100 protein-coding genes and 2 pseudogenes (1 of these 102 cut by a window edge) are annotated in these 115,343 nt (G+C 66.1%); 71 read left to right on the top strand and 31 right to left on the bottom strand.

What is annotated here, in order from left to right:
- On the bottom strand, positions 1–429 hold the 5' portion of the coding sequence (locus tag ACZY1I_RS18315; protein ID WP_463755885.1) for a DUF4178 domain-containing protein. Its footprint begins 117 nt before the window's first position; the window shows 429 of its 546 coding nt (coding positions 1–429); the start codon lies at positions 427–429; the stop codon falls past the left edge of the window.
- A 131-nt stretch (positions 430–560) separates the two neighbouring features.
- Between ACZY1I_RS18315 and ruvC the strand changes: the two genes are divergently transcribed.
- The 7 genes from ruvC (at position 561) to ACZY1I_RS18280 (ending at position 6,289) form a co-directional block, all read left to right on the top strand.
- Complete coding sequence (gene ruvC, locus ACZY1I_RS18310; protein ID WP_463755884.1) at positions 561–1,115, top strand: crossover junction endodeoxyribonuclease RuvC; 555 nt, start codon at positions 561–563, stop codon at positions 1,113–1,115.
- A complete protein-coding gene (gene ruvA / locus ACZY1I_RS18305) occupies positions 1,112–1,705 on the top strand; it encodes a Holliday junction branch migration protein RuvA (RefSeq protein ID WP_463755883.1) in 594 nt (197 codons plus the stop codon). Before ruvC ends, ruvA begins: the two co-directional genes overlap by 4 nt.
- The gene (ruvB, locus tag ACZY1I_RS18300) at positions 1,702–2,754 is read left to right on the top strand and encodes a Holliday junction branch migration DNA helicase RuvB (RefSeq protein ID WP_463755882.1); all 1,053 of its coding nucleotides are present in this window, start codon (positions 1,702–1,704) and stop codon (positions 2,752–2,754) included. The genes ruvA and ruvB overlap by 4 nt, the downstream gene beginning before the upstream one ends.
- A gap of 1 nt (position 2,755) precedes the next feature.
- Positions 2,756–3,142 carry a DUF1304 domain-containing protein gene (locus ACZY1I_RS18295; RefSeq protein ID WP_463755881.1) on the top strand — a complete coding sequence of 129 codons (387 nt, stop codon included), beginning with the start codon at positions 2,756–2,758 and terminating at the stop codon, positions 3,140–3,142.
- A gap of 105 nt (positions 3,143–3,247) precedes the next feature.
- The gene (locus ACZY1I_RS18290) at positions 3,248–4,339 is read left to right on the top strand and encodes a ferredoxin reductase (RefSeq protein WP_463755880.1); all 1,092 of its coding nucleotides are present in this window, start codon (positions 3,248–3,250) and stop codon (positions 4,337–4,339) included.
- A gap of 9 nt (positions 4,340–4,348) precedes the next feature.
- Positions 4,349–5,503 carry a fatty acid desaturase family protein gene (locus ACZY1I_RS18285; protein WP_463755879.1) on the top strand — a complete coding sequence of 385 codons (1,155 nt, stop codon included), beginning with the start codon at positions 4,349–4,351 and terminating at the stop codon, positions 5,501–5,503.
- A 66-nt stretch (positions 5,504–5,569) separates the two neighbouring features.
- Complete coding sequence (locus tag ACZY1I_RS18280) at positions 5,570–6,289, top strand: hypothetical protein (RefSeq protein WP_463755878.1); 720 nt, start codon at positions 5,570–5,572, stop codon at positions 6,287–6,289.
- Positions 6,290–6,346: 57 nt separating this feature from the next.
- Here the strand turns inward: ACZY1I_RS18280 and car (ACZY1I_RS18275) are convergent, their stop codons facing one another.
- The 3 genes from car (ACZY1I_RS18275) to ACZY1I_RS18265 form a co-directional block, all read right to left on the bottom strand.
- Positions 6,347–9,865: a carboxylic acid reductase gene (car, locus tag ACZY1I_RS18275; protein WP_463755877.1), complete on the bottom strand. Its 3,519-nt coding sequence runs from the start codon at positions 9,863–9,865 to the stop codon at positions 6,347–6,349.
- A 211-nt stretch (positions 9,866–10,076) separates the two neighbouring features.
- Positions 10,077–13,592 (bottom strand): carboxylic acid reductase, encoded by a 3,516-nt coding sequence (car, locus tag ACZY1I_RS18270; protein WP_463755876.1) that lies wholly within the window; start codon positions 13,590–13,592, stop codon positions 10,077–10,079.
- 134 nt (positions 13,593–13,726) lie between these two features.
- Positions 13,727–14,191, bottom strand: a complete 465-nt coding sequence (locus ACZY1I_RS18265) for a MarR family winged helix-turn-helix transcriptional regulator (RefSeq protein ID WP_463755875.1) — start codon at positions 14,189–14,191, stop codon at positions 13,727–13,729.
- Between the two features lie 69 nt (positions 14,192–14,260).
- Here ACZY1I_RS18265 and ACZY1I_RS18260 point away from each other — a divergent pair, with 69 nt between their 5' ends.
- Positions 14,261–15,085, top strand: coding sequence for an alpha/beta fold hydrolase (locus tag ACZY1I_RS18260; protein WP_463755874.1), 825 nt, complete (start codon positions 14,261–14,263; stop codon positions 15,083–15,085).
- Positions 15,086–15,141: 56 nt separating this feature from the next.
- Here ACZY1I_RS18260 and gabT read toward each other — a convergent pair whose 3' ends face one another.
- Complete coding sequence (gabT, locus tag ACZY1I_RS18255; protein WP_463755873.1) at positions 15,142–16,482, bottom strand: 4-aminobutyrate--2-oxoglutarate transaminase; 1,341 nt, start codon at positions 16,480–16,482, stop codon at positions 15,142–15,144.
- A gap of 249 nt (positions 16,483–16,731) precedes the next feature.
- Here gabT and yajC point away from each other — a divergent pair, with 249 nt between their 5' ends.
- From yajC to ACZY1I_RS18225, 6 genes are all read left to right on the top strand, one after another.
- A complete protein-coding gene (gene yajC / locus ACZY1I_RS18250) occupies positions 16,732–17,100 on the top strand; it encodes a preprotein translocase subunit YajC (protein ID WP_463755872.1) in 369 nt (122 codons plus the stop codon).
- Between the two features lie 119 nt (positions 17,101–17,219).
- Entirely contained in the window at positions 17,220–19,142 is a 1,923-nt protein-coding gene (secD, locus tag ACZY1I_RS18245; RefSeq protein WP_463755871.1) for a protein translocase subunit SecD, read from the top strand.
- A gap of 3 nt (positions 19,143–19,145) precedes the next feature.
- Positions 19,146–20,486, top strand: a complete 1,341-nt coding sequence (secF, locus tag ACZY1I_RS18240) for a protein translocase subunit SecF (protein ID WP_463755870.1) — start codon at positions 19,146–19,148, stop codon at positions 20,484–20,486.
- Positions 20,487–20,490: 4 nt separating this feature from the next.
- Entirely contained in the window at positions 20,491–22,155 is a 1,665-nt protein-coding gene (locus tag ACZY1I_RS18235; RefSeq protein ID WP_463755869.1) for an ABC transporter substrate-binding protein, read from the top strand.
- A 28-nt stretch (positions 22,156–22,183) separates the two neighbouring features.
- A complete protein-coding gene (locus ACZY1I_RS18230; protein ID WP_463756286.1) occupies positions 22,184–22,690 on the top strand; it encodes an adenine phosphoribosyltransferase in 507 nt (168 codons plus the stop codon).
- Between the two features lie 50 nt (positions 22,691–22,740).
- A complete protein-coding gene (locus tag ACZY1I_RS18225) occupies positions 22,741–25,116 on the top strand; it encodes a RelA/SpoT family protein (RefSeq protein ID WP_463755868.1) in 2,376 nt (791 codons plus the stop codon).
- A 215-nt stretch (positions 25,117–25,331) separates the two neighbouring features.
- On the opposite strand, the pseudogene ACZY1I_RS18220 reads toward ACZY1I_RS18225, so the two are convergent.
- Positions 25,332–26,414 (bottom strand): annotated as a pseudogene (locus ACZY1I_RS18220) (serine/threonine-protein kinase); the annotation flags it as partial.
- Positions 26,415–26,472: 58 nt separating this feature from the next.
- Positions 26,473–27,369 carry a peptidylprolyl isomerase gene (locus ACZY1I_RS18215; protein ID WP_463755867.1) on the bottom strand — a complete coding sequence of 299 codons (897 nt, stop codon included), beginning with the start codon at positions 27,367–27,369 and terminating at the stop codon, positions 26,473–26,475.
- Positions 27,370–27,450: 81 nt separating this feature from the next.
- Here ACZY1I_RS18215 and ACZY1I_RS18210 point away from each other — a divergent pair, with 81 nt between their 5' ends.
- Positions 27,451–28,125, top strand: coding sequence for an MBL fold metallo-hydrolase (locus ACZY1I_RS18210; protein ID WP_463755866.1), 675 nt, complete (start codon positions 27,451–27,453; stop codon positions 28,123–28,125).
- On the top strand, positions 28,122–29,378 hold the full coding sequence (hisS, locus tag ACZY1I_RS18205) for a histidine--tRNA ligase (RefSeq protein WP_463755865.1): 1,257 nt from the start codon (positions 28,122–28,124) through the stop codon (positions 29,376–29,378). Before ACZY1I_RS18210 ends, hisS begins: the two co-directional genes overlap by 4 nt.
- A gap of 1 nt (position 29,379) precedes the next feature.
- Here the strand turns inward: hisS and ACZY1I_RS18200 are convergent, their stop codons facing one another.
- Positions 29,380–31,224 (bottom strand): PE family protein, encoded by a 1,845-nt coding sequence (locus tag ACZY1I_RS18200; RefSeq protein ID WP_463755864.1) that lies wholly within the window; start codon positions 31,222–31,224, stop codon positions 29,380–29,382.
- 194 nt (positions 31,225–31,418) lie between these two features.
- Between ACZY1I_RS18200 and ACZY1I_RS18195 the strand changes: the two genes are divergently transcribed.
- Positions 31,419–32,447 carry an Rv2578c family radical SAM protein gene (locus ACZY1I_RS18195; protein ID WP_463755863.1) on the top strand — a complete coding sequence of 343 codons (1,029 nt, stop codon included), beginning with the start codon at positions 31,419–31,421 and terminating at the stop codon, positions 32,445–32,447.
- Here the strand turns inward: ACZY1I_RS18195 and ACZY1I_RS18190 are convergent.
- Entirely contained in the window at positions 32,444–34,033 is a 1,590-nt protein-coding gene (locus tag ACZY1I_RS18190; protein ID WP_463755862.1) for a purple acid phosphatase family protein, read from the bottom strand. The two genes, ACZY1I_RS18195 and ACZY1I_RS18190, sit on opposite strands and share 4 nt — an antisense overlap.
- Positions 34,034–34,109: 76 nt before the next feature.
- Here ACZY1I_RS18190 and ACZY1I_RS18185 point away from each other — a divergent pair, with 76 nt between their 5' ends.
- The gene (locus tag ACZY1I_RS18185) at positions 34,110–34,571 is read left to right on the top strand and encodes a hypothetical protein (protein WP_463755861.1); all 462 of its coding nucleotides are present in this window, start codon (positions 34,110–34,112) and stop codon (positions 34,569–34,571) included.
- Positions 34,572–34,743: 172 nt separating this feature from the next.
- Here the strand turns inward: ACZY1I_RS18185 and ACZY1I_RS18180 are convergent, their stop codons facing one another.
- Positions 34,744–35,268: a helix-turn-helix domain-containing protein gene (locus tag ACZY1I_RS18180; protein WP_463755860.1), complete on the bottom strand. Its 525-nt coding sequence runs from the start codon at positions 35,266–35,268 to the stop codon at positions 34,744–34,746.
- A 94-nt stretch (positions 35,269–35,362) separates the two neighbouring features.
- Between ACZY1I_RS18180 and ACZY1I_RS18175 the strand changes: the two genes are divergently transcribed.
- Together ACZY1I_RS18175 and ACZY1I_RS18170 are read left to right on the top strand one after the other, a co-directional pair.
- Complete coding sequence (locus ACZY1I_RS18175) at positions 35,363–36,148, top strand: aldolase (RefSeq protein ID WP_463755859.1); 786 nt, start codon at positions 35,363–35,365, stop codon at positions 36,146–36,148.
- 30 nt (positions 36,149–36,178) lie between these two features.
- Positions 36,179–37,063: a dihydrodipicolinate synthase family protein gene (locus ACZY1I_RS18170; protein ID WP_463755858.1), complete on the top strand. Its 885-nt coding sequence runs from the start codon at positions 36,179–36,181 to the stop codon at positions 37,061–37,063.
- 105 nt (positions 37,064–37,168) lie between these two features.
- On the opposite strand, the gene ACZY1I_RS18165 is transcribed toward ACZY1I_RS18170, so the two are convergent.
- The 4 genes from ACZY1I_RS18165 to ACZY1I_RS18150 are packed head-to-tail and all read right to left on the bottom strand — an operon-like array spanning position 37,169 to position 40,169.
- Positions 37,169–37,822, bottom strand: coding sequence for a YwqG family protein (locus ACZY1I_RS18165; RefSeq protein WP_463755857.1), 654 nt, complete (start codon positions 37,820–37,822; stop codon positions 37,169–37,171).
- A gap of 5 nt (positions 37,823–37,827) precedes the next feature.
- A complete protein-coding gene (gene ypfJ / locus ACZY1I_RS18160; protein ID WP_463755856.1) occupies positions 37,828–38,712 on the bottom strand; it encodes a KPN_02809 family neutral zinc metallopeptidase in 885 nt (294 codons plus the stop codon).
- Positions 38,713–38,766: 54 nt separating this feature from the next.
- Complete coding sequence (locus tag ACZY1I_RS18155; RefSeq protein ID WP_463756285.1) at positions 38,767–39,270, bottom strand: SRPBCC family protein; 504 nt, start codon at positions 39,268–39,270, stop codon at positions 38,767–38,769.
- 11 nt (positions 39,271–39,281) lie between these two features.
- Entirely contained in the window at positions 39,282–40,169 is an 888-nt protein-coding gene (locus ACZY1I_RS18150; RefSeq protein ID WP_463756284.1) for an oxidoreductase, read from the bottom strand.
- A gap of 78 nt (positions 40,170–40,247) precedes the next feature.
- On the opposite strand from ACZY1I_RS18150, the gene aspS reads away from it, so the two are divergent.
- The 6 genes from aspS to ACZY1I_RS18120 all read left to right on the top strand — a co-directional run bounded on the left by aspS (position 40,248) and on the right by ACZY1I_RS18120 (position 45,419).
- Positions 40,248–42,029 carry an aspartate--tRNA ligase gene (aspS, locus tag ACZY1I_RS18145; RefSeq protein WP_463755855.1) on the top strand — a complete coding sequence of 594 codons (1,782 nt, stop codon included), beginning with the start codon at positions 40,248–40,250 and terminating at the stop codon, positions 42,027–42,029.
- A gap of 177 nt (positions 42,030–42,206) precedes the next feature.
- On the top strand, positions 42,207–42,362 hold the full coding sequence (locus ACZY1I_RS18140; RefSeq protein ID WP_463755854.1) for a hypothetical protein: 156 nt from the start codon (positions 42,207–42,209) through the stop codon (positions 42,360–42,362).
- Positions 42,304–42,465 carry a PE-PGRS family protein gene (locus tag ACZY1I_RS18135; protein WP_463755853.1) on the top strand — a complete coding sequence of 54 codons (162 nt, stop codon included), beginning with the start codon at positions 42,304–42,306 and terminating at the stop codon, positions 42,463–42,465. Before ACZY1I_RS18140 ends, ACZY1I_RS18135 begins: the two co-directional genes overlap by 59 nt.
- A 37-nt stretch (positions 42,466–42,502) precedes the next feature.
- The gene (locus ACZY1I_RS18130) at positions 42,503–42,946 is read left to right on the top strand and encodes a nitroreductase family deazaflavin-dependent oxidoreductase (RefSeq protein WP_463755852.1); all 444 of its coding nucleotides are present in this window, start codon (positions 42,503–42,505) and stop codon (positions 42,944–42,946) included.
- A 112-nt stretch (positions 42,947–43,058) separates the two neighbouring features.
- On the top strand, positions 43,059–44,324 hold the full coding sequence (locus tag ACZY1I_RS18125; protein WP_463755851.1) for a PE family protein: 1,266 nt from the start codon (positions 43,059–43,061) through the stop codon (positions 44,322–44,324).
- A 45-nt stretch (positions 44,325–44,369) separates the two neighbouring features.
- Complete coding sequence (locus ACZY1I_RS18120) at positions 44,370–45,419, top strand: FUSC family protein (RefSeq protein ID WP_463755850.1); 1,050 nt, start codon at positions 44,370–44,372, stop codon at positions 45,417–45,419.
- Between the two features lies 1 nt (position 45,420).
- On the opposite strand, the gene ACZY1I_RS18115 is transcribed toward ACZY1I_RS18120, so the two are convergent.
- A complete protein-coding gene (locus tag ACZY1I_RS18115; protein WP_463755849.1) occupies positions 45,421–45,810 on the bottom strand; it encodes an MmcQ/YjbR family DNA-binding protein in 390 nt (129 codons plus the stop codon).
- A gap of 51 nt (positions 45,811–45,861) precedes the next feature.
- The gene (locus tag ACZY1I_RS18110; protein ID WP_463755848.1) at positions 45,862–47,109 is read right to left on the bottom strand and encodes an esterase/lipase family protein; all 1,248 of its coding nucleotides are present in this window, start codon (positions 47,107–47,109) and stop codon (positions 45,862–45,864) included.
- 184 nt (positions 47,110–47,293) lie between these two features.
- On the opposite strand from ACZY1I_RS18110, the gene ACZY1I_RS18105 reads away from it, so the two are divergent.
- Both ACZY1I_RS18105 and ACZY1I_RS18100 read left to right on the top strand, forming a co-directional pair.
- Complete coding sequence (locus ACZY1I_RS18105; RefSeq protein ID WP_463755847.1) at positions 47,294–48,244, top strand: transglutaminase family protein; 951 nt, start codon at positions 47,294–47,296, stop codon at positions 48,242–48,244.
- Positions 48,237–49,283 (top strand): zinc-binding metallopeptidase family protein, encoded by a 1,047-nt coding sequence (locus ACZY1I_RS18100; RefSeq protein WP_463755846.1) that lies wholly within the window; start codon positions 48,237–48,239, stop codon positions 49,281–49,283. Before ACZY1I_RS18105 ends, ACZY1I_RS18100 begins: the two co-directional genes overlap by 8 nt.
- A gap of 12 nt (positions 49,284–49,295) precedes the next feature.
- On the opposite strand, the gene ACZY1I_RS18095 is transcribed toward ACZY1I_RS18100, so the two are convergent.
- The 3 genes from ACZY1I_RS18095 to ACZY1I_RS18085 all read right to left on the bottom strand — a co-directional run bounded on the left by ACZY1I_RS18095 (position 49,296) and on the right by ACZY1I_RS18085 (position 56,548).
- Positions 49,296–51,950: a circularly permuted type 2 ATP-grasp protein gene (locus ACZY1I_RS18095; RefSeq protein WP_463756283.1), complete on the bottom strand. Its 2,655-nt coding sequence runs from the start codon at positions 51,948–51,950 to the stop codon at positions 49,296–49,298.
- A gap of 49 nt (positions 51,951–51,999) precedes the next feature.
- A complete protein-coding gene (locus ACZY1I_RS18090) occupies positions 52,000–55,338 on the bottom strand; it encodes a transglutaminase family protein (protein WP_463755845.1) in 3,339 nt (1,112 codons plus the stop codon).
- A gap of 130 nt (positions 55,339–55,468) precedes the next feature.
- Positions 55,469–56,548 carry a YciC family protein gene (locus ACZY1I_RS18085; RefSeq protein WP_463755844.1) on the bottom strand — a complete coding sequence of 360 codons (1,080 nt, stop codon included), beginning with the start codon at positions 56,546–56,548 and terminating at the stop codon, positions 55,469–55,471.
- A 146-nt stretch (positions 56,549–56,694) separates the two neighbouring features.
- Between ACZY1I_RS18085 and ACZY1I_RS18080 the strand changes: the two genes are divergently transcribed.
- The gene (locus ACZY1I_RS18080) at positions 56,695–58,071 is read left to right on the top strand and encodes a replication-associated recombination protein A (protein ID WP_463755843.1); all 1,377 of its coding nucleotides are present in this window, start codon (positions 56,695–56,697) and stop codon (positions 58,069–58,071) included.
- Entirely contained in the window at positions 58,068–58,400 is a 333-nt protein-coding gene (locus ACZY1I_RS18075) for a YciI family protein (RefSeq protein ID WP_463755842.1), read from the top strand. Before ACZY1I_RS18080 ends, ACZY1I_RS18075 begins: the two co-directional genes overlap by 4 nt.
- A gap of 1 nt (position 58,401) precedes the next feature.
- On the opposite strand, the gene ACZY1I_RS18070 is transcribed toward ACZY1I_RS18075, so the two are convergent.
- Positions 58,402–59,022, bottom strand: coding sequence for a hypothetical protein (locus tag ACZY1I_RS18070; RefSeq protein ID WP_463755841.1), 621 nt, complete (start codon positions 59,020–59,022; stop codon positions 58,402–58,404).
- A gap of 177 nt (positions 59,023–59,199) precedes the next feature.
- On the opposite strand from ACZY1I_RS18070, the gene ACZY1I_RS18065 reads away from it, so the two are divergent.
- The 10 genes from ACZY1I_RS18065 to aroQ all read left to right on the top strand — a co-directional run bounded on the left by ACZY1I_RS18065 (position 59,200) and on the right by aroQ (position 68,861).
- Positions 59,200–59,589 (top strand): secondary thiamine-phosphate synthase enzyme YjbQ, encoded by a 390-nt coding sequence (locus tag ACZY1I_RS18065; RefSeq protein ID WP_463756282.1) that lies wholly within the window; start codon positions 59,200–59,202, stop codon positions 59,587–59,589.
- A gap of 132 nt (positions 59,590–59,721) precedes the next feature.
- Positions 59,722–62,427 carry an alanine--tRNA ligase gene (gene alaS, locus ACZY1I_RS18060; protein ID WP_463755840.1) on the top strand — a complete coding sequence of 902 codons (2,706 nt, stop codon included), beginning with the start codon at positions 59,722–59,724 and terminating at the stop codon, positions 62,425–62,427.
- Positions 62,428–62,943, top strand: a complete 516-nt coding sequence (ruvX, locus tag ACZY1I_RS18055) for a Holliday junction resolvase RuvX (RefSeq protein WP_463755839.1) — start codon at positions 62,428–62,430, stop codon at positions 62,941–62,943. It begins immediately after the preceding gene.
- Complete coding sequence (gene mltG, locus ACZY1I_RS18050; RefSeq protein WP_463755838.1) at positions 62,936–64,171, top strand: endolytic transglycosylase MltG; 1,236 nt, start codon at positions 62,936–62,938, stop codon at positions 64,169–64,171. The genes ruvX and mltG overlap by 8 nt, the downstream gene beginning before the upstream one ends.
- Positions 64,168–64,977 carry a shikimate dehydrogenase gene (locus ACZY1I_RS18045; protein WP_463755837.1) on the top strand — a complete coding sequence of 270 codons (810 nt, stop codon included), beginning with the start codon at positions 64,168–64,170 and terminating at the stop codon, positions 64,975–64,977. Before mltG ends, ACZY1I_RS18045 begins: the two co-directional genes overlap by 4 nt.
- Before the next feature lie 10 nt (positions 64,978–64,987).
- Positions 64,988–65,419 carry a prepilin peptidase gene (locus ACZY1I_RS18040; protein ID WP_463755836.1) on the top strand — a complete coding sequence of 144 codons (432 nt, stop codon included), beginning with the start codon at positions 64,988–64,990 and terminating at the stop codon, positions 65,417–65,419.
- Between the two features lie 135 nt (positions 65,420–65,554).
- A complete protein-coding gene (aroC, locus tag ACZY1I_RS18035; protein ID WP_463756281.1) occupies positions 65,555–66,763 on the top strand; it encodes a chorismate synthase in 1,209 nt (402 codons plus the stop codon).
- A gap of 7 nt (positions 66,764–66,770) precedes the next feature.
- Positions 66,771–67,322 carry a shikimate kinase gene (locus ACZY1I_RS18030; RefSeq protein ID WP_463755835.1) on the top strand — a complete coding sequence of 184 codons (552 nt, stop codon included), beginning with the start codon at positions 66,771–66,773 and terminating at the stop codon, positions 67,320–67,322.
- A gap of 16 nt (positions 67,323–67,338) precedes the next feature.
- Positions 67,339–68,427, top strand: coding sequence for a 3-dehydroquinate synthase (gene aroB / locus ACZY1I_RS18025; protein WP_463755834.1), 1,089 nt, complete (start codon positions 67,339–67,341; stop codon positions 68,425–68,427).
- A complete protein-coding gene (gene aroQ, locus ACZY1I_RS18020; protein ID WP_463755833.1) occupies positions 68,424–68,861 on the top strand; it encodes a type II 3-dehydroquinate dehydratase in 438 nt (145 codons plus the stop codon). The genes aroB and aroQ overlap by 4 nt, the downstream gene beginning before the upstream one ends.
- Here aroQ and ACZY1I_RS18015 read toward each other — a convergent pair.
- Positions 68,851–69,639, bottom strand: coding sequence for a B-4DMT family transporter (locus tag ACZY1I_RS18015; RefSeq protein ID WP_463755832.1), 789 nt, complete (start codon positions 69,637–69,639; stop codon positions 68,851–68,853). The genes aroQ and ACZY1I_RS18015 overlap by 11 nt on opposite strands.
- Positions 69,640–69,672: 33 nt before the next feature.
- Here ACZY1I_RS18015 and ACZY1I_RS18010 point away from each other — a divergent pair, with 33 nt between their 5' ends.
- Positions 69,673–70,785, top strand: a complete 1,113-nt coding sequence (locus ACZY1I_RS18010) for a M24 family metallopeptidase (protein WP_463755831.1) — start codon at positions 69,673–69,675, stop codon at positions 70,783–70,785.
- A gap of 24 nt (positions 70,786–70,809) precedes the next feature.
- Here the strand turns inward: ACZY1I_RS18010 and ACZY1I_RS18005 are convergent, their stop codons facing one another.
- Positions 70,810–71,457: a hypothetical protein gene (locus ACZY1I_RS18005; protein ID WP_463755830.1), complete on the bottom strand. Its 648-nt coding sequence runs from the start codon at positions 71,455–71,457 to the stop codon at positions 70,810–70,812.
- Entirely contained in the window at positions 71,372–71,959 is a 588-nt protein-coding gene (locus ACZY1I_RS18000) for a PE family protein (protein WP_463755829.1), read from the bottom strand. Before ACZY1I_RS18000 ends, ACZY1I_RS18005 begins: the two co-directional genes overlap by 86 nt.
- 595 nt (positions 71,960–72,554) lie before the next feature.
- Between ACZY1I_RS18000 and efp the strand changes: the two genes are divergently transcribed.
- From efp to ACZY1I_RS17945, 11 genes are all read left to right on the top strand, one after another.
- On the top strand, positions 72,555–73,118 hold the full coding sequence (efp, locus tag ACZY1I_RS17995) for an elongation factor P (RefSeq protein WP_463755828.1): 564 nt from the start codon (positions 72,555–72,557) through the stop codon (positions 73,116–73,118).
- Positions 73,119–73,120: 2 nt separating this feature from the next.
- Positions 73,121–73,621: a transcription antitermination factor NusB gene (gene nusB, locus ACZY1I_RS17990; protein ID WP_463755827.1), complete on the top strand. Its 501-nt coding sequence runs from the start codon at positions 73,121–73,123 to the stop codon at positions 73,619–73,621.
- Positions 73,618–74,025, top strand: coding sequence for an antitermination protein NusB (locus ACZY1I_RS17985; protein ID WP_463755825.1), 408 nt, complete (start codon positions 73,618–73,620; stop codon positions 74,023–74,025). Before nusB ends, ACZY1I_RS17985 begins: the two co-directional genes overlap by 4 nt.
- 107 nt (positions 74,026–74,132) lie before the next feature.
- On the top strand, positions 74,133–74,570 hold the full coding sequence (locus ACZY1I_RS17980; RefSeq protein WP_463755824.1) for a DUF6636 domain-containing protein: 438 nt from the start codon (positions 74,133–74,135) through the stop codon (positions 74,568–74,570).
- A gap of 33 nt (positions 74,571–74,603) precedes the next feature.
- On the top strand, positions 74,604–77,426 hold the full coding sequence (locus tag ACZY1I_RS17975; RefSeq protein WP_463755823.1) for an aminotransferase class I/II-fold pyridoxal phosphate-dependent enzyme: 2,823 nt from the start codon (positions 74,604–74,606) through the stop codon (positions 77,424–77,426).
- 260 nt (positions 77,427–77,686) lie between these two features.
- Positions 77,687–78,439 carry a GntR family transcriptional regulator gene (locus ACZY1I_RS17970; protein ID WP_463755822.1) on the top strand — a complete coding sequence of 251 codons (753 nt, stop codon included), beginning with the start codon at positions 77,687–77,689 and terminating at the stop codon, positions 78,437–78,439.
- Positions 78,436–78,666 carry a 4Fe-4S dicluster domain-containing protein gene (locus ACZY1I_RS17965; RefSeq protein WP_463755821.1) on the top strand — a complete coding sequence of 77 codons (231 nt, stop codon included), beginning with the start codon at positions 78,436–78,438 and terminating at the stop codon, positions 78,664–78,666. Before ACZY1I_RS17970 ends, ACZY1I_RS17965 begins: the two co-directional genes overlap by 4 nt.
- Positions 78,667–78,710: 44 nt before the next feature.
- Positions 78,711–80,099, top strand: a complete 1,389-nt coding sequence (locus ACZY1I_RS17960; RefSeq protein WP_463755820.1) for an ABC transporter substrate-binding protein — start codon at positions 78,711–78,713, stop codon at positions 80,097–80,099.
- Complete coding sequence (locus ACZY1I_RS17955; RefSeq protein WP_463755819.1) at positions 80,096–80,950, top strand: ABC transporter permease; 855 nt, start codon at positions 80,096–80,098, stop codon at positions 80,948–80,950. The genes ACZY1I_RS17960 and ACZY1I_RS17955 overlap by 4 nt, the downstream gene beginning before the upstream one ends.
- Positions 80,947–81,696, top strand: a complete 750-nt coding sequence (locus ACZY1I_RS17950; protein WP_463755818.1) for an ABC transporter ATP-binding protein — start codon at positions 80,947–80,949, stop codon at positions 81,694–81,696. Before ACZY1I_RS17955 ends, ACZY1I_RS17950 begins: the two co-directional genes overlap by 4 nt.
- Positions 81,693–84,428 carry a fumarate reductase/succinate dehydrogenase flavoprotein subunit gene (locus tag ACZY1I_RS17945; protein ID WP_463755817.1) on the top strand — a complete coding sequence of 912 codons (2,736 nt, stop codon included), beginning with the start codon at positions 81,693–81,695 and terminating at the stop codon, positions 84,426–84,428. Before ACZY1I_RS17950 ends, ACZY1I_RS17945 begins: the two co-directional genes overlap by 4 nt.
- Here ACZY1I_RS17945 and ACZY1I_RS17940 read toward each other — a convergent pair.
- From ACZY1I_RS17940 to ACZY1I_RS17930, 3 genes are read right to left on the bottom strand one after another with little or no spacing between them, the layout of a single operon-like run.
- Entirely contained in the window at positions 84,404–85,486 is a 1,083-nt protein-coding gene (locus tag ACZY1I_RS17940) for an FAD-dependent monooxygenase (RefSeq protein ID WP_463755816.1), read from the bottom strand. The genes ACZY1I_RS17945 and ACZY1I_RS17940 overlap by 25 nt on opposite strands.
- 29 nt (positions 85,487–85,515) lie before the next feature.
- Positions 85,516–86,046: a GNAT family N-acetyltransferase gene (locus ACZY1I_RS17935; RefSeq protein WP_463755814.1), complete on the bottom strand. Its 531-nt coding sequence runs from the start codon at positions 86,044–86,046 to the stop codon at positions 85,516–85,518.
- 4 nt (positions 86,047–86,050) lie between these two features.
- Positions 86,051–87,256 (bottom strand): serine hydrolase domain-containing protein, encoded by a 1,206-nt coding sequence (locus ACZY1I_RS17930; protein ID WP_463755813.1) that lies wholly within the window; start codon positions 87,254–87,256, stop codon positions 86,051–86,053.
- A 360-nt stretch (positions 87,257–87,616) separates the two neighbouring features.
- Between ACZY1I_RS17930 and ACZY1I_RS17925 the strand changes: the two genes are divergently transcribed.
- From ACZY1I_RS17925 to ACZY1I_RS17900, 6 genes are all read left to right on the top strand, one after another.
- On the top strand, positions 87,617–88,480 hold the full coding sequence (locus ACZY1I_RS17925) for an LppX_LprAFG lipoprotein (protein ID WP_463755812.1): 864 nt from the start codon (positions 87,617–87,619) through the stop codon (positions 88,478–88,480).
- 297 nt (positions 88,481–88,777) lie between these two features.
- On the top strand, positions 88,778–90,244 hold the full coding sequence (locus ACZY1I_RS17920) for a cytochrome b5 domain-containing protein (protein ID WP_463755811.1): 1,467 nt from the start codon (positions 88,778–88,780) through the stop codon (positions 90,242–90,244).
- Positions 90,241–91,428, top strand: a complete 1,188-nt coding sequence (locus ACZY1I_RS17915; RefSeq protein WP_463755810.1) for a type III polyketide synthase — start codon at positions 90,241–90,243, stop codon at positions 91,426–91,428. The genes ACZY1I_RS17920 and ACZY1I_RS17915 overlap by 4 nt, the downstream gene beginning before the upstream one ends.
- Positions 91,428–92,507, top strand: a complete 1,080-nt coding sequence (locus ACZY1I_RS17910) for a sulfotransferase domain-containing protein (protein WP_463755809.1) — start codon at positions 91,428–91,430, stop codon at positions 92,505–92,507. The genes ACZY1I_RS17915 and ACZY1I_RS17910 overlap by 1 nt, the downstream gene beginning before the upstream one ends.
- Before the next feature lie 117 nt (positions 92,508–92,624).
- Positions 92,625–93,050, top strand: a complete 426-nt coding sequence (locus ACZY1I_RS17905) for a cellulose binding domain-containing protein (protein WP_463755808.1) — start codon at positions 92,625–92,627, stop codon at positions 93,048–93,050.
- Positions 93,051–93,182: 132 nt separating this feature from the next.
- Entirely contained in the window at positions 93,183–95,915 is a 2,733-nt protein-coding gene (locus tag ACZY1I_RS17900; RefSeq protein ID WP_463755807.1) for a PE family protein, read from the top strand.
- 3 nt (positions 95,916–95,918) lie between these two features.
- On the opposite strand, the gene ACZY1I_RS17895 is transcribed toward ACZY1I_RS17900, so the two are convergent.
- The gene (locus tag ACZY1I_RS17895) at positions 95,919–96,542 is read right to left on the bottom strand and encodes a class I SAM-dependent methyltransferase (RefSeq protein ID WP_463756280.1); all 624 of its coding nucleotides are present in this window, start codon (positions 96,540–96,542) and stop codon (positions 95,919–95,921) included.
- A gap of 6 nt (positions 96,543–96,548) precedes the next feature.
- Positions 96,549–97,340 (bottom strand): annotated as a pseudogene (locus ACZY1I_RS17890) (DUF6065 family protein); the annotation flags it as partial.
- A gap of 792 nt (positions 97,341–98,132) precedes the next feature.
- On the opposite strand from ACZY1I_RS17890, the gene ACZY1I_RS17885 reads away from it, so the two are divergent.
- The 13 genes from ACZY1I_RS17885 (at position 98,133) to metK (ending at position 112,912) form a co-directional block, all read left to right on the top strand.
- A complete protein-coding gene (locus ACZY1I_RS17885) occupies positions 98,133–99,701 on the top strand; it encodes an EspA/EspE family type VII secretion system effector (protein WP_463755806.1) in 1,569 nt (522 codons plus the stop codon).
- Between the two features lie 189 nt (positions 99,702–99,890).
- Positions 99,891–100,481 carry a bifunctional pyr operon transcriptional regulator/uracil phosphoribosyltransferase PyrR gene (gene pyrR / locus ACZY1I_RS17880; protein ID WP_463755805.1) on the top strand — a complete coding sequence of 197 codons (591 nt, stop codon included), beginning with the start codon at positions 99,891–99,893 and terminating at the stop codon, positions 100,479–100,481.
- The gene (locus ACZY1I_RS17875) at positions 100,478–101,440 is read left to right on the top strand and encodes an aspartate carbamoyltransferase catalytic subunit (protein WP_463755804.1); all 963 of its coding nucleotides are present in this window, start codon (positions 100,478–100,480) and stop codon (positions 101,438–101,440) included. The genes pyrR and ACZY1I_RS17875 overlap by 4 nt, the downstream gene beginning before the upstream one ends.
- A complete protein-coding gene (locus tag ACZY1I_RS17870; protein WP_463755803.1) occupies positions 101,437–102,726 on the top strand; it encodes a dihydroorotase in 1,290 nt (429 codons plus the stop codon). The genes ACZY1I_RS17875 and ACZY1I_RS17870 overlap by 4 nt, the downstream gene beginning before the upstream one ends.
- Positions 102,723–103,226, top strand: coding sequence for a PH-like domain-containing protein (locus ACZY1I_RS17865; protein WP_463755802.1), 504 nt, complete (start codon positions 102,723–102,725; stop codon positions 103,224–103,226). Before ACZY1I_RS17870 ends, ACZY1I_RS17865 begins: the two co-directional genes overlap by 4 nt.
- Entirely contained in the window at positions 103,223–104,341 is a 1,119-nt protein-coding gene (gene carA / locus ACZY1I_RS17860) for a glutamine-hydrolyzing carbamoyl-phosphate synthase small subunit (RefSeq protein ID WP_463755801.1), read from the top strand. The genes ACZY1I_RS17865 and carA overlap by 4 nt, the downstream gene beginning before the upstream one ends.
- Positions 104,341–107,691, top strand: coding sequence for a carbamoyl-phosphate synthase large subunit (gene carB, locus ACZY1I_RS17855; protein ID WP_463755800.1), 3,351 nt, complete (start codon positions 104,341–104,343; stop codon positions 107,689–107,691). Before carA ends, carB begins: the two co-directional genes overlap by 1 nt.
- On the top strand, positions 107,684–108,520 hold the full coding sequence (pyrF, locus tag ACZY1I_RS17850; protein ID WP_463755799.1) for an orotidine-5'-phosphate decarboxylase: 837 nt from the start codon (positions 107,684–107,686) through the stop codon (positions 108,518–108,520). The genes carB and pyrF overlap by 8 nt, the downstream gene beginning before the upstream one ends.
- 398 nt (positions 108,521–108,918) lie before the next feature.
- Positions 108,919–109,233: an integration host factor, actinobacterial type gene (gene mihF / locus ACZY1I_RS17845; RefSeq protein ID WP_036355303.1), complete on the top strand. Its 315-nt coding sequence runs from the start codon at positions 108,919–108,921 to the stop codon at positions 109,231–109,233.
- Positions 109,234–109,284: 51 nt separating this feature from the next.
- A complete protein-coding gene (gmk, locus tag ACZY1I_RS17840; RefSeq protein WP_463755798.1) occupies positions 109,285–109,890 on the top strand; it encodes a guanylate kinase in 606 nt (201 codons plus the stop codon).
- A 69-nt stretch (positions 109,891–109,959) separates the two neighbouring features.
- On the top strand, positions 109,960–110,292 hold the full coding sequence (gene rpoZ, locus ACZY1I_RS17835; protein WP_463755797.1) for a DNA-directed RNA polymerase subunit omega: 333 nt from the start codon (positions 109,960–109,962) through the stop codon (positions 110,290–110,292).
- Between the two features lie 17 nt (positions 110,293–110,309).
- On the top strand, positions 110,310–111,560 hold the full coding sequence (gene coaBC / locus ACZY1I_RS17830; RefSeq protein WP_463755796.1) for a bifunctional phosphopantothenoylcysteine decarboxylase/phosphopantothenate--cysteine ligase CoaBC: 1,251 nt from the start codon (positions 110,310–110,312) through the stop codon (positions 111,558–111,560).
- Positions 111,561–111,700: 140 nt separating this feature from the next.
- Positions 111,701–112,912: a methionine adenosyltransferase gene (gene metK / locus ACZY1I_RS17825; RefSeq protein ID WP_463755795.1), complete on the top strand. Its 1,212-nt coding sequence runs from the start codon at positions 111,701–111,703 to the stop codon at positions 112,910–112,912.
- Here metK and ACZY1I_RS17820 read toward each other — a convergent pair.
- The 3 genes from ACZY1I_RS17820 to ACZY1I_RS17810 all read right to left on the bottom strand — a co-directional run.
- Positions 112,909–113,475, bottom strand: coding sequence for a pyridoxamine 5'-phosphate oxidase family protein (locus ACZY1I_RS17820; RefSeq protein ID WP_463755794.1), 567 nt, complete (start codon positions 113,473–113,475; stop codon positions 112,909–112,911). The two genes, metK and ACZY1I_RS17820, sit on opposite strands and share 4 nt — an antisense overlap.
- Before the next feature lie 30 nt (positions 113,476–113,505).
- A complete protein-coding gene (locus ACZY1I_RS17815; protein WP_463756279.1) occupies positions 113,506–114,984 on the bottom strand; it encodes a flavin-containing monooxygenase in 1,479 nt (492 codons plus the stop codon).
- A gap of 2 nt (positions 114,985–114,986) precedes the next feature.
- On the bottom strand, positions 114,987–115,343 hold a 357-nt coding region (locus ACZY1I_RS17810), incomplete at its 5' end, for a cytochrome P450 (protein ID WP_463755793.1).

Raw genomic sequence — 115,343 nt, 5'->3', positions numbered from 1 at the left:
TGCATTCGCGTAGTCGATGTAGTCCATGATGCCTTCCGCTGGCAGTCCCGTCGTGCCCCCGGATGTGAACCGGGCTCGACCGCGTTCGATCTGTCGCAACGTCTCCCCATCGACCACGTGCTCGGCGCCAGGTCGCAACGTAAGGTCAGGGCGCTTGACCCACCACGTCAGGTCCAGCCGGCCTTCGACCTCGTCGACGCCGAACCAGATCGGCTCCGGGCCGCCGTCCAAGAGGTGCTCCCACCACGCGTATGGACCTCGCCGGTACGTCACCGACCCGAGGACCTTGTAGTCGATACCGTTGTGCCGGACACGCGCGCCGGGGCGCAGGTGGCGGGGGCCGGATCGCCGCTGCTTCAGCGCGTAGCGCAGTACGAGGAGGCACACGATGGACACCGCCACCACGATCGCGATCAGTTCTGTTCCCACGAGAACCTTTCCGTAGTGCGCCCTAACGTAACGCACCCCCGCCGCGTGTCCTACCTGCTGCTGTCGGAGGCGCGAGCTACGCTATCGAACAGCTGTTCGGTACCTTTGAGACGAAATCGTGGGGAGCTGCGGTGCGGGTAATGGGCGTCGATCCTGGGTTGACGCGGTGCGGGTTGTCGCTGGTGGAGAGTGGACTCGGCCGGGCGATCACCGCGCTCGATGTCGACGTGGTGCGCACGCCTTCCGACCTACCGCTGCACCGGCGGTTGCTGGCCATCAGCGAGGTCGTCGATCACTGGTTGGACACCCACCACCCCGACGTGATGGCTATCGAGCGGGTGTTCTCCCAACTGAATGTCTCGACGGTGATGGGCACGGCGCAGGTCGGCGGTGTCATCGCGCTGGCCGCGGCGAAGCGCGACATCGACGTGCATTTCCATACGCCCACCGAGGTCAAAGCCGCGGTCACTGGCAACGGCCGCGCCGATAAGGCGCAAGTCACCGCGATGGTCACCCGGATCCTTGCTTTGCAAGCCAAACCGAGCCCGGCCGACGCGGCCGATGCGCTGGCGCTGGCGATCTGCCATTGCTGGCGGGCACCGACGCTGGCCCGGATGGCGGCTGCCGAGGCCCAGGCCGCGCTGCAGCGCGATAAGTACCTGGCCAAGCTGAAGGCCGCCCGATGATCGCCTCGGTCCGTGGGGAAGTCGTCGATGTGGCTCTCGACCACGCGGTCATCGAGGCGGCGGGCGTCGGTTACCGGGTGAACGCGACGCCGTCGACGCTGGCGACGCTGCGGCAGGGCACCGAGGCCCGGTTGATCATCGCGATGATCGTCCGCGAAGACTCGATGACGCTGTACGGCTTCTGCGACAGCGAGACGCGGGACCTGTTCCACACGCTGATGTCGGTCTCCGGCGTCGGCCCCCGGTTGGCGATGGCGACCCTGGCTGTTTATGACGCAACGACGCTGCGTAAGGCGCTGGCCGACGGCGACGTCACCGCGCTGATCCGGGTGCCGGGCATTGGCAAGCGCGGCGCCGAGCGGATGATTCTGGAATTGCGCGACAAGATCGGTGTGCTGAGCGGGTCGGGCGCGGTCCCGGCGGTGAACGGCCACGCGGTGCGCGGGCCGGTGATCGAAGCGCTTGTCGGCCTGGGCTTTCCGGTCAAGCAGGCCGAGGAGACCACCGACAAGGTGCTGGCCGCCGATCGGGACGCCAACACGTCGGCCGCGCTGCGGGCCGCCCTGTCGGTGCTGGGTAAGACCAGGTGAACGAGGCGGACGACTTCGAAGACCGCGACGTCTCACCCACGCTCGCGGTCGGCGAGGGCGATATCGACGGCGGCCTGCGGCCCCGGTCACTGCGCGAGTTCATCGGTCAGCACCGGGTTCGTGAACAGCTACAGCTGGTCATCGAGGGAGCGAAGAACCGCGGCGGTACGCCGGATCACATTCTGTTGTCCGGCCCACCGGGGTTGGGCAAGACATCCCTGGCGATGATCATCGCCGGCGAGCTGGGTTCGGCATTGCGGGTGACATCGGGGCCCGCGCTGGAACGCGCGGGCGACCTGGCCGCGATGCTGTCGAATCTGGTCGAGCACGACGTGCTGTTCATCGACGAGATCCACCGCATCGCCCGGCCGGCGGAAGAAATGCTGTATTTGGCGATGGAGGACTTCCGGGTCGACGTGGTCGTCGGAAAGGGACCCGGCGCGACGTCGATTCCACTCGAGGTCGCGCCGTTCACCTTGGTCGGCGCCACCACCCGGTCGGGCGCCCTGACGGGTCCGCTGCGCGACCGGTTCGGGTTCACCGCGCATATGGATTTCTACGAACCGGGCGAGCTGGAGCGGGTGCTGGCGCGCTCCGCCGGCATTTTGGGGATCGAGTTGGGCGTTGAGGCCGGCGCGGAAATCGCGCGCCGGTCGCGCGGAACGCCGCGCATCGCCAACCGGTTGCTGCGCCGGGTCCGCGACTACGCCGAGGTGCGCGCTGACGGCATCATCACCCGCGATGTCGCCAATTCGGCACTGCAGGTCTACGACGTGGACGAGCTGGGGTTGGACAGGTTGGACCGGGCGGTCCTGACGGCGCTGACTCGCAGCTTCGGCGGCGGGCCGGTTGGAGTGTCGACGCTGGCGGTTGCGGTGGGGGAGGAGGCGACCACCGTGGAAGAGGTGTGCGAGCCTTTCCTGGTGCGGGCCGGCATGGTCGCGCGCACGCCGCGAGGCCGGGTGGCGACAGCGCTGGCCTGGACGCACCTGGGAATGACGCCCCCGGTGGGAGCCTCGCAACCCGGATTGTTCGATCAGGAGGTCTGAAATGGTCATCGCCGCTTTGGTGTTCGCCGGTCTGGCTGCGGTTTTGCACGTCTACATCTTCGTGATGGAGTCATTGACCTGGACCTCGCCGCGCACCCGGGCGACGTTCGGCACCACGCCGGAAGAGGCCGAGACCACCAAGCTGCTGGCGTTCAACCAGGGTTTCTACAACCTGTTCTTGGCGATCGTGACCGGGATCGGCATCGCTGGGGTAGCGACGGGGCACTGCGCCGTCGGGTCCGCGCTGATTTTCGCGGGCGTTGGTTCCATGGCCGCGGCCGCGGTGGTTCTGCTCCTTGCGGCGCGGGACAAGGCACGTGCCGCGGTGACCCAGGGGCTGTTTCCGACGATCGCAATCGTGCTGCTCCTGATCGGTCTGCGGTCCTGACGGCCGTTACCGAATTGGACGGTTTAAGTCCGTCTCGGATGGGTACTGTGTGCTGAGTCACGTTGCTTCTCGGCGTGTCGGCTTCTCAGTGAGAGCGAGGGACCAATGCCGGAGCGTGGATCAAAGGTTGCGTTGCCGGGGCTGGCCCGACTTGCGGTAAGAGGCCTCGGATACTTCACTTGGCCGCTGAAAATCGACGACTACCTCGAGTTGATCACCCCGCTATGGTCGGTCGAGGAATTACGCGGCCGCATCGAACGGGTGCACCGAGAAACCGACGATGCGGTCACCGTTTTCATCACCCCGGGGTTCCGCTGGATCGGCCACGAGCCGGGTCAGTACGTGCGGATCGGGTTCGACGTGCAAGGCAAGCGGCATTGGCGGGCCTACTCGTTGAGCAGCGATGCCGCACGTCCGGACGGACAAGTGACGATCACCGTCAAACGCACCGACGACGGCGTGGTGTCCAGGTTCGTCAACAGCACCCACGCCGTCGGTTCGATCGTGACTCTCGGCGATGTCGAGGGCGAGTTCACACTGCCCTCGCCGACTCCGGAGAAGTTGTTGTTCCTCACCGCGGGCAGCGGCGTCACGCCGGTGATGGCGATGTTGCGCTCGTTGAGTCGCCGCGGCGAGGTGCCAGACGTGCTCCACGTCCATTCCGCCCGTACCTCGGACGACGCGATCTTCGCGTCGGATCTTGCCGCGCTGGCTGACAAGCACGACAGTTACCGGATCACGCAGCGCGCGACCAGTGAGAGTGGCCACCTCAAGCCGGAGGATCTTGACGAGGTCTGCCCCGATTGGCGGGAACGGGAAACATTCGCCTGCGGGCCGGGGGCCATGCTCGACGCCCTACGCGAGCACTACGACGGGGCGGGCGTCGCGGAGCGACTGCACATCGAGTCCTTCGAACACATGCTGCTCGCCGGGGAGACCGGCAAGGGCGGCACGATCACCTTCTCCGGAAGCGATCTCACCGCTGAATGTGACGGCACGACAACCATTCTCGATGCCGGTGAGAACGCAGGCGCAACCCTTCCGTATGGCTGCCGGATGGGTATCTGTCACACCTGTACCGGCACGTTGCGCGACGGTTCGGTGCGCGATCTGCGGACCGGAGACGTCACCCAGGCCAGCACCGAGATCCGAACCTGTGTCAACAGCCCCGACGGCGACATCACTATTGAGCTCTAGGAGATCTACATGACCGAATCGATGATCGAGAGCCCGATCGTTCACCTGACCGAGGAGCAGATCGAAGCGATCGGCAAGGAGTTCGACGCGATCCATGACGAGGTGTTCGACAGCCTCGGTGATCGCGATGCGCACTACATCCGCACCATCATCGCGCTGCACCGCCAGCTTGCGCTGTTGTCGCGAGGCATCCTGCTCGGCTCGCGCTATAAGCCCGCGTGGCTGCTCGGCACCGCCGTGCTCGGCATCGCGAAGATCCTGGAGAACATGGAGATCGGGCACAACGTGATGCACGGTCAGTGGGACTGGATGCAGGACCCGCGAATCAACTCAGCGTCCTGGGACTGGGACAGCGCTTCTACGCCCGAGGCTTGGAAGCACTCGCACAACTACGTCCACCACACCTACACGAACATCCGTGGCAAGGATAAGGACCTCGGCTACGAGATCATGCGGATCGATCCACACCAACCGTGGCATTTCGCATACTTGTTCCAGCCGTTTTACAACATCATCCTTGCCTCGTTCTTCGAGTGGGGCGTGGCAGCCCACGATCTGGACGCAAAGGCGATCAGGTCCGGCGCCAAGAGCAAGGAACAGATCCGCCGAGAGCTGCGCGGCATGGGCAAGAAGGCGTGGCGGCAGATCGTGAAGGACTACATCGCGTTTCCGGCGCTATCCGGCCCGCGAGGCTTCAAAGCCACCCTGAAAGCCAACTTCACGGCCAACCTGATCCGCAATGTCTGGTCATACGCGATCATCTTCTGCGGACACTTCCCCGATCAGACCTACACCTTCAGCGAGGAAGAAGTCGGCGAAGACGAAAGCAGGGGGCACTTCTACCTCCGGCAGTTGCTGGGCGCCGCGAACATCGAAGGCTCGCCGGTCTTCCACGTTCTGTCCGGCAATCTCGGTTACCAGGTCGAGCACCACCTGTTCCCGGACATGCCCTCGAGCCGGTATGGACAGATCGCGCCGAAGGTGAAAGACCTCTGCGAGCGGTATGGACTGCCCTACAACACCGGTCGATTTGGTCGCCAGTTCGGCACCGTCCAACGGACGATCCTGCGACTGGCGTTCCCAGGGGGTAAGCCGGCCGCCAAACCCGGTCCCTACCAGCCCGTTGACGACGACGCCATCGTGCGTCCCCTCATCGCCGTCTGACGTGCCAGGCTTCGTTACATCGCGACATCGTCTGGGTACCCATGCGGTACCAAACGAGGAGATGCCATGACACAGATAGATGACCGCCCGGCTCGTGGGCGTATCCCGCGCTCGCGCGGCGCGGTGATCGGATTGCTCCTGGTCCTGCTGGGGGCCTGGGGAGCGCTGATCCCGTTTATCGGCCCGAACTTCGAATTCGCGTACACACCCGGGCAGTCGTGGACCGCGGCTCGCGGCTGGCTCGAGGTGCTGCCAGGCGCGGTCACCGCGTTCGGCGGCGTGCTGCTGATCCTCTCGCGAAGCCGTGGCAGCGGAATGCTGGGCGGGTGGCTCGCGGCGCTCGGTGGCGCCTGGTTCGTGGTGGGCGGTGTGTTCGCGCCGGCGCTGGGCATCGGCTCGGTGGGTGACCCCGTCGCCGCAACCGACCGCAAGCGAGCCGTCCTCGAAATTGCGTACTTCTCGGGCCTCGGTGCACTGATCACGTTCCTCGCTGGTGCCGCCGTCGCGCGTCTGGCCGTTCGACTGGCCCGCGACGTCCAGCGCGACGAGATCTATGAGCCGGCCCCGGTCTCGACACCCGCGGCAATTGACCAACCCGCGGTGCCGGCACAGCCCCCGGTGACGGCGCACCACCCTTACCGGCCGCCGTTCGAGCAGCAACCGGCTGACGTCTCTTCGCAGGCGCTCACCGCGCCGCGTGGCCAGCAAGTCGCGCCCGGTGACGGCGAACCGCAGCGCAGCGGCTTCTTCCGCCGCCATCGCACTCCGGTCGCGCACCCGCAGTAGTCCTGAACACGACAAAGCCGATCGCCGGTGATACCGGTGATCGGCTTTGTCGTGTGCTCAGAGCAGTCCGAGTAACCGCAAATCGCTGACGTACTTGGCGATGATCGGTGCCGAGATGTGCGGGATGTCCTTGTCGGGCCCGACTTTGGCGTCCTGGACCGCCGCGCGGAAGCGGTCGGTGGGCGCCACCGACCCGCACACCGGCTTCTCCGGCTGTTGGTAGTTGTGCAGCAGGGGTAGCAGCGAGCTGTGTCGTTGCCGTTCGGGCAAACCGCGCAGGCTGGTCTCGAACCGCTGCAACCACTCGCCGTAGTCGTCAATGCGCTGGATTCCGCAGCCCTGCTCGATCATCCAGTCGACGAACTCGTCGAACCCGATGCCGTCGTCGTAGGGGTTCATGACGTGGAAGGTCTGGAATCCCTGCTCGCTGCGGACACCCAACGTCGACACCGCCTCGGCGATGAACTCCACCGGCAGGCCGTCGTAGTGGGCGCGCTGACGGTTGCCGTCGGCGTCCAGTTCGTAGAAGGAGCCCGGTGCGATGCCGGTGGCGACCAGGCTGAGCATCATCCTGGTGAACATGTCAGGCAGGTTGAGCTGGCCCGCGTAGGTGGTGTCGGCCAGGATCATGTCGCAGCGGAACACCACCACCGGCAGCCCGCACAGGTCGTGTGCCTCGCGCAGCAGCACCTCGCCGGCCCACTTGCTGTTGGCGTAGCCGTTGGCGTAGCTCTCGTCGATCGTGCGCGTTGCGCTCACGACTCGAACGTCGGCGTCCTCGTTGAAGTCCGCTCGAGTGATCTGGCCGCCCACCGCGATTGTCGAGGTGTAGAGGAATGGCTTCTGGCTCGTGGTGAGCGCCAGACGCAACAGCTCGGCAGTTCCCAACGCGTTGGGACCGAACAACTGGCTGTACGGCAGTACGTGATTGACCAAGGCCGCGGGGTCGACGATCAGGTCGACGGTGTCGGCTAGTCGCTGCCAGGTGACACTGTCCAGGCCGAGGTCGGCCTCGCCTTTGTCGCCGGCCAGCACCTCCAGATGGTCGGTGGCCAACTCCCGGTAGTGCTGCAACAGGTTCGGGTCACCGCTCTCGAAAATCTTGTCCAGGCGGGCCCGGGCCTCGTCGTGCGACTTCGCCCGCACCAGGCAGATCACCTTGCCGTCGACCAGGTGCATCCGCTCCAGCCATTCCAGCGCGAGGTAACGGCCGAGGAAGCCGGTGGCTCCGGTCAGCAGCACGGTCCGCACCTGGGTGTTCGGGCCGGGCAGCGTTGGTGCGGCGGCCAGCGTGGCGGCGTCGATGAACTTATCCAACGTCAGGTCACTGGCGTGCACCTCCGCAGCGTCGCGCCCGTGTACCGAGGCGAAGGTGGGCCGCTTGGCGCCGGCTCCGCGCTCGCTCTCGATGTAGTCCGCGAGGCTCTGCAGGTCACTGGCCGGGCTGACGATGACCCCCACCGGCACGTCGACCTCGAAGATCTCGTGCAGCAGGTTGGCGAACGACAACGCCGAAAGTGAGTCTCCGCCCAGGTCGGTGAAGTGGGCGTCCGGCCGTAGATCGCTGACAGTCGTACCCAGCAGAGCACCGGCAGCGCGAGACAGGGTCAACAACACCGGCTGGTCGGCGCCGCCCTGGCGCAACGCCCGCATCTCTTGGACCTGGCTGTCCGCCAGATCGGTGTAGAGCTGTTCCAGCCGCTGCCCGTAGTGGTTCTTGAGCTGGGGCCGCGCCAGCTTGCGGATACCGGTCAGCAAGCCGTTCTCCAGCGTCCACGGGGTGGTCTCGATGATGAAGTCGCGTGGGATCTCGTAGGACTGCAGACCGGCAGACTTGGCGACCTCCTGCAGCGATTCGGCGATCCTCGGCTTGAGCTCCTCGACACCGAAGCGCGTCAATGCCTCGTCGGTGGGGACGAATACCGCCAGCAGGTAGGCGCGGGCGCTGTTGGCGTAGACGTAGGCCTGCCGGATCAGCGGGCTGTCGTTGAAAAGCGGCTCCAGCTTGGACACCGTCACGAACTCGCCCTGCGACAACTTCAGCACGTTGTTGCGGCGATCGAGGTAGACCAGCTGATCGGGACCGACGAGGGCCATCACGTCGCCGGTTCGGTAGAAGCCGTCCGCGTCGAACACTTCGGCGGTGATTTCCGGGCGCTTGTAGTAGCCGGGGAACATGTGGTCTGTCTTGAGCAACAGCTCGCCCCGGGGATAGGGCTGGTCGGTGAGGAAATAGCCCAGGTCCGGCACGTCGATCAATTTGTAGTCGAGTACCGCGGGACGCTTGAGTCCGTTGTCGATGGTGGCCATGCCGGCCTCGGTGGACCCGTAACCCTCCACCATGTGCATGTCGAGCAACTCATCGACCCACGCCTTCATCTCCGACGAGATCGGCGCGGATCCGGTCAGCGCGTCGACGAACCGTCCACCCAGGACGTCGTGCCGCAGCTCGTCCAGGACCTGCTGCTGCGCGGTGTTGGGGTCGCCTCCGGCAGCCACCCGCCGGTCGACATCACTCTGGAACTTCTCGAACAGCATGTCCCACACGCGGGGAACCACGGTCAACGCGGTGGGCCGCACCAGGGCGAGGTCGTCGAACAGCGTTGAGAGGTCGCTGCGGGCCACGAAGTAGGCGGTGCCGCCGTTGCCGAGGGTGGCGAACAGGACCTGCCTGCCCATCACGTGACTCATCGGCATGAAGTTCAGCGTGATGGACGGGTGCTGCTTGGGCTTGGCCTGGAAGTCCGAGCTGGCCCAGAAGCTGGCCACCCGGCTCTCGGTGTTCATCGCGCCTTTGGGGGCACCCGTGCTGCCCGAGGTATAGATCAGCAGCGCCAATTCGTTGTCGGACGGGTCGCCGGTGGCGGCGGAGGCCGGCTCGGACGGCAGCGCTGCGCCGCGCTCGAGCACGTCAGCGAGTGTCACCACGGCCACGGTGGTGTCAGCCAGCTGCGCGCGGGCCGCCTCGACGGCGTCGCGCTCGTCGTCAACCTCGGGGTGGTAGTCGAAGACGACCAGCTGAGCCGGCGCGTGGCCGCTGATCGCCAACTCGACGGCGTCGCTGAGGTTTCCGACGCTGGCGGCGATGACGGCCGGCTCGGTCTCGGCGACGATCGGCCGCAACCCGGCCAGTGCCGCGCCGGTCTGAAGGGGTACCGCAACAGCGTTCAGCTGCGCCACCGCGACGTCGATCACGGTGTAGTCGACGCTGGTGAATCCCAGGATGCACACCCGGTCGCCGGGCTGGACGGACTGTTCGGCGCGCATCGCGCGGCTGAACGCACCGATCCGGTCGGACAGCTCCCGGTAGGTGATGGTCTCGAAGCGGGGCAACAGCTCTAGCGAGGTGCGGTCGGTGGCGGCGTCGGTGACGAACTCGAAGGCGCGCTGGCCGAGGGCCGGCCGGTCGGCGTAACCGTCCAGCACGGTCTGGACGATCTGGGTCAGTCGCAGCCCGGGCTGGCGGGTTGCCTCCGCAACCGCCGGGTCGGGCACTGCCGCGGCGAACTGCTGATCGGTCGCGCAGAGGTCATCGATGCGGCGGGCCAGCCGCTCCTCGCGGGTTACTACGGACATAACGGGCCTCCGCTCGTTTCGAAATTTGGAAGGGTTCGCGCGACGCTGCGTTCGATAGTTAAAACGTTAGCAAAGGTAATGATATGTACGAGTGTGATTTCGGTCATGCGTCCACCGGTCGGCGAGGGTCACGCCAGTGCAACGCCGAACGCCGAGCGTCACTCTGGCGTGACGCTCGGCGTTGGATGGATCGACTGCTGTTGGGTCTAACTCAGAGCAAACCGAGCAGCTGCAGGTCGGTGATGTACTTGACGATGACCTCCGACGAGACGTGCGGAATGTCCTTGTCGGGGCCGATTTTCGCGTCCTGCACCGCGGCGCGGAACAGGTCGGTCGGCGCCATCGAACCCCGGATCGGCTTCTCCGGCCGCTGGTAGTTGTGCAGCAGCGGCAGCAGCGAATACTGGCGCTGCCGGTCCGGCAACGACCGCAGCGAGGTGTCGAACCGCTGCAACCAATCCTGGTAGTCGCCGACGCGCCCGATCGAGTAGCCGGCTTCATTGAGCCAGTCGACGAACTGGTCGAGGCCGATGCCGTCGTCGTAGGGGTTCATCACGTGGTAGGTCTGGAATCCAGCCCCTGCTTCCAGGTTCTGGGCGCCCAGGGTCGAGATGGCATCCGCAATGAACTCGACCGGCAGGCCGTCGTAGTGCGACCGTTGCCGGTTGCCGTCGGCGTCCAGTTCGTAGAACGATCCGGGCGCAATGCCGGTGGCGACCAGGCTGAGCATCATCCTGGTGAACATGTCGGGCAGGTTGAGCTGGCCCGCGTAGGTGGTGTCGGCCAGGATCATGTCGCAGCGGAACACCGCGACCGGCAGCCCGCACAGGTCGTGCGCCTCGCGCAGCAGCACCTCGCCCGCCCACTTGCTGTTGCCGTAGCCGTTGGCGTAGCCGTCGTGGACCTTGCGGACGGCGCTGATCTCGCGAACATCGGCGTCCTCGACGAACTTGCCGGGCTCGATCTGGTCGCCCACGCCGATCGTCGACACGTAGGTGTACGGCTTCACTTTCGTGGTCAGCGCGATCCGAATCAGCTCGGCGGTGCCCAGCGCATTCGGGCCGAACAGCTCGCTGTACGGCAGCACGTGATTGACCAGCGCCGCAGGGTCCACGATCAGGTCGACGGTGTCGGCCAGCCGCTGCCAGGTTTGCTGATCAAGGCCCAGGTTGGCCTCGCCTTTGTCGCCGGCGATGACCTCGAGGTGGTCGGCGGCCAACTGCTGGTAGTGCGCCAGCAGTTCCGGGTCTCCGCTGTCGAAGGTCTTGTCGAGCCGGGCACGAGCATCCTCGTCACTCTTGGCTCGCACCAGGGCGATCACCTTGCCGTCGACCATGTCCATCCGCTCCAGCCATTCCAGAGCCAGGTAGCGGCCCAGGAAGCCGGTCGCGCCGGTCAGCAGGACCGTGCGAATCTCCGCGCCGGCGGCGGGCAGGTCCGGCGCGGCGGCCAGCGTCTCGGCATCGATGAACTTGTCCAGAGTGAGCTCTGAGGCACGCACCTCGACAGCATCCCGCCCATGCACGGCCGCGAAAGTCGGGCGCTTGGTGCCCTTACGCTCCGCCTCGATGTAGTCCGCGATGGCGGCCAGGTCATTGGCCGGGCTGACGATGACGCCCACCGGCACATCGATGTCGAAGATCTCCGTCAACAGATTGCCGAAGGTCAACGCGGACAACGAGTCTCCGCCCAAGTCGGTGAAGTGGGCATCGGGGGACAGTTCGCTGGCCGACGCGCTCAGCAGGGCAGCCGCGGCCCGGCTGACCGTTTGCAGCACCGGTGCATCGGCTCCGGCGCGGCGCAACTCGCTCAGCTCGTTGGCCTGGCCGGAGGACAGGTCTGCGTAGAGCTGTTCGAGTTGTTCGCCGTAGTGCTGCTTCAACTTTGGCCATGCGAGCTTGCGGATGCCGGTCAGTAAACCGTTCTCCAGCGTGAAAGGCGCTGTCTCGATGATGAAGTCGCGCGGCACCTCGTAGGACTGCAGTCCGACCTCTTTCGCGACGGTCTTCAGCGAATCGGCGATCAGCGGCTTGAGCGCCGCAATGTCGTTGCCGGCCAATGCTTCTTCGGTCGGGACCACCACGGCCAACAGGTACGGGTGGGCGCTGTTGCCATACACGTAGATCTGCTGGACCAGTGGGCTGTTGCCGAACGCCGCTTCCAGCTTGGCGACGGTGACGAACTCACCCTGCGCCAGCTTCAGCACGTTGTTGCGCCGGTCGACGTAGACCAGCTTGTCGGGCCCGACCTCGGCGACGACGTCGCCGGTCCGGTAGTAACCGTCGTCGTCGAACACGCCGGCGGTGACCTCTGGCCGCTTGTAGTAACCGGGGAACAGATTCTCGGTCTTGAGCAGCAACTCGCCGCGGGGGTGCGGCCGGTCGGTGGCGAAGTACCCGAGGTCCGGAACGTCGACCAGCTTGTAGTCGATGACCGGCGGACGCTGGATCTCGCCGTCGAACAGGACCATGCCGGCTTCGGTGGAGCCGTAGCCGTCCAACAGGTGCATCTGCAGCAGGTTTTCCACCCAGGTCTTGAGCTCCGGAGAGGTCGGCGCCGAGCCGGTCATGGCGAAGATGTATCGCCCGCCGAGTTGGTACTGGCGCTGCTCATCCATGACTTCTGCCTCGACGGCGGCGCGGTCGCCGCCCTCGAGTAACCGGCGATCCACCTGGCGCTGGAACTCCCCGTAGAGGGTCTCCCAGATGCGCGGCACAAAGTTCAGTTCGGTGGGCCGCACCAGTTCCAGGTCTTCGAGGAGGGTGGAGAGGTCGCTGCGAGCAGCGAAGTAGGCGGTGCCGCCGTTGCCGAGCGTGCCGTAGAGGATGCCGCGTCCCATGACGTGGCTCATCGGCATGAAGTTGAGCGTGATCGACGCGGCGCTCTCACCGAACCAGTTCCGGCTCGACCGGCACCACATCTTGCCGACGTTGCTTTGTAGGTACATTGCGCCCTTGGGCGCGCCGGTGCTGCCGGAGGTGTAGATCAGCAGCGCCAGCGGTTCCTCGTCGCCGGGTTCGGCGACTGCGGCTTCCGGCAGCGATTTCCCGCGTTCGATCGCGTCGACAAGCGTCTCCACCGCCACGGAGGTGTCCGCCAACCGCGCACGGGCGCTGTCGACGGCCTCGCGCTCGTCATCGACCTCCGGGTGGTAGTCGAAGACCAGCAGTTTGGCCGGCGTGCCGGCGTCGGAGCTCAAGATCAACTCGACGGCGTCAGGCAGCTGGTTGACGCTCGCCGCGACGACACTGGGCTCGGTCTCGGCGACGATCGGCTGCAACTGTGCGACGGCCGCACTGGTCTGTAGCGGAACGCCCACCGCGCCGAGGAACGCAAGCGCGATGTCGATGGTGGTGAAGTCGACGCTGTTGAATCCCAGCACGCTGACTCGATCTCCGACGCGCAACGAGTCGGCGGTGAGTGCCCGGGTCAGCGCGCTGACGCGGTCGCCGAGTTCGCCATAGGAGACGGTCTCGTAGCGGGAGAGCAGTTCGGCAGAGGTGCGTCCGTTCTGATCTTTGACGAACTCCACGGCGCGTTGTCCCAGGGCCGGACGGTCGGCGTAGCCCTCGAGAACGGTCCGGATGATCTGCGGCAGGCGCAGTCCAGGCTGCTCGAGAGCCGCGACCACCGTCGGGCTGGGGGCGGCGGCGGCGAACTGTGGGTCGTTGGCGGCCAGGTCCTTGATGCGGCTTTCGAGCCGCTCGTCAAGAGAGGCATTCGACATAACGATTCCTTTGGGTGATAAATGGGTTTTTGATGGGCGCAACATTGCGCTGATGGCTAAAACGTTAGCGAAACTAAAGGTATTCCTCAATGAAGGGCTGCTGGGAGTTGGGTGTGAGTTCCGCCACCAAGGCGCTACGCGCGCGAGTCATCCGGCGCAAGCGCGTCGAGCAGTCGCTGCATGGTCGCGCACATGTGGGCGAAATCCGCTTCGCCCACCAGCTCCGACCAGCGGGTTTCGATGTCCGCCACCCGATGGCCCGCGTCTGCGAGCAGGGAGCGGCCCCGGCCGGTGAGCTCGATGAGCTTGGCGCGCCCGTCCAGCGGGTCGGGTTGTCGCGTCAGGTAGCCCAGCGTCTGTAGATCGTTGACCAGTTCCGAGGTCGCCGCGAGGCTGAGCTGCGCCCGCGCGGCGAGATCGGTCAGCCGGATGCTGCCGGTGCGGATGTTGCCGAATATCTGCAGGTGCGGGTCGCGGATGTCGCCATAGCCCTGCTCCACGTGTGGCGCCGCCAGGTCTTGGCGAAATTGTCGGGTCAAGCGCACCAACAGCTGTCCGACCGCTTGCCGATTTGTCGGCAGATCGCTTGACGACGCCATGAGACCCGAAGATACTACGGTTACCGAAGTTTCGGCTTCCGAAGTAATTGGAGCAAGGTGATGGGCAGCATGACGGGTGAATTGGTTCCCACCGATCTGGGTCGCTTGCACGTGCTGCGGCGGGGGATCGGACCGGTCACGGTCTTATGGCACAGCTTGTTCATCGACTCCCGGTCCTGGGAGCCGCTGATGGAAGCGCTCGACGAACTGGTGCCGGACCGGACCGTCGTCGCGATCGACGGGCCGTCGCACGGCAGAAGTGAACCGATCAACCGGGCCTTCAGCTACGACCAATGCGCTCGGGCCGCCTCCGACGTACTGGACGGTCTCGGCATCACGGAGCCGGTCGACTGGGTCGGCAACGCGTGGGGCGGACACCTTGGAATCATCCTGGCGGCGACTCAACCGCAGCGAATCCGCACCCTGACCACCATCGGTACCCCGGTGCACGGGCCGGACCTGCGATTTCGGCTGACGACGGGCTGGCCGTTGGTGGCAGTGCATCGGCTGTTCGGTCCGGTGCGGCTCATCTGCGATCCGCTTTCCAAAGCGCTTGTGGGCCCGGACGACCCAGGCGACGTCATGGACGCCTGGCGGCAGGCCGATCGGGGCGGCATGAATAACGCCATGCGCTCGATGATGTTGAACCGGCCGAGTCTGCACGAGCAGCTCAAGCAGATCGTGGCCCCGACCTTGATGCTCGCCGCCCACGACGACGTCGAAGGCTGGCCACCGGCGAAGGCGCAGGCCGCGTGCGCGACCATGCGCAACGCGCGTGCCGAGGTGGTCTCGGGGGGCGGTCGGGTGTCGCCTCTGTTGGTCGACGCGAACGCAGTGGCGCGAACGCTGGTCGACTTTTGGGCCGTCCAGCAGCCGGACCCGCCGCGACACTGAAACGACAGACAAGACTCGCCGGCGCGGGTGTCGGTGAGTTATTTCTCGGCGACGGGTCAGAGCTCGGCCAGTAGCCCGGCCAGCACCTCGACGCCCTCGCTCAGCAGTTCATCGCTGATGGTCAGCGGCGGCAGCAGCCGGATGATGTTGCCGAACATCCCGCACGTCAAGATGATGACGCCGGCGGCGTGCGCCGCGGTGGCCAGTTTCAGCGTCAACTCCGGGTCGGGGTCGGCGGTGCCCGATTTGACCAGCTCGATGGCGATCATGGCGCCGCGGCCACGGACGTCGCCGATCCGGTCGTCGGCGGCTTGCAGTCGCAACAACGGCTCGGTCACCAGTCGTTCGATCTCGCGGGCCCGCTCGACCAGTCCGTCGGACTCGATCGTCGCAATGGTGGCCAACGCGGCGGCGCAGGCCACCGGGTTGCCGCCGAAGGTGCCGCCCAGACCGCCCGTGTGCGGGGCGTCCATCAGTTCTGCGCGGCCGGTGATCGCCGACAACGGCAACCCGTCGGCGATGCCCTTGGCGGTCACGATGATGTCGGGTTCGATGCCTTCGTGCTCGCAGGCGAACATGGCCCCGGTGCGGGCGAAGCCGGTTTGCACCTCGTCGGCGATGAACACCACGTCGTTCTCGTGGCACCAGGTCAGCAGCGTGGGCAGGAAGCCCTCGGCGGGCACGATGAAGCCGCCCTCGCCCTGAATCGGCTCGATGATGAGGGCGGCCAAATTCTGTGCGCCGACCTGCTTCTCCATCAAGCTGATCGTGCGGGCGGCGGCCTTCTCGCCGTCGGTGGCCAGTTCCTTGTCCAGCAGGCCGTCCCGGTAGGGGTATGACAGCGGTGCCCGGTAGATCTCCGGTGCGAACGGACCGAATCCGCTCTTGTAAGGCATGGATTTGGCGGTCAGCGCCATCGTCATGTTGGTGCGGCCGTGATAGGCGTGGTCGAACGCGATGACCGCGGTCTTGTGGGTGTAGTGGCGGGCGACCTTGATCGCGTTCTCCACCGCCTCGGCGCCGGAGTTGAACAGCACGGTTCGCTTCTCGCCGTCGCCCGGGGTGATCCGGTTCAGCTCCTCGGCAACGGCCACGTATCCCTCGTAGGGCGTGACCATGAAGCAGGTGTGGGTGAACTCGGCGACCTGCTCGCGCACCGCGTCGATGACCCGGGGCGACGAGTTGCCGATCGTGGTGACCGCGATGCCCGAACCCAGGTCGATCAGCCGGTTCCCGTCGACGTCCTCGACGATGCCGCCGCCGGCGCGAGCGACGAACACCGGCAGTGTTACGCCCACCGCATGCGACACGGCGGCCGTCCGGCGCTTGTTGAGTTCCAGCGACGCGGGTCCTGGGATTTCAGTGACCAGATGGCGGCTCTGTTCGAGGCTGGCCACGGACTCCTCCTCCCGCGGCGCGCTGATCGCGTCGCGAACAAAAGCCTAGCCAATGGTCCAAAGATCGGCGGCTTGGGCGGGCCACGGCCGACGGCCGCGTGATGCCGGTCAGGTGGCGACCTGCGGGAATGGCAGACTGGACCGTTAACGAGGTGAGCGAGTGCGGACCAGACCGGCTTGCGCGACGGGATAGTCCCCGGATTTCGTGCGGAATTTCGAGCACTACCGATATGAAAGTTAGGCGTGTTGATGGAGAGTTTTGTCCTGTTCCTGCCGTTCCTGCTCATCATGGGCGGGTTCATGTTCTTCGCGTCGCGTAAACAGCGGAAGGCGATGCAATCCACCATCGACCTGCACGAGTCGCTGCGGCCGGGGGACCGGGTGCACACCACGTCGGGGCTGCAAGGGACGGTTGTTTCGTTCAACGACGACAACGTCGATCTCGAGATCGCGCCCGGCGTGATCACCACTTGGATGAAGCTGGCCATTCGCGACCGCATCCTGCCGGACGACGATGACGATGACGACGACAGCGACCTGGACGAGACGCTCGCAGAGGACTCGGCCGACCACGACGACTCCGGGTTGGGCTCGACCCGGCTCACCAAGGAATCCTGAGCGCGGCTGACGGACGTACGGCTGCCGTCGCGCGGCACGTAGTCTTTACAGCGGTTTAAAAGGTCTGATCAAGGCTCCGCCCCAGGGGTAAGTACCGATTTCAAGGAGATACAAGGAACGTGGCATCGTCTTCGGCGCCGGTGCATCCTGCCCGCTACCTGTCGGTGTTCCTGCTCATGCTCGTCGGCGTCTACCTGCTGGTGTTTCTCACCGGCGATAAGAAGGCCAGCCCCAAGCTGGGCATCGACTTGCAGGGCGGCACGCGTGTGACGCTGACGGCACGCACCCCGGACGGCTCGCGGCCGAGCCGGGATGCGTTGGCGCAGGCCCAACAAATCATCAGTTCTCGGGTCAACGGCCTGGGCGTCTCCGGTTCCGAGGTGGTCGTCGATGGCGACAACCTGGTCATCACGGTGCCCGGCAGTGACGGCAACGAGGCCCGCGACCTGGGCCAGACTGCCCGCCTCTACATCCGCCCGGTGATCAACTCGATGCCCACCCAGAAGGCTCCCGAGGAACCCAAGCCTGGTCAGCAGCCTGCGGATGGTGGTCCCGGCGGCCAACCGGCTCCGGGAGCGCCCGGCGGCCAACCCGCTCCCGGCGCTCCGGCACCCGCGCCCGGTGCCCCGGCACCCGCGCCCAACCCCCCGGCCGCGATTCCTGGCGCGCCCGGTGGTCTGCCCGCGCCTGGTCAACCCTCTCCTGCTCCGGCGACACCCCGTGGCCAACCGAGGCCCTACCCGCAGGATCCGGCGCCGACGCCCACGCCTGCGCCTGCGCCCAGCCCGGCACCCGGTTCGCCGGCTCCTGGTTCGCCGGCGCCGAGCCCGGCTCCCGGTTCGCCCGCGCCGACGGGCGAAGCGCCGCCCCCCGGCGAGGAGCCCGCAGCCCCGGACCCACGCAAGGATCTGGCCGAGCGCATCGCGCAAGAGAAGAAGTGGCGGCAGAACACCAGCCAGTACATCCAGATGGTCGCTCTGCAGTTCGAGGCCACCCGCTGCGACAAAGAGGACATCCTGGCGGGCAATGACGACCCGAAGCTGCCCCTGGTGACCTGCTCGAGCGACCACAAGACCGCGTACCTGTTGGCGCCGTCGATTATCAGCGGCGACCAGATCCAGGACGCCACGTCCGGCATGGACCAGCGCAGCCTCGGCTATGTCGTCGATCTGCAGTTCAAGGGCCCGGCGGCCAACGTGTGGGCGGATTACACCGCCGCTCACACCGGCACCCAGACGGCCTTCACCCTGGACTCCCAGGTGGTCAGCGCGCCGTTGATCCGGGAGGCGATCCCAGGCGGGCGCACGCAGATCAGCGGTGGCGACCCGCCGTTCAGTGCGGCCACGGCCAAACAGCTCGCGAACGTCTTGAAATATGGCTCGCTGCCGCTGTCGTTCGAATCGTCTGAAGCCCAAACCGTTTCCGCGACATTGGGTTTGACGTCGTTGCGGGCCGGTCTGATCGCCGGCGGGATCGGTCTGATCCTGGTTCTGCTGTATTCGCTGCTGTACTACCGCGCCTTGGGCGTGCTCACGGCGTTGTCCCTGGTAGCTTCCGGCGCAATGATTTTCGCGATCCTGGTGCTGCTCGGCCGATACATCAACTACACCCTGGACCTGGCGGGCATCGCGGGTCTGATCATCGGTATCGGCACCACCGCCGACTCGTTCGTGGTGTTCTTCGAGCGCATCAAAGACGAGATCCGCGAAGGCCGTTCGTTCCGGTCGGCGGTTCCGCGTGGTTGGGCGCGGGCTCGCAAGACGATCGTGTCCGGCAACGCCGTCACCTTCCTGGCCGCCGCGGTGCTGTACTTCCTGGCCATCGGCCAGGTGAAGGGATTCGCCTTCACCTTGGGCCTCACCACCATCCTCGACCTGGTCGTGGTGTTCCTGGTGACCTGGCCGCTGGTGTACCTGGCCTCGAAGTCTTCAAGGCTGGCCAAGCCGGCTTACAACGGCCTGGGAGCAGTCCAACAGGTCGCGCGCGAACGCCGAGCTTCCTCGGGCGCTCGATCGGGGACCGCCAAGACGGGACGGGGATAAACCATGGCGTCCAAACCCAAGACCAGCAAGAGTGAAGTCACGGAGACGACCGCCGTCGAGGTACTCGATGACGACGTGAAATCCGTTGGGTCGCAGCACAGTTTCCTGTCGCGGCTCTACACCGGTACCGGTGCGTTCGAAGTAGTAGGGCGCCGCAAGTTCTGGTACGGCGTCAGCGGCGCCATCATGGCGATCGCGATCCTGGCGATCTTGATTCGCGGTTTCACCTTTGGCATTGACTTCAAGGGCGGAACCACGGTGTCGATGCCGACGGCGGGTGAGACCGGCACCGCCCAGGTCGCCCAGGTGGAAGAGGTGTTCCACAAGACGATCGGCAAAGAGCCCGAGGCGGTCGTGACCGTCGGCAAGGGGTCGTCGGCCACCGTGCAGATCCGGTCGGAGACCTTGACCAACGAGCAGACCGAAAAGCTGCGCACCGCGTTGTTCGACGCGTTCCACCCCAAAGGCCCCGACGGCAAGGCCAGCAAGAAGGCCATCAGCGACGCGGCAGTATCCGAGACCTGGGGCGATCAGATCACCAAGAAGGCCGTGCTGGCATTGGTGGTGTTCCTGGTGTTGGTCGCCATCTACATCACGGTGCGCTACGAGCGCTACATGACGCTGTCCGCGATCGCCGCGATGATCTTCGACCTGACCGTCACCGCGGGGGTCTATGCGCTGGTGGGCTTCGAAGTCACACCGGCGACGGTGATCGGGTTGCTGACAATTCTGGGGTTCTCGCTCTACGACACCGTCATCGTGTTCGACAAGGTGGAGGAGAACACCCACGGCTTCCAGCACACCACCCGGCGGACGTTCGCCGAGCAGGCCAACTTGGCCGTCAATCAGACCTTCATGCGGTCGATCAACACCAGCCTGATCTCGGTTTTGCCGGTGGTTGCGCTGATGGTGGTGGCGGTATGGCTGCTGGGTGTCGGCACCTTGAAGGACCTGGCGTTGGTGCAACTCATCGGCATCATCATCGGCACCTATTCCTCGATCTTCTTCGCCACCCCGCTGCTGGTGACCCTGCGGGAGCGAACGGAACTGGTGAAGACCCACACCCGCCGGGTGCTCAGGCGGCGCAAAGGCGGCACGTCGGCCGGTGAGAAGGCTTCCAGCGAGAAGGCCACCGCGAAGGCGACCGCCAAAGCGGCGGCCGAGGACGCCGAGGATGCCTTGGATGCCGACGCCACCGAAGAGGCGAGCGCGGAAACCGCTATGGAGACTGCCGCGGCGCCCAGCGCGAAGGTCGTGATGAACAAGCCGGCGCCGGGTGCGCGGCCGGTGCGCCCCACCGGAACGCGGCGTCCGACCGGCAAGCGGAACGCCGGTAAGAAGTAGCCGGATGGCCACCTGGCGTCGCTGGCGGGGATTCTTGACGGTCGCTGGCGCTTCAGCAGTGCTGGCGGCGAGCACCTTGACCGCGTGCTCGAGTAACGCCGCGGGCCAGATCGAGTACGTGGTCGACGGCGCGCTGTCCACCTACAACACCAACACCGTCACCGGTGCTGCCTCGGCCGGAGCGCAGGCGTTCGCTCGCACTCTGACCGGGTTCGGCTATCACGGACCCGACGGACAAGTCGTGGCCGACCACGATTTCGGCACCATCTCCGTGGTGGGCGGTTCACCGTTGGTGCTCGACTACCAAGTTGCCGACAACGCCGTCTATTCCGACGGCAAGCCGATCACCTGCGACGACCTGGTGCTGGCCTGGGCGGCGCAATCCGGTCGTTTCGGCGGCTTCGACGCCGCCACCCAGGCCGGATATGTCGACATTGCCAACATCGAGTGCACGCCCGGCCAGAAGAAGGCCCGGGTGTCCTTCATCCCGGACCGCGGCGTGGTCGACTACACCCAGCTGTTCACCGCGACCACGCTGATGCCGTCGCATGTCATCAGCGACACGCTGGGCTCCGACGTGACCACGGCGCTGCTCAACAACAAGGGTGCGGTGATCGAACAGATCGCCAAACTGTGGAATTCGACCTGGGACCTCAAGCCGGGTCTCAAAGACGATGAGATTCGCAAGCACTTCCCTTCCTCGGGGCCGTACAAGATCGAACGGGTGTTGGACGGCGGCGCGGTGGTGCTCGTCGCCAACGACCGGTGGTGGGGCGCTAAGCCGATCACCAAACGGGTCACGGTCAGGCAGCAGGGCGGCGACATCCAGGATCGGGTGAACAACCGCAGCGTCGATGTGGTCGACGTGGCGGCCGGGTCGTCGGGGGCGCTGGCAACTCCGGACAATTACCAGCGAGCGGACTCGCCGTCAGCCGGTATCGAACAGTTGATCTTTGCCCCGCAGGGGCCACTGGGTGCGGGCTCCGCCCGGCACGCTTTCGCGCTGTGCACGCCGCGGGACGTGATCGCTCGTGATGCCGGCGTTCCGATAGCCAACTCGCGGCTGTCCCCGGCGGCCGACGACGCCCTGTCCGCGGCCGACGGTGCCACCGAGGCCGGCCAGTTCAACAAGGCGGATCCCAACGCTGCCCGCGCCGCGCTGGGCGGCGCCACCTTGAACGTGCGGATCGGTTACCGCGGTCCTAACGCGCGATTGGCGGCCACCGTCGGATCCATCGCCGCCTCGTGCGCACCGGCCGGTATCACCGTCACCAACGTGACGCTGGATACCTCGGGCCCGCAGGCGATTCGGGACGGAAAGATCGATGTGCTGCTGGCCAGCACGGGCGGAGCCAGCGGTAGCGGATCGAGCGGCTCCTCGTCGATGGACGCCTATGCCTTCCACAGTGGCAACGGAAACAACCTCCCTGGCTACGTAAATGCCCAGGTCGACGGGATCATCGGCACCTTGGCCGTGTCGGCCGACCCCGCGGAGCGAGCACGAATGCTCGCCGAGGGCGCGCCGGTGCTGTGGGGCGACATGCCGACCTTGCCGCTGTACCGGCAGCAGCGGACGTTGCTGATGTCGAAGAAGATGTATGCCGTGAGCCGCAACCCCACCCGCTGGGGGGCGGGCTGGAACATGGACCGATGGGCTCTGGTCCAGTGACGTCGGCGGCCCGGTGAGCACCGTCAACATGATCGCGGCGCTGACGCGCAACGTCGCGGACTTCCCCGAACCCGGGGTGCAATTCAAGGACCTCACCCCGGTATTCGCCGACCGCGACGCGATGGCCGCGGTCACCGACGGGCTGGCCGACGCCGCGGCCGGCGCAGACCTGGTGGCCGGTATCGACTCCCGCGGCTTTCTGCTCGCCGCAGCCGTCGCCACCCGGCTGCGCACCGGGGTGCTGGCGATCCGCAAGGGCGGCAAGCTACCACCGCCGGTGCTCAGCGAGGACTACCAGCGTGAGTACGGGCCGGCCACCATCGAGATTCCCGCGGACGGGATCGATCTGACCGGGCTGCGGGTGGTGATCATCGACGACGTGTTGGCCACTGGCGGCAGCATCGGGGCCGCTCAGCGTCTGCTGGTGCGCAGCGGCGCGCAGGTCATCTCCGGGGTGGTGGTGATGGAACTCCCGGAGTTGGGTGGTCGGGAGGCGCTCGCGCCGTTGCGGATCCACAGCTTGATCACTGACTAGCCTCGGCGCAGTCGGCTGACCAGATATCCTCTAGTTCGGAGGTGACCAACGTGGCGGACGACCAGAGCACGCTGCAAGCTGCTGTGCCGCCTGCGGAGACGCCGTCAGTGCTGGCGCCGCCCGCCGAGCCGCAGCCAGAGCAGCCGGTAGAGCCACTCAAGACCACCAGCAGCGCGTCCCGTCGGGTCCGGGCGCGGCTGGCCCGCCGGATGACCGCGCGCAGCGGTGCCATCAATCCCGTGCTCGAGCCGCTGGTCGCGGTACATCGCGAGGTCTATCCGAAGGCGGACCTGACGCTCCTGCAGCGCGCCTACGATGTGGCCGAAAAACGGCACGCCACCCAGCTGCGCCACTCGGGAGACCCTTACATCACCCACCCGTTGGCCGTCGCCAACATCCTGGCCGAGTTGGGCATGGACACCACCACTTTGGTGGCTGCGCTGCTGCACGACACCGTCGAAGACACGGGTTACACGCTCGTGGCGCTGTCCGAGGAATTCGGCGATGAGGTGGGCCATCTCGTCGACGGCGTGACCAAGCTGGATCGCGTGGTGCTGGGCAGCGCCGCCGAAGGCGAGACCATCCGCAAGATGATCACCGCGATGGCGCGCGACCCGCGGGTGCTGGTGATCAAGGTGGCCGACCGACTGCACAACATGCGCACCATGCGGTTCCTGCCGCCGGAGAAGCAGGCGCGCAAGGCTCGCGAGACGCTGGAAGTCATTTCGCCGCTGGCGCACCGGCTCGGTATGGCCAGCGTCAAGTGGGAGCTGGAAGACCTCTCGTTCGCCATTCTCCATCCCAAGAAGTACGAGGAGATTGTCCGGCTGGTCGCCGGCCGCGCGCCGTCCCGGGACACCTACCTGGCCAAGGTCCGTGCGGAGATCACCGCCACGCTCAATGCGTCGAAGATCAAGGCGACGGTCGAGGGTCGCCCCAAGCACTACTGGTCGATCTATCAGAAGATGATCGTCAAGGGCCGCGACTTCGACGACATCCACGACCTGGTCGGCATCCGCATCCTGTGCGACGAGATCCGCGACTGTTATGCCGCAGTGGGCGTTGTGCATTCGCTGTGGCAGCCGATGGCGGGACGGTTCAAGGACTACATCGCCCAGCCCCGATACGGTGTCTACCAGTCGTTGCACACCACCGTCGTCGGACCGGAAGGCAAGCCGCTGGAGGTGCAGATCCGCACCAGCGAAATGCACCGCACCGCCGAATTCGGCATCGCCGCGCACTGGCGTTACAAAGAATCCAAGGGCCGCAACGGAGTTCCGCATCAGAATGCTGCCGCCGAGATCGACGACATGGCCTGGATGCGTCAACTGCTCGACTGGCAGCGGGAGGCCGCCGACCCCGGCGAGTTCCTGGAGTCGTTGCGTTACGACCTTGCGGTGCAAGAACTTTTCGTATTCACCCCGAAGGGTGATGTAATCACCCTGCCTAGTGGGTCGACGCCGGTGGACTTCGCCTACGCGGTGCACACCGAGGTGGGCCACCGCTGCATCGGCGCGCGGGTGAACGGACGACTGGTCGCTCTGGAACGCAAGCTCGAAAACGGCGAAGTCGTCGAGGTTTTCACGTCCAAAGCGGTCAATGCTGGGCCGTCGCGGGACTGGCAGCAGTTCGTCGTGTCGCCGCGGGCCAGAACGAAGATCCGACAGTGGTTCGCCAAGGAACGGCGTGAAGAAGCGCTGGAGACCGGCAAGGACGCTATGGCGCGGGAAGTGCGTCGTGGCGGACTTCCGTTGCAGCGCTTGATGAATGGCGAATCAATGGCCGCGGTCGCCCGTGAGCTGCACTACACCGATGTGTCCGCGATGTACACCGCGATCGGCGAAGGGCACGTTTCGGCGCGCCATGTCGTGCAGCGGTTGCTGGCCGAACTCGGCGGTATCGACCAGGCCGAGGAGGACCTGGCCGAGCGGTCCACGCCGGCGACTATGCCGCGACGGCCGCGCAGCACCGAGGATGTCGGGGTTTCGGTCCCCGGTGCTCCGGGTGTGCTGACTAAGTTGGCCAAGTGCTGCACTCCGGTGCCCGGCGACCAGATCATGGGGTTCGTCACCCGCGGGGGAGGGGTCAGCGTGCACCGCACCGACTGCACCAACGCCGCGTCCCTCCAGGAGCAGGCCGAACGCATCATCGAGGTGCTGTGGGCGCCGTCGGCGTCGTCGGTATTCCTCGTCGCGATCCAGGTAGAGGCGCTGGACCGGCACCGGTTGCTGTCCGACGTGACCCGCGTGCTGGCCGACGAGAAGGTCAACATCTTGTCCGCGTCGGTCACCACCTCGGGGGACCGGGTGGCGATCAGCCGATTCACCTTCGAGATGGGTGACCCCAAGCATCTGGGGCACCTGCTCAACGTGGTCCGCAACGTAGAGGGCGTCTACGACGTGTACCGGGTGACGTCCGCGGCTTAGGGTGATTTCGGGCCTGAGTCCGAACTGGACGATCCGGCCGCCCTTCCCGCCCGGGATGATTGGGCTAGGCGCCGAAGGCAGCTGAGACGGCGCCTGAACCGCCCTTGCCGACGAAACTAGGGCGAACCCGTCGTCTCCGTCGCCGTGTCGGACGACGTGTCGGTTGCGGTTGCTTCACCCGTGCCGGTCTGCTCGCCTTTGTCGCTGGTCTCCGGCGCCGGACTGCGACTGATCGTGCTGGTAGTTCGCGGCGAAGTCGGTGTATTCGACGAGTTGTCGTCGTTGGCGAACAGCGCGACCACCGCCGCAACGAGGATGAGCAGCAATCCAGAACCTGCGACCGTCGCGATCAACGCGGTACGACTGCCCGCCTTGCGCTGGGGCGGGGCCGGGGGCTGATAGGCGGGATAGTCCGGCTGCAGCGGAGGTCGCTGAGTCGGTATCTCGCCAAATTGCGGCTGTGGAGGCGCGGCCGCGGCGATCCCGGCCAACGCCGCGCGGGCAGCGTCGGCGAGTTCGCCCACTGTCTGGTAACGGGTTTCGGGATCTTTGGACATCCCGCGAGCCACCACTGCGTCCATGGCCGGCGGTACGTCGTGCGCGATGGCTGTCGGCCGCGGCGGGGGAGAGTAGAGGTGACCCTTGATCTGTTCTTCGTAACTTTCACCGAGGAAGGGTCTGGCCCCGGTCAGGCACTCGTAGAGCACGCATGCCAGCGAATACACGTCGGCGCGTTGATCGGTTTTGCCTCTGAATCGTTCGGGCGCGAGATATGCCAGGGTGCCCATCGTGTGGCCGGTGTTGGTAAGCGCTGTGTCAGTGGTGGCGCGTGCGATCCCGAAGTCGATGAGATACACAAAGTCTCTGGTGTGGGCGATCAGGATGTTGGACGGTTTGACGTCACGGTGCACCAGCCCCGCGTGATGTGCGGTGTCCAGCGCGGCCGCGACCTGTTCGATGATCTTGACTGTTCTGGAAGGGCTCAGCCTGCCGCCCTTTTCGGCGATGTGTCGTGCCAGGTCGCGGCCCTCGATCAACCGCATGTCGACGTAGAGGCGGCCGTCGATCTCGCCGAAACTGTGGATGGGCACGATGTGCGGATCGTTCAGGCTGGCCGCGGTGCGGGCCTCACGGCGAAATCGGTGCTCGAACTCGCGGTCTTCCGCCAGATGCGACGGGAGCAGCTTGATCGCCACCACCCGGTCAGTCGCGGTGTCGTAGGCGCGGAACACCTGTCCCATGCCGCCGCGGCCGAGCAACCCTTGCAGCTGGTATCGACCAAATGAGGTTTCGGCCACGCCCTCTCCTCCCGGGTCAGCCCTTCACGATTTCCAGCTGATCCCCAAGGCGCTCAGGTTAGTCGAGCAGCAACGACGTGATGGTCACATCGAGCGCAGGAGGTCCGTCTTCACCACCGCCGGCTACCCCGCCCGCGGCGATCTTGTCCAGGGTGGCCAGTCCGTCGGGCTGGATGGTGCCGAACACGGTGTACTCCGGTGGCAGTGCCGAGTCGCGGTAGACCAGGAAGAATTGGCTGCTGTTGGTGTTGGGTCCGGCGTTGGCCATGGCCATGGTGCCGCGCGGATAGATGACCGGTTGCTGCAGCTTGGGGTCGTTGGCCGGGTACTGGTTGGTCGGATACTCGTTGGCGAATTGATAACCCGGGCCGCCGGTGCCGTCACCCTTGGGGTCGCCACACTGCAGCACCGACAGCGACGGTGACGTGGTCAGCCGGTGGCACTTGGTGTCCTTAAAGAAGCCCTGGTTGGTCAGGCTGGCGAAACTGTTCACCGTGCAGGGTGCTTGGTTGTTGGCCAGCATCAGGCCCAGATTGCCCTGGCTGGTCGCCATGCTGGCGCTCACCGTGGCCGGGTCGGTCGGCACCTTGCCGGTGCGCGGCGGCTTGACGGGCTTGACGGCCTTGTCGGGCGCAGCCGGGTACTGACAGTTGGAGCCCAGTCCGGCCGGCGCCTTGAACGGCGGCATCGGCACTGCGTTCGCGAGTTGCACCGGCGGCAGACTCCCCGGGGCGGAGCTGGATGCGGCGCTGCTCGTCGTGGACGACGCCGTCGAACTCGCCTTGTGGTCGTCCTTCGTCACGACGACGACCACAGCGGCGACGACCGCCACCGCGGCGATCACGCCGCCTGCGATGAGCGCCAGGCGGCGTGTCTTGGCTTGCTTGGCGCGGCGCTCCAGCTGACGCTCGAGCTTGCGCTTTGCGGTCTCACGGCGCTGCTTATTGGTCGGCACGGCCGCTATCTTAGGCGCTGAGTTTCGCGGCGGCTCCACCGCATTTGTGTCCCAGACACTCGGGGATGGGAAACTGGGGCGGTGTTCATCACCGGATTTCCCGCCGGGTTGCTGCAGTGCAACTGTTATGTGCTGGCTGAACGGCCAGGCACCGACGCCATCATCGTCGACCCAGGCCAGCGAGCTATGGGTCAGTTGCGCAGCATCCTGGACAAGAACCGACTGACCCCGGCCGCGGTGTTGATAACGCACGGCCACATCGACCACATGTGGTCTGCGCAGAAGGTCTCCGACACCTTCGGCTGCCCTACCTACATTCATCCCGAGGATCGATTCATGCTGAAAGACCCGATCCACGGACTGGGGCCGCGCGTCGCCCAACTGTTTGCCGGCGCGTTCTTCAGCGAGCCCAAGCAGGTCGTCGAACTGGACCGCGACGGCGACAAACTCGATCTCGGCGGCATCTCCGTCAACGTCGATTACACCCCCGGACATACCCGCGGATCGGTGTGCTTCCGGGTCTTGGACGTGACCAAAGACGACCGGGACGCGGTATTCACCGGTGACACCCTGTTCGAGCGCGCGATCGGTCGCACCGACCTCTTCGGCGGCAGCGGCCGGGATCTGCTGCGGTCGATCGTGGATAAATTGTTGGTGCTCGACGACCGGACCGTGGTACTACCCGGACATGGCAACTCCACCACCATCGGCGCCGAGCGTCGGGCCAATCCGTTCCTCGAAGGCCTGAGCCGGTGACGGAATTCTCTGCGCCCAAAGGCGTTCCGGACTACATCCCGCCGGACTCGGCTGCGTTCGTGGCGGTGCGTGACGGGCTGCTGACCGCCGCCCGCCGGGCCGGGTACGGCCATATCGAGCTGCCGATCTTCGAGGACACCGCGCTGTTCGCGCGCGGCGTCGGCGAGTCCACCGACGTGGTGTCCAAGGAGATGTACACCTTCGCCGACCGCGGGGACCGCTCGGTGACGCTGAGGCCCGAGGGCACCGCCGGAGTGGTGCGCGCGGTGATCGAGCACAACCTGGACCGTGGCGCACTGCCGGTGAAGCTTTGCTACGCCGGCCCGTTCTTCCGGTACGAGCGTCCGCAGGCCGGCCGATACCGCCAGTTGCAGCAGGTGGGCGTCGAGGCGATCGGCGTCGACGACCCAGCGTTGGATGCCGAGGTAATCGCGGTCGCGGACGCCGGATTCCGGTCGTTGGGCCTGGACGGGTTCCGGTTGGAAATCACCTCACTAGGTGACGACACCTGCCGGCCGCAGTATCGGGAACTGTTGCAGGAGTTCCTGTTTGGCCTTCCGCTCGATGAGGACACCCAACGGCGAGCGGCCATCAATCCGCTCCGCGTCCTGGACGACAAGCGCCCCGAGGTCAAGGCACTGACAGCTGAGGCGCCGGTGCTGCTCGATCATCTTTCCGATGGCGCCAAGCAGCATTTCGACACCGTGCTGTCGCACCTCGATGCGCTCGGCGTTCCGTATGTCATCAATCCGCGCATGGTGCGCGGGCTGGATTACTACACCAAGACCACCTTTGAGTTCGTGCACGACGGGCTTGGCGCGCAGTCGGGTATCGGGGGCGGCGGCCGTTATGACGGCCTGATGAGCCAACTCGGCGGACAAGACCTGTCCGGCATCGGATTTGGACTCGGAGTGGACCGTACGCTGCTTGCCCTGCGGGCTGAGGGCAAGAGCGTGGGGGAGACGACCCGATGCGACGTGTTCGGGGTGCCGTTGAGCGATGCGGCCAAACTGCAACTGGCGGTGCTCGGTGGTGCGTTGCGGACCAACGGTATTCGCGTCGACCTTGCTTACGGTGACCGTGGACTCAAGGGCGCGATGCGCGCGGCCGACCGTTCCGGTGCCCGGATTGCGTTGGTGGCCGGCGACCGCGATATTGAGGCCGGCACCATCGGGGTGAAAGACCTCGGATCGGGGGAGCAGGTGTCGGTGCTGATCGATTCGGTTGTCGCTGAGGTGCTTTCGCGGCTGTGACCTAGGGCGTGCTGAGCAGCTGCCCGCCCGCGCCGCCGATACCCACGCTCCCGTTGACCCCGTCGCTCCCAATTCCATCGCCGGGAGCCCCGGCCCCGCCCCCACCGCCGACTCCGCCGGCGCCGATCAGCTGGGCGGCGCCGCCCGGGCCACCGTTGCCGCCGTTGCCGCCGCCGTTGCCGGTGAGGCCGGCAGTGCCGCCGGCGCCGCCCGCCCCGCCGGCGCCGCCGTTGCCGTAGAACCCGCCGCCGATACCACCGGAACCGCCGGTTCCGCCGGCGCCGCCTTCGCCGGCTAAGGGCAGGTGATTCCCAGTCCCGCCGGCGCCGCCTTGTCCGCCTCCGCCGCCGCCGCCCAACAGCTGTCCGCCGGCACCCCCGGTTCCGCCCCCGCCACCGCTGCCGGCGGCCACATTCCCGGCGACTCCGCCAACTCCGCCGGCCCCACCGCCCGCACCAACGCCGAACAGACCCGCGGAACCACCGGTCCCGCCAGCGCCACCGCTGCCGCCGTAGTTGCCGAAACTGCTGCCCCCGCTGTAGTCCTTGAACCCGTTGCCGCCGGCCCCACCTTGTCCGCCGACGCCCGCGTTCCCGAACAGCCACCCGCCGCCGCCACCGTTACCACCAGTTCCGCCATCGCCGGCAACTGCGGTGGCGTTGCCGACGTGTCCGGAACTGCCGCCGGCGCCGCCTGTCCCGCCCGCTCCACCAGCGCCGAATATCCCAGCGCCGCCACCCAGGCCGCCCGCACCGCCACCGCCACCGACTCGACCCAGGAGCGTGGCGTTAACTATCCCGTCTCCGCCGGTTCCACCCGCACCGCCGGCCCCGCCGTTGCCCAATAGCCACCCAGCGGTCCCGCCGTTGCCGCCGGTGCCGCCCTCGCCCGACAGGTCGAACCCCCATCCGCCGGCGCCCCCGGTTCCGGCCGCGCCGCCTGCCCCGATCAATCCGGCAGCGCCACCGCTTCCGCCCGCGCCACCGCCGCCGCCCTGGGCCCCGCCGAGTCCGCTTCCGCCGGCGCCGCCTTGTCCGCCGCCCCCCGCGTCGCCAAATAGCAATCCGCCGGCCCCGCCGCCGCCGCCATGACCGCCGCTGCCGGCGGCGCTGCCCGCAGCGGTGCCAGGACCGCCGCCGGTGCCGCCTTGCCCGCCGACCCCGCCGCCGCCCAAGAGCCCCGCCGCACCACCGACTCCGCCTGCGCCGGCGTTGCCCCCGTTAGTGGCTACCGTGCCTGGCGAGCCGGTCCCGCCGACACCGCCGGCGCCGCCGTTGCCGAAGAGCCACCCCCCGTGACCACCGGCACCGCCGGCCGCGCCCAACCCGCCGACGCCGCCCGACCCGCCGGATCCGATCAATCCCGCGGCGCCGCCCGCGCCGCCGGCCACCCCGGCGTTCGTCCCGGGCGCGCCGTTGCCGCCGTCGCCGAACAACAGTCCGCCCGCGCCGCCGGCCTGCCCGGGCGCGATCCCGTTGGCGCCGTTGCCGATCAACGGACGCCCCAACAACAACTCGGTGGGAGCGTTGATTACCGCCAACAGCTCTTGCTCCAGCGGTGCCGCGGTAGCCGCCTCGGCGGATGCATACGCGCTCCCGCCGGCGCTCAACGCTTGCAGGAACTGCTGATGAAAGCCGTCGGCCTGGGCGCTGATCGCCTGGTAGGCCTGCCCGTGCCCGGAGAACATCAACGCGACTGCCGCCGAGATCTCGTCTGCGCCCGCGGCCAGCAAGCCGGTCGTTGGGGCCAGTGCCGCGCCGTTGGCTGCGATCAGCGCCGAGCCGATGCGTTCCAGATCCCCGGCCGCCCAAGCAAACATCTCCGGTACCGCCACCAAGTACGACATAGTCGGCCCCCCGCCCCTTGATCCCGACAAATGCACAGCGTATAGGCATTTCTCATAGTGTGAGAAAGCTCGCCGAACGATTGGCGTCGAGCTTAATTGTCGCCAGCGTCAGCAATGTCCCTAGCGGGCGATCACGGTCCGGGCGAACGGCCGATCACTTGACGCGCACTCGAACTATCGTTCGAATAGAATCCATGCGCTGGGCAGGTCAGGCGGTGGCGGTCAATGGTGCTCCGATCGACGACGGGGCGCTGCCCGGGCTGCAACGCATCGGCCTTGTCCGCAGCGTGCGGGTGCCGCACTTCGAGGGCATGACATTTCACGAGGTGCTGTGCAAGTCGGCGCTGAACAAGGTGCCCAACGCCTCCGCGCTGCCCTTCAAGTACACGGTCAACGGGTACCGCGGCTGCTCGCATGCCTGCCGCTACTGCTTCGCCCGGCCCACCCACGAGTATCTGGACTTCGACTCCGGAGCCGACTTCGACACCCAGGTGGTGGTGAAGACCAACGTTGCCGAGGTGCTGCGCCGCGAACTGCGTCGACCGTCTTGGCGGCGCGAGACCGTCGCACTGGGCACCAACACCGACCCCTACCAGCGCGCCGAAGGGCGCTATGCGCTGATGCCCGGGATCATCGGAGCCCTCGCCGCCTCGGGAACGCCGATGTCGATCCTGACCAAGGGAACCCTGCTGCGCAGGGACCTACCGCTGATCGCCGAAGCGGCGCAACAGGTTCCGCTATCGGTAGCGGTTTCGCTGGCGATCGGCGATCCCGAGTTGCACCGAGACGTCGAACCGGGCACGCCGACGCCGCAGGCACGCCTGGCGCTCATCAGCGCAATCCGCGACGCCAACCTCGGTTGCCACGTGATGGTCGCGCCGGTGCTGCCGTACCTCACCGATTCCGTCGAGCACCTCGACAGCTTGCTCAAACAGATTGCCGCCAGCGACGCGACCAGCGTGACGGTTTTCGGTCTGCATCTACGCGGATCTACGCGCGGGTGGTTCATGTCCTGGTTGGCCCGGGCCCATCCGGAATTGGTCGCCCGGTACCGCGATCTCTACCGTCGCGGCGCCTACCTGCCGCAGAGTTACCGCGACATGCTGAGTGACCGTGCCCGCCCCCTGATTGCGAAGTATCGGCTGGGCGGCGACCAACGCTCCTTTCCGCCGATGGTCCAGGCGGCGCGGCAGCCCGAACCGGCGCAACAAACCCTCTTCTAGAGCGAGTCGCCGCGCGGCTTGGTCAACGTGAAGCCGTCCAATGGGCTTACGGCACCGTACGGCCCGTTCACCACGTAGTACGTCGCCTTGATATGCGTATTGCCTCCCGGCACGCCAGGGTCGACATCGAAAGCCACGAAGCCATAAGGATTGTCGCGGTCGCGATATGCCGACCACTGCGCGTCTTCCATCACATAGATCGGGCGCTTGTATCCGAGCGCGGGATCGAACTCCCCGACACCAGTGATCACACGGCATTGAAGCTCGGGAAAGAACAACCCATTCGTCGGCTTGGACGTGCCGCCTCCGCCGATGACGAGATGCACCGTTCCCCGGGTCACATCGATCACGTCCCGGCGGGTGTCGACGGGAATCGGCGTCCTGGTGTCGGTGCCGAGCGCGCCGCGCAGTGGATGTGAACGCTCGTAATGGTGTTCGTGCCCGCATAACACGAGATCGACTTTGTACTGATCGAAGAGCGGCAGCCATTCCTGGCGGATGCCGAGGTCGGCGCCGTTGGCCTTGGCGGTCGAGATCGCCGTCTGGTGCATGCAGACCACCAGCCAGTCAATGCCCGGATCCTGCCGCGCCGCCACGAGTTCAGCTGTCAGCCAACGCTTTTGCTCACCCCCGGAGTATCCGTGCACATAGGAGTTGCCGGCGTCCTGGTAGGCCACGTCATCATTGTTCAAGCTGATCACCCGCACCGAACCGGCGGTGAACGAATACCACAGCCCCCGCAGATCGGCACTGGCGCCGGAGTCGGGTACCGCGAAGTAAGTCTGGAAGGCGCCGTAACCGATTGGCCCATTGCCCAATTCGTTCTCGTGATTGCCCGCGGCCGGCATCCACGGCCGGTAGCGCGCCGAGCGACTGTTGTTGGCGAACCAGTCCGACCAGGTGCGGATCCGGTCGTCCGCCAGGTTCGCGTAGCAGAGGTCGCCGTTGACCAGGTTGAACAGCGGGGCCTGGCGTTCGATTGCCGCAGTGGTGTCACCCGCCGCGAACGATCCGATGTTGTCGCTGACGTACTTGCCGTCGGTCAGCTTGTTCATTCTCGGCGTGGACTGATCACCAAAACTCGTGAAACGTAACGGCTTTCGCCCCGAAGGTGCGGTTCGGACGGTTCCCAGCTCAGGGTGGGTCCCATCATGCACCGCGGCGTAGACGTAATCGGTGTCCGGGGTCAATCCGGTGAGGCGGGCGTGGTTGACCCGAACCTCGATGTTGGACTTCGCATCCCGGTACGTGCGGGTCTCGGCCGCGACGGTGCTGCCGAAGCCGGACGTGGGTGTGCCCAGCATGACCCGCGGATTGCTGACGGCGTCGGTGGTGTGCCAGGAGACTGTCACTTCCGTACTGGCGTTGCGGCCGAATTGCAGGTGCAGGCCGGCGACCGGCGGCGTACCGCTGCGGTCGGGCTGGGACCAGATGTCCGGACCGCGGGGATGCGACCACAGCAACACGGTCCCGCCGACTCCGAAACCCGCGCCGACAACGCCGGCCAATGTGCTGGCTGTCAGCAGCGTGCGGCGGTTGACCCCCGCCCGCGGCCGATCGCCCGCGGGTTCCGGTTCGTCGCTCATGAGTGCTTCTTACCGGACACGGGTGAACGTGGGCAGAAGAGGTTCCGCGGGTAACGAATCCGGTAGCGTTTCCGATATGACGAACGTGCGAAAACTGGTCAGCGCGGTCTTTTCGGCAGCGACAGTGCCAGCGTCGGTGGTAGCAATTGCAGCTTTCAGCGTGGTCGCCACTCCCGCGATCTCACACGCGGACCCGGCCGGGCATCAGGTGACCTACACGGTCAGCGCCACCGGCAATCTCACCGGCAGCGTTCGGTACATGAACACCGATCCGCCGAGCCAGGCGGCCTACGACAGCAATTCGTCGCAGTTTCTGAGCACGGTCCAGGCGACTATCACCGCCGGTGAACCGCTGGTGTACACCGCGACACTGACCAACCCGAATCAATGGGCTTACGTCAACGCCGTCGGCGCGTGCAAGTGGCCTGACTGCTCTGGGTCGGTGGCCGAACTCCACTGCGAGATCGCCGTGGACGGCCAGGTGGTGGTGACCAACAACGCCACTACCACCGTGACCTGCGCGACGCGGCCCTCGTAGCGGTTTCGGTCAGACCGGTGAGCCTCGAACGCCCGGGTCATGCTGCTGCCGTTGTGCTCGCGCGCAAACTCTCCTCGGACCATGTCGCCGTCGTTGCTCAAGATGGTCATGGTCCGCCTCGTCGCGCCGTCGGAGCGGTGGATCGCGTTGCCGCCCGGCTTGAGGTGATGCGCTAGGGGCCGGCGTTGGTGACGACGACGACCTCGGCCGGATGCGGACTGATCGCCCGCAATTTATGGTCGACGGTGGCGTGGAAGTAGGCACTGTCACCCGCGTCCAGCGTGATGGTCTGATCGCCGTATTCCAGTTCGACCGCGCCCGCGTGCACGAACACGAATTCTTGTCCGGGATGCTCGGGATGCGGGTCGTCGGAAGCGATCTGCATCGGCCGAACGACGAACGGCGACATGGATTTTCCCAGTAACGGGGTGGCTAATGCGTGGTAGCGCCCACCCGCCGGGGCACCGCGGTCCCGGGCGCGGTCGATCGTGATCATCTCCGCAGTCGCGTCGTCGGAGAACAACCGCGCGACATCTACGTCGAGTGCGCGTGCGACCTTGAGGGCCACCGCGATGGACGGCGTGCTCTGGCCGCGTTCGATCTTGGACAGGTAGCTCTTGGTCAGGCCGGTCTGGTCGGCCAGTTGCTCGAGGGTGAGGCCACGTTCCCTACGAACGGCGCGAAGCAGGGCGGTCATCGGCAGGGCCTCCTTCCATGTATGACACAAAGTGTCCTATAGTGCTATCTAGCACGATCTAAGTGTCACACACTTGCGACCAAGGGAGCCGTTGATGGCAACCACTTTTACCGATTCGAAATCCGAACTGATGCGCCGCTCGCAGGAACGGCTCGAGGCGCAAGAGGAGCGCTCGGAGCTGACGGCGCGACAGAAGGTCGCGCTCACCTGCCGCGCCCTGTTCGACGCAGGTCACGATTCCGGGCTGGCCGGGCAGATCACCGCCCGCGCCGAGGCGCCTGGCACCTACTACACCCAGCGACTCGGCCTGGGCTTCGACGAGATCACCGACACGAATCTGCTGGTCGTGGACGAGGATCTCAACGTCCTTGAGGGCTCGGGCATGGCCAACCCAGCCAATCGCTTTCACAGTTGGATCTATCGCGCGCGGCCGGATGTCCAATGCATCGTGCACACCCACCCCTTCCATGTGGCAGCCCTGTCGATGCTGGAGGTCCCGTTGTTGGTGTCCCACATGGACACCACGCCGCTCTACGACGATTGCGCCTTCCTGGCCGACTGGCCGGGCGTGCCGGTCGGCAACGACGAGGGGAAGATCATCACCGCCGCGTTGGGTGACAAGAAGGCCGCCTTGCTGGCGCATCACGGCCAGCTGGTGGCCGGAGCGAGTGTCGAGGAGGCTTGCTCGCTGGCCGTCCTCATCGAACGGGCCGCCAAATTGCAGTTGGCCGCCATGGCGGCAGGCACCATCAAGGAGCTTCCCGCTGAACTGGCGCGGGAGGCGCACGACTGGACGTTGACACCGGCACGCAGCCGGGCGAACTTCGCGTACTACGCGCGCCGTGCGCTGGTGCGCCACCCTGACGCCCTGACTTCCTAATTCGCTGTCCGACAAACGATTAGAGGAACCGTGTCCCGTCCCGAAATTCACGGCATCATCGCCTATCCGATCACGCCGTTCACCGCTGACCTGTCCGGCGTCGACACCCAGCGGTTGACGGGACTCGTCGACCGCCTCGTGTCGTCCGGAGTGCACGCGATCGCCCCGCTCGGCAGTACCGGTGAGCTGGCCTATCTCGATGAGTCGGAATTCGACACCGTGGTCGACGCCACGATTGCCGCCGTCGCCGGCCGAGTCCCGGTCGTCGTGGGCGCATCCGATCTGACCACTGCCAGAACCGTCCGGCGCGCCCAGTATGCGCAGCAGGCCGGTGCCGACGCCGTGATGGTCCTGCCGGTCTCGTATTGGAAGCTCACCGACCGCGAGATCGCGCAGCATTACCGCAGCATCGGGGAGTCCATCGGAATTCCCATCATGGCCTACAACAACCCGGCAACCAGTGGTGTGGACATGAGTCCTGAGTTGCTGATCGCCATGTTCGACAATGTGGAGAACCTCACCATGGTGAAGGAGTCCACCGGCGACCTGTCTCGGATGCAACGCATCGCTTCACTCAGCGACGGCCAGTTGCCGTTCTACAACGGCAGCAACCCACTGGTGCTCGACGCACTCAAAGTAGGTGCATCCGGATGGTGCACCGCTGCAACGAATCTGCGGCCTCAAGCGTGCATTGACCTGTACGACGCGGTACGCGCAGGTGATCTGGAAAAGGCGCAAATTCGCTACGACGATCTCAAGCCGCTGTTGCAATTCATCGTCGCCGGCGGGTTGCCGACGACGGTGAAGGCCGGTTTGGATCTGCTTGGTGTTCCGGTCGGCGATCCGCGGACGCCGCTGCTGCCTCTCGACGAGGCAAGGCGCACCGAGTTGCAAAGCCTGCTCAACGGCGCCTGAGGCGGGGATCACGACAACCTCTTCGAAGCGGTTCAGTGGCGGAATCGGTTGCAGCCGAAGATCTTCGGGTGCGACGGCGACTTTGAGGTCCGGTCAAGCCTGTGCTCAGGCGCAGTCCCAGTCGTATTGGACCGCGGAGAAGTCACGCTGGACCAGATCATCGGTCGAAATGGTGAACCGCCCGGTACCCAGATCGCCCCACATGATTCGCCATTCATCGTCGTGCGCGTCGGAGTCCAGCTGAAAAAGCAGGACATGTCCGTCGGGAATCTCCGGGTCCGCATTTCCGTAGGGGTAGCCGCCGATTCGATGCCCGCCGAGGTCCTCGTCGTCTTCCTCGTAAGCGGGATGTGGTTGGCTCACCAGCTTGCCGACCAGTCCGAATTCCGTATCGGGGTCTTCGAGTGGGGTGAACTCCTGCTGCGGCGCGTGCGAGGTGCTGGGCACCGGCTGCCACGCCGGGAGCTGACCTGGCGGGCGGGCCCAGTCGGTTGCCACCGCGGCGTGGTAGAGCACCACACACTCGAATTCCGCTGTGCTGCTGATGAAGAACTGCAACAACCCGTCCGACGGAAAACCCAACAGGTCGGGCAGTTCGGCGAAATTCAGTTGTGCGATGAATACCAACGGATTGCCGGACTCATCGAGCGGGTGGTCCGCGGCTGAGACCAGGTAGGGGAGTCCGCCCACCTTCGACCCCCAGGGGGACGCAGGCGGACCGTCGATCAATGTCAGTTCGATCGAGGCACGATCAGCCATGGGTGCTACCCGAGATCGTTGGTCTTGAAGGTGTCGCACTTATTGGGATCGCCGCTCTGATATCCCGCCGTGAACCACTTCTGCCGCTGCGCCGACGAGCCGTGCGTCCAGGATTCGGGGTTGGTGCGTCCATTCACCTGTTCCTGGATCCGATCGTCACCCACCGAGGCAGCCGCCGACAGGGCGTCTTGAATGTCTTTGTCGCTCAACGGTTCCAGGAATGGCGCGCCGGTGCTCTCCTGCTTGACGGTCGACGCGTAGTGCGCCCACACCCCGGCGTAGCAGTCGGCCTGCAACTCCGTGCGTACGCCGTTGCCGGTGGCGCCCTGCGCCCCTGACTGGGCCCGGCCCAGCACCCCCAGCAGGTTCTGCACGTGGTGGCCGTATTCATGAGCCACCACATACTCTTCGGCGAAAGGGCCGCCGCTGGAACCGAATCGGGTCACCAGCACCTGGAAGAAATCGGTATCGAAGTACGCCGTCTTGTCCACCGGGCAATAGAAAGGTCCGACGTCACTGCTGGCCGGCCCGCAGCCGGTGCTCACCTGGCCGCTGAAAAGTCGCACCTTCGGGCGGGTGTAGCGGTCGGGCATCAGCTGTTTCCAGACAGCGTCGATGGAGTTGCCGGTGGCGATCACCCGGCACTGCACGTACTTGTTGGCGTCGGCCCCGGTCTTGCACCGACTCAGGTCGAAACCGGGTGCCACGTCCTCGCTCGAGTCGACCGGTTGCTGGCTGAGAATGCCACCGGGATCGACGCCGAGCAGCATGGCCACCACCACGACCAACAGTCCACCGATGCCGCCGCCGATCGCGAGCCGTCCACCACCCCCGCCGCCAGACGACGACGCGGTGCTGGTGTCGATCTGCATACCCTCGTTGAAGGTCATCGCACGCTCCCCAAAATCTCAGATTTTGACCGGGCTGTCTGGCAGAGACTCAGCCTATCGCTGTCGCTGAGTGGCGAACCGGGTGTCGGTGTAAGTACGCAGGTTGCGCAGGAACCGGCGCAACGCAAAGTTCAGCACCGGGCCGAATAACACCATTCCCAACCCGGCGCCGCGGGCCGGCCGCTGCGCCATGGTCCAGGTCAGCCTGCTGCCGCCCGGGATGACCTCAACCCGGTAGTCCTCGGCAAACGCGGCGACCGCTTTCGTGGAGCATTCGTTGAAGCGAAACGCCATGTGGGTGAACGGTTCCCAGGCAATGAACTCTTCGTCACCGACGATGCCACCGAGCATTTCGACGACCCGGGTGGTCCCGATGCCGCGAGGCTCGGGACTGGTCCAGGTCACCTTGGTGATCACCTTGGCCCAGCGCGGCCAGGACTCGGCGTCGGCGAGCACCTCGAACAGTTGTTCCGGCGTGATGGCCAGCTCAACGCTGTTGCGAAAGCGATGCGGAGCGTTCTCGATGAAGTCCAGGTCGACGCGTTCGCACGGGTGCATGCCTTTAGACATTAGCCAGGTCCGTCGCTGGCCGCGGCGAGCAGCGGCACCAGCACGTCGCTGATCGGGGTGGCCAGCCCGTGCGCCCGGGCTTTGCGGATGATCACGCCGTTGCGCAGATCCCATTCCAGGCGTCGGTGGGCTTGCCGGTCGGCCAGGATCGAGGTGCCCATGTCTTCGGGCGCTCGCTGGAAGAGGTTGACCAGGTCTTCGATCACGTCGTCGCCGAGGTGGGCGCCTTCGGCACGCGCCACTGCCAGGCACTCGGCGACGTACCGCCGAGACAGGGTGGCCACATCGTCGCGGCGGAACATCGCCGATCGCCGGCCGGACAGCGCCATGAATCCGGACAGCGCGTTCACCACGAGCTTGCGCCAGGCCATGGTGGTGAAATCGGTGGCGCAGTCCACCCTGGCGCCGGCCTCCCGCAGCATCTCGGCGAATGATTCCGCCGCGTCGGTGGCGGGCAGCACCAGCGCGGCCTCACCGCGCAACCGCACCCATCCCTCCGGCTGAGTCTCGGCCGAGAACCACACGATGCCGGGTATGACGGCCGAATCCGGGCACATCGGCTGCACCTGCTCGACCTGCTCGACGCCGTTCTGCAGGGCGACAACCAGCGTGTGTTCATCGCACAGCCGCGCCAACCAGCCGCTCGCGGCGTTGTTCTGGGTGGCTTTCACCGCCAGCACCAGCACATCCACCGGCCCGGTCACGGCGCCGGCGTCGGTGTGCACCGGACCGGGCACCACGACGGCGTCCCTGCCGTCGGGCCGCAGTTCGAGGCCGTCACGGCGGGTATGGCCGCATATCAGCACCTGGTGTCCGGCCTCGTACAGCAGCGCTGCGACGGTGGTGCCGACGGCACCCGGGCCCACTAGAGCGAGATTGGTTGCGATGCAAACAAACGTACCGGGTGAAATGGCGGGCCCGTCCGGCCATCTAGACTGGGCAGTCGTTCAATTCAGGTGAAGGGGATGTTTGTGCTGCGCAGCCACGCCGCTGGTTCGTTGAGGAATGGCGATGCCGGGCAGCAGGTGACATTGGCCGGCTGGGTGGCCCGCCGTCGTGACCACGGCGGCGTCATCTTCATCGACCTACGCGACGCGTCGGGCGTCACCCAGGTCGTGTTCCGTGAATCCGACGTGCTGGCCCAGGCACACCGGCTGCGCGCCGAGTTCTGCATAGCGGTGTCCGGCGTCATCGAGATCCGTCCCGAAGGTAACGCCAACCCCGACATCGCTACCGGTGACATCGAGGTCAACGCCACCTCGCTGACGGTGCTCGGTGAAAGCGCGCCGTTGCCATTCCAGCTCGATGAGCCGGCCGGTGAGGAGCTGCGGTTGAAGTACCGCTACCTCGACTTGCGCCGCGAGGGCCCCGGCGCGGCGATTCGGTTGCGCTCCAAGGTCAATGCCGCCGCACGTGGCGTGCTGGCGGCTCATGATTTCGTGGAGATCGAGACGCCGACCATCACCCGTTCGACGCCGGAGGGGGCACGCGACTTCCTGGTGCCGGCCCGGCTGCGGCCCGGAACCTTCTACGCGCTGCCGCAAAGCCCCCAGCTGTTCAAACAGCTGCTCATGGTGGCCGGAATGGAGCGCTACTACCAGATCGCCCGCTGTTACCGCGACGAGGATTTCCGCGCCGACCGTCAGCCCGAGTTCACTCAGCTCGACATGGAGCTCAGCTTCGTCGATGTCGAGGACATCATCGCGATCTCCGAGGAGATCCTGACCGCGCTCTGGTCACTGATCGGGTACCAGGTTCCGACGCCCATTCCGCGGATCACCTACGCCGAGGCGATGCGGCGCTTCGGCTCCGACAAGCCCGACCTGCGGTTCGGTCAGGAACTGGTCGAATGTACAGAGTTCTTCTCCGACACCACCTTCCGGGTGTTCCAGGCGCCCTATGTCGGCGCCGTGGTGATGCCCGGCGGGGCGTCGCAGCCGCGCCGCACCCTGGACGGCTGGCAGGAATGGGCCAAACAGCGCGGTCACCGCGGGCTGGCCTATGTCCTGGTCGCCGAGGATGGCACGTTGGGCGGGCCGGTGGCCAAGAACCTGTCCGACGCCGAGCGCGACGGCCTGGCCGCCCACGTCGGCGCCAGCCCCGGCGACTGCATTTTCTTCTCGGCCGGACCGGTCAAGGCGTCACGGGCGCTGCTCGGCGCGGCGCGCATCGAGATCGGCAATCGACTGGGCCTGATCGATCCGGCCGCATGGGCTTTCGTGTGGGTCATCGACCCGCCGTTGTTCGAGCCAGCTGACGACGCGACCGCCGCCGGCGATGTGGCAGTGGGTTCGGGGGCGTGGACCGCGGTGCATCATGCGTTCACTTCGCCTAAGAGTGAGCATCAGGACAGCATCGACTCCGATCCCGGCAACGTGCTCGCCGATGCGTACGACATCGTCTGCAACGGCAACGAGATCGGTGGCGGCTCGATCCGTATTCATCGCCGCGATATCCAGGAGCGGGTATTCGCCGTGATGGGCCTGGACAAGGCTGAAGCCGAAGAGAAGTTCGGATTCCTGTTGGAAGCGTTCACCTTTGGTGCGCCGCCGCACGGCGGGATCGCCTTCGGTTGGGATCGCATCACCGCTCTGCTGGCCGGGTTCGACTCGATCCGCGAGGTGATCGCGTTCCCCAAGACCGGTGGCGGCGTCGACCCGCTGACCGATGCACCCGCGCCGATCACCGCCCAGCAGCGCAAGGAATCTGGAATAGATTTCAAGCCAGTGGCTCCCAAGAATGGCTGAGTTGGCCTCGCTTTAGCCGCACGCCGCAAACCAAGCCATGTTGCTGTGGTGTTACTCGTTAGACCCTGATCGAATTCACGGCAAACTACTGGGTAACTCATGCGATAAGGGTCTAGGGGTTCCCCAGTTAATGGCGGGGTCGGCGGCAAGCTCATCATCATCGGGCCCTTCGCGGGCGTGGGCTTCAACCCGGGCAGGGTGCACAATCTGAGCGCCAACCCTCAGGTCGGCGTCGAAATCGGCACGGCCGCATACGAACTGGCAGTGCGAACCTTTGCAGCAGGACTCTATCGGCGCGGGCGGTCGCGGCGGCAATGCCCAGCAGATCGGTAACGGCGGCGACGGTGGCGTCTGCGCGCCCGGGGTGGTGCCAGGGACTGCTGGTGGGGGCGGTGCCGGCGGAAAGATGTTCGGCAAGCCAGGGTCGAGCGGGTAGCTGGAATAGACATCGGACCCAAACCCGTTGACCAGGCATGACCCCAGGAGTCCCAGACGCCGAGTTCGTGAAGAAGTTCAATAAGGAACTTGCGGACGAGTTCCGTGCCAACGACGGCAAGGTCGGCGGCCAGTTCGCCGACGCAGACATCTTGTTGCTCACCACGACCGGCGCCAAGTCCGGCCAGTCCCGACTATCGCCGCTGGCGTACTTCCGGATCGACGGCAAGCTGATCATCATCGGGTCCTTTGCGGGCGCAGATTTCAACCCGGCTTGGGTGCATAATCTTCGTGCCAATTCTCAGGCGCACATCGAGATCGGCACCGACGCCTACGAAGTGACCGCGCGCGAGCTTTCAACGCAGGAACGCGACGAGATCTTTGCAAAGGTCACCGCCGCGTCGCCGGGTTTCGCCGATTACCAGGCGAAAACCAGTCGGGTGATTCCGCTGTTCGAGCTGGAAAGGGCCGGGGAAAGCTAGTTCGGCTAACCGAAAACATCGGTTGGCATTGCCGAAATTGGCTGCTTACGATTTCGCACACAGGATGGTTTGAATTCGGCCAGGGGCAGACGACTGGGGTGGGAGACGTCAGATGTCATTTGCAATTGCCACGCCGGACTGGATAGCGGCGGCAGCGACGGATCTGGCGAGTCTCGGCTCGTCACTCAATCCGGCCACTTCGGTCGCCGCCGCCCCGACGGTGTATCTCCTGGCCGCGAGTGCGGACGAAGTCTCGGTAGCTGTCGCGGCGTTGTTCGGCGAGCACGGACAGAGTTTTCAGGCGCTCAGTGCGCAGGCGACCTCGTACCACGACCAGTTTGTGCAGGCGCTCACCGGCGGGGCCGGGGCGTACACGGCCGCCGAGGCCGCCAGCGTGGGGCCGTTGCAGCCGCTGCTGGATCTGATCAACACGCCTGCCCGGTTGTTATTGGGCCGCCCGCTGATCGGAGACGGTAACGACGGCGGCACAGTCAATGGGGTCGGGCAGCCCGGCGAAGCCGGCGGAATCCTTTTCGGCAACGGCGGTGCCGGCGGTGTCAGCACCAACACCGGAGCGGCCGGCGGGCGGGGCGGGGACGCCGGACTGTTCGGCACCGGCGGTGTCGGCGGTCGGGGCGGACCCGGCAGCGGGAGCGTCGTTGCCGGTGGAGTGGGCGGTGCCGGCGGCGTAGGTGGGCTGCTGTTCGGGAGTGGTGGTGCCGGCGGGACTGGGGGAACCGGATTGATCGGCTCCCTCGTCAGCGGCCCGGGCGGTAACGGTGGAGCCGGCGGTGCGAGCGGGCTGTTCGGCAGTGGCGGCGCCGGCGGTGCCGGCGGCCACGGCGGAGACAACTTCGGCGCATCGGGCACCGCGTACGCGGGAAACGGCGGAGTCGGTGGTGCCGGCGGTGCGGGCGGGTTGCTCGGCAGCGGCGGTACCGGCGGGGTCGGCGGATTGGGGGGAACCGCCAAGTCCAGCGGCGGCTTCGAGGCTTCCGCCGGGGCAGGCGGTCTGGGCGGCGCAGGTGGGAGCGGACATGCGCTGATCGGCGACGGTGGACATGCTGGGGCCGGCGGTCAGGGCGGGAACGCGACTGGCGGCGGTATTAAGAGCGGAGGACACGGCGGTGCAGGCGGTGTCGGCGGAACCGCAGGGTTCATCGGCTCCGGCGGCGGCGGCGGAAACGGTGGCATTGTGGGTGCCGGGTCCACCAGCGCCAATGGCGGAGCAGGCGGTAGCGGTGGCAATGCCCAGTGGATCGGCAACGGCGGCCAAGGCGGTGGCGGCAATGCCGGCAGCGACACCTTCCGGTTTGGCAAGGGCGGCGTCGGCGGGACCGGAGGAAAGCTCTTCGGCCAGCCGGGGTTGCACGGGTAGCGGACTGCCAGGCCGTGACGTCACCTGGCGGCTTAGATAGGCGTCATGACCACTTCGCTGCTGGATCGGGCAGCCCACGGCGCAACCGAAGCCGTTCATCGTCTGCGCGTCGCGTTGTGGCCGATCACCCAGACGTCGGTTGCGGCCGGCGTCGCGTGGTATCTGGCCCACGACGTGCTGCACCACCCGCAGCCCTTCTTCGCACCCATTTCTGCCGTGGTCTGCATGTCGGCGACGAACGTGCTGCGGACTCGACGGGCCGCCCAGATGATTGTCGGCGTCGCGCTGGGAATCGGGGTCGGCGCCGGAGTTCAGGCACTCCTGGGCACCGATGGGTTTGCCTTTGTCGCCGCAGTCTTTCTCGCGTTGGGTTTCGCGGTGCTGATCGGGCGGGGCTTCATCGCCCAGGGTCTGATGTTCGTCAACCAAACCGGGGTTTCCACGATCCTGGTGTTGGTCTTCGCGCACAGCGGGCCCGTGGTTGCCGAGCGGCTGTTCGATGCGCTGCTCGGCGGAGGTCTCGCGTTCGTGTTCAGCACTCTGCTGTTTCCGGCCAACCCGATGACCCTGCTAGGCACAGCCCGCGCCGGTGTGCTGGGCGCTCTGCACGACACGCTCGTCGAAATCACGGAGGTGATGAGCGATCCGACGCGGGCCGGCGTGGACTGGCCGCTGGCCTGCGTGGACAAACTGCACAATCAGTTGGGTGCGCTGCTCGAGGCGCGTAGTACCGCCCGGTTGATCGTCCGCAGGGCGCCACTGCGCATGCGGTCGCGCGGCGTCATCGACTCGGTGGATCTGCAGGCCGCACGATTGGGCCTGCTGACCAGCGCCGTACTGCAGTTGGCAAGAATCATCGCGCAGCCCGTCGACGGTCGGCTGGCCAAACCGATGCGGGCTGCGGTCGGCGAACTTGCGCAAGGGACGTCGACCGCAGATTCATCGGTGCAGGCAGTGTGTGCGCACGTGGCGGCCGCCCGCCAACACGCCGCCGAACTGGAATCCGCGGCACGGGACCGATCTGGCGCACTGCTTGCCGACATCGTCGGAGCCTGCGTCGAAGAGTTGCAGGCTGTGATCGACTGCGCCGACTGATTTATTGCGACTTAGCGAGAAATTCCTTGACCAGCCGCTTCGGCGCCTGCACCAGCCACGCCTCGGTGATCAGGTCATTGAGGTCGGAAACCTCGATGTTGGCCAGCTTGACCAGCACCGCGGCGTACCCGTCGAAATGCGGAGTTGTGAAGTACACATCGGGCTCGTCGGCGACCAGCGCGAGCTTGACGCCCTCGTCGGACACCCGGACACCCAAGATGTCGCCGACCGGCGGTTCCACCCCGGCTCTGGTCAGGTTCTCGATGTCGGACTTGCGCAGTGGCCGCTCCCACGCCATCAGCTTTTTGCCGACCCGCCAGTCGCGGGGCGACTGCTCGATGGTCAGCGGCAGCTCAGCGGCGATGCGGGCGACGTCGTCCCAGTTAGCCACGTCTTCGATTGTGCGCGCGGCTGCGCGGGTTCGCCGGACTTTATCGAAGAACTAGCCGATCGATCCCGATTGCGTGACTGCCCGTGCCGGACTCAACCACTCCAACAACTTGTCGTAGATCTTCGGATTGTTGAGCAGGTCGAAGTGATTGAGGCCGGTGAGTGTCAGGCCATGAGCTTCCTCGAACGGAATCTGGCGGAATCGGCCGCGCCCAGAGGCGCTCTTCGGTCGCACCAGGACGTCGCCCACCAGCAAGCCGAGCCCGCGGGGTGCTGCGGTGGTGGAGACGAAGTGGTAGACCGCGTCGGGCAGGAACGGCACCTCGCGGCAGCGGTCGTACAGAAACTCGTCCGGTTCGCAGTCGCGCCAATCTTCGTCGAGTAGCGCGCCATACCGCAGATCCTTCACACCGGCACTTCGGGTGTTGAGGAACGCCGCCAGCGCCCGAGTTTCGGGCAGCTTGGACAGCGCCCAGGATGCGGCGTTCACGCCTTTTTCCAGGTCGGCCCCCAGGTGCGGCGAGCCGAGGCACACCACGTGCGAAACGGCGCCGGTCCAGGCGTGTTCGTCCTCGAGTCCGTAGTGACAGGCGCTACGTGACACCAATCCGCCCATCGAATGACCGACGAGCACGAGTTCTTCCACTGGCGTCGGCCACAGGGCCTGCAGCTGATTCAGCAGGTCGGCAAGCGCCCGGCCGTTCTGGGAGATGTGCAAGCCGCTGTTGTAGCGCAGAAAGACCGGTGTGAAGCCGAGGTCCTTACGCAGCCGTTTGCCATAGGGGCGCAACGTCTCCTCGGCGCGCGGCGGCCGCCACCACGCCCGCTCTGTCATGCACCAGCCGTGTACGAAGACGACGATCCGCCCGCTTGCCTTCGGGAAAGCATCGGCGATGGCGTCGGCGGTCATCGCCACCGGCTGGCCCTTCCGCCGGATCTCCATCCTCAGCGCGAGGCCGTTTTCGCGGTTGACCAGCTCATCCCCGTAGATGCCGTTGACCGCAGCCAGGACCGCGGCGACCTTCGGATTCGCTTCGACGGTCGGGTCGTCGTCGTTGCTCCACGCTTGAGCTGCCAGCGCCCCTGCGCCGTACAGCGACCCGCGGACCGCGCCGTCGACCAGGCCGTAGATGGTCGATGCGGTCGTGTCGTGTACGATCTGCACGGGCTTGGACGCTGGACCGATCGAATGAAAGACCCGACTCGCGATTCCGCGATGCATATCGCGGACCAGCGTGGTCACCACCCGGGTGCCTTCACCAGCGAGATCGGCCAGCGACCGGATTTCGTGTCCCTGCATGACCCAAGCTCCCTTCCGCGGTTGGCTACCAGGGTTCCCGTTTGAGGTCGGATATAGACCGCGATAGCCAGAATCGCACAGTGCAGGTTGTCGCGCAGGCGCGTCGAGCCGCTGTGTGATGAGATCAGGCGTGCCGCCAGCGGCGTGGTGGCTGACATAGATACCCGGGAAGGGTGAGGTTGTCTTGAGTTTGTCGTTCCCGTCGGACGGGCTGTCCGACTTCCCGGACACCAAACGCTATCGAGTCAGGCACCGTACTCAATACAGCTATGCCGATGTCGTGACCAGTTCTTACGGGCGCGGATTCCTCACGCCCCGAGATTCCGTGCGCCAGCGTCGTGTCGCCCACCGGCTCACCGTCGAGCCAACCCCCTCGGACAGTTCCACCTCCCGCGACAGTTACGGAAACATCAGCTCCTACTTCCATGTCACCGAGCCGCACCGCACCCTGACCATCACCAGCGACTCCATCGTCGACGTGTCCCCGCAGGCTGTCGGGCTGTACTCCACCGGCCCGGCACTGCAACCCTGGGAGGCAGCGCGGCCGACCGGGAGGCAGGGAGCTCTCGCAGCTGACTTCACGCTGGATCTCAGGCCGCCCGAGATCTCCGATGCGGTACGCGAGTATGCAGCGCCTAGTTTCGAGCCCGGACGCCCATTGGTCGAGGTGCTGAGCGATCTCGCCACCCGAATCTTCAACGATTTCACCTACCGTTCTGGGTCCACCACGGTTTCCACCCGAGTCAGTGAGGTTCTGGAGGCTCGCGAGGGGGTATGCCAAGACTTCGCGAGGCTGGCCATCGCCTGCCTTCGTGCCAATGGTTTGGCGGCCTGCTACGTGTCTGGTTATCTGGCCACCAACCCACCCCCGGGAAAGGAACGAATGATCGGAGTTGACGCCACCCATGCCTGGGCTTCGGTGTGGTCACCCCAGCAGCCAGGTCAATTTGAGTGGCTAGGGCTCGATCCCACCAACGACCAGTTGGTGGACCAGCGTTACGTGGTAGTTGGGCGTGGCCGCGACTATGCAGACGTGCCGCCGCTGCGCGGGATCATCTACACGAACTCGAAACGCAGCAAGATCGACGTCGGGGTCGACGTTGTCCCATTCGAAGGGGATTCGTTAGATGCGTGACTTCCACTGCCCGAATTGTGGTCAGCGCTTGGCTTTTGAGAACTCCGAGTGCCTGTCCTGCGGGAGTTCGCTGGGGTTCTCCCTCGAACAGATGGCTTTGCTCGTGATCGCCAAGCGTGGAGACGACAGCGACCATGCCGGTGTCGTTGCCGCCAACGATTACCAGCTGTGCGCTAATTTATACGTCGCCGAATGCAATTGGCTGGTTTCGGCCAACAACCCGGGCGGATTGTGCGCATCCTGTGGGTTGACGATTGAGCGGCCCAACGACAACGACAGCGTCGGGCTGCCGGAATTCGCCCGGGCTGAGGCCGCCAAGCGGCGGCTGGTCGCGGAGTTGCACGAGCTGAACCTGCCGATCATCGGCCGCGACGAGGATCCGGATTACGGACTGGCCTTCCGGCTGCTGTCCAGTGCGCACGAACAGGTGATCACCGGACACGAAAACGGTGTCATCACACTGGATCTGGCTGAAGGCGACGACGTGCATCGGGAGCAGTTACGGGTCGAGATGGAGGAGCCGTACCGCACGTTGCTCGGACACTTCCGTCACGAGGTCGGGCACTACTACTTTTACCGGCTGATCAGGACACCGGAGTACCTGGCGCAATTCAAAGCGTTGTTCGGCGATCCCGACGCCGATTATCAAGCGGCACTTGACCGTCACTACAGCGAAGGTGCGCCCGAGGGCTGGAAGAAGACCTTCGTGTCGTCGTACGCGACCATGCACCCCGCCGAGGATTGGGCTGAAACTTTCGCCCATTATCTGCACATCAGGGACACCTTGGACACCTCGGCGTCGTGCGGACTGGCACCGGCAGCGGCAACCTTCGACCGACCACCGTTGGGGCCCAGCGCTTTTCCGACCATCATCGACATGTGGCTGCCGTTGTCGTGGTCGCTGAACATGGTCAACCGGTCCATGGGCCACGACGACCTGTATCCGTTCGTGCTGCCACCCGCGGTGTTGAACAAGATGCAATTCATCCATACGGTGATTGACGATCTGACCAACGCGGCGACGGGTCCAGCGGCCTAGTGGTTCCGATCCCTAGGCCGGCAACGTCCGTCGTTCGTCGCCGCCCCACAGCGGCTGCATCCCCTCGGGCAGCGCCAGCTGCGTCGCGGTGATGACTTCGGCAAGTTCGCGTAGCGCAACGTGGGTCGCGGTGAGTAGCTCTGCCAAATCCTCGCGGTGACCGTCGGTGACTTCGTCGAGTTCGGCGGGATCCGAGCGGCGTAGTCGGGTGCTCATCTCGTCCACCATCCGCTCGGGTCGAGACGACCCCGACGAACCAGGGAGATTCTTCAGATTGGCCCGCAACCGCTCTAGCTGATACACCAGCGACCGCGGATTCTGGGCGTCGAACAGCATCAACTCGGTCACAGCGGCCACGCTGAACGTGCCCACGTTGCGACGCCGGTAGATGACCGCCGACTCGCATGCCGTCAGCGTCGACTCGATGATGGTCTGCTCGGCAACGGTGCCGCGAACCGTGGTCAGCGTGTCGGTGAGCATCGCGGTCAACCAGAGGCCGCGTTCGATGCGCTTGCCGATGTCCATCATGGTCCAGCCGACATCGTGCACCATCGACTCACTGGCCACCCCGGACAGCGTCAGCATCCCGGCCAATGTCTGAGCCTGGGCCGAGGCGAGCAGCGCATCGGCCTCACTGAGTGTCTGCGGCGGGTCGGATCGCAGCACGATGGCTCGCTCCACATTGGCCAGCACCATCCAGGTGTCGTTCGACAACTGGTCGCGCACCGCTCTGGCGGTGAGTGCCAGCCCGTCCACCGACTGGACCAGCGATCCGGGGCGTTCGGGGTCGACCGTCATCGCCCACAGCATCGACGGAGCCACCGCGATCATCTCGGCGTGGTCGTTGGCCGCGCCGGTGTCGGTTCCGGTGATCCGGCCCAGGGCGGCCATCAGTACGGGCACGCACTGGCTTTCCTCCGTGTCCTGGTAGTGCCGGTACACGTGGAAACGCTCGCGCGCGACGATGAGCAGTCGGGCCATGTTCTCGGCGCGTTCGCCGTAGCGGCCCATCCAGAACAGGTCGGACAGCACGCGCGGTGAGCTGACGCCCCAGGTGCCCGCGCCGGTCTTGGCCGGTTCCAGATCGGACGGCCTCATGATTGGCCGTGCCACGGTCTCGGTGATCGCGCGTTCGGTCGGACGTACCCAAACATCCTTGGCTGCAACGGTTTTCAGCGTGTACGCGGAAGGCCCGGGCGCCAGTACGTAGCCCAGGCCGCCGATCATCGGTGCATAGCCGCCGCGCTGGGCGACGGTGAACAGCCGCATGCCGACACTCGCCGACGACAACACGCCGGCGTGATCGGTGGGAGCCGACGAGAATCTCGGTAGCTCCTGTCCGGCCCACTGCCACGGCGTGGCCTCGATCCGGGCGGCCAGCGCGGACAATTGCGCCGACGAAAGTGACGGTCCGACAAGGGTTTCCCCGCCGTCGGTGGGTTTGATCAACAGCGACGACAGATTGGCCAGCAGGTGGGAGCGTTCGGCGCTGATGCCGCCCCAGTACACGGGTGCGCTCTGCAACAGCGGCTCTTCACCGAGCAGACGCTCGGCCAATTCGGGCAGAAAACGCATGATCGCGGGGCTTTCCAGAATGCCGCTGCCCAGTGTGTTGACCACGGTCACCGTTCCCCGGTGCTGCGCCTCGACCAGGCCCACGACGCCGAGGCGCGAATCGGCGCGCAGATCCAGTGGGTCGGCGTATTCCGCGTCCACCCGGCGCAACACCACGTCGACGCGCTTGAGCGTGCCCAGTGAGCGCATCCACAACTTGCCGTCGCGCACCACCAGGTCGGCGCTCTCCACCAGCGGGAAGCCAAGCAGCGAAGCAAGATACGCCTGGTCGAACGCCGTCTCGGAGAAGATGCCCGGGCTGAGCACCACCACCACCGGATCCTGCGCGACATCGGGCGCCGCGTCGATCAGAGCGAGTCGCAGGGCCTGCGCGAACGGGGTCGTCGGCCGCGGCGCAATCTGCTCGTAGAGATCGGGTATCGCGTGCGCGATGACCCGTCGGTCGGCCAGTGCGTATCCGGCGCCGGACGGCGCCTGCGTCCAGTCCTCGTTAACCTGGAAGGCACCGCCGGCGGTCCGGCTGACGTCACATCCGTGCATGAAAAGCTGATGGTGGCCGGGCACTTTGGTGTCGATGGCGGCGCGCACGTAGCCGGGGTGGGCGAACACCAGCTGTGCCGGCAGCAGCCCCTCGGTGAGCAGGTAGCGCGGACCGTAGAGGTCGGCAAGCACGGCGTCCAGCAACCGCGACCGCTGTACCAGCCCGGCTTCGAGAATCTCCCAATCGGCCGCGGAAACCACCAAGGGCAGCGTGTCCAGGCTCCACGGCCCTGGCTCCAGGCCGTGTCCACTGGGCTCTGCACGGAACGAGTCGACCCCGGTGTAGGTGATGCCGTCGTGGTCGATCAGGCTGTGCACCACCGAGCGCAACCGATCCAAACCCAGCCGGCCACGCTCCGCGATCGCGTCGGCCAGCTCACTCCAACCCGGCCGGATGTTGCCGCGCGCGTCGACGAACTCGTCGTAACCGCCGCCGGGTCCGTCCCGCAGATCGAACAATGCTTCCTGCGCGCGCGCCGTGCGGTATCCGGCCAACAGGCGGTCGATGTCGTAGCGGTCGGTCGCGCCGGGGGCTGCCGGCGCTCGATTCATGCCGACTGACATCGAAGTGTCAGCTCGGTGCGAAATTCGGTGAGCGCCATCACTTCTGCACGGTACGCACGCGTCGAAGGTCGAGGATGCCCGGCGCGCCGATGTCGGTGAACAATCGCGCCTGCTTCTCCTTGAGGTCGGCCATGTCGAACTTGCCTGAGGTGAAGCCGGTCGCCTCGAACCGGCGGGCCCGGCGCGACTCGGCTTCGACGGCGTTGACCGGTGGCTGGTCATAGGCGCGTCCACCGGGGTGGGCAACGTGGTAGGTGCAGCCACCGCGCGACGTCCCGGTGGTCAGGTCGATCAGCTCGAATTGCAACGGAACATCGGTGGAGATCGTCGGATGCAGCGCGCTGGGCGGCTGCCACGCTTTGAACCGCACCCCGCCGACATGGATGTCGGGGTTGTCGGTGGCCAGCAGGGGGACCGGATAGCCGTTGCAGGTCACCGCATAGCGGTGCCGGTCGGCGCCGATGATGCGCACCTGAACACGCTCCACCGAGGAGTCGACGTAGCGGGCGGTGCCGGTGGCCGTCGACTCCTCGCCGAGGGTGTTCCACGGCTCGATGGCTCCGCGCAATTCGATCTCCACGCCGTCGAATACGGCGGTGCCGATGCGTGGGAAGCGGAACTCGGTGAACGGGTCCAGCCAGCTGGTCTCGAACGCGATGCCCTGTGCGCGCAGGTCGGCGGCGACATCGGCGATGTCGTGAATCAGGAAGTGCGGCAGCAGATATCGTCCATGCAGGTTTGCGCCGTGGCGGATCAGCGGGGCGCGCAGCGGCTGTTCCCAGAACCACGCCACCAGCGAGCGGACCAGCAGCGACTGCACCATCGCCATCCGCAGATGCGGCGGCATCTCGAACCCGCGAAGCTCCAGCAGCCCGAGTCGGCCGCGGGGGCCTTCGGGGCTGTAGAGCTTGTCGACGCAGAACTCGGCGCGGTGGGTGTTGCCGGTGATGTCGGTGAGCAGGTGCCGCAGTGCGCGGTCGGTCACCCACGGCTTCGCGTTGCTTTTCAGCCCCCCGCCGCCCAGCCGGGCGATCTCGGCGAACGCGATCTCGAGTTCGTAGAGCGCTTCGGCCCTACCCTCATCGACCCGGGGTGCCTGCGACGTGGTGCCGACGAACCGTCCGGCGAACAGATAGGACAACGACGGATGCCGCTGCCAGTAGGTGAGCAGCGACACCAGCAGGTCGGGGCGACGCAGCAGCGGTGAATCGGCAGGCGTGACGCCGCCGAGCGTGATGTGATTGCCGCCGCCGGTGCCGCCGTGGGTGCCGTCGATCTCGAACGACTCCGTCGAGAGTCGAGTGAGACGGGCTTCCGCGTACAGCGTTTCGAGTTGCCGCCGTTGCTCGTCGAAACTGGCGGTCGGTGCGACGTTGACCTCGATGACACCCGGGTCGGGCGTGACCGTCGTCGACGTCAGCCGCGGGTCCGTTGGCGGGCCGTAACCCTCGATCACGACCAGGCAGCCGACTTTTGCCACCGCGGCCTCGATCCGGGCGATCAGGTCGACGAAATCTTCCAGCGCGACCGTCGGCGGCATGAATATGTACAGCAGTCCATCGCGAACTTCGGCCACCAGTGCGGTGGTCGGCGCATTGAGTGGATCCTCCAGCACCGCCGGGATGTCCGCCGGGGACTCCGACGGCAGCGCGTACCCCAGCGTCACCGGGTCGACATCGAACGAGTCCCGGGGCGGGTGCCAGCTGATCGAGTTCAGTGGCAGCCGCAGACCGGCCGGCGAGTCACCGTCAGTCAGCACCAATCGACCGCGGCGCAGCCGCCAGTCGGCACTGGCCCAGCCGCTCCCGTCGTCGCGGCGGTGCAACGGGAGCACATATGCCGTTGGGGTCGTGATCGCTTCGTCGAGGCGGGCCAGGAGTGCGGCGCGGCTGGCCGCCCCATCGTCACCGAGGTCGTCGGCGGACTCCACCGGGTCCCCGGACGGCAACCGGACCGCGGACGCCAATCGGCTCAGCGGGTCCTCGTAGGCGGGGCGCACCTGTGACAAGGGCAATCCGAGGCTCTCGGTGATGCTGGCCAACACCTCATGTGCTGTCTCGCCGCCGACCGACGGCGCCTCGTCGCGCGCATCCGACCACGGGTCGGCCAGCAGCGCCTCGTCGGTCCACAGTGGGCGTCCGTCGGTGCGCCAGTACAGCCCAATCTGCCAGCGCGGTAACGGCTCTCCGGGATACCACTTGCCTTGGGAGCGCTGGACGAGGCCGTGCGGCGCCCACTGAGCCTTCAACCGGGCCGTCAGTTCCGATGCCAGTACGCGCTTGTGTGGTCCATCGGCGGCGGTGCGCCATTCCGCGTCGACCTGATTGCGCACCGAGACGAACGTGGGCTCGCCGCCGACCGTCAGCCGGACGTCGCCGGCCGCCAACCGGTCGTCGACGCGCTGGCCGACCTCGCAGATCGTCTGCCACGCATCGTCGGTGTAGGGCAGGGTGACCCGTGGGTCCTCGTGGACTCGGGTGACGGAATTAGAGAACTCCAAGGTCGAGGTGCAGGGGCCGGTGCTCCCGGTGATGGGAGCCGCCGACGACGGGTGTGGGGTGGCCGCCAGCGGGATGTGGCCCTCGCCCGCGAACAGCCCCGACGTCGGGTCCAGGCCTATCCAGCCCGCCCCCGGGACGTACACCTCGGTCCAGGCGTGCAGGTCGGTGAAGTCGGCGGCCGGTCCCGACGGGCCGTCGAGGGCTTCCACGTCGGAGGTCAGTTGCACCAGGTATCCCGAGACGAACCGGGCTGCCAGACCCAGTTGCCGAAGGATCGAAACCAGGAGCCATGCCGAGTCACGACAGGAGCCGACGCCGCTTCGCAGCGTGAAGTCCGGTGTCTGAACGCCGGGTTCCATCCGCAGGCTGTAGCTGACATCGGTCCTGATCGCGCGGTTGAGCGCGACGAGGAAGTCGATGGTGCGGGTGCCCTCGGGTACCGAGAAGTTCTCCACCCAGGCCTGAACCAGGCCGCCGGGGCCCGACCCGTCACCGTCCTCGTCCACCGGCCGCATGAACGGTTCGAGGTCGTCGGCCAGCGCCTTGGGATACAACGACCCGCTGGACGGCCATTTCTCCGCCCAATCCTCGATGAAGAAGTCGAACGGATTGATCACCTTCAGGTCGGCGATCAGGCCGACAGTGATGGTCAGGTGCCGGGTGGGCTTGGGAAACACCAACCGCGCCAAGAAGTTTCCCAGCGCGTCCTGCTGCCAGTTGATGAAGTGCTCGTCGGGTTCCACCCGCAACGAGTAAGCCTCGATCGGGGTGCGGGAGTGTGGAGCCGGGCGTAACCGCACTACATGCGGATACACCTGGACCAGCTTGTCAAAGGTGTAACTGGTGCTGTGCTCCAGCGCCACTTTGATGCTCATAACCGCTGATCCCATCATAAGAAACTGCCGCCCGCAGCGCGCACCGATTTCGGCTCGCGTTGCGGGCGGCAGTCAAGCATTCAGTTGTGAACGCCCCGTTTCAGAACGTTTACAGCCGTTGGCGCCAAGGTTAGGCGTACTGCTGACCCGGGTACTGACCCGGGGGCGGGCCGCCCTGGAAGCCTGCCTGCTGCTGGTCGGCCTCAACCACCTGGCCACCGGTCAGCTTGCGGTACGTGTAGACCTGGATGAGCGATGCCACCGGGACGCCGGCGACCAGACCGACGTAGCACGCGATCTGACCAACCAGAACCGCTGCCTGCTGCAGCAGCCAGGACAGTGCGGTCGGACCCAGATTGTCCTTGGACGTCGCGATACTGCTCTTGATCGCGTCGATCGGCGACAGGGACTTGTCGACGACGAACACGATTGCGAACTGTGCGAGGAAGCCGAAGATGATGCCGGGGATGACGCACAGCGCGAACCCGATCGAGGCGCCGATCGCCAGCAGCAGCGCCGTGATCAGAACCGGGCCCACATTGCGCGGCTTGAAGAACGTTCCGATGCTGATCGGTCGGCCGTCGGCGACGTCAAGCGAGGCCGTGGTCAGCCCGGCGGCCATGTACATCGCCACGAAGAAGGCGAGGATGTAGCCGACGGTCAAGACGAGGTAGCTGATCAGCCCGAAGCTCGTCGTCGACGCCTCGTACGCGTAGCCGCCGCCGTAGTCATAGGTGGTGGTCGTGGTCTCCGAGGTCGCGAACGCGATCGCGAACGGGATCCCGACGACCGCGCCGATGGCGAGGAAGTAGATCAGTACCGGCACCGCGAACGCCGCGATGTTCTGGGTGAACTTGGCCCAGGCCCAGCTGAATGCTGCCCCAACACTGAAGTCCGACACGGGTCCGCCGCCGAAGCCACCGGCCGCGGGCGGGTAACCCGCCGGGGGTGCGCTCGGTGCGCCGTAGTTGGGCGGCGGAGGCGGTGGCGCCCCGTAGCCACCGGGAGCCTGGTAGCCGGGCGGCGGGCCCTGCGGCTGAGAAGGAACCTGGCCGTAATCCGGCTGCGGGGGTGGGCTGTACTGCGGAGGAGGTGGCGGCGCGCCATAGCCCGGGGGCGGCGGCGCGCTGTGTCGCGGCTGGGGCGGGTAGCCCGGGGGATTGCCCTGGGGGTTGCCCGGATTGCCCGGGTATTCTGGCGGCTGGCTCATTGTGGTCCTTGGTGCCTCGTAGTTCGCTCTTGTCGATCGGGGCTTAGCAAACCGCAACTTAGCAAATGTGTGGCGAAGACGCTCGCATTGGTAGGCGTCGAACGCTGTTGACGCGTCGTCAGTGCGGCTCGTCTGCGGTGCGTGGTATGCCTGGATTCGTGTCCGACGGTCTGTTCGACCTCCCCGGTGCGCCGACGACCACCGATCACGGCTTGACCGGTTCGGGCGTTTCGGCCGCAGGGGCTCCGCTGGCGGTGCGGATGCGGCCGGCATCGCTGGAGGAAGTAGTCGGCCAGCAGCACCTGCTGGCAGCCGGGTCGCCGTTGCGCCGACTGGTCGAAGGGTCGGGCGTTGCGTCGGCGATCCTCTACGGCCCGCCGGGTAGTGGCAAGACGACGTTGGCGGCATTGGTCTCGCAGGCCACCGGACGTCGGTTCGAGGCGCTGTCGGCATTGTCTGCCGGCGTCAAAGATGTTCGTGCGGTTATAGATTCAGCTCGTACCGCATTGCTGCGCGGTGAGCAGACGGTGCTGTTCATCGATGAGGTGCACCGATTCTCCAAAACCCAGCAGGATGCCCTGCTGGCCGCGGTCGAGAACCGGGTGGTGCTGCTGGTGGCGGCGACCACGGAAAATCCGTCGTTTTCGGTGGTGGCGCCGTTGTTGTCGCGGTCGCTGATCCTGCAACTGCGGCCACTGACTCCGGACGACATCCGCGCGGTGGTGCAACGGGCGATCGAGGATCCTCGCGGACTGGGTGGGCGGGTACATGTGGCGCCCGAAGCCGTCGACCTTTTGGTACAACTCGCGGCCGGCGACGCCCGGCGCGCCCTGACCGCACTCGAGGTGGCCTCGGAGTCCGTTCAAGAACCTGCCGAGGGCGTCACCGTTGAGATCATCGAGAAATCTTTAGACCGGGCGGCGGTCCGTTACGACCGCGACGGCGATCAGCACTACGACGTGGTGAGCGCCTTCATCAAGTCGGTGCGCGGCTCCGATGTGGACGCGGCGCTGCACTATCTGGCCCGGATGCTGGTCGCGGGGGAGGATCCGCGGTTCATTTCGCGCCGGCTGATGATCCTGGCTAGTGAGGACATCGGGATGGCGGACTCGACCGCCCTGCTGGTGGCAGTCGCAGCGGCGCAAACCGTGGCGCTGATCGGCATGCCCGAGGCGCAACTGACGCTGGCGCACGCCACCGTCTATCTGGCCACCGCGCCCAAGTCCAATGCCGTGACGACGGCACTGGGCGCGGCGATGAGCGACATCAAGGGCGGCAAGGCAGGTCTGGTGCCGCCGCATCTGCGGGACGGCCACTATTCCGGTGCGGCGGCGCTGGGCAACGCGCAGGGATACAAATACGCCCACGACGACCCAGATGGCATTGTCGCCCAGCAGTATCCGCCGAACGAGTTGGTGGGCGTGGACTACTACCGGCCCACTGGCCGGGGCGGGGAACGTGAAGTCGCCGGCCGTCTCGATCGGCTGCGGGCGATCATTCGTGGAAAGCGGGGACGATCATGAGGATCTTCAGCGACGAAGAGATGGCCCCTATCTTGGCCGCTGCCAAGACTTACAGCCTGGCCATTCTCAAGCGCGGTCCGAAATACGGTGACGACGCCGGGGCCGTCATCTGGGAGCACGGACGGCGAAACTTCGGTCTGCGCGACGACGGCGTGCTGGCAGTGGTGATGCCGACCACCGACGAGTCCGACGTGTGCGGTATCGGTGTGTTCGCCGCGACGGTCGAGGACACCACCGCGATCCTGAACGACGATCCGGGCGTGCTGGCCGGGGTGTTCACCTACGAGGTGCACCCATGCCTGGGCTTCCCCGGCGACGCGCTGAGATAACTCAGACCAGCTCAGGAACCCTCAGCTGGGCGATCGCCAGTTCGAATTCGCCGACGTCGTACTGATCGATGCCGAGGTCGCGGAGCATCGCCGTACGCAGCGAGCGGGCCGCATCGGTGCTTCGTTCCATAGCTTCGGGGCTGTCATAGGTCACCGAAGCCACCGCCCGGGCGGAAGCCGGATCGAGCATCAGGCTGGCACTGCAGAAGCCCTCGAAGTCTTCGACCTCCGGCAAGACGGTGAGCCGGTAGAAAAGGATGGCTTGCGCGAACTGCTCGGGCCGCGCCTTGAGCCAGGTGGCGCGCACGCACGCGCCCCGCCGGGAGCGGTGGTCGCGGTGCACAACCCCGATTTCCCACTGGTCGACGAGCGCGGTGCCGCCGAAGACGACCGCGGCCCGGTCCCGAACTGGAGCGACCTGCTCCAAACTCTGCTGCATCGCCTCCCTGGTCTCCCAGGCGCTGGTCGCGATGCACCGGCCCGATTCGCGGTCGACCAACAACGACAAGCCGTTGCATCCGTCGCTGCCCTGCAGGGCGGGCATCACGACATCGCGAACGTGCGCGATTCCCCGGTCGATCGAAGAGGGCTGCGCCTGAATGGTGGTAGAGCGTGCGTACACAGCGCGCCTCCAGTGTCGGGGCAGCACCCCGGTGGCGCCACCGGTCCCATCACCACCTTCCTCTTGTCGACTGGCCCTGGCAATCTCTTCTCCGGGTCTCTTCGTGTCTCACCCCCGACCGCTTCGTCGCGCGCGGTTGCGCAGACCCCCCGTAGGCTTGACGGGATGCATACCGACGTGCTGGAAGTGGATACCAGGACTCGCCGTACCGTCGATCTCACCGACACGGTGCGCAGGTTCTGCTTCTCCCTCGGCGACGGCCTGTGCAACATATTTGTTCCCCACGCGACCGCCGGAGTCGCCATCATCGAGACCGGCGCCGGATCCGATGACGACCTGGTAGACACCCTGGAACGGCTGTTGCCGCGCGACGACCGCTACCGACACTCGCACGGTTCGGCAGGGCACGGGGCCGATCACGTTTTGCCGGCCATTGTTTCGCCATCGATCACCGTGCCGGTCAGTGGCGGCGAGTTGATGCTGGGCACCTGGCAGAGCATCGTGCTGGTGGACCTGAACCGCGACAATCCACGGCGGTCGGTCCGGTTGACTTTCGTCTACGGCTAGGTGCAAGGCTAGGCGGGCCGAAATACGTGTTCGGCACCTGGCTCCGGCGAATAGGCTGTTACTGACCTCGAGCAAGTCGCGTATTGCTGCGTGGCGCAGAAAAGTACACCGGGAAACTAAGGAAGAAGCAGAGTGCAGACACACGAGATCAGGAAGCGGTTCCTTGATCATTTCGTGAAGGCGGGCCACACCGAGGTGCCCAGCGCTTCGGTGATCCTCGACGACCCCAACCTGTTGTTCGTCAACGCCGGCATGGTCCAGTTCGTGCCGTTCTTCCTGGGGCAGCGCACACCGCCGTACGCGACGGCCACCAGCATCCAGAAGTGCATCCGCACTCCGGACATCGACGAGGTGGGCATCACCACCCGGCACAACACCTTCTTTCAGATGGCCGGCAATTTTTCGTTCGGCGACTATTTCAAACGTGAGGCCATCGCCTTGGCGTGGGACCTGTTGACCAATAGCGTTTCCGAGGGCGGATACGGGCTCAACCCGGAGAAACTCTGGGCGACGGTTTATCTCGACGACGACGAGGCTGCCGGGCTGTGGCGGGAGATTGCCGAGTTGCCGGCCGAGCGGATCCAGCGGCGTGGGATGGCCGACAACTACTGGTCGATGGGCATCCCCGGCCCGTGCGGACCGTCCTCGGAGATCTACTACGACCGCGGCCCCGAATTCGGCGTCGACGGCGGGCCCATCGCCAACGAGGACCGCTATCTCGAGGTGTGGAACCTCGTGTTCATGCAGAACGAACGCGGCGAGGGCACTTCGAAGGAGAACTACGAGATCCTCGGCCCGTTGCCGCGCAAGAACATCGACACCGGGATGGGCGTCGAACGCATCGCGCTGGTCCTGCAGAACGTCGCCAACGTCTACGAGACCGACCTGCTGCGACCGGTGATCGACCTGGTCGCCGGGCTCGCGCCGCGCGGTTACGACGTCGGAAATCACGCTGACGACGTGCGCTACCGCATCATCGCCGACCACAGTCGCACCGCCGCGATACTGATCGGCGACGGCGTCAGCCCCGGGAACGACGGCCGCGGCTACGTCCTGCGCCGGCTGCTGCGCCGAGTGGTCCGGTCGGCCAAGCTGCTCGGGATCGACAACCCGATCGTCGGCGACCTGATGGCCACTGTCCGCGACGCGATGGGCCCCTCGTATCCCGAGTTGGTCAACGACTTCGACCGGATCAATCGCATCGCCGTCGCCGAGGAAACCGCCTTCAACCGCACGTTGGCCTCGGGCTCCAGGCTGTTCGATGACGTCGCCGGCGCCGCCAAATCGTCTGGCGCCACGCTGGTTTCCGGGTCGGACGCCTTCACCCTGCACGACACCCACGGCTTCCCGATCGAGCTCACTCTGGAAATGGCCGCCGAATCGGGCCTGACGGTCGACGAGGCCGGCTTCCGTGACCTGATGGCTGAGCAGCGTCAGCGCGCCAAGGCCGACGCCGCCGCGCGCAAGCACGCGCACGCCGACCTCAGTGCGTATCGCGACCTGGTCGACGCCGGACCCACCGAATTCACCGGCTTCGACGAATTGTCCACCGAAGCCAAGATTCTGGGCATTTTCCTGGACGGCAAGCGAGTGCCGGTGGTGGCGCACGGCGACGGCATCGGTGCCGACCGGGTGGAGCTGGTGCTGGACCGAACCCCCCTGTACGCCGAAGCGGGCGGGCAGATCGCCGACGCCGGAAGCATCAGTGGCACCGGTTCGGGCGGCAGCGCCCGCGCCGCGGTCACCGACGTGCAGAAGATCGCCAAGACGCTGCACGTACATCGGGTCAACGTGGAATCCGGCGAGTTCGTCGAGGGCGACACCGTCGTCGCGGCGGTGGATCCGGTTTGGCGTAAGGGGGCCACGCAAGGTCACTCCGGTACCCACATGGTGCACGCGGCGCTGCGGCAGGTGCTGGGCCCCAACGCCGTTCAGGCCGGATCGCTGAACCGGCCGGGCTATCTGCGCTTCGACTTCAACTGGCAGGGGTCGCTGACCGAAGACCAGCGCACCCAGATTGAAGAGGTCACCAACGAGGCCGTGCAGGCGGATTTCGAGGTGCACACCTCCATCGAGAAGTTCGAGAAAGCCAAGGCGATGGGCGCGATGGCGCTGTTCGGTGAGGCCTACCCCGACGAGGTCCGGGTGGTGGAGATCGGTGGGCCGTTCTCGCTCGAGCTGTGCGGCGGCACGCACGTGCACAACTCCGCGCAGATCGGTCCGGTGACACTACTGGGCGAATCGTCGATCGGGTCCGGCGTGCGCCGGGTGGAGGCCTATGTCGGGCTGGAGTCCTTCCGCTACCTGGCCAAGGAACGCGCGCTGCTGGCGGGATTGGCGTCGTCGCTGAAGGTGCCGTCCGAAGAGGTGCCCGCTCGGGTGGCGAACCTGGTGGACCGGCTCAAGGCCGCCGAGAAGGAGATCGAACGCGCCCGGCAGGCGACCGCGAAGGCGGCTGCGGCGAATGCTGCCTCCGGAGCGGAGCGCATCGGTAACGTCCGTCTGGTGGCGCAGCGCATGTCCAGCGGGACGACGGCAGCAGACCTGCGCTCGCTGGTCGGCGATATTCGCGGCAAGCTGGGCAACGATCCCGCGGTGGTCGCGCTGATCGCTCAGGGTGACGGGGCGACCGTCCCGTATGCCGTCGCGGCCAATTCCGCCGCCCAGGATCTCGGTCTGAAGGCCAACGAGCTGGTCAAACAACTCGCCGTCGCGGTAGCGGGCCGCGGCGGTGGCAAGGCTGACCTGGCTCAGGGCTCCGGCACCAACCCGACCGGCATCGACGCCGCCCTGGACGCGGTGCGCTCCGAAATCGCCTCGATAGCGCGGGTCAGTTGAGTGGTCGAATTGCCGCATCGCCTGCCTGACCGGCCGGGCGATCCCCGGACCCAAGAACCCGGGACGGGACGAGGCCGACGCCTCGGCATCGACGTGGGTACGGTGCGCATCGGCGTTGCCGCCAGCGATCCCGACGGCATCCTGGCCACCCCGGTGGAAACGGTGCGGCGGGAGCGATCGGGAAAGCATTTGCGCAGGCTGGCGGCGCTGGCGGCCGAAATGGAGGCCGTCGAGGTAATCGTCGGGTTGCCGCGGACATTGGCCGACCGAATCAGCCAGTCAACCCAGGACGCCATTGACGTCGCGGACGCGCTCGCTGAACGTGTTGCGCCGATACCGGTCCGGCTGGCCGACGAGCGGCTGACCACCGTCGGCGCGCAGCGGTCGTTGCGCGAAGCGGGCGTCCGGGCCAAGCAGCAACGCTCGGTGATCGACCAGGCGGCCGCGGTCGCGATCCTGCAGGGCTGGCTGGATGAACGCCGTGCCCTGATAGCGCGAGCAGCTTCCGATGTCTGACCTCGACGAGGGCAGGGCGAAACCCGTCGCCGTGGGGCCCGCACGCAAGTCAAGGGCCGACCGGAAACGGGCCAAGCGGGCCCGCCGGCGGCGACGCGTCGCTGGGACCATTGCAGTCGGCGTGCTGGTAGCCGTGGTGGTGGCGGCCGTGCTGCTGGGCTCGAAGCTCTGGCACGCCGTGACGGGCGTCGGCGACGACTACAGCGGTTCCGGCAATCGCGACATCGTCATGCAGATCAAGGAGGGCGACTCGACGACCGCGGTCGGCGAGACGCTCCAGAACCTCGGCGTGGTGCGGACCGTCCGGGCATTCGTCGACGCCGCGCACGGCAACGCCGCCATCTCGTCGATTCAGCCCGGCTTCTACCGCACCCGCACCCAGATCCCGGCGGCAGACGCGGTCACTCGCCTTGCAGACCCGAAGAACCGGGTCGGCAAGCTGGTCATTCCGGAAGGTCGTCAGCTCGACGACACCACCGACATGAAGACCAACAAAACCACCCCCGGAATACTCACCCTGATCTCCCAGGCCACCTGTGTGGACCTCGACGGCAATCAGCGTTGCGTGCCGGTGGCTGATCTGCGGACTGCGGCGAGCAAGAGCACTCCCACGGCGCTGCAGGTGCCGGATTGGGCACTCGAACCGGTCAAGGAGCTCGGCACTGACCATCGGCGAATTGAGGGCCTGGTCGCGCCAGGGACCTTCAACGTGGACCCGGCGCTGCCTGCCGAAGCCATCCTCTCGAACCTGATCAGCGCCGGAAACGTGGCATATCTGGCTTCCGGGCTTGGCGACACCGCCAAATCGCTGGGCCTGTCGCCCTACGACATCCTCGTGGTGGCGTCGTTGGTACAGCAGGAAGCCAACGCGCCGGACTTCGCGAAGGTTGCGCAGGTCATCTACAACCGGTTGCACGAACACCGGAAGCTGGAATTCGACTCGACGGTGAACTACCCGCTGGACCGCCGGGAAGTGGCGACCACCGACGCCGATCGTGGGATGAGAACACCGTGGAACACCTACATGGCCGAGGGGTTGCCGGCCACGGCGATCGATTCGCCCGGGGTGGACGCACTGCGTGCGGCCGAGCACCCGGCGCCGGGGGACTGGCTGTACTTCGTCACCATCGATTCCCAGGGCACCACGTTGTTCACCAGGGACTATCAGCAACACCTGGCGAACATCGAGCTGGCCAAGCGCAACGGTGTGCTTGATTCCGCGCGATGAGCGGGCAACCTAGACGGGCAGCTGTGCTCGGTTCGCCGATCGCGCATTCCCGCTCGCCGCAACTGCACCTGGCCGCCTATCGCGCGCTGGGCCTGAACGACTGGACCTATGACCGCATCGAGTGCGGCGAGGCGGAACTCCCCGAGCTGGTGGCCGGGTTCGGGCCGGAGTGGGTCGGCGTCTCGGTGACCATGCCGGGCAAGTTCGCCGCCCTGCGGTTCGCCGATCAACACACGCCGCGCGCCGAGCAGGTCGGATCGGCCAACACACTGGTGCGCACGGCGCAGGGCTGGCGCGCCGACAACACCGACGTTGACGGCGTGAGCGGGGCACTGGGCACGGTCTCGGGACACGCATTGGTGTGTGGATCCGGTGGTACCGCCCCGGCGGCCGTGGTCGGGCTGGCTGCACTCGGAGTCACCGGAATCACGGTGGTGGCGCGCAATCCGGACAAAGCCGCGCGGTTGGTGGACCTGGGTGCCCGCGCCGGCGTGGCCACCCGGTTCTGCGGGCTGGATGACGACGCGCTGGCAGACGAGGTGGCCGCCGCCGCGGCGCTGGTCAGCACCATCCCGGCCGACGTCGCCGCGCGCTATGCCGACACCTTCGCCGCCATCCCGGTGCTGCTGGACGCGATCTACAACCCGTGGCCCACACCCTTGGCGGCCGCGGTGCAAGCGGCCGGCGGTCGGGTGGTCAGTGGCCTGCAGATGTTGCTGCACCAAGCGTTCGCGCAGGTCGAGCAGTTCACCGGACTGCCCGCACCGCGTGACGCGATGACTTGCGCACTGGCTGAACTGCATTAGCCTGCCGCGCATGCGGATTGGGGTGTGCGGCCTGGCCTTGGCCTGGCTGACCGTGCTGAGTTGCTACGACATCCGGCAGCGACGGTTACCCAACCTGCTGACGTTGCCCGGCGCCGGCGTCATCCTGATCGGTGCGACCGTGACGGGCCGGGGCCTCGCGGCACTGGTCGGTGCCGCGGCACTGACCGGGCTGTACCTGGTGGTGCATCTGGCGGATCCGACGGGAATGGGGGCCGGCGACGTGAAGCTGGCGATCGGTGTGGGCGCCCTGACCGGGTGCTTTGGCGTCGGAGTGTGGTTTCTGGCGGCGCTCGCCGCGCCGGTGCTGACCACGCTGATCGGTGTGACGCGGCGGCTGATCCGAGGCGCTGCCGGCGCATTGCCACATGGCCCCTCGATGTGCTTGGTCACCGCCGCGGCGTCGGGGCTTGCACTGCTCTAGCCACGTTCACTCTGCGTCTATGGCGGCCTCTTCTCGCACTTTTTCGCCACAGACGCAGAGTCAAACCTGACGGTGCCGGCCGCTGTCATCAACGGCGTGAAAATCGAGCCCGCCCACACGTGGGAAGATGTTCGGGTGTTGCGCTGGATCACTGCAGGGGAGTCGCACGGCCGCGCGTTGGTGGCCATGGTTGAAGGCATGGTGGCCGGCGTCGAGGTCACGTCCACCAAGATCGCCGATGAGCTGGCCCGCCGACGGCTGGGCTACGGCCGCGGCGCGCGGATGAAGTTCGAGCGCGACGCGGTGACCGTGCTGTCCGGAGTGCGGCACGGCGTCACGCTGGGCGGGCCTATCGCCATCGAGATCGGCAACACCGAGTGGCCGAAATGGGAAACCGTGATGGCCACCGACCCGGTTGACCCCAAAGAGCTCGAAAACAGCGCTCGAAACGAACCATTGACCCGGCCGCGGCCGGGCCACGCCGATTACGCGGGCATGCTCAAGTACGGATTCGACGATGCCCGGCCGGTGCTCGAGCGCGCCAGCGCCCGCGAGACCGCGGCCCGGGTCGCGGCCGGCACCATTGCGCGGGAATTCTTGCGCCAGGCGTTGGGAGTCGAGGTGCTCTCGCACGTCATCTCCATCGGTGCGTCCGCGCCCTATGATGGCCCACCGCCGCGCGCGGCGGATCTGCCTGCCATCGACGCCAGCCCCGTTCGAGCGTTTGACGAGCAGGCAGAGAAGTCGATGGTCACCGAGATCGAAGCGGCCAAGAAGGACGGCGACACCCTCGGCGGCGTGGTGGAGGTCGTTGCGTTGGGCCTGCCCGTCGGGCTGGGATCCTTCACCAGCGGCGAAAGCAAGCTCGACAGCCAGCTGGCCGCCGCCGTCATGGGCATTCAGGCGATCAAGGGCGTCGAGATCGGCGACGGATTCGAGACTGCCCGTCGACGCGGCAGCCGTGCCCACGACGAGATGTATCCCGGTGCCGACGGTGTTGTCCGCTCGACAAATCGGGCCGGTGGCCTCGAAGGCGGCATGACCAACGGTCAACCGCTGCGGGTGCGCGCGGCGATGAAGCCGATCTCTACCGTGCCGCGGGCACTTGCCACCGTTGACATGGCCACCGGCGACGAAGCCGTCGCCATCCACCAACGCTCCGATGTGTGCGCGGTGCCGGCCGCCGGCGTCGTCGTCGAGACCATGGTGGCGCTGGTGCTGGCCCGCGCGGTGCTGGAGAAGTTTGGCGGCGATTCACTGGCTGAAACCCGTCGCAACATCGATAGCTACCTGCGCACGGTGGCCGACCGGGAAGCACCGGCGGCCCGGGCATCCGGAAGCTAGCTCGGCGGTGGCACCCAAAGCGGTACTCGTCGGATTGCCGGGTTCCGGCAAATCGACCATCGGCCGGCGCCTCGCGAAGGCGCTCGGGGTGAGCATGCTGGACACCGACGCAGCCATCGAGCAGCAGACCGGACGCACCATCGCCGACATCTTCGCCACCGACGGCGAGCAGGAGTTCCGACGCATCGAGGAAGACGTGATCCGCGCGGCCCTGGCCGAGCACGACGGTGTGCTCTCGCTGGGCGGGGGTGCGGTCACCAGCCCCGGGGTGTGTACCGCGCTGGCCGGCCATACCGTGGTGTACCTGGAGATCAGCGCTACCGAAGGCGTGCGGCGCACCAGCGGCAGCACGGTCCGGCCCTTGCTGGCCGGGCCCGATCGAGCCGAGAAATTTCGCGAGCTGATGGCCAAGCGCATTCCGCTGTACCGCCGGGTCGCGACCATCCGGGTGGACACCAACCGTCGCAACCCGGGAGCTGTGGTCCGCTACATCGTGTCGCGGCTGCAGAACCCGATGCGTGTGGCGGCCGCCAACCTGACAGACGAGGCGACTACATGACAGACAGGGCCGATCAATGACAGATGAGCACGCACCGGTCACCGTTGAGGTGGCCGTGGACCCGCCGTACCCCGTGGTGATCGGCACCGGTCTGCTCAACGAGCTGGAGCAGCTGCTGGCCGGTCGGCACAAAGTCGCCATCCTGCATCAGCCGGTGCTCACCCACACCGCTGAGAAGATCCGGGCTCTGCTGGCCGAAAGTGGAGTCGACGCGCACCGCATCGAAATCCCGGACGCCGAAGCGGGCAAGGAACTGCCGGTAGTCGGATTCATCTGGGAAGTGTTGGGCCGCATCGGAATCGGCCGCAAAGATGCCCTGGTGAGCCTGGGCGGCGGAGCGGCCACCGATGTCGCCGGATTCGCCGCGGCCACCTGGTTGCGCGGCGTCTCGATCCTGCATGTACCCACCACGCTGCTCGGCATGGTCGACGCGGCGGTCGGCGGCAAGACCGGCATCAACACCGACGCGGGCAAGAATCTGGTCGGGGCCTTCCACCAGCCGCTGGCGGTGCTGGTCGACCTCTCGACCCTGCAGACATTGCCGCACAACGAAATCGTCGCGGGGATGGCCGAAGTGGTGAAGGCCGGTTTTATTGCTGACCCGGTGATCCTGGACCTCATCGAAGCCGACCCGCAAGCGGCGGTGGACCCCAAGGGTGACGTACTGCCGGAACTGGTCCGGCGCGCGATCGCCGTCAAGGCCGAGGTGGTCGCGGCGGACGAGAAAGAATCCGAACTGCGCGAAATCCTCAATTACGGCCACACCCTGGCCCATGCGATCGAACGCCGGGAGCGCTACCAGTGGCGGCACGGCGCCGCCGTCTCCGTGGGCCTGGTGTTCGCCGCCGAACTCGCCAGACTCACCGGCCGCCTCGACGACGACACCGCACTGCGGCACCGGACCATCCTGGCTTCGCTGGGCCTACCGGTCAGCTACGACCCGGACGCATTGCCCCAACTGCTGGAATACATGGCCGGAGACAAGAAGACCCGTGCCGGCGTGCTGCGGTTCGTGGTTCTGGACGGACTGGCCAAGCCGGGACGGTTGGTAGGACCCGATCCCGGTCTGCTGGTGACCGCCTATGCCGGAGTCTGCGCCCCGTGACCGAATTCGTCGTGAATGTACTCAACGGCCCAAATCTGGGCCGGCTCGGCAAGCGTGAACCCGCCGTTTACGGCAGCACTACCCACGACGAGCTGGCCGCCCTGATCGAACGCGAAGCCGCCGAGCTCGGCTTGAAAGCGGTTGTGCGGCAGAGCGATAGCGAAGCTGAACTGCTGGACTGGGTTCATCAGGCCGCCGATGCCGGGCAACCGTTGATACTCAACGCCGGCGGTCTGACTCACACCTCAGTAGCCCTGCGGGACGCGTGCGCCGAACTGAGTGCACCGTTCATCGAGGTGCACATCTCCAATGTGCACGCACGCGAGGAGTTCCGGCGCCACTCCTACCTGAGTCCGGTCGCGACCGGGGTGATCGTGGGCCTGGGAATCCAGGGCTACCTGCTGGCGCTGCGCTACCTGGCCGCTACTCGCTGAGCTTCTTGTTCGGCTTGGTCTTGTCCAGGTTGAGCACCTCGGTCTTAGCCTCACCGCTGTGGTCGCCGGTGCGGATCACCTCGGTCTTTTCCTCGCGGCTGTGCGCGCCGCCGTGGTCGCCGGTCCGGATGACCTCGGTCTTGGCCTCACCGCTGTGGTCGCCGGTGCGGATGACCTCGGTGGGTGCCTCACGTTCGACCGTGGCCACCGATGAGGTCCGCTCCTCGGTCCGGGCGCCGGTCCGGATCTCACCGGTGGGGCTGTCGTCGGCGCGAACAGCGGAGAACACGTCGGTGTCGGCGCGGTCGCCTGAGCCCTCGCGTCCCTCGCGTGAGGCATCTTTCTTCTCGAGCGGCGGAGCATTGCGGTCAACGCGCCACCGTCCGACGGCCACTCCGATGATCGCGAAAACGAAGGTGAGGAGCGCGGTGAAGGCCGCAAATGTTGTTAGCTCGTTGAGCAGGCCGCCGGTGTAGATGCCGGTGTAAAACAACGCGATGAGCCAGGAAACGAGCCCGCTGACCACTCCGGCGACCAATCCGCTCAGCAGCCAGACCATCGCGAGATCTTCGCGCCGATCCGGGTCCGGGTTCGCTTTGGCGTCTGCGCGGCCGTCGAGGTGTCCCCACATTCCGGTGAAGAAAAGGAAGATCGCCAGCAGCACGATACTGATCAGCGCCGATTGCGTCTGCCACGCGTTGATCAGCGCCCCTTGTATCAGGCGAAGAACGACCATAGCGGCGGCAAAGACCAGTCCACGCAGCATCCACTTGTTCATGGGCAAACAGCGTAGCGAGTACCGTCAAGAGTCGTGACACATTCCCAGCGACGACACAAACTGAAATCCAAAATCGGTGCCGCCGGACTAGACGCGATGCTGGTCACGGACCTGATAAATGTTCGTTATCTGTCCGGTTTCACTGGGTCCAACGGCGCGTTGCTGGTGTTTGCTGACGACCGTGAGGCTGTGCTCGCCACGGACGGTCGCTATCGCACCCAGGCGGCGCAGCAAGCCCCCGATCTCGAGGTGGCCATCGAGCGGGCGGTGGGACGCGCTCTGGCCGGCCGGGCCGGCCACGACGGCGTGGGCAAGCTCGGATACGAAAGTCACGTCGTCACGGTCGACGGATTCGACGCACTCGCCGGCGAACTCGACGGACAGCACACCGAGTTGGTGCGGGCGTCGGGGACCGTGGAGACGCTGCGCGAGATCAAAGACGCCGGTGAGTTGGCGTTGTTGCGGTTGGCTTGCGAGGCCGCCGACGCCGCGCTGGCCGATCTGGTGCAGCGTGGCGGGTTGCGGCCCGGTCGCACCGAGCGCGAAGTGAGTCGCGAGCTGGAGAACTTGATGCTCGACCACGGCGCGGATGCGATCTCATTCGAGACGATCGTGGCTGCTGGGCCGAATTCGGCCATCCCGCACCACCGGCCCACCGACGCCGTGCTGGCTTCCGGCGATTTCGTCAAGATCGACTTCGGCGCACTGGTCGCCGGTTACCACTCGGACATGACCCGCACTTTCGTGCTGGGTAACGCTGCCGACTGGCAGCTGGAGATATACGACCTGGTCGCCGAGGCGCAGCGAGCGGGTCGCGAGGCACTGCATCCCGGCATCGACCTGCGCGAGGTCGACGGCGCCGCGCGCCGGATGATCGCCGACGCCGGTTATGGCGAGCACTTCGGCCACGGCCTGGGACACGGGGTCGGCCTGCAGATACACGAAGCGCCGGGCATCGGAGCCACGTCCGCCGGGACACTGCTTGCGGGCTCCGTGGTGACGGTGGAGCCCGGCGTCTACCTACCCGGCCGCGGCGGTGTCCGCATCGAGGACACCCTGGTGGTGCCGAGTTCGACGCCGGAACACGCGGAAAGAGCGCCCGAACTGCTGACCCGGTTCCCGAAGGAACTCGCCATCCTGGGGTAACCAGCACTCGAAGGGCGCCTCGAACTACTCGAAGTTTGTCTTGCCCCTAGTTCCATCAACCCCGCCGAGGGTGCCGGCGGATCCGCCGGCACCGCCCTGCACGAGTCCGACAGCACTTCCGGCTTGCCCGCCGTTGCCGCCGTCGCCGAGCAGCTTGGCATTTCCGCCGTTGCCGCCGACGCCGCCGCCCGAACCGCCGCCGCCGTCACCGCCGTCGCCACCGGAGCCGAACAGCGCACCGTCGCCGCCGTTGCCCGCGCGGCCCCCGTTGAGGCTGTTGTCGCCGTTGCCACCGTTTCCGCCGTCACCGAAAAGCATGCCGCCGTTGCCACCGTTTCCGCCGTCACCGAAAAGCATGCCGCCGTTGCCGCCGTTTCCGCCGGCGCCGCCGCGATCCCCTACGCTCGCGCCATCATTTGAGATTCCGTTGCCGCCGTTGCCGCCGTTGCCGCCGTTGCCGCCGTCTCCGTAGAGGAAGCCGCCGTTGCCGCCGCTGCCGCCGCTACCCGCAGTCACCCTGCCGAACCCGCCGTCGCCTCCGGCGCCACCGCCACCGAAAAGGCCGGCCGACCCACCGACGCCGCCGTTACCGCCCGCGGCGGTACTGCTGCCGCTCCGCCCGCCGACCCCTCCGCTGCCGCCGCCTACCCATGAGCAGCCCGCCCGCCCCACCGTCTCCCCCGGGAACACCGGTGGCCGTGCTGTTGCCTCCCTTGCCGCCGTTACCCCACAAGATGCCTCCGGCTCCGCCGGCCGTCCCGATGCCCTGCGCGGTGGTGATCCCGCTGGCGCCATCGCCGATCAGCGGGCGTCCCAGCAGCGCCTGAGTCGGTGCGTTGATGATGCTGAAGAACCCGTTCACCACGGTCTGAAGGGGGTTGGCTGCGGCGGCATTGGCCGCTTCGGCGGCGGCGTACTGCACCGCGCTGCCGTTCGTGAGATCGACGAACTGCTGGTGAAATACGGCCGCCTCAGCGCTGAGCGCTTGATAGGCCTGCCCGTACGCTTCGAAGACCGACGCAATAGCGGCCGACACCTCTTCACCGGCTGCCGCCAACACGTTCGTTGTCGACACCGAGGCCGCCGCATTGGCGGAGCTGAGCGTCGAGCCGACGTTCGCCAAGTCTGAAGCCGCAAGCGTTACGAAGTCCGGCACTGTAGTCACAAATGACATGCTTTTCGCCTCCGGATCAAACGCACATGTATCACGGATATCAACGCTGGAGACACGCTGAGGTGTGGCAATTCGGGCAAACTTGCGGTCGGTGCGCTCGCCACCGTCCGATGCCGCAACATCGCCGGCGGAGGCTAACAGCGAAAACTTCGCCCAAGCGCCGATAGCATGGGCGTTGTCCTGCAGGTACGTGGAGTTCCGCGAATCGTAGCCAGATGCGTCGGCACACTGTCAGGGGGATTGCCGGCGGCAGTGATATCCGCACTTCCAATCAAGCTAGAGCAAAGCTTGAGCCCGCTGCGCGGGCCAAATTGTCGGCTGCACGCCAGGTCCTGGCCGGCGTCGGATCCCAATTCGAGATTGCTTCGGGGAGGGACGTCGGCGAGCAATAGTTCGGCCTGGACGGGACCAACGGGTTGGCGTCGTAACCAGGAATGCCCGCGGCCCGGGTAAACTACAGCGGACGCCCGCCGTCCCTGCGCCAACGCAGGTACTCGCCGACCTCCCCGTTAGCGGAAATTGACACCGAGGTCGGGAGGCGGCAACGAATCAACCGCGCTGGTTAACCGGCTATCCCGTAGGAGATTTACCGACCGTGGCAAGCACTGCTGACTTCAAGAACGGACTTGTCCTGGTCATCGACGGCCAGCTGTGGACTATCACCGAATTCCAGCACGTCAAGCCCGGCAAGGGCCCGGCGTTCGTGCGGACCAAGCTGAAGAACGTGCTGACCGGCAAGGTCGTCGACAAGACCTACAACGCCGGTGTGAAGGTGGACACCGCCACCGTGGACCGGCGCGACACCACCTACCTGTACCGCGACGGCTCGGACTTCGTCTTCATGGACAGCCAGGACTACGAGCAGCACCCGCTGTCGGAATCGCTGGTAGGGGATTCCGCACGGTTCCTGCTGGAAGGTCTGCCGGTACAGGTGGCGTTCCACAACAGCGCGCCGCTCTACCTCGAGCTGCCGGTGTCCGTCGAACTCGTGGTCTCCCACACCGAGCCTGGCCTGCAGGGCGACCGGTCCAGCGCGGGCACTAAGCCGGCCACCGTCGAAACCGGCGCGGAGATCCAGGTGCCGCTGTTCATCAACACCGGCGACAAGCTCAAGGTGGACACCCGCGACGGGAGCTACCTGGGCCGGGTCAACTCCTGACCATGCCCGACCGAATAGCGGGGCCGGCGAAACCGGTAAAAGGACGGCACCAGGCGCGCAAGCGTGCCGTGGATCTGCTGTTCGAAGCCGAGGCGCGCGGAATCAGCCCCGCGGAGGCGGTCGAGCTTCGTAGCGCGCTGGCCGAAACCAACCAGGACATCGCCGCGGTGCACCCCTACACGGCCACGGCGGCTCGGGGAGTCGCCGAACATGCCGCGCACGTCGACGAGCTGATCACGTCGCACCTGCAGGCCTGGACGTTGGATCGACTGCCCTCGGTGGACCGCGCCATCCTGCGGGTCGCGGTGTGGGAGCTGCTGTATGCCGATGACGTGCCGGAGCCGGTCGCCGTCAGCGAGGCCGTCCAGCTGGCCAAGGAGTTGTCCACCGACGAGTCGCCGGGGTTCATTAACGGTGTGCTCGGCCAGGTGATGCTGGTGACTCCGCAGATCCGCGCGGCCGCCAAAGCGGTCCGATCCGCGGCGGGGGAGACGTCGTCATGACGCGCCTCGAGCTTCGTGTGGTGATGTCGGCGCTGGCGGCCGTGTTCGTGGTGATTGGAGCCGTCGTCAGCGCCGCATTCGGGTGGACCATCGTGGCCTCGGTGCTCGCGATCTTCGCCCTCGGGGTGGGCGCCTGGGTGTATCACTGCGTCGAACGCCTGATCCTGGCCCGCCGGATCAGCACTGTGCGTACCGCGGCGAAGCCGCTGCAGCCACTGCTCCCCGTGATGGCCGCGATCATGGCCCTCACCCAGGGCGTGGTGCGGTCGCTGGGCGACGTTGCCGATCTGCCCGGCCGCGCCTGGGAGCTGCCGCAGCTGCCGCTGTTGAAGTGGATGGAGAACCCGCTCAGCAAAGGCGGCGATCGACAGATCATCGAAAGCGACGACGAGTCGAGCCACTGACCCGCTAAATTCCCCGGTTTAAATGATCGCGCTTTGCGCGCAGTCGCGACAGAATGACGGCTGGTACCGATGGGATCAAACAGCGGGGATGGAATCGAAGAGCCACGATGCACAAAGCCACGATGGTGAGCGTGCCGCTGCTCGTGCTGAGCACCCTGGCTGCCACTAATTCTCCGGCGGCGCGCGCCGACGGAGCGGGCTTCTTCCAGGCGCCGTCCGGGAACATCTACTGTGACCTGGGGACGGCGGACAGCACCACTTACGCCGTCTGCGAAATCAAAGAGCACAGCTGGACGGCGCCAGCCCGGCCGGCATCGTGCGAGGGAGACTGGGGGAACCGTGTCACCCTTCGGCGGGGCAGTCCGGCCCAGATGACCTGCCACAGCGACACTGTGCAGGGTCCCGGATACCCCGTGCTGCAGTACGGCCAGTCCCGCTCGGTCAATTCGCTTACGTGCCAAAGCCAACCGGCCGGTATCACGTGCACCGACAACAACACCATCCACTATTTCCGTCTTGCCCGCGACAGCTACGAGCTGCACTGACGGCGCTGACCGCGCCAGAAGACAGGTGACGCCATGACTCGATACAGTGCCCGCCCGCGACGTCTCCGCGTCTCCGCCCTCGCGGCGGTGGCCAACCCGTCGTACACGCGCATCGACACCTGGAACATGCTCGACGACGCGTGCCGGCATCTGGCCGAGGTCGACCTCGCCGGGCTGGACAAGACACACGACCTTGCCGTGGTGAAGCGGCTGATGGACCGGATCGGCGCCTACGAGCGGTACTGGCTTTATCCCGGCGCCGCCAACCTGGCCATCTTCCGCGCCCATCTGGACGTGCTGTCGACGGTTCGCCTCACCGAAGAAGTGTCGCTGGCCACCCGTCTGTTGTCCGAATACGGTGATCGCACAGCGCTTTTCGACACTTCGGCGCCGCTGGCTGATCAGGAGTTGGTGGCGCAGGCCAAGCAGCAGCAGTTCTACACCGTGTTGCTCGCCGACGATTCACCCCCGACGGCGCCGGAGAGTCTCGTCGAGTGCCTGCGCGCGCTGCGCAATCCGGCCGACGATGTCCAGTTCGAGATCCTGGTTGCGCCCAGCGTCGAGGATGCGATCACCGCGGTGGCGCTGAACGGTGAGATCCAGGCCGCGATCATCCGTCACGATCTGCCGCTGCGCTCCCGCGACCGGGTGCCGCTGATGAACACGCTGCTGGGCTCCAACGACGACAGCACGGTGTCCGACCGCAGCCACGACTGGGTGGAGTGCGGCCAATGGATCAGGGAACTGCGGCCGCACATCGACCTCTACCTGCTCACCGACGAGTCGATCGCGGCGGGCGGCGAAGACGAACCCGACGTCTACGACCGGACTTTCTACCGGCTCAATGATGTCACCGACCTGCACAGCACTGTGATCTCCGGCTTGCGGAACCGTTTCGCCACACCATTTTTCGACGCTCTGCGCGCCTACGCGGCGGCGCCGGTCGGCCAGTTCCACGCGCTTCCGGTCGCCCGCGGTGCCAGCATCTTCAACTCGAAGTCACTGCAGGACATGGGCGAGTTCTACGGCCGCAACATCTTCATGGCCGAGACGTCGACAACGTCCGGTGGGCTGGACTCGCTGCTGGACCCGCACGGCAACATCAAGAAGGCGATGGATAAGGCCGCGGTCACCTGGAACGCCGACCACACTTACTTCGTCACCAACGGAACCTCGACGGCCAACAAGATCGTCGTCCAGTCGTTGACCCGGCCGGGCGACATCGTGCTGATCGACCGCAACTGCCACAAGTCGCACCACTACGGTCTGGTGCTGGCCGGCGCGTATCCGCGGTATCTGGAGTCCTACGCGCTTCCCGAGTTCGCCATCTACGGGGCGGTGCCACTGAGCACCATCAAGCAGGCTCTGCTGGACCTCGAAGAGGCCGGGCAACTCGACAAGGTGCGCATGCTGTTGCTCACTAACTGCATCTTCGACGGCGTCGTCTACAACCCGCTGCGGGTGATGGAAGAGGTGCTGGCGATCAAGCCCGACATCGTCTTCCTGTGGGACGAGGCCTGGTATGCATTCGCCACCGCCGTGCCCTGGGCCCGGCAGCGCACCGCCATGGTCTCGGCCGAGCGCCTCGAGCAGATGCTGGCATCGCGGGAATACGCCGAGGAGTACCGGATCTGGTCGCAGTCGACGGCGGGAGTACCCCGCTCGGAGTGGGGCAAGCACCGGCTGCTGCCGGACCCCAGTCGCGCCCGGGTACGCGTCTACGCGACACACTCCACCCACAAGTCGCTGTCGGCGTTCCGCCAGGCGTCGATGATCCACGTGCGTGACCAGGACTTCAACGCACGCGCCCGGGACTCCTTCGGTGAGGCGTTCCTGACCCACACATCGACTTCGCCGAACCAGCAGTTGCTCGCCTCTCTGGATCTGGCCCGCCGGCAGGTCGACATCGAGGGCTTCCAACTCGTTCGGCAGACCTACGACATGGCCCTGGTGTTCCGCCACCGGGTCCGCAAGGACCGGCTGATCAGCAGGTGGTTCCGCATCCTTGACGAGTCCGACCTGGTGCCGGAGGAATACCGGGCATCCCACGTCAGCTCCTACCGTGAAGTCCGTCAGGGCGCGCTGGACGAGTGGAACGAGGCCTGGCGATCCGACCAGTTCGTGCTGGACCCGACCCGGGTCACCCTGTTCCTGGGCAAGACGGGAATGAACGGCTACGACTTCCGCGAGAAGATCCTGATGGACAAGTACGGCATCCAGATCAACAAGACGTCGATCAACAGCGTGCTGCTCATCTTCACCATCGGGGTGACCTGGTCGGCCGTGCACCACCTGCTCGACGTGCTGCGGCGCACAGCTCTCGACTTCGACCGCAACAAGAAGGCGGCCAGCGCCGCCGACTGGGCGCTGCACGAGCGCCGCGTCGAGGAGATCACCGAGGACCTGCCGCACCTGCCCGACTTCAGTCGGTTCGACGATGCGTTCCGTCCGGACGAAAAGAGCGTGTTCGGTGATACCCGGTCTGCCTTCTATGCCGGATACGAGGAGTCCGACCGCGAGTACGTGCTGATCGGTACGGCCGGCCGCCGGCTCGCCGAAGGAAAGACGTTGGTGTCCACCACATTTGTGGTGCCCTACCCGCCGGGTTTCCCGGTGCTGGTGCCCGGGCAGGTGGTCTCCAAGGAGATCATCTACTTCCTCGCGCAGCTCGACGTCAAAGAGATCCACGGCTACAACCACGAACTCGGACTCTCGGTGTTCACCCAAGAGGCATTGGCCCGCATGGAAGCCAAACGCGCCGCGGTGACAACCGCGAGCGCCAAGGTCAACGGGTCTGGGCCCACGGGGGCCGAAGCGACGATCGTGGCCAACGAGCAGACCCTTCCGGTCAACTGAGCGTCCCGTGCCCGCTCGGCAGTGAAGCTGGTTTCACATTCGACGACGAGCGTGCAGCCGGCTTCACAGTCGGTGATTGGACTGATTGCGCTCATCGGGATCGAAAAGCAGGCGCCGTGCGCGAGGTGGCGTAATCGTTCGGTGGGTCCAGGTTTTCGCTGGTTGCCACCGATTTGAGACCGGCGCAATACCTATGACCGCCGGTCAGGGCGGATTTCGCCGCCTGCGCATATGTTCCTGACCGGCGATAGCGTGGCGACGTGGCCGAACCAGTGCCGATCCAGGGAGCCCGAGCTGACCGGGCGCGGCGGACAGCCGACGTGCTCCGCCAGCAGATCCATGCGGGCGTGTACACCGACGGCCTGCCTGGTGAAAACGAACTGGCCGCCGAGTTCCTGGTTTCCCGGAACACCATCAGGGAAGCGCTCGCCGTGTTGAAGCGGGAAGGATTGATCGACCGCGGACCCAAGGTAGGAACCCACGTCGCGCAACGCAAATACGACCACGGCCTGGACACGCTGCTTGGACTGAAGGAAATGTTCAAGAACCACGGCGAGGTGCGCAACCAGGTCAGGGCCGGAATGCTGGTGACCGCTCCGCCCTCGGTGGCCCGCCGGCTGCAGCTCAAGGACGGCGAATATGCGGTCTACATCGAGCGGCTACGGTACCTTGGCAACCTGCCGCTGAGCCTCGACCTGACTTATCTTGCGCCGGACATCGGCACCCAGATCCTGGGTCACCCGCTCGAAGACAACGACCTGTTCGCGCTCATCGAGCAGGTGAGCGGCCAACAGCTGGGCTCGGCGTCGCTGGCGCTGGAAGCCATCCCCGCCGATGCCCACTCGGCGGTCGCGCTGCAGGTGCCCGATGGTGCGCCCCTGCTCATGCTCGAGCGGCTCACCAGCCTCGACGACGGCAGGCCCGTTGACTTGGAATACATCCGGATGCGAGGCGATCGAATCACTATGCGCGGCAGTTTAGTTAGAGCCGAGCCGACTAGGGGAAAATCGTGACGTTGGTGCACAACGGTCGGGCCGACGTACCGGTCACGATCGACGAATCGCTCTGCATCGACGGCTGCACCTTGTGTGTGGAGGTGTGCCCGTTGGATGCGTTGGCCATCAACCCCGAGACCGGCAAAGCCTTTATGCACGTTGACGAATGCTGGTACTGCGGCCCGTGCGCGGCCCGCTGCCCAACGGGCGCAGTGACGGTGAACATGCCGTATCTGCTTCGCTGACAATCCAATTCACGTACTGAAAAACCTACGGCCCAGGATTTTTCATGAAGTTTCATGCTGCCCGGATTCTGTCGATAATTCTCACCCTCACCGTGCTGGTCTCCGGTTGCTCGCTGGAGTCGTTGGCCGAATCCTCGGGGGTGGTCAACGTCGTCGTCGGCTACCAGTCCAAGACCATCAACACCGTCACCGCCGGCACGTTGTTGCGCGCTCAGGGTTATCTGGAGCGCCGACTCGCCGACATCACCGCCCGCACCGGCACCAAATACGCTGTGCGGTGGCAGGATTACGACACCGGAGCCCCGATCACCGCGCAGATGCTGGCCGAGAAGATCGACATCGGCTCGATGGGGGATTACCCCATGTTGATCAATGGTTCCAAAACCCAGTCGAGTCCGCTTGCGCGCACCGAGATGGTTTCGGTGACCGGATACAACCCCAAGGGTGCGCTCAATATGGTTGTGGTGGCGCCGGGTTCGTCGGCGACCACGCTGGCAGACCTACGCGGGTCGCAGGTGTCGGCCAGCGTCGGTTCGGCGGGCCACGGTACGTTGATGCGCGCGTTGGACAGGGCCGCGATCAACGGCGTCGAGGTGCTCAACCAGCAACCTCAAGTGGGGGCCTCTGCGCTCGAATCCGGTCAGGTACAGGCACTTTCGCAGTTCGTCGCCTGGCCCGGCCTGTTGGTTTACCAGAACAAGGGCAAACTGCTTTACGACGGGGCCGAACTGGACGTGCCGACCCTGCACGGAGTGGTGGTTCGGCGCTCCTATGCTTCCGCGCACCCGGAAGTGCTGGCGGCGTTCCTGCAGGCGCAGTTGGACGCGACCGAATTCCTCAACACTCAGTCGCTGCAGGCGGCGCAGATCGTCGCCGACGCGAGTGGGCTGCCTGCGGAGGTGGTCTACCTCTACAACGGCCCCGGCGGAACATCCTTTGACACGACGTTGAAGCCGGCACTGGTCGACGCGCTGAAAAGCGACGTGCCCTATCTGAAGTCGATCGGTGACTTCGCCGACCTCGACGTCGGCGGATTCGTCGAGGAGGAACCACTGCGTGCCGTCTTCGGTGCCCGCGGACTCGATTATCAGGCCGGCCGGGCGCGCTCGGCCAACCCGTCGGTATTGGCCGGCGATCCCGCGCTGGCGAGTGAACTTTGGCTGGTCGGCGCGCAGACAACTCAGACGGTTGCCAGTCCGACCGCCCTGCTGCAGGCGATCCGGGAGGCCAACGGCCGCGGCGACAAGATCCGGGCCGCATACGTTCCCGACGCTGAACTGGGCACCCGATGGTTCGCCGACAAGGCGGTCTGGGTGCGCGAAGGAGGCAACTACCGCCCCTTCGGCACCGTCGCCGGCGCGCGACGTTACCTGACAGCGCATCCGGGTGGTGTCGTCGTGAGTTACCAACAGGCGGTAGGAGGTTCGCTATGACGGCCGAACTAACAGACCGAGTCGTCGGCGCGATCCCGGTGCCCGACGTCGTGATACCGCGAAAAGTCCCGTCGCCGTGGCCGTCCCGGCTACTCCGACTTGCGTCGGTGGCCGCTGCAATCGGGTTGTGGCAGCTGCTCACCGTCAACAAGGTGCGGTTCTGGCTGCGATTCGACACGCTGCCGACCGTCACCGAGATCGCACATGCGCTGACTCGCCGGTTGGGCGCCTACGAGTTTTGGCTGGACCTGGCGCAGTCGCTGCTGCGCATCTTGACCGGTTTCGGGTTAGCGGCGGTGGCCGGTGTGGCGACGGGTGTGCTGCTGGGGCGTTCTCGGTTGTTCGCCGACGGGTTCGGTCCCCTCACCGAATTGGCCAGGCCGATTCCGGCCATTGCGCTGGTGCCGGTGGCGATCCTGCTGTTTCCGACCGATGAGGCCGGCATCGTCTTCATCACGTTCTTGGCGGCCTATTTCCCCATCCTGGTCAGCACCCGGCATGCGGTCCGCGCGCTGCCCACGCTGTGGGAAGACGCGGTGCGCACCCTGGGCGGCGGGCGCTGGGATGTGCTGATCCGGGTGGTGCTGCCCGGCATCCTGCCCGGGGTGTTCGGGGGTCTGTCCGTCGGCATGGGCGTGGCGTGGATCTGCGTGATCTCGGCGGAGATGATCTCCGGTCGTCTCGGAGTCGGCTACCGCACTTGGCAGAACTACACCGTGCTGGCCTATCCGCAGGTGTTCGTCGGCATCATCACCATCGGCGTCCTCGGCTTCGCGACGTCTGCCGCGGTGGAACTGGTGGGCCGCCGGGTGACCCGGTGGCTGCCGCGAGGAGAGGAGACGAAGCGATGACCGCGAAGAACATCGGCATGAGCCTCGAACTGGACCGGGCCCGGCTGTCCTACACCGGGGTACCGATCATTGACGGGTTGGATCTGGCGGTCCGCCCGGGGGAGATCCTGGTGCTCACCGGTCCGTCGGGCTGCGGCAAGTCAACGGTGCTGCGTGCGCTGGCCGGCCTGATGCCCCCCGGCAGCGGCCGGGTGCTGGCTGACGGAACCGACGTGGTCGGCACCTCCGGGGACCGGGGAATGGTTTTCCAGGACAACGCCTTACTGCCCTGGCGCACTGTGCGGTCCAACATCGAATTGGCGTTGCGGTTGCGCGGCGAGCGCCGTGCCGCCAGGCGCACCGAGGCCGAACGCTGGATCTCCGAGGTCGGTCTCTCCGGGTTCGGTGACTACCTGCCCAAGAACTTGTCCGGCGGTATGCGCCAGCGGGTCCAGTTAGCCCGCGGCCTGGCCGGGGCGCCGCGGGCGGTGCTGATGGACGAGCCGTTCGGGGCGTTGGACACCCAGACCCGTGCCGCGATGCAGCGCCTGCTCGTTGATACCTGGCGGGCGCATCCGACCACCATCGTGTTTGTCACCCATGACGTCGACGAGGCCCTCGCGCTGGGGGACCGGGTGGCCGTGCTGGGTCAGGCCGGGCGGCCGCTGCGCGCCCTGCTGGACGTGCCGGAGCCCCGCGACCCTCGGCAGCGCCCCGAGCTGCGCGCGGAAATCATTGCAGCTCTTGAATTTTCGGTGGCGGCATGATGGAGATCCCGGCAGTCGAGGCACAGCTCCGGCTGGATTGTGACGTGCTGGTCATCGGTGGTGGGACCGCGGGCACGATGGCGGCCCTGACCGCCGCGGAGCGCGGCGCCCAGGTCTTGCTTCTCGAGAAGGCGCACGTGCGGCACTCGGGTGCGCTGGCCATGGGAATGGACGGGGTGAACAACGCCGTCATCCCCGGCAAGGCCGAACCCGAGGACTACGTCGCCGAGATCACCCGCGCTAACGACGGAATCGTCACCCAGCGCACCGTGTATCAAACCGCCACCCGCGGTTTTGCCATGGTGCAGCGGCTTGAGCGCTACGGGGTGAAGTTCGAGAAGGACGAGCACGGTGAATACGCGGTTCGCCGTGTGCACCGGTCGGGCTCTTATGTGCTGCCCATGCCCGAGGGCAAGGACGTCAAGAAGGCGCTGTACCGGGTGCTGCGGCAGAAGTCGATGCGCGAGAAGATCCGGATTGAGAACCGTTTGATGCCGGTGCGGGTCCTCACCGCCGAGGGCCGGGCGGTGGGTGCCGCCGCACTGCACACGCGCACTGGCGAATTCGTGGCGATCGGCGCCAAGACGGTAATTCTCGCGACAGGAGCCTGCGGACGACTCGGCCTGCCGGCGTCGGGTTATCTGTATGGCACCTACGAGAACCCGACCAACGCCGGCGACGGCTACTCGATGGCCTACCACGCGGGTGCGGAGTTGTCCGGCATCGAATGCTTCCAGGTCAATCCGCTGATCAAGGACTACAACGGCCCGGCCTGTGCCTACGTCGCCAATCCATTCGGGGGTTACCAGGTCAACTCGCACGGCGAGCGGTTCGTCGACTCCGACTACTGGTCGGGACAGATGATGGCGGAAGTCAAGAGCGAGATCGACTCAGCCCGCGGGCCCATCTACCTCAAGGTGTCGCACCTTCCCGACGAGACACTGAGCGCGCTGGAAGACATCCTGCACACCACCGAGCGGCCTACCCGCGGAACCTTCCACGCCAATCGCGGCCACGACTACCGAACCCACGACATCGAGATGCATATCTCCGAAATCGGCTTGTGCAGTGGGCATTCCGCATCCGGAGTCTGGGTCGACGAGCATGCCCGTACCACGGTGCCCGGCCTGTACGCCGCGGGAGACCTGGCTTGCGTTCCGCACAACTACATGATCGGGGCATTCGTCTTCGGCGACCTGGCCGGGGCGCATGCTGCGACCACCGCCACGGAAGTTGCTTCGCCGCAACATCTTCCAGCGGACCAGCTGCGCGAAGCGCATGAACTGATCTACCGGCCGCTACGTTACCCGGACGGCCCGCCCCAGCCACAGGTGGAATACAAGCTGCGACGTTTCGTCAACGACTATGTGGCCCCACCGAAATCGGCCGCCAAGCTGTCCATCGCGGTACGTACTTTCGAACGGATGCGCGACGAGATTGCCGGCATGGGTGCAGGTACGCCGCACGAGCTGATGCGCGCGGTGGAGGTGTCGTTCATCCGGGACTGTGCGGAGATGGCCGCACGATCCTCGCTCACCCGAACCGAATCGCGCTGGGGCTTGTACCACGACCGCGCCGACCTGCCCGGCCGCGACGACAACCAGTGGGGATATCACCTCAACCTGCTCAAGGGATCTGACGGCAGCATGCGGTTCCTCAAGCGTCCGGTGGCTCCGTACTTCGTGTCGGTTCCCGAACTCGACGGACTGCCGCCGGTGGATCGGCGGGTACTCGACGTCGAGCAACCGGCGCTGATCGGTGGTCAGGCTCCGGCGACCACCCGGTCGCGGATCGACGCGACTGCCTTAAAGAGCGATCCGCCGTCACCGCGCATCGCGGCAGTTTTGACGCTCGACGAGCCCACGATCGCCGACCTCGCGGAGTATCTGGTCGACGACGATTCCGGAGTTCGGCGCACCGCGGTAAACACGCTCACCGAGCACACACCGGACGGTTATGCTCCCGCCCTGCTGAATGCGCTGAAGGACGCCGACGCGTCGGTGAGACGTGCCGCCGCTGACGGGATTCGGGAGTTGGTCGAGGTGCTCCCCGATCCGCAGGGTGCCCGCGCTCATCTGCTCTCGCCCGACACCGTGGTTCGGGCGGCGGCGGTGTATCTGTTGGCCGCGCGCCGGGCCGGCGAATCGGGGGAGTACCGGCGTGCCCTCGACGATCCAGATCACCGGGTACGCATCGAGGCGGTGCGTGCGCTGGTGTCCGTTGACGACGTGGCGGGAGTCGTCGCCGCCACGACCGACGAGAACCGGGAAGTCCGTATCGTCGCGGCCGGCGGCCTGGCCACCTTGGGTGCCAGCGTCGATCGCAAGCGCGGCGCAGCCGGGCGCAGCGGGTCGGCGCCATTGGGTGACGGTGCGGACGCGGTCAGCGCGCTCATTGCTGACACCGACCCGCTGGTCCGTGCGGCGGCACTGGCGGCGCTGGCCGAATTGGGTTGTGGTGAAGCCGATTTCAAAGCTGTCGAACAGGCATTGCGGGCACCGGCCTGGCAGGTACGAGTGGGCGCGGCACGCGCACTGGCCGGCGCCGCAGCCGAATTCGCGGTGCCGCGTCTGACGGATGCTCTCGGTGATGCGCATCTCGACGTGCGAAAGGCGGCCGTGCTGAGCCTGACTCGCTGGGCCGACAGCCCGGCCACCCAGGACGCGCTGGGCATCGCGCTGAAAGACACCGATGCCGACGTGCGTGCCTACGCGCGGCGAGCGCTGGAGTAGTCGGGTAGTTCCACGGCATCGGCGGTGGTGAACCATTTGCGCTCCGCGATCAGCCGAATCGGCCAGCGCTGCATGTACTTCATCACCATCGCGGTGTTGCGGATATCCGATGCTGATTTCGGCAGGTAGCCGTCGATGCCGTTTGGCAGTTTCTGGCACCTGGTTACGTAAGGCCGCATCACCTGCTGGTAGCGGTCCAGAGAAACTCCCAGCGGCGTCGCGTCATCGACCGGACCTAATTCGCCCGCCAGCACGTAGGCGCCCACCAGCGCCAGGCTGGTGCCCATGCCGCTCAGCGGTGACGCGCAGTATCCGGCATCACCGACCAGGGCTACCCGCCCCGAATGCCAAGCGTCCATGTGGACTTGGACGAATTCGTCGAAGTAGAAGTCTTCGGCCTCGCGTGCCGCGGCCACCAGCTCGTCGGAATGCCAACCGGCACCGGCGAATCGAGCGGCCAGCAGTTCGCGCTGTGCGGCCAGGTCAGTACGGTCGTAGCTGATCGGTTCGGAGCGAAAAGCCAAACCCGCCTTGCCGACAGCCGGATCGTGCGACGGACGCAACGATGCGTTCAACCCCCCGGGCGCCTGGTACATCAGGTACCAACCGTCGAGCCCGACCGTGTCGGGGGCGGTGAACCAGGCGTTATAGCCACCGAGTGGCCGCACGAATTTCTCCTCCGGCCCGAAGGCCAGGCGGCGCACGGAGGAATGCGGACCGTCGGCGCCCACCACCAGATCGGCCTGTACATCCGTGCCGTCGGACAACGTTGCGACAACGGCCTTTTTGTTCTGTTCGATTTTGGTGATTCGGGTGCCGAAGCGGTATTCGGTATTCGCGGTGCTGGCCTGATAGAGCACGTCGGCTAGGTCGCCGCGCAGGATCTCCAGTTGGCTGACAACGCCGTTGCCGTGGAATGCCTCGACCGGCATCTCGGCCCGGCGTCCGCCGTCGGCCAACTCGACCACCACTACCTGGTATCCGTTGCGGCCCAGCCAGTAGGCGAGGGCGGGGCCGGCGATCCCTGCGCCGCTGATCAAGACGGTGGGTTGGTGCACGTGTTTCTCCATGGAGGTCGGGACGGCCGTCAGCGCAGGATCTTGGCGAACAGCAGGCTGTCGAGGGGTTCAGAACTGATGGCCGGGTAGACCAGATGGCGGGCGAGCCGACCTTCCAAGACGAAACCGGATCCTTCGAGTGTTCGCACGACCGCGGCGTTGTCGATGTGACAGGTGGCCCACACCCGATACATGTGCGAGTCAGCGGCCAAATCTGCGATCAGGATGTCGAGTACCTCAGACATGAAACCCACGCCCCACCACCGCTTGCCGAGGCAGCTGCCCAGTTCGGCGGAGTGCCGAGTGTCGCGTCGCGCGCTGACCAGGCCGATCACCTGGCCCGCCTGCGGCCCGGTACCGCGGAGTTCGATCACCCAGGTCCGATATTCCTCGCTGGTGTTCAGGTTTTCGGCGATCACCCAGCGGGTGTACTCGATGTCGGGGTGCAGCGGCATCGTGAGGTAGCGCGCGACCTCGACGTCGCGGCCGATGTGGTTGAACAACGCGTCGGCGTCATCGACCACCGGCCGGCGCAGCAGCAGTCGAGGCCCGGTAATCAACGTGTTAGAGGCCGAGCGCCTGATAGGTGCGACGGACGAACTTCGGTTGCGCCGTCCGCAGTCTGGCCAGAGCGGGGTTGCCCGCGACCGCAGCTGCCGCGTTCACCGACAGGTCGGGGCAGTACTGAATCAGGTAGAGCAGGATCAGGTCCGCGCTCGGGTCGGCCTGCCACCACGTTCCATAGGCGCCCGGCCAGCTGAACGTCCCGACCCCGCCCGGCCCAAATAACGGTGTGGCCTTGGCCGGATCGGTCACCACGGACAGGTTCAACCCGAACCCCCGGCCGACCCAGTAGGGCGATCCGAGGAAGTTGTGCCGTTTCTGCTCATCGGTCAACCGGTCGGTGCGCATCAGTCGCACCGACTCCGGGGACAGCACCCGCACCCCGTCGATCGACCCGTCGCCCAGCAGTACCCGCACGAACCGCAGGTAGTCGTCAGCCGTCGACCACAACCCGCCGCCGGCGTTGCAGAACTCGGGTGGCTTGACCTGCGGCGGGCCCATTACGTCGTGTCGCAACTGGTCGTGCTCGTCGTGCCGGTACATGGTCGCGGCCCGTGCTCGCGCTTCGGGCGTGACAAAGAAGCCGGTGTCGGGCATGCCGGCCGGACCAAGCACCCGTTCCTCGAACACCTCGTACAGCGGCTTGTCCTCGATACGGGACAGCAGGACGCCCAGCACATCAATGGCGTGGCTGTAGGTCACCTGCTCGCCGGGCTGGTGTACCAAGGGCAGCGCGGCGAGCTCGTTCAGCCAGACGTCCGAGCCCTGATTGAACGGTAAACGCATGTAGGCCCGCGAAATCGGTCCGGATACCGAGAATCCGTAGGCCAGACCACTGGTGTGGGTCAACAGATCCTCGACCAGAATCGGGCGCCGGGCCGGAAGCGTCCGGTCCAGCGGGCCGTGCGGATCGTCAAGCACCTGCGGGTTGCCCAACTCCGGTGCCCACCGCGCGATCGGATCGCTCAATGCGACTTTGCCCTCGTCGACCAGGCTCATGGCCGCCGCGACGGTGATGGGTTTGGTCATCGACGCAATCCGAAACAGCGTGTCGCGCTGCATCGGTAGCCCCGCTTCGACATCGCGGTAACCGATTTCGTTGATCTGCAACAATTCTCCGCGCTGCCACACCATCGTCAGCGCTCCCGCGAGCAGGCCGGCGTCACAGACCTCTCGGATGGTTGCCTGATTGCCGTCGAGATTCACCCGGACAGGTTAACGGTTCGACTCGGCCGTGTGAGGCCGCTGTGCACTCCGCAAAGAATCGTCGGACGCCGGCGACGTCCGTTCCTCCGTCGATAGTTACTTCTGTGGAACAGTTTGCACCAAACCAAGCGCATGCTAAATTCGCGCTCTCCGGCAAATGTGATCTGGGGAACAGCTGCGAGGGCAAGGGCATGCTAATGACAACTGTGTCGTTGCTGGTGAACCAGGGTGCGGGTGTGCAGTCACCGAGATCCGCGATGGCGGGCGGAGCCGGGAACCCGCGCTCCGCCCATACCGTACGACGAGGGTAGCGACTCGCTGCTCATCACCACCGGTTGGATAACTCAGCAAAGGCTGGCCATGAATGGCTTGATCTCACAAGCGCAAATCTCCCACCGACGTGCCTCCCGTCGACCCTCGACCCCGGTGTCTGTCGCGATTCTGTTCGCGGCGGCACTTCTCGCGACGGTCGTCACGGGGTGCGGAGGAAAGTCATCGACGGGAAGTTCCCAAACTTCGGGAGCGTCCGGATCCACTGCCGCTTCCGCGACGTCCGGGGCGACGTCGGCTACATCGGGGGCGGCGTCACCAGAAGCTCAACAGCTCTTGACAGACAGCTCGAAGGCGACAACGGCGCTGCACTCGCTGCACGTCAACCTCCAGACCACCAACATCACCACGCTTCCGTTTGAGGCCGTCAACGCCGACGTGACCAATCAGCCCGAGGGCAACGGACAGGCTGTGGGTGACGCCATGATCCGGTTGCAGCCCAAGACCCCCGCGGTGCATAAGGACTTCCTGGTCTCCAACAAGACCATGTACACCAAGAACGAGGCCGGCGCATACACCTCGAACGGGCCGGCGGAGAAGATCTACGACCCGGGCGTCATCCTGGATAAAGACAAGGGCATCGGCTTTGTGGTCGGCAAGGTCTCCAACCCGCAGGCCGGCGGTAATGAGACGATCGACGGTGTGGCCACCGTGAAGGTGTCCGGCACTATCGATCCGAAGATCATCGACCCGTTGGTACCCCAGATCGGCAAGGACGCAACGGGTCCGCTTCCGGTCACTCTGTACATCGCCGATGCGAAAGCGCCGGGTGCGCCGGGCAACCCGCCGAGCCCGGTCCTGGTGCGGATGGTGATTGACAAGGACCAGGGTCATGTCACGATCACCCTGTCCAATTGGGGTGCGCCGGTGACGATCCCGAACCCGACACCCTGACAAACCCCAGGTGAACGACGGATAGGGAACCGGCTCGGAAGTGCGGCGCGGCCTTACTGGTCGCAGCTGGGCGCCGGGCCGGTTCTCATCCGCCGGAACGTTCACCCGATCCTTGCCGGGCAAAGGATTTGGTGAGCCCGCCTGCGGCACGTAGGGTTCGCGATTCTCCGAATCCAGCCGGGACCTCATTGAGAATCCACCGAGAATCCTTTGAGGCCACCCTCGCACGATTGGGCCAACTCGCCGGAGACACCGGCCAGTAACCGATCTCACCCCAAGAGACCTGGAGGAGCACGAATGACCAACGACCTCCCCGAAGTCCAGGAGCGTGGCCCCGGCCCACGCCCCGGGCCTCCGCCGGGTGGGCCCCCTGTGATGTCCGATGTGTGGGTTTACAACGGGCGCGCGTACGACCTGAGTGATTGGATATCCAAGCATCCCGGCGGCGCATTCTTCATCGGGCGCACCAAAAACCGCGATATCACCGCGATCGTCTCGTCGTACCACAAGGACACGGCCAAAGTGGAGCGCTCGCTGGCGCGGTACGCACTGGACCGCGATGCCGAACCTCGTGACATCCATCCAAAGCACAACGCACCGCCGTTTCTGTTCAAGGAAGACTTCAACAGCTGGCGGGACACTCCTCAATACGACTTCCACAACCCGAATGACTTGATGCACCGAGTGAAAGCGCGCATCAAAGAACCCGCGCTGGCACTGCGAATCAAGCGGATGGACCGGCTTTTCAACGTCGTCGTCGTCATGCTGGCGCTCGCCTATTTCGGGGTGCAGGGTCTGCGGCTGGCCGAACCACGGTATATGCCGTTGTGGGCCTTTGTGATTGCGATGGTCTTGCTGCGCAGCTCGCTGGTCGGGTACGGCCACTACGCACTGCATCGCGCGCAACGTGGCCTCAACAGGGTCTTCGCGAACAGCTTCGATTTGAATTACATAGCACTGTCTTTGGTGGTAGCTGACGGGCACACACTGTTGCACCACCCGTACACCCAGAGCGACGTGGATATCAAGAAGAACGTGTTCACGATGATGATGCAGCTACCGCGGCTGTACCGCGTTCCGGTACATACCCTGCATAAGTTCGGCCATCTGGTGACCGGAATGGCTATCCGCATCGCCGACGTGTGGAACATGACCCGCAAAGTAGGCGTCGAGGAGGGCTACGGAAGCTGGCGCAACGCGCTGCCACACTTCCTCGGTTCCTCCGGAGTGCGGTTGCTGCTGCTGACCGAGATGGTCGTTTTCCTGGCGGCCGGCGATTTCTGGGCCTGGGCACTGCAATTCGTCGCGACGCTCTGGGTCAGCACATTTATGGTGGTCGCCAGTCACGAATTCGAGGACGAGACCTCCGAAATAGTCAAAGGTGAAGACTGGGGAGTGGACCAGGTCGAGCATGCCAACGACCTGATGGTGATCGGCAACCGCTACGTCGACTGCTTCCTGTCGGCCGGCCTGAGTTCGCACCGGGTCCATCACGTATTGCCTTTCCAGCGCAGCGGATTCGCCAACATCGTCACCGAGGACGTGTTGCGCGAAGAGGCGGGCAGGTCCGGTGTCGAGTGGTTGCCGCCGAAGAGTTTCGTCACCGACCGGTTGCCCAAGCTGTGCCGCACGTATCTGCTGTCGCCGTCGCGTCAGGCCAAAGAACGGAATTGGGGCTTTGTCCGCGAGCACCTTTCGCCCGCGGCGTGGAAAGAGAGCGCCAACTACGTAGTGTCCGGCTTCGTCGGAATCGGGTCGGTATGAGCACCGCAGCCGAGGGCGGCGCCGTGCGCGCCCCCGCCGCCGAATCGCCGTTGGACCTCGCGCAGTTGCCGCCCGCTCCGCCGACCACGGTCGCAGTCATCGAAGCCATCGCGACGGGTTGGCCGCAGCGCGCAGTCGAGCAGTCCCACGCCGCCGATCGGGTCGCCGAGCTCTTCTCGGACCCCCAACAGCGGGAACGGATTCCGCGGTTGTATCAGAAGACGCGGATCGACACCCGCCAGATGGCGGTCGACCCGCTCGACCCCGATTTCGATGCCTTCCGCCGGGATCCTGGGACGATCCGGGATCGGATGAACATGTTCTTCGAACACGCGGTTCCACTGGCGGTCGACGTCAGCAGGCGTGCCTTGGCAAGCCATCCGTATCGGACGGACGAGATCGGGTTGGTGGTGTTCGTCACCAGCACCGGATTCATCGCACCGGGAGTGGATGTCGCGATCGTCAAGCAACTCGGGTTGTCTCGGTCGGTATCTCGTGTCGTGATTAATTTCATGGGCTGCGCGGCCGCGATGAACGCCATCAGTACCGCTTCTTCCTATGTTCGATCCCACCCGAGCATGAAGGCGATGGTGGTATGCATCGAATTATGTTCGGTGAACGCCGTTTTCGCCGACGACATCAACGACGTCGTCACCCATAGCTTGTTCGGGGACGGGTGCGGGGCCCTGGTGATCGGCGCCGGCCAGGTACAGCAGCCACTTCCGCAGGGCTCTGTGGTGATCCGCAGCAATTTCAGCCACTTGTTGGACGACGCTGAGGACGGCATTGTGCTCGGCGTCAACCACGACGGCATCACCTGCGAACTGTCCGAGAACCTTCCCGACTACATCTACCGCGGCGTCGAGCCGGTTGTCTCAGAGGTATTGCGGGACAATGGATTAGAGAAATCTGATATCGACTTGTGGGCGGTCCACCCCGGTGGGCCCAAGATCATCGAGCAATCGGTGCGCTCGCTCGGAATCCCTGCCGAGTCCGCCGCACAGAGCTGGGCGGTGCTGGCGCGGTTCGGCAACATGCTGAGCGTCTCGTTGATTTTCGTGCTGGAAATGATGGTGCGCGAGGTGGATTCGGAGAAGCCCATCTCGACGGGCGTGGCGTTCGCGTTCGCGCCGGGCGTCACTGTCGAAGGCATCCTGTTCGACATCATTCGGAGGTCGAGCTGATGAGCCGGGCCTCGTACCGGTCCCTGATGACCGACAACATGCGGTGGGACGCGCTCGAACTGCGTGCCGGCGACATCATCATCACCACGCCATCGAAATGTGGCATGACGTGGACCCAACGCCTGGTCTCGCTGCTCGTCTTCGACGGGCCCGACCTGCCCGGGCCGCTGTCGACGGTGTCGCCGTGGTTCGACCAGACGATTCGACCCCTCGATGAGGTCGTCGCCGTCTTGGAGGCGCAACGGCACCGTCGTTTCATCAAGACGCACACCCCGTTGGACGGCCTCGTCCTCGATGACCGGGTCACCTACCTCTGCGTTGGCCGCGACCCCCGGGACGCGGCGGTGTCGATGTTGCACCAGACCGCCAACATGGACCGGGACCGAGTGCGCGATCTGCACGAAGCGGCTGTGCCGCCTGAGGCGCGATTCGGCCCGCCAGGTCCGGCGCCGCAGCACGATCCCGGCCCGCACGGCCCGGGATTCGCCCCGCCGGGTGCGGGATTTCCCCCGCCAGGCGCGGGATTCGGGCCGCCAGGACCGCCACCCGAGCATCCGCCCGGGCCGCGGGGACCGATAGCGGAATTCCGCGACTGGATGGAGGGGCCGGCCCACCCGCCTCCCGGGATGGGGTTCGCCCCGCCGCGCGGCATTGGCACGCTCGCCAACATCCTCGACCAGTTCGGCAAGTCCTGGGAACGGCGCCACCAGTCAAATGTGGCCCTTTTCCACTACGCCGACCTCCAGGCCGACCTGGTAGGCGAATTGCTGCGGCTGGCCACGGTCCTCGGCATAGACCTGACTCGACATCGCGCGGAGGAACTGGCCAAACACGCATCTCTGGATGAGATGCGCTCTCGGGCCGGAGAGATCGCGCCGAACACCACCGACGGCATCTGGCACAGCGACGAGCGCTTCTTCCGCCGGGGTGGTGGCGGAGAATGGCAGCAGTACTTCGGCGACCGGGAGCATTACCGCTACAACGCCCGCATCAACCAGTTGGCCCCGCCGGATCTGCTGGCGTGGGCGCACGAAGGTCGCAGCGGCTGCGATCCGGCAGAGCTGCCGGCCTCGGCGTAATGGCTCCGCCCAGCAGCAGGCCCTAAATTTCACGACGGTTGCGGTTGAGCAAAGTTACTGCAGCTAACGCGCAATGAAAGGGCCAACATCGCCTGCTCGGCTATAGTGTTGGCTCCTATGACTGGACTACGGCTTCACGAGAAGTCCTGGCGCACAGCGCTTCACGTATCCATGTCGGCATGTGTCGCTGCCGTCCTCGGACTCGGCTTCACCCCGGTCGCTCATGCCGCCGCCGTCTCGGCGACGTTGACGGTCGAACACGCGTGGCAGGACGGGTTCATTGCGCGCTGGGCGATCACCAACACGAGCATGGCGCAGGTGCCCGATTGGAGGCTTGAGTTCGACATGCCGGTGGGTGAATCTCTGTCCCACACCTGGAACAGTTCCTTTGTGCAGTCTGGCACCCACTTTGTGATCACCCCCGCGAACTGGAATCACACCATTGCACCTGGTGGTTCGGCCACCGGTGGCATGAGGGGCGTGCTGACAGGCGCCTACTCGCCACCGGTGAATTGTCGGATCAACGGGTTCCCCTGCACCTAGAGTCGGGTCGCGACTATCGGTCAGGCTGTTCTTAACCAGGTCACCAGTAACTCAAACGAAATACATAGAAAGCCAAATTAGCTTCGCCCCCAGGGGGTTACGCCGCGTCGGGCGGTGGGGAGCGAGGCGGCAATGTCTTTTGTGGTGGCAAGTTCGGAGTCGTTGGCTGAGGCCTCGGCGGCGGTGCAGAATGTCGGCTCAATTGTGGATGCGGCGAATTCCGCTGCGGCACAGACGACTACGAGTGTGGCCGCGGCCGCCGGTGACGAGGTGTCGGCGGCCATCGCGGCGCTGTTCTCCAGCCACGGTCAGGAATTTCAGTCGGTGAGCGCGCAGGTATCGGCTTACCAGGCCAGCTTCGTCCAGGCGCTGAGCGGGGCCGGAATTTCCTACTCGACCGCCGAGGCGGCCAATGCCTCGCCGTTGCAGACGCTCCAGCAAGACGTGCTCGGCGTGATCAACACGCCTACCAATCTGCTGATGGGGCGCCCATTGATCGGTGACGGAGCCAACGCATCGGCGGGCACCGGTCAGGCCGGTGGAGCGGGCGGGATCTTGTGGGGCAACGGGGGCAACGGTGGGTCGGGTGCCCCCGGGCAGAACGGTGGTGCCGGCGGATCCGCCGGGTTATTCGGCAACGGCGGCAACGGCGGGGCAGGCGGTGTGGGTGTCACTGGAGCGACCGGCGTCGCCGGCGGTGTGGGTTCAACTGGGGGAACCGGTGGTACGGGTGGGGCCGGCGGCAGCGGCGGGTTGTGGCAGGGCAATGGCGGGGCCGGCGGGGCCGGGGGCGCGGGCGGCATCGGCGGAACTGGCGGGGCGGGCTCCTACGTCACCGGTAACGGCAACGGCGGCGACGCGGGCGACGGTGGCCGTGGCGGTTTTGGCGGAACTGGTGGAATGGGTTCGTTGTTCGGTGGTCAAGCCGGCGCTGGTGGCAACGGCGGCGACGCCGGGGCCGGTGGGACCGGCGGGGCGGGTGCTGCCGGCATCGCCCCCAGCGGCCCCGCGGTCAACGGCGGGACAGGCGGGGATGGCGGCTACTCGGGCGACCCGGGTCTCGGTGGGAGCGACGGGTTCGATGTGACCCCCGGCGCCCACGGCGCGAACGGGAGCTACGCGAGCACCGGCGGTGACGGCGGTGCCGGCGGGGCCGGTTTCAACGCCACGGTCCCCGGCACCCAAGGCGGGCACGGTGGCGATGGCGGGACCGGCGTCGGTTACACCGGCAACGGTGGCGACGCCGGGGCCGGAGGCACTGGCGGTTACGGCGGCATCGGTGGTCACGGGGGCTATGGGGGTGAGGGTGTGCTGGCCGGCGGCACCGGAGGCGACGGCGGGGCTGCGATCAACGGCACCGGCGGTATCGGCGGCGACGGCGGTTTGGCAGACAACCCGGCAACCGGAAACGCCGTCGGCGGCGCCGGCGGCAACGGCGGGGCCGGGCTCATCGGGGGCGCCGGTGGCCACGGCGGCTACGCCGTGGTGGACAGCAACTCCGCGACTGGTGTCGCGACCGGCGGCGTCGGTGGTGCCGGCGGCGCCGTCGGCCCCGGGACCACCGAAGGCATCGGCGGGACCGGCGGCACCGGCGGCAGCGCGGAGACCTTCGGCGCCGGAAACGCCCACGGCGGCGCCGGCGGGGCCGGCGGCGATGGCGGCACCGGGACCGGCGGGACCGGCGGCACCGGCGGCTCGTCACAGGCTCACGGAACCGGAGACGCCCTCGGTGGCGCCGCCGGCTACGGCGGTACCGGGGCCATCGGCGGCGGTGGCGGCGGCACCGGCGGTGAGGCAATCAACTGGGGAACCGGAAACGCCATCGCCGCCAACGGCGCCGACGGCACCGCCGCCTCGACTGCCACCGGAATCGGCGGGGCCGGCGGCACCGGCGGTGAGTCGGGTATCCAGAACAGCGCGTCGTCGGCCTACGCCATCGCGGGCAACGGCGGCGCCGGAGCCACCGGCGCCACCGGCGGGGCCGGGGGAACCGGCGGTATGGCGAGCACCTTCGGAACGGGAAACATCACCCCCGGCGTCGGCGGCAACGGAGGCACCGGCACCACGGGCAATGGCGGGGACGGTGGCGCCGGCGGCATTGGGCAGATCGTCGACAGCACCTCCAACCTGGCGCCGGTCGGCGGCGCCGGCGGTCACGGCGGCGACGGGTACAACGGTGGCGCGGGCGGAGCCGGCGGTAACGGGTTGAACGACGTGTACAACTACGGCGTCGTCACCACCAACGCTGACGCCATCGGCGGTGCCGGCGGCAATGGCGGCAACGGCACCACGGGCTTCGGCGGCGCAGGCGGCAACGCCGGCTACGGGGCCAACGACGGCCCCGGAAACGCCTATGGCGGCACCGCCGGGATCGGCGGCACCGGCGCCGCCGGCGGCGGCAACGGTGGAAATGGCGGCGATGCCTACAACTTCGGCACCGGAAACGCCACAGCCAGTGCAGGCGCCGCGGGGATCAGCGGCGGCACCACCGGTACCGGTGGTAGCGGCGGGAACGGCGGCAACGCCTTCTTCACGCCCGAATCCGCCACCGTCGCCGCTTCCTCAACGAGTACCGCCACGGCGGGTGTCGGCGGGGCCGGCGCCGATGGCATCACCGGCGGGAACGGCGGCAACGGTGGCGACGCGATGAACACCGGAACCGGAGTCACGATTGGCGGCGACGGAGGCCACGGCGGCAACAGCTCGGCCGACTTGACCAACGGCGGTGACGGCGGCGACGGCGGGTTTGCGATCACAGCAAATGTGCCTAGTGGCGCCGCCGGCTCCGGTGGAGCACCGGGGACTGGCGGAAGCGGCGGTCTTCCCGGGTTGCCCGGGTTTGACGGAGACGTCATCAGCAACTGACGCTCAGCGGCGCTGTGCGCGTACGTACCAGAACGCCATTTCCACCTTGTTGCCGTCCATGTCGCGGTGTAGCTGGACCGGCTCGAGCGAGATGAGGTCCCAGCCCGCGCCGCCCAGCACGTCGCGCAGCGTCCGCTCGGGTACCGCCGGTCGGGGCCGGTCTGCGTCCGGCGGAAGCGCATCGGAGAAGCAGCTCATCAACAGGGTGGCGCCCGGCCGGGCGGCACGGTACGCCACAGCGGCGTAGCTGCGCTTGTCGTCGTCGTCGAGGCAATGGAACATGCCACTGTCGACGACGGTGTCGAAGGCGTCGGCAAGACCTTCGAGTTTGGTGGAGTCGCCCCTCATGAACGTGACGTTGACGCCGGCGTCCTGGGCCCGTTGCCCGGCGGTGCGCAGCGCGGTGGGCGAGATGTCCAGGCCGGTCACGTCGTAGCCATTCCTGGCCAGATAGATCGCGTTGTCGCCGAGCCCGCAGCCGACGTCCAGCACGTCACCGTGCACCCAACCGGCAGCGAGCCAGGAGATGACACTTTCCTTGGGCGCCTTGGTGTCCCACGGCGGCGTCTCTACCGCGGGAAGGCCCGGACCCGGGCTTTCGCCGCGATAGAGGGCGTCGAAATCGATCGAGCGGGGGGGCCGGTTCTCATCTGGCTGCACAAACGAACGTAACTCACGGCGAGTCTGGTGATCCAGTGCCCCTGGCTGGCCGCCGATGTGTCTGCCGCGCGTGTAGTCCGATTGCCAATCCACCGGCTCTCCGACGGCAACCCTGGTCGCCTGTTCCATCTGTTTTGCGGCGTCCCGTGAGCTCAAAAAAGTCTGATGTGCGCGCTGCAGATCTTCGTCGGAGCCGATGCGCCTGAGTTCGGGGACGAACTCCTCGAGTTCGGCGCGGCGCTGCGGGACTATCATGCAGATCGGCTCGTCGACCTCGAATCGCACCGGTGTGTGTTTGCGCGTGAGTTTCCAGCTCATGCTGAAACTCGCACTTGTCCAGTCGGTTTCGACGATGCCCTCCAACGGGCACACGCCGTCCTTCGGATAGTTCGCCGGTCCGCGGACCAACAGGTTGTAGCCCGGCGGCGTGCGAAACAGCAGCGGCAGATTCCAGGTCAGGGTGCCGTAGCCAAAGTGACTCAGCGGCAGGAACTGCTCGCTGCCGCGCTTGTCCGGTTGGATCACTACGTCCACGCCGGTCTCCTCGCCGAACCAGGTAGCTGTGAACGCGCATTGGTTCAGCACCACCCAGCCACTCTGGTTTGCGATGCGCATCGGCAAACACCGGTTGGGCCAGCCCTTCCGGGTTTCCGACATCTTTGACATCCACGCCCGGTTGATCGGCGCCGGCGTGATCTGCGGCGGGTTGTCGCGAGTGATGAACCCGATCAGGGGACGGGCCGGCGTGCTGGACGTGTCACTCATAAATCCATCTTGGTATATGGGTTACGTAGGTAGCCCGCATGGGTTTGGTGAGTGGTGTGGGTGGGCCTGCCCGACGGAGGCGGATGTGACGAATGTGACCAATGTGACCAAAAGTATTGCTGCGCAACCTAACTAGGCGGTAGCGGCGGCGAAACGACCGGGGCCGCCGTGCGTCACCTGTACCTACCGCGAGCTCGTGCAACGCTGCCCCGCAGCCGACATCCTTTACGACCCGTCCAGAGAGGCGGAGAAGGAGGTCTAGATCTCGCATGGACCCGGAAACGCACGAGTCTCGAGTCCACCGGGCGCTTCGGCCACCGGCGGCATGCGGGGCGTGCTGACCGGTGCCTACTCGCCACCGGTGAATTGCCGGATCAACGGGCAACTTTGCTCCTAGAAATACGCGCGGACATCGGTTCGGACTACTCATTTCTGCAGGGCGTTTGCGAATGACGCCAAGGAAAGCTAATCGCGCTTTAAATCGCTACTTCCAGTGCGAATTGTCTTAACCCACATTGCCGACGGGCAGAATTTTTCTTGTGCATCCACCTGTCGGGTTGCAATGACATCTTTATCGCCGTTTTCTCCACGAACCGGATGGCTGCGCAAGCTAGTGCCCGCCGGTCGCTGTGGTGAAAGTCACCCTGTCTCCTGGCAGATCGATCTTTTTCTCTACCTCTGGCGAGCATGTGAGGGCAGCGCTCGATTTATGTGCGGCACCCTAGGTCCGGCCGCTGCTACCATAGGTTGATCGTTATAGATACCCCCAAAAGCAACGTTTAAGGAAGTTCGATGTCGATTTTCTCCGATATGGCGATGGTCATCTCAGGCTTGGTCGGACTCGGTGGAAGTGCGGGGGGCATGACCCTGGACATGACTGGCTTCACGGGCACCGGTCCGAATGCCGAGCACACCGCTGCCGGTGCGTTGAACATGATTGGCAGTGGTGGCGGGATCCTGGGGGGCCTCGGGGCGAATAGTTTTCAAAACTACATATCGAAATTGGGCGACAGCGCGTCATCGACGGCGGACAGACTTGCGTTGCGTGCGAAGAACGTTGCCGATGAAACAGACGTCCACCGATTTTTTCTCAAAAACCTCATTGAGCATCCGGAGGCCGCCACCGAACGCCATATATTTCTCGCGATTCAGGCTAAGAATATGGGGATCGGTGAACTCGCGACTGGGCATGCCTTGGATGCATTTAAGCAGCGTGAGCCAGAGCAGTATAAGCAAATGTTTCGTGACGCAACGCAGGATTTGGTTGAACGCGAGAGACTGGCCGAAAGCGAATTGAAGAGAGCAGCTCAGGCTAAGACGAATGCGGAGAAGGCTCGAGCAGATGCCGACCGCTACGGAGATATGAAGCAGCGAGGCCTGGGTACCGCTATAGGTATTGCGATGACGTTCGTGGAGTCTATGGAGTTGCTGACTGGGTTCGGGACGCCGTGTGATGGCAGTGCTGTGCGGGCTGGTGCGGATAAGTTCAACGCGGTTGCCGAGCCGTTGGAGGCTGCGTTGGCGGGTGCGGACTGGCAGGGTACTGCTGCGCGCGCCTACAACCAGCGCAATACCGAACAGCAGGAGCGAGCCGCGTCGATGGTGGGCGCGGATTTGTCGATGGCGAGGCTGGTGGAGGATCAAGCTGAGTGGGTCGATCACGCGCAGTTGGTTGTCGGTGCCGACTTGACACTGCTGGGGCTAGCGCTGGCCTTGGAGGCGATCATCATGGTGTCGCCGCCGCCGGGTGGGCCGCCACTGGCCAGGTGGTTTGACAGGGTGGTGGCCGGGCTGGGGATCTCTGTCGCGGTGGGCATCCTCTCCAAGGTGGTCGACGCATCGCGCGACAACGCGCGGCGGGCCAACGAGCTGGCCAGCAAATATCAGAGCGCGATGCCGCCGGTCGGCCCGGTCACTCGTGTGGTACCGGCGGTGTCGGGTTTTGGACCCGAGTCGACGAGTGTTGCCGGTGTGACCGGGCCCGCAGGTGCTTCGAGCGCGGTCGGCGGTTCGGGGGCCAGCGGCGCTTCGCCAGACTCTTCCGGTCGCGGCACTCCGGGGTTGGCCACAGCGCAGGCGGAGTCGCCCTTGACGATGGCTGGTTCTGCGCCTACGTTATCGCAGCTGGCTGCTCTCTCGGCGCCGTCGGCGCAGCTACCCGGGCCGGTCGCTCAGGCGGCGGGTCGGTCACAGCCGTTGCCCTCCGGCACCGGCCGCCAGCCACTCGAAGACGCCGACCGCACCGGTGTGGCCGAGCCCGATGGCGCGCAGACTGGCCAGGATGGGCGGTCCGGGCCGGTTCCACTGGACGCCGAACCGGCGCGACACGCGGCCCGCGCCACCGGACTGCCCGGCGGATAGCCAGTCGGTGCTGCCGGTTCACGATCGCCACCGATCAAACTTGTTGTCTAGCAGGGGCGCAGATCTTCTGAATTTATCAACGCGAGCTGTCATTTCGTCGTCGCGGCGCACGATGCTACGCTGCCTCCGCACAGTCGACATCCTTTAACGATCCGTCCGGAGAGGCGGAGAAGGAGGTCAGGATCTCGCATGGGTGCTGCACAGGATGCGTCTGTTGGTCGTGGCGACCCAGAAGCGCAGGAGCCTCGTGAACTGATGTCAGCGCGCGACGTCGGGCGCACCATTTCCCGCATGGCGCATCAGATCATCGAAAAGACAGCGCTGGATAACCCCGAATCACCACGTGTGGTTCTGCTGGGCATCCCAACTCGTGGGGTGACGCTGGCCAGGCGTCTGGCCGCCAACATCGCGGAGTACAGCGGCGTCGACGTCGGCTACGGTTCGCTCGACATCACCCTGTACCGGGACGACCTGCGGAGTAAACCGCCGCGGCCACTGGAAGCCACGTCGATCCCGACTGGCGGTATCGAGGATGCCCTGGTGATCCTCGTCGATGACGTGCTGTACTCCGGGCGCTCAACCCGTTCCGCCCTGGACGCCCTGCGCGACGTCGGGCGCCCGCGGGCGGTCCAGTTGGCCGTGCTCGTCGATCGTGGCCACCGGGAACTGCCGATACGCGCCGACTATGTCGGCAAGAACGTGCCCACCTCCCGCAGCGAGAGCGTGCACGTGCAACTCAGTGAAGACGACGGCAAAGACGGTGTGGTGATTACCCGATGACACCCAGACATTTGTTGGCCGCCGGTGACCTGACCCGCGACGCGGCCACCGCGATCCTCGACGACGCCGACCGGTTCGCCCAGGCCTTGGTGGGTCGCGAGATCAAGAAGCTGCCGACGCTGCGCGGTCGCACGGTGGTCACCATGTTCTACGAGAACTCAACGCGCACCCGGGTGTCGTTCGAGGTGGCCGGCAAGTGGATGAGTGCCGACGTGATCAACGTCAGCTCGTCCGGATCCTCGGTCAGCAAGGGGGAGTCGCTGCGGGACACCGCATTCACCCTGCGGGCGGCCGGCGCCGATGCGCTGATCATCCGGCACCCGGCTTCCGGCGCCGCGCACCTTCTCGCTGACTGGACTGCCGGGGCACAAGACGGAGGCCCGTCGGTGATCAACGCCGGCGACGGCACCCACGAACACCCCACCCAGGCGCTGCTCGACGCGTTGACCATCCGGCAGCGACTCGGCGCGATCGACGGTCGCCGGATCGTGATCGTCGGCGACATCCTGCACAGCCGGGTCGCCCGGTCCAACGTGATGCTGCTGCACACGCTGGGTGCCGAGGTGGTGCTGGTGGCACCACCCACGCTGCTGCCGCGCGGCGTCGAGGGCTGGCCGGTCACGGTGTCCAATGATTTCGACGCCGAATTACCAGCCGCCGACGGTGTTTTGATGCTGAGGGTCCAGGCGGAGCGAATGAACGGCGGTTTCTTCCCGTCGGTGCGCGAGTACTCGACGCTCTACGGCTTGTCGGCCCGGCGCCAGGCGCTGCTGCCCGACCACGCGGTCGTGCTGCACCCGGGCCCGATGCTGCGCGGCATGGAAATCTCGTCGTCGGTGGCAGACTCACCACAATCCGCTGTGCTGCAACAGGTTTCGAACGGTGTGCATGTTCGGATGGCGGTGCTGTTCCATGTCCTGGTAGGTACCGAGACGGCCGGAAAGGAAGGTGCCGCATGAGCGTGCTGCTTCGCGGTGTTCGGCTGTACGGCGAGGGTGAACGCGTCGACGTGCTTGTTGAGGACGGTCAGATCGCCGAGATCGGCGCACCAGAGATCCCGGACACCGCCGACGTCATCGACGCCACCGGCCACATCCTGCTGCCCGGCTTCGTCGACCTGCACACACACCTGCGCGAGCCCGGCCGGGAATACGCCGAAGACATCGAAACCGGTTCCGCGGCAGCGGCTCTCGGTGGCTACACAGCCGTGTTCGCGATGGCCAACACCAACCCGGTCGCCGACAGTCCGGTGGTCACCGACCACGTCTGGCACCGTGGCCAGCAGGTCGGCCTGGTCGATGTCCATCCCGTCGGTGCGGTCACCGTCGGTTTGGCCGGGACCGAGCTGACCGAGATGGGCATGATGAACGCCGGCGTCGCCGGAGTGCGGATGTTCTCCGACGACGGCATCTGCGTGCAGGACCCGCTGGTGATGCGTCGGGCCCTCGAATACGCGACCGGCCTCGGGGTGCTGATCGCCCAGCACGCCGAAGAGCCCAGGCTGACCGTCGGCGCCGTCGCGCACGAAGGCCCCGCGGCCGCGCGGTTGGGACTCGCTGGATGGCCCAGGGCCGCCGAGGAATCCATCGTCGCGCGCGACGCCCTGCTGGCCCGTGACGCCGGTGCCCGGGTACACATCTGCCACGCATCGACCGCGGGCACCGTCGAAATCGTCAAATGGGCTAAAGGGCAAGGCATTTCGATCACTGCAGAGGTGACACCGCACCACCTGCTGCTCGACGACAGCAGGCTGGCCAGCTACAACGGTCAAAATCGGGTGAACCCGCCCCTGCGGGAAGCCTCCGACGCGGTCGCCCTGCGTCAAGCGCTCGCTGACGGGATCATCGACTGCGTGGCCACCGATCACGCCCCGCACGCCGAGCACGAGAAGTGTGTCGAGTTCTCGGCTGCGCGTCCGGGCATGCTCGGGCTACAGACCGCGCTGTCGGTGGTGGTGCAGACGATGGTGCAGCCAGGCCTGCTGAATTGGCGTGACGTCGCCCGCGTGATGAGCGAGAACCCGGCGCGCATCGTAGGACTACCCGATCAGGGCCGCCCGCTGGAGGTAGGTGAGCCGGCCAATCTGACCGTCGTCGACCCCGACGCCACCTGGACGGTGACCGGGGACGAGTTGGCCAGTCGGTCGGCCAACACGCCGTACGAGTCGATGACGCTGCCGGCCACCGTAACCGCGACGTTGCTGCGCGGCAAGGTCACGGCCCGTGACGGGAAGAGTCCCGCATGAATTCAGGCACGCTGGTGGGATCGCTGATCTTCGCGGCGGTTCTGGTGGTGTTGCTCGCGGTGGTGATCCAGCTGATGATGCGCGGCTGGCGCCGCCGCGCCGAGCGCCAGGTTGATCTGATCGGCGACCTCCCGCCGTTGCCCGACGAGTTGGCCACCGCATCGGTCACCACTCGCGGGTTGTACGTCGGCACCACATTGTCACCGGCCTGGAACGACCGGGTGGCCGTCGGCGATCTGGGTTATCGCAGTAAGGCGGTGCTGTTCCGCTACCCGGACGGCATCCTGTTGGAACGCATTCGTGCTCAACCGATTTGGATTCCGCAGGACTCCATCATCGCGATCCGCAGCGAACGCGGCGTCGCCGGCAAGGTCGGGGCCCGTAACGGGCTCCTGGCGATCCGGTGGCGGCTGCCGTCGGGCACCGAGATCGACACCGGGTTCCGGGCGAACAACCGTGATGAATACGTGAACTGGTTAGAGGAGGAACCGCTCAAGTGAGTAAAGCGCTACTGGTGCTCGAGGACGGCCGTGTCTTCACCGGCACGACCTTCGGAGCGATCGGTCAGACGCTGGGGGAGGCGGTGTTCAGCACCGGCATGTCCGGATACCAGGAGACGCTGACCGATCCCAGCTATCACCGGCAGATCGTGGTGGCCACCGCCCCGCAGATCGGCAACACCGGTTGGAACGGTGAGGACGCCGAGAGCCGCGGCGACAAGATCTGGGTGGCCGGCTACGCGGTGCGTGATCCCTCGCCGCGTGCCTCCAATTGGCGCTCCACCTGCACACTCGAGGAAGAGTTGGTGCGCCAGCGCGTCGTCGGGATCGCGGGAATCGACACCCGGGCGTTGGTGCGCCACTTGCGCAGTCGCGGCTCGATGAAGGCGGGCGTTTTCTCCGGTGCGGCGCTCGCCGACCCGGAGGTGTTGATCGAGCGGGTTCGAGACCAGCAGCCCATGCTGGGCGCCGACCTGGCCGGCGAGGTCAGCACCCCCGAGACCTACATCGTCGAACCCGATGCTGCGCAACGCTTCACCGTGGTTGCGCTCGACCTCGGCATCAAGACGAACACGCCACGCAACTTCGCACAGCGCGGGATTCGCAGCCACGTGCTGCCCTCATCGGCAACCTTCGACCAGATCGCCGACATCAAACCCGACGGTGTGTTCTTGTCCAACGGCCCGGGCGACCCGGCCACCGCCGACCACACCGTTGCGCTCACCCGGGAGGTGCTGGCAGCCGGGATTCCGCTGTTCGGCATCTGCTTCGGCAACCAGATCCTCGGCCGCGCGCTAGGCCTGTCGACCTACAAGATGGTGTTCGGCCACCGCGGCATCAACATCCCCGTCATCGACCACGCCACCGGCAGGGTCGCGGTGACCGCGCAAAACCATGGCTTCGCGCTCGAAGGCGAGGCGGGCCAGTCCTTCGACACGCCGTTCGGCACCGCGTCGGTCAGCCACACCTGCGCCAACGACGGAGTGGTCGAGGGCGTCAGACTCGCTGATGGGCGTGCGTTTTCGGTGCAGTACCACCCCGAAGCCGCTGCCGGCCCACACGATGCTGAATACCTCTTCGACCAATTCGTCGAACTGATGGAAGGGAACCGCTAGTGCCGCGGCGGACAGACCTCAATCATGTGCTGGTAATCGGATCCGGGCCCATCGTCATCGGACAGGCCTGCGAGTTCGACTATTCCGGCACTCAAGCATGCCGGGTGTTGCGGGCCGAGGGGCTGCAGGTCAGCCTGGTCAACTCGAACCCGGCCACCATCATGACCGACCCCGAATACGCCGACCACACCTACGTCGAACCCATCACCGCGGCCTACGTCGAAAAGGTGATCGCTCAGCAGGCCGAGCGTGGCAACAAGATCGACGCCCTGCTGGCCACCCTGGGTGGGCAGACCGCACTCAACACCGCGGTCGCGCTCTATGAGAACGGTGCCCTGGAGCGCTACGACATCGAACTCATCGGCGCCGACTTCGACGCCATCCAGCGCGGTGAGGATCGGCAGAAGTTCAAGGACATCGTCGCGAAGGTGGGCGGCGAATCCGCCCGCAGCAGGGTGTGTTTCACCATGGACGAGGTCCGCGACACGGTCGAGGAGCTCGGTCTGCCGGTCGTCGTGCGGCCCAGCTTCACCATGGGCGGGCTGGGATCTGGGATGGCGAAATCCATCGACGAGGTCGACCGGATGGCCGGCGCCGGGCTGGCCGCAAGCCCCAGCGCCAACGTCCTGATCGAGGAGTCGATCTACGGCTGGAAGGAATTCGAACTCGAGCTGATGCGCGACGGCCGCGACAACGTGGTGGTGGTGTGCTCGATCGAGAACTTCGACCCGATGGGCGTGCACACCGGGGACTCGGTGACCGTCGCGCCCGCAATGACATTGACCGACCGGGAATATCAGAAGATGCGCGATCTCGGCATCGCGATCCTGCGCGAGGTCGGCGTGGACACCGGGGGTTGCAACATCCAGTTCGCGATCGACCCCAAAGACGGCCGTTTGATCGTCATCGAGATGAACCCGCGGGTGTCGCGGTCCAGCGCGCTGGCGTCCAAGGCCACCGGCTTCCCGATCGCCAAGATCGCCGCCAAGCTGGCGATCGGCTACACCCTCGACGAGATCGTCAACGACATCACCAAGGAAACACCGGCCTGTTTCGAACCCACCCTCGACTACGTCGTGGTCAAGGCGCCCCGCTTCGCTTTTGAGAAGTTCCCGGGCGCCGACCCCACGCTGACCACCACGATGAAATCCGTCGGCGAAGCAATGTCGTTGGGCCGCAACTTCGTCGAGGCACTCGGCAAGGTGATGCGGTCACTGGAAACCACCCGGGCCGGGTTCTGGACCGGACCGGATCCGGCCGGCACCCTCGATGATGTACTGACCCGGTTGGAGACGCCGACGGAGGGTCGGCTCTACGACATCGAGTTGGCGCTGCGCCAGGGCGGGTCGGTGGAGCGGGTGGCCAAGGCCAGTGGCGTCGACCCGTGGTTCGTCGCGCAAATCGACGAACTGGTGGCACTGCGCGCCGAACTCGTCGACGCACCGGTACTCGACGCGGATCTGCTGCGGCACGCCAAACACTGCGGTCTCTCCGACCGCCAGATAGCGTCGCTGCGGCCCGAACTGGCCGGTGAGAATGGCGTGCGGTCGCTGCGGGAGCGCCTCGACATTCACCCGGTGTACAAGACGGTCGACACCTGCGCCGCCGAGTTCGAGGCGAAGACGCCGTACCACTACAGCAGCTATGAGCTCGATCCGGCGGCCGAAACTGAGGTCGCCCCGCAGACCGAGCGGCCCAAGGTGCTGATCCTGGGCTCGGGGCCCAACCGGATCGGGCAGGGCATCGAGTTCGACTACAGCTGTGTGCACGCCGCAACCACGCTGTCGCAGGCGGGTTTTGAGACCGTCATGGTCAACTGCAACCCGGAGACCGTGTCGACGGACTACGACACCGCCGACCGGCTGTACTTCGAGCCACTGACATTCGAGGACGTTCTCGAGGTGTTCCACGCCGAGGAACAGTCCGGCACCGGCGGCGCCGGAGTCGCCGGTGTCATCGTGCAACTCGGCGGGCAGACCCCGCTCGGGCTGGCGCAGCGACTGGCCGACGCCGGGGTTCCGATCGTCGGCACGCCGCCGGAGGCCATCGACCTGGCCGAGGATCGCGGCGCGTTCGGCGATGTGCTCACCGCCGCGGGCCTGCCGGCACCCAAATGGGGCACCGCCACCACGTTCGCGCAGGCCCGCCGAATCGCCGCCGACATCGGCTACCCGGTGCTGGTGCGGCCGTCCTACGTGCTGGGCGGGCGCGGCATGGAGATCGTCTACGACGAGGAGACCCTCAAGGGCTACATCACCCGCGCCACCGAACTGTCGCCTGAACATCCCGTGCTCGTCGACCGCTTCCTCGAGGATGCGGTCGAGATCGACGTCGACGCACTGTGTGACGGCACCGAGGTGTACATCGGCGGGGTGATGGAGCACATCGAGGAGGCCGGAATCCACTCCGGTGACTCGGCGTGCGCACTGCCGCCGGTGACGTTGGGGCGCAGCGACATCGAGAAGGTCCGCACGGCGACCGAGGCCATCGCACATGGCATCGGCGTGGTGGGACTGCTCAACGTGCAATATGCCCTGAAAGACGATGTGCTCTACGTGCTGGAGGCCAACCCCAGAGCGAGCCGCACCGTTCCTTTTGTGTCGAAGGCCACCGCGATCCCGCTGGCCAAGGCGTGTGCCCGGATCATGCTGGGCGCCAAGATCTCTCAGCTGCGCGCGGAGGGCATGCTCGCGGAATCCGGGGACGGCGCCAACGCAGCGCCGCACGCCCCGATCGCGGTCAAGGAAGCCGTGTTGCCCTTCCATCGGTTCCGCCGTGCCGACGGAGCGGCCATCGACTCGTTGCTCGGCCCGGAGATGAAGTCCACCGGCGAGGTGATGGGCATCGACCGTGATTTCGGCAGCGCCTTCGCCAAGAGTCAGACCGCCGCTTACGGCTCGTTGCCCGCCCAGGGCACCGTGTTTGTATCGGTTGCCAACCGGGACAAGCGCTCACTGGTGTTCCCGGTCAAGCGTCTGGCCGATCTCGGTTTCAAGATCCTTGCCACCGAGGGAACGGCAGAGATGTTGCGGCGCAACGGAATTCCATGTGATGAGGTGCGCAAGCATTTCGAGGCTGCCCAGGAGGGCCGGCCCGTCTTGTCCGCGGTCGACGCGATCCGGGCCGGTGAGGTCGACATGGTGATCAATACGCCCTACGGCAACTCGGGTCCGCGCATCGACGGCTACGAGATCCGGTCGGTGGCGGTGGCCGTCAACATCCCCTGCATCACGACGGTGCAGGGTGCCTCGGCCGCGGTGCAGGGCATCGAGGCGGGGATCCGCGGTGACATCGGGGTGCAGTCGCTGCAGGAACTGCACCGCGCACTCGACACCAGACATCATGACTAGTCCCAGAACCAGTTTCGGAGCGCGCCTGGCCGATGCCAGGACCCGGCGCGGGCCGTTGTGTCTGGGTATCGATCCGCATCCTGAACTGCTGCGGGCGTGGGATCTGCCGACCACTCCCAGCGGGCTGGCCGCGTTCTGTGACATCTGCGTCGAGGCCTACGCCGAGTTTGCTGTGGTCAAACCTCAGGTCGCGTTTTTCGAGGCGTACGGCTCCGCCGGCCTGGCGGTGCTGGAGCGCACCATCGCCGCCCTGCGCGACAACGGTGTCCTGGTGCTAGCCGACGCCAAGCGCGGCGATATCGGGTCGACGATGGCCGCCTATGCGGCCGCCTGGGCCGGCGACTCGCCACTGGCTTCCGATGCCGTGACGGCTTCGCCCTATCTGGGGTTCGGGTCGTTGCTGCCCCTGCTGGAGGTCGCCGCGGCGCACGATCGGGGGGTCTTCGTCCTGGCGGCGACGTCCAACCCCGAGGGGGCGACGGTGCAGCGTGCCGACGCCGGCGGCCGCACGGTCGCCCAGCTGATCGTGGACCACGTTGCGGCCTTCAACCAGGGGGCGGGTTCGCTGCCCGGGTCCGTCGGTGTGGTCGTCGGCGCAACCGTCCTCGAGCCGCCCGATCTGGGCGTTCTGGGCGGTCCGGTCCTGGTTCCCGGCGTCGGGGCCCAAGGCGGGCGTCCCGGGGCCCTGGCCGGCCTGGGAGGGGCCGCGTCGGCCCAGTTGCTGCCGGCGGTGTCACGCGAGGTGCTGCGTGCCGGGCCTGCAGTGCCCGATGTGCGTGACGCGGCCGCCCGCATGTTGGACGCTGTCGCTTACCTCAACGCGAGCTAGCTGCGTCGCGACACGCGCGACGCGCAACCTAAAAGCGTGATCCGCGGCACTCTGACGTGCGGTGGATGCTGTCAGCGTGGTCCGGAGTGCTCTTTCTTCGCCACTGCGCCTCCCCTTGGGTCACTAAAACCGCAGGTAGGCGGGGTTATCAAGGTCAAGAGCCACAACTGTGCAGGGTGTTGGCGCCCGCCTGTCGGACTACCGGGGAGGTTGCTCCTCGAACCGATGCACAGCGGTCCCCGGCGCGTCCGACTGGGACCCAACCAGGGCAAATGACGACGTAACCGGGGGTCGGGTTAGATTTCGTCAGGAAGCGTGGGTACGGTCGTCTGCGCTGGCTGGAGTACCCGGCCGAGACAAATGAAGATCGATTTTTATCGATGAGAGACGGAGGAATCGTGGCTCTTCCCCAGTTGACCGACGAGCAGCGCGCGGCCGCGTTGGAGAAGGCTGCTGCCGCACGTCGAGCACGAGCAGAGCTCAAGGACCGGCTCAAGCGCGGCGGCACCAACCTCACCCAGGTGCTCAAGGACGCCGAGAGCGACGAAGTCCTTGGCAAGATGAAAGTGTCTGCCCTGCTCGAGGCGTTGCCGAAGGTGGGCAAGGTCAAGGCGCAGGAAATCATGACCGAGCTCGAGATCGCGCCGACCCGTCGCCTGCGTGGCCTCGGCGACCGTCAGCGCAAGGCCCTGCTCGAAAAGTTCGGCTCCTAACCAGTCGATGCAGGCTGACCAGCCTGCGCGGGAACCGACCCAGGAGCGCAAGTGAGCGCCCGCGGGGGACCGGACGGAACGACGCCTGTAGGAAGAATAGTCGTGCTGTCCGGTCCCTCTGCGGTCGGCAAATCGACAGTCGTCCGTTGCCTGCGTGAGCAGATCCCGGACCTGCATTTCAGCGTCTCGGCCACTACGCGGGCACCGCGGCCGGGCGAGATCGACGGAGTGGACTACCACTTCGTCAGCTCGGCCCGCTTTCAGGAACTCATCGACCAGGGCGCCCTGCTGGAATGGGCTGAAATCCACGGTGGCCTGCAACGATCGGGCACCCTGGCCCAGCCGGTACGGGCCGCCACCGAAGCCGGTCTGCCGGTCCTCATCGAGGTCGATCTCGCCGGTGCGCGGGCGGTCAAAGAGGCCATGCCCGAAGCTCTCAGCGTATTTCTGGCCCCGCCCAGCTGGGCGGATCTCGAGGCCAGACTGGTCGGCCGGGGCACCGAAACTCCCGATGTCATCCGCCGCCGATTGGACACCGCGCGCACCGAATTAGCAGCTCAAGGCGACTTCGACGTAGTGGTGGTGAACAGTCGATTAGAGTCTGCGTGCGCCGAATTGGTATCCTTGCTGGTGGGAACTGTCCCTGGCCCTGACTGAAGACCAGCATGCGTCAGCCGGAATTGCCCAGAATCTACAGAATTTTCTAACCGCCAGGAGATTGTTTACGTGAGCATTCCGCAGTCCGACACGTCGTTAGCCTCCGTCACCGCCGTGGATCAGTTCGATTCCTCGGCCGGGGTCGCCGGTGCGTATGACACCCCACTGGGCATCACCAACCCGCCCATCGACGAGTTGCTGGACCGCGTCTCGAGCAAGTACGCGCTGGTGATCTACGCGGCCAAGCGGGCCCGGCAGATCAACGACTACTACAACCAACTCGGCGAGGGCATCCTCGAGTACGTCGGCCCGCTGGTCGAGCCTGGCCTGCAGGAGAAGCCGCTGTCGATCGCGATGCGTGAGATCCACTCCGACCTGCTCGAACACACCGAGGGCGAGTAGCGGACAGGCCGGGCGCCATGGGCACCGAGCGCAGCAAGCGGATCATCGTCGGCGTTTCCGGCGGTATCGCGGCCTACAAGGCCTGCACCGTTGTCCGTCAGCTCGCGGAGGCCGGCCACCGCGTCCGAGTCATTCCCACCGAATCCGCACTGCGCTTCATCGGCGCCGCCACCTTTGAGGCGTTGTCCGGTGAGCCGGTGCGGACCGGGGTCTTCCAGGACGTTCCCGAGGTACCGCACGTCCGACTCGGCCAGCATGCCGACCTGGTTGTGGTCGCTCCGGCCAGCGCAGACCTGCTGGCGCGGGCCGTGGCCGGTCGCGCCGACGACCTGCTGACCGCCACCCTGCTCACCGCGCGATGTCCGGTGATGTTCGCACCGGCCATGCACACCGAGATGTGGTTGCACCCCGCCACCGTCGACAACGTCAACACTCTGCGCTCGCGCGGCGCGGTGGTGCTCGAGCCCGCATCCGGAAGGCTGACCGGCACCGACAGCGGCGCCGGCCGACTGCCAGAGGCAGAAGAGATCACCACCCTGGCCAAGCTGCTGTTGGAGCGCCAGGACGCGTTGCCGTACGACCTGGCCGGCTGCAAGGTCCTGATCACCGCCGGCGGCACCCGTGAGGCGATCGATCCGGTGCGCTTCATCGGAAACCGCAGTTCCGGGAAGCAGGGCTACGCGGTCGCCCGCGTCGCGGCGCAGCGCGGCGCTGAGGTCACGTTGATCGCCGGGCACACCGCGGGTCTGATCGATCCCGCCGGAGTCAACGTGGTTCATGTCAGCTCAGCCGAACAACTCGGCGACGCGGTCTCCAAGCATGCCGCGGAAGCGAACGTGCTTGTGATGGCTGCCGCGGTGGCGGATTTCCGCCCTACGCAGGTTGCCACCGCCAAGATCAAAAAGACTGCTGACGGGCCGCCGACGATCGAACTGCTGCGCAACGACGATGTGCTGGCCGGCGCTGTGCAGTCCCGGGCGCACGGTCAGCTGCCCAACATGAAGGCGATCGTCGGATTCGCCGCCGAGACCGGCGACGCCAACGGGGACGTCCTCTTCCACGCCCGGGCAAAATTGCGGCGCAAAGGCTGCGATCTGCTGGTTGTGAACGCGGTCGGTGAGGGCAAAGCGTTCGAGGTGGACAGCAATGACGGCTGGTTGCTGTCGGCCGACGGAACCGAGTCGGCATTGCAGCATGGATCCAAGACTCTGATGGCGAGTCGTATCGTTGATGCGATTGCCACGTTCATTCACGGGGATTCGGGATAGGACTTCCGATAACGTGTGGCCGGGCAGCGTAGCCCGTCGGGAACTCCCGTGAACTTGCAGACAGCCGGGTCGGTCCGGTTTGCTAAAAGGCAACAAATAATTCGCCTAACTAACGTTTAGGGTACGGAGAGGACATAAGAGTGAGCGAGAACGGTCGGCTGTTTACCAGCGAGTCGGTGACCGAGGGGCATCCGGACAAGATCTGTGACGCGATCAGTGACTCGGTGCTCGACGCGCTGCTGGCGGACGACCCGCGCTCCCGCGTGGCGGTTGAGACGCTGGTGACCACCGGGCAGGTGCACGTGGTGGGTGAGGTCACGACCTCGGCCAAGGAGGCGTTCGCCGACATCACCAACACCGTCCGCGCGCGGATCCTCGACATCGGCTACGACTCGTCGGACAAGGGCTTCGACGGCGCTTCCTGCGGGGTCAACATCGGCATCGGCGCTCAGTCGCCGGACATCGCCCAAGGCGTCGACACGGCCCACGAGGCCCGCGTCGAGGGCGCGGCGGACCCGCTGGACTCCCAGGGCGCCGGCGACCAGGGCCTGATGTTCGGCTATGCGATCAGCGACACCCCGGAGTTGATGCCGCTGCCCATCGCGCTGGCCCACCGGCTGTCGCGGAAGCTGACCGAGGTCCGCAAGAACGGGACGCTGCCCTACCTCCGGCCGGACGGCAAGACCCAGGTCACCATCGAATACGAGGACAACGTCCCGGTTCGGCTGGACACTGTGGTCGTCTCGACCCAGCACGCCGACGGGATCGACCTGGAGAACACTCTCGACCCCGACATCCGCCAGCACGTGCTGCAGACAGTTCTCGCCGAGTTGGCGCACGAGACCCTGGACGCGTCCGCGACCCGGGTGCTGGTCAACCCGACCGGCAAATTCGTCCTGGGTGGCCCGATGGGCGACGCCGGGCTGACCGGCCGCAAGATCATCGTCGACACGTACGGCGGCTGGGCCCGTCACGGTGGCGGTGCCTTCTCCGGCAAGGATCCGTCCAAGGTGGACCGTTCGGCGGCGTACGCGATGCGCTGGGTGGCGAAGAACATCGTCGCCGCCGGCCTGGCCGAGCGGGTCGAGGTACAGGTGGCCTACGCCATCGGCAAAGCCGCTCCGGTCGGCCTGTTCATCGAGACGTTCGGTACCGCGACGGTCGACCCGGTCAAGATCGAGAAGATCGTGCCCGAGGTCTTCGACCTGCGTCCGGGTGCGATCATCCGTGACCTGGACCTGTTGCGCCCGATCTACGCGCCGACAGCTGCCTACGGGCACTTCGGCCGCACCGACATCGAGCTGCCGTGGGAGCAGCTGGACAAGGTCGACGACCTCAGGCGCGCGGTCTAGCGCGGCGGTGGCGGGTGGTCGGGGTCGAGCCCGACCAGCCCGTCGATGCTCTGGCGATTGCGGCCGACTGCCTGGGAATAGGCCTCGGGTGGTCGTTTGCCTTGAATGTCGTCGAGCACTGGCCGCTCGCCGACCAGCTCGTAGTAGGGCACCGCAAACCCGCAGGCGTCCGCGATTCGTTCGACGTCGACGACGATGGCTGCGCGTACCCCGGGATGCGCCTTTGTGAAGTGAGTTTGCACGCGCGCGAATTCTTCCTCGTCCGGACGGACGACCCGTCCGGTGCCGAACAGTCGTAGGATGCGTGAGTTGCGGGTGAACGAACAGAACATCAGGGTGATGCGACCGTTGTCGCGCAGGTGAGCGATAGTCTCCACCCCGCTGCCGAACAGGTCGAGATAGGCGACGGTGTGGTCGTCCAGTACCGCGAAGGTATCGACGTATCCCTTGGGGGAGAGGTTGACTCGTCCGCCCTCAGACGGCGCGGTCGCCACGAAGAACATCGCTTGTTCTGCGATGAACTCCCGCAATGAGGCGTCTATCTCCGAGAAAATCTTGGCCACGCTCCGAGCCTAATGGCGACGGAGCCGGCTTCAGGCGCTGAACCGGTAATCGTCGAGATCGAAACGCCTACTACGCCAATAGGCTTCGACGGTCGTGGTCGGGCGCAGCGGAACGTCGCCGTTCTTGTCGAAGTAGTAGCTGTTGGCCAGTCGGCAGCTGTCCTGCCAAAAGATCTGCCGGTGGCGCTTGCGCATCATCTCGGCGAAATACCGGTCGTTGGCCTCCTCGCTCACCTCGATGCGAGTCGCATCGTTGCGCCGCGCCCGCTTGAGGCAGCGCACGATGTGGTGGGTCTGCGTCTCGATGAGTGCGAAATACGATGACCCGACGTAGCCGTACGGGCCGAATACCGTGAACATGTTCGGGAAGCCCGGAACGCTCACACCCTCGTAGGCCTGCAGTCGATTCTCGTCCCAGAAGCGGCTCAACAGTCGGCCGCCGCTTCCGGTGACCGCAAAGGTGGGGACGTTGTCGGTGTCCATCACCTTGAAGCCGGTGGCCAGGATCAACACGTCGATGTCGTAGTTGGTGCCGTCGGTGGTGGCCACCGAGTCGGGGGTGACCTTGTCGATGGGCTCGGTGACCAGTTCGACGTTGTCGCGGTTGAACGTCCCCAGGTAGGTGTTGTGGAAGCCGGGCCGCTTGCACCCCACGGCGTACTGCGGGGTGAGCTTCTCCCGCACCTCCGGGTCCTCGACTTGCTGACGCAGATAATTTCGTCCGGCCGACGCCATGTTCTTGGCGAGCGGGATGACGGTGAAGTACTGGGCCGATATCGGGAAGGTGACCTCGACGAAGGCTTGACTGAGCAGTCGCTGAACCGCTTTGCCGCCGGGAAGGCGCATCGCCCAGCGGGCCGCCGTCGGCAGCGGGACGTCGAATTTGGGAAAGCACCAGATCGGTGTGCGCTGAAACACGGTGAGCTGAGCGACAATTGGTGCGATCTCAGGTATCACCTGCACGGCCGAGGCGCCGGTGCCGATGATGGCCACCCGTTTGCCGGTCAAGTCCTGACTGTGGTCCCAGCGCGCGGTGTGAATCGTGGTGCCGGCGAAGGAGTCCACGCCGTCGATGTCGGGCAGATTCGGGACGGTGAGCACCCCGCTGGCACTGATCATGAATCGCGCGGTGACCTCACCGCCCGGTTCGGTCTGCACCCGCCACAATGAGAGTTCGTCGTCGAACTCAGCGGAAATCACCTTGGTGTTGAAGCGAATTCGGGACCGGATGCCGTATTTGTCGACGCAGTGATTCGCATAAGCCTTGAGTTCGCGCCCGGGTGCGTAGGTGCGCGACCAGTCCGGGCTCTGCTCGAAGGAGAACTGGTAGGAGAACGACGGAATGTCCACGGCGATACCGGGATAGGTGTTCCAATACCAGGTTCCGCCGACCCCGTCACCGGCCTCGACTATCAGATAGTCGGTGAGTCCCGCCTCGTCGAGTTTGATGGCGGCGCCGATACCGGAGAAGCCGGCGCCCACGATCAGGACGGAGTAGTCGGGTGCGATGGTCATGTACGTCCTTCTGCGATGACATGCACCCCGTGTTTGGGGCGCAGGGTTAGCGTTGCTTCGAGTTCGATGGGATGGCCGGGTGCGAGGTCAAAAGTGAAGCGCTGAGTCATGAGTGCCGCGATGAGCACCATCTCCATCAGGGCGAAGCTCTGTCCGATGCAGATGCGCCGGCCGCCACCGAACGGCAGATAGGCCGAGCGGGGCCGCTCGCGGACCCTGCCTGATGGCGGCGACCCGCTGCGCCCGGCTTCCGCCGCGCTTGCGATCGCCGCAGGCCTGCCTGATGGCGGCGACCCGCTGCGCCCGGCTTCCGCCGCGCTTGCGATCGCCGCAGGCCTGCCTGATGGCGGCGA

Source organism: Mycobacterium sp. IDUB_37 (assembly GCF_055419245.1).
Note: the sequence above shows the minus strand (reverse complement) of the source record. Positions and strands in the feature narration are given on the sequence as shown.

What these genes read in the sequence shown, in the direction of transcription:
- ACZY1I_RS18165 (WP_463755857.1), bottom strand. Translation starts at nt 37,822, where the DNA reads ATGGCTGATCGTGCCTCGATCGAACTGACATTGATCGACGGTCCGCCT.
- ACZY1I_RS17875 (WP_463755804.1), top strand. Translation starts at nt 100,478, where the DNA reads ATGACACCCAGACATTTGTTGGCCGCCGGTGACCTGACCCGCGACGCG.
- nusB (WP_463755827.1), top strand. Translation starts at nt 73,121, where the DNA reads ATGCCCGACCGAATAGCGGGGCCGGCGAAACCGGTAAAAGGACGGCAC.
- ACZY1I_RS18290 (WP_463755880.1), top strand. Translation starts at nt 3,248, where the DNA reads ATGCCGGAGCGTGGATCAAAGGTTGCGTTGCCGGGGCTGGCCCGACTT.
- ACZY1I_RS17885 (WP_463755806.1), top strand. Translation starts at nt 98,133, where the DNA reads ATGTCGATTTTCTCCGATATGGCGATGGTCATCTCAGGCTTGGTCGGA.
- car (WP_463755877.1), bottom strand. Translation starts at nt 9,865, where the DNA reads ATGTCCGTAGTAACCCGCGAGGAGCGGCTGGCCCGCCGCATCGATGAC.
- ACZY1I_RS17925 (WP_463755812.1), top strand. Translation starts at nt 87,617, where the DNA reads ATGAATGGCTTGATCTCACAAGCGCAAATCTCCCACCGACGTGCCTCC.
- ACZY1I_RS18175 (WP_463755859.1), top strand. Translation starts at nt 35,363, where the DNA reads ATGGCAACCACTTTTACCGATTCGAAATCCGAACTGATGCGCCGCTCG.
- yajC (WP_463755872.1), top strand. Translation starts at nt 16,732, where the DNA reads ATGGAGAGTTTTGTCCTGTTCCTGCCGTTCCTGCTCATCATGGGCGGG.
- ACZY1I_RS17870 (WP_463755803.1), top strand. Translation starts at nt 101,437, where the DNA reads ATGAGCGTGCTGCTTCGCGGTGTTCGGCTGTACGGCGAGGGTGAACGC.
- aspS (WP_463755855.1), top strand. Translation starts at nt 40,248, where the DNA reads ATGTTTGTGCTGCGCAGCCACGCCGCTGGTTCGTTGAGGAATGGCGAT.
- ACZY1I_RS18280 (WP_463755878.1), top strand. Translation starts at nt 5,570, where the DNA reads ATGACACAGATAGATGACCGCCCGGCTCGTGGGCGTATCCCGCGCTCG.
- ACZY1I_RS18015 (WP_463755832.1), bottom strand. Translation starts at nt 69,639, where the DNA reads ATGAACAAGTGGATGCTGCGTGGACTGGTCTTTGCCGCCGCTATGGTC.
- pyrF (WP_463755799.1), top strand. Translation starts at nt 107,684, where the DNA reads ATGACTAGTCCCAGAACCAGTTTCGGAGCGCGCCTGGCCGATGCCAGG.
- coaBC (WP_463755796.1), top strand. Translation starts at nt 110,310, where the DNA reads ATGGGCACCGAGCGCAGCAAGCGGATCATCGTCGGCGTTTCCGGCGGT.
- ACZY1I_RS17910 (WP_463755809.1), top strand. Translation starts at nt 91,428, where the DNA reads ATGAGCCGGGCCTCGTACCGGTCCCTGATGACCGACAACATGCGGTGG.
- ACZY1I_RS17900 (WP_463755807.1), top strand. Translation starts at nt 93,183, where the DNA reads ATGTCTTTTGTGGTGGCAAGTTCGGAGTCGTTGGCTGAGGCCTCGGCG.
- ACZY1I_RS17865 (WP_463755802.1), top strand. Translation starts at nt 102,723, where the DNA reads ATGAATTCAGGCACGCTGGTGGGATCGCTGATCTTCGCGGCGGTTCTG.
- ACZY1I_RS18260 (WP_463755874.1), top strand. Translation starts at nt 14,261, where the DNA reads ATGACGGGTGAATTGGTTCCCACCGATCTGGGTCGCTTGCACGTGCTG.
- mltG (WP_463755838.1), top strand. Translation starts at nt 62,936, where the DNA reads ATGTCTGACCTCGACGAGGGCAGGGCGAAACCCGTCGCCGTGGGGCCC.
- ACZY1I_RS17980 (WP_463755824.1), top strand. Translation starts at nt 74,133, where the DNA reads ATGCACAAAGCCACGATGGTGAGCGTGCCGCTGCTCGTGCTGAGCACC.
- car (WP_463755876.1), bottom strand. Translation starts at nt 13,592, where the DNA reads ATGTCGAATGCCTCTCTTGACGAGCGGCTCGAAAGCCGCATCAAGGAC.
- ACZY1I_RS18045 (WP_463755837.1), top strand. Translation starts at nt 64,168, where the DNA reads ATGAGCGGGCAACCTAGACGGGCAGCTGTGCTCGGTTCGCCGATCGCG.
- ACZY1I_RS18125 (WP_463755851.1), top strand. Translation starts at nt 43,059, where the DNA reads ATGTCATTTGCAATTGCCACGCCGGACTGGATAGCGGCGGCAGCGACG.
- ACZY1I_RS18120 (WP_463755850.1), top strand. Translation starts at nt 44,370, where the DNA reads ATGACCACTTCGCTGCTGGATCGGGCAGCCCACGGCGCAACCGAAGCC.
- ACZY1I_RS18110 (WP_463755848.1), bottom strand. Translation starts at nt 47,109, where the DNA reads ATGCAGGGACACGAAATCCGGTCGCTGGCCGATCTCGCTGGTGAAGGC.
- ACZY1I_RS18190 (WP_463755862.1), bottom strand. Translation starts at nt 34,033, where the DNA reads ATGAGCGACGAACCGGAACCCGCGGGCGATCGGCCGCGGGCGGGGGTC.
- ACZY1I_RS18095 (WP_463756283.1), bottom strand. Translation starts at nt 51,950, where the DNA reads ATGAATCGAGCGCCGGCAGCCCCCGGCGCGACCGACCGCTACGACATC.
- ACZY1I_RS18230 (WP_463756286.1), top strand. Translation starts at nt 22,184, where the DNA reads ATGATCGCGGCGCTGACGCGCAACGTCGCGGACTTCCCCGAACCCGGG.
- ACZY1I_RS18195 (WP_463755863.1), top strand. Translation starts at nt 31,419, where the DNA reads ATGCGCTGGGCAGGTCAGGCGGTGGCGGTCAATGGTGCTCCGATCGAC.
- ACZY1I_RS17985 (WP_463755825.1), top strand. Translation starts at nt 73,618, where the DNA reads ATGACGCGCCTCGAGCTTCGTGTGGTGATGTCGGCGCTGGCGGCCGTG.
- ACZY1I_RS18085 (WP_463755844.1), bottom strand. Translation starts at nt 56,548, where the DNA reads ATGAGCCAGCCGCCAGAATACCCGGGCAATCCGGGCAACCCCCAGGGC.
- ACZY1I_RS18235 (WP_463755869.1), top strand. Translation starts at nt 20,491, where the DNA reads ATGGCCACCTGGCGTCGCTGGCGGGGATTCTTGACGGTCGCTGGCGCT.
- aroB (WP_463755834.1), top strand. Translation starts at nt 67,339, where the DNA reads ATGACAGATGAGCACGCACCGGTCACCGTTGAGGTGGCCGTGGACCCG.
- ACZY1I_RS18185 (WP_463755861.1), top strand. Translation starts at nt 34,110, where the DNA reads ATGACGAACGTGCGAAAACTGGTCAGCGCGGTCTTTTCGGCAGCGACA.
- ACZY1I_RS17945 (WP_463755817.1), top strand. Translation starts at nt 81,693, where the DNA reads ATGATGGAGATCCCGGCAGTCGAGGCACAGCTCCGGCTGGATTGTGAC.
- ACZY1I_RS18090 (WP_463755845.1), bottom strand. Translation starts at nt 55,338, where the DNA reads ATGAGCATCAAAGTGGCGCTGGAGCACAGCACCAGTTACACCTTTGAC.
- ACZY1I_RS18080 (WP_463755843.1), top strand. Translation starts at nt 56,695, where the DNA reads ATGCCTGGATTCGTGTCCGACGGTCTGTTCGACCTCCCCGGTGCGCCG.
- ACZY1I_RS18265 (WP_463755875.1), bottom strand. Translation starts at nt 14,191, where the DNA reads ATGGCGTCGTCAAGCGATCTGCCGACAAATCGGCAAGCGGTCGGACAG.
- secF (WP_463755870.1), top strand. Translation starts at nt 19,146, where the DNA reads ATGGCGTCCAAACCCAAGACCAGCAAGAGTGAAGTCACGGAGACGACC.
- ACZY1I_RS18075 (WP_463755842.1), top strand. Translation starts at nt 58,068, where the DNA reads ATGAGGATCTTCAGCGACGAAGAGATGGCCCCTATCTTGGCCGCTGCC.
- ACZY1I_RS18130 (WP_463755852.1), top strand. Translation starts at nt 42,503, where the DNA reads ATGACCCCAGGAGTCCCAGACGCCGAGTTCGTGAAGAAGTTCAATAAG.
- ACZY1I_RS18155 (WP_463756285.1), bottom strand. Translation starts at nt 39,270, where the DNA reads ATGCACCCGTGCGAACGCGTCGACCTGGACTTCATCGAGAACGCTCCG.
- ruvA (WP_463755883.1), top strand. Translation starts at nt 1,112, where the DNA reads ATGATCGCCTCGGTCCGTGGGGAAGTCGTCGATGTGGCTCTCGACCAC.
- ACZY1I_RS17975 (WP_463755823.1), top strand. Translation starts at nt 74,604, where the DNA reads ATGACTCGATACAGTGCCCGCCCGCGACGTCTCCGCGTCTCCGCCCTC.
- ACZY1I_RS17905 (WP_463755808.1), top strand. Translation starts at nt 92,625, where the DNA reads ATGACTGGACTACGGCTTCACGAGAAGTCCTGGCGCACAGCGCTTCAC.
- ACZY1I_RS17960 (WP_463755820.1), top strand. Translation starts at nt 78,711, where the DNA reads ATGAAGTTTCATGCTGCCCGGATTCTGTCGATAATTCTCACCCTCACC.
- ACZY1I_RS17950 (WP_463755818.1), top strand. Translation starts at nt 80,947, where the DNA reads ATGACCGCGAAGAACATCGGCATGAGCCTCGAACTGGACCGGGCCCGG.
- ACZY1I_RS17955 (WP_463755819.1), top strand. Translation starts at nt 80,096, where the DNA reads ATGACGGCCGAACTAACAGACCGAGTCGTCGGCGCGATCCCGGTGCCC.
- ACZY1I_RS18200 (WP_463755864.1), bottom strand. Translation starts at nt 31,224, where the DNA reads ATGTCGTACTTGGTGGCGGTACCGGAGATGTTTGCTTGGGCGGCCGGG.
- ACZY1I_RS18100 (WP_463755846.1), top strand. Translation starts at nt 48,237, where the DNA reads ATGCGTGACTTCCACTGCCCGAATTGTGGTCAGCGCTTGGCTTTTGAG.
- ACZY1I_RS18000 (WP_463755829.1), bottom strand. Translation starts at nt 71,959, where the DNA reads ATGTCATTTGTGACTACAGTGCCGGACTTCGTAACGCTTGCGGCTTCA.
- ACZY1I_RS18295 (WP_463755881.1), top strand. Translation starts at nt 2,756, where the DNA reads ATGGTCATCGCCGCTTTGGTGTTCGCCGGTCTGGCTGCGGTTTTGCAC.
- ypfJ (WP_463755856.1), bottom strand. Translation starts at nt 38,712, where the DNA reads ATGACCTTCAACGAGGGTATGCAGATCGACACCAGCACCGCGTCGTCG.
- ACZY1I_RS18180 (WP_463755860.1), bottom strand. Translation starts at nt 35,268, where the DNA reads ATGACCGCCCTGCTTCGCGCCGTTCGTAGGGAACGTGGCCTCACCCTC.
- pyrR (WP_463755805.1), top strand. Translation starts at nt 99,891, where the DNA reads ATGGGTGCTGCACAGGATGCGTCTGTTGGTCGTGGCGACCCAGAAGCG.
- ACZY1I_RS17920 (WP_463755811.1), top strand. Translation starts at nt 88,778, where the DNA reads ATGACCAACGACCTCCCCGAAGTCCAGGAGCGTGGCCCCGGCCCACGC.
- ACZY1I_RS18285 (WP_463755879.1), top strand. Translation starts at nt 4,349, where the DNA reads ATGACCGAATCGATGATCGAGAGCCCGATCGTTCACCTGACCGAGGAG.
- ACZY1I_RS17915 (WP_463755810.1), top strand. Translation starts at nt 90,241, where the DNA reads ATGAGCACCGCAGCCGAGGGCGGCGCCGTGCGCGCCCCCGCCGCCGAA.
- ACZY1I_RS18040 (WP_463755836.1), top strand. Translation starts at nt 64,988, where the DNA reads ATGCGGATTGGGGTGTGCGGCCTGGCCTTGGCCTGGCTGACCGTGCTG.